A 113,626-nucleotide genomic window follows, 5' to 3' on the forward strand; every position below is an offset into this window, starting at 1 on the left:
GACCAATGCGCCAGAACGTCGAATTACCTCTTGCAATGCGGGGGCCATCCACAGAGGACATTGGCGGGGTCGAGCACGAAGTCGACGCGGCGGAAATCAAGCTCGACATAGCGGAAATGCGGCTCATCGACGGGATCGATGATGACCAGGCCCTTGGCGCCGTAATTGCCGAGAAACACCTGCATGGCTTTGGAGCCGAGCAGCGTTCCCGTGCTCTCGCCTGTTGGTAGGTCTGTGGGGTATTCCAGCATTTTCATAACCGGGCCCTCGGCCCCATCGGTGACGATCAGCACGCCCTCGGCGCAGCCGGTGGCGAGGTAGGCGCCGGAAAAGGCTTCGCCATGGATGGCGGTGCAGGTGGCAACATCGCCGGCCGGTGTGCCGTCGGCATTGACGGCCTGCAGGCCGATGCGATCGGGGGCGGCGTCACCTTCGACCGGTGCATTCGAGGCGACGCTGGTCACCCAGAGATCGCCAATCGGGGCGGCATAGCCATGGTGAGCCCGCGCCTGCTTGAGCTGGGTCGTTTCCAGTTCGCCGAGGGACAGTTCGTGACCGTCGATGATCTCGGCATAGCCCCCGCGATCGAAATTGATGACCACCTTGCCGTCGTGGTCGATCAGGTGGAACGGCCGCGGCCCGGTCATAGTCTCGTCGATGGCCGTGGGTTCGCTGATCTCGATATCGGCGTGCTCACCATGAGAATGGAGCGAAATGCCGCTGGTGAAGACGTTCACCGCGTCGTCATTGGACTGCACGGCGACGACCGCACCGCCATTGTCGACGGTAGAGAGCTTGCTCTGCCCGGTGGTAGGAAAGGTCCAGCGGTTTTCCGGCTGGGTCAGATCGAAGGCGGTGACGTTAGCGCCGGCATGGTCGCCGACAAAGACGCGATAGAGCGTGACGTCACTGGCGTCGTGTTCATGCTCCTGCGCCAGGGCGCTGCCGGACAGGATCAGCCCGAGGGCCGTTGTATAGGCCAGATATCGTGACACGTTTATCTCCTTGGATGGGGCGCCTTGTGGCGCGGGGAATCGGGGAACCGCCGGCGCCTTAACGCCGAACCCTCAGCCGCGCGCCGGACCAGGCTTACACACGGGGTGGAGGTCATGCAGAACGGCCGGCGCGGTCCGTTGGTCATGACAGCCGGGGGTTGGATCGGCGATGGTCAGGCAGGTGTCCGTCATGCAGAACCTTGCGGCGAGAGCTTGAGTGCGGCGGCTGGTGATGTTATTACATTACGAAATTCATGACGCAAGACGGAATTGAAATGCGCACTGAGCCCGTACTGTCGCCCCACCACCAGGTGGTGTTGCCAACCCCTAAGGCAGTGGGCACACCGCGCCGCGCGGCGACCAAATGACCGAATTGGGCGCCGATCACGCCAGGCCGATTCCCGTCTTCCTGCTCACCGGATTTCTCGGATCGGGCAAGACCAGCCTGCTCAACCGCATGATTGGTGGTGGCGGGCCGCGCACGGCAATCATTGTCAATGAGTATGGCGACGTGCCGATCGACAACGACCTGGTGCAGGTCGATGGCCAGGATACCAGCTTCGCCGAGACCTCCACCGGCTGCATCTGCTGCGAACCGGGCAATGACATTGTGTCGACGCTGGCGCGGCTCTCCGATTCCATGGACGAGGGCACGACCGGTCGGGTTGAGCGGGTGGTGATCGAAACCACCGGGCTCGCCGATCCGGCGCCCATCATCAACCAGATGCTGCTGGCCGCCTCCTACCGTATTGCCGGGCGCTATTTTCAGCTCGCCGCGGTCATCACCACGCTGGACGCCATGCGGGGCGAGGCCACGGTTGACGAGCGCATCGTCGGCCACAAGCAGATCGCCTTTGCCGACCGCATCGCGCTGACCAAGGCGGATCGGCTGGGTCATGACCAGGCTGATCGGCGCGAGGCGCTCGATGCGCTGATTGCCCGCGTCAATCCCGGCGCGCGGGTCATGGATGTCCAGGCGCCTCTGGCCCAGCCCCAACTGCTGCTGGCGCCCGGCTCTTATGGCGCGGCTGAGCGCGGCAGCAATGTCACTGCCTGGCTTGCCGCCGAAAGCCCCCTGGCGCGTGCCTTTGCGGCGCCTGCTGCCCCGCCGGCGGCCGCACTGGCGCGGCATTCGGGCATCTATACCAAGAGCATGGTGATGGATGGCGCCGTCTCGGCCCGCGCGCTGGTCGCCTTCATCGACCTGCTCCGCCGTGCCGCCGGGTCGCGCCTGCTGCGTCTCAAGGGGCTGATCGCCATGGACGACGACCCCGAACGGCCGATGCTGGTGCATCTGGTGCAGGACATTTTCCACCCGCCGGTGCGCCTCGAGCACTGGCCCAGTAAAGACAAACGCACCCGGATCGTGCTGATCGCCGACGGCATCGACGAGCCGGCGCTCGAGAGCTTTCTCCAGACCCTGGACCGCAAACCCCGCCGCAAGCGGGCCTGAACCTCTTTACTTAAGGATTTCCCATGAACGCCCTTACCCCCATCCAAACCCCCGTCACCGTCCTCACCGGCTTTCTTGGCGCCGGCAAGACCACGCTGCTCAACCGCATCCTGTCCGAGCAGCACGGCAAGAAATACGCCGTCATCGTCAATGAGTTCGGTGAAGTGGGTATCGACAACGATCTCATCGTCAATGCCGACGAAGAGATTTTCGAGATGAACAATGGCTGCATCTGCTGCACCGTGCGCGGCGACCTGATCCGCATCCTCGAAGGCCTGATGAAGCGGGCCGACAAGTTTGACGGCATCATCGTGGAAACCACGGGCCTGGCCGATCCCGCGCCGGTGGCACAGACCTTTTTCGTCGACGAGGACGTCCGGGCGCGCACCAAGCTGGACGCCATCGTCACCGTGGTCGACGCCAAGCATATGCTGGGCGAAATCGACACCGCCCCCGAAGTGCTCGAACAGCTGGCCTTTGCCGACCTGGTGGTGATCAACAAGACCGATCTGGTCAGCGCCGAGGAACTGGCCGCCGTGGAGGCGCGCATCCGCAAGGTCAACCCGCTGGCTGCTATAGAGCATGCCAAGCGCTGCGACCTGCCGCTCGACCGGGTCCTGGGGCGCGACGCCTTCAATCTGCAGCATGTGCTTGAGGTCGAGCCGAACTTTTTGACCGAAGACCATGCGCACGACCATGACGAGGAAATCGGCAGCGTGTCGCTGGTGAGCGAGAGCCCGCTCAACGAAAAGGCCTTCTCCACCTGGATCCGCCAGGTGACGCAGACCTTTGGCACCGACATCCTGCGCATGAAGGGCATCATCGCCTTCAAGGACGATCCGGAGCGCTTTGTGGTGCAGGGCGTGCACATGCTGCTCGAGGGCGATTACCAGCGCCCCTGGAAGGCTGATGAACCGCGCCAGAGCCGCCTGGTTTTCATCGGCCGCGACCTGCCCGAGCAGCTGCTGCGGACCGGCTTTGCGCAGTGCCAGGCATGATGACCGGATTTGTTTCTGACCGGCCCGAGCCAGCGATCCGGGCGCGGGTGGCCGATTGGCAGCTCGGTGCACCCGGCACCGGGCTGGTCTGGCTGCACGATAGCTTGGTGGCCGCCTCCGGTGACGGCAGGCTCCATTTTGCCGGCGCTGATGATCACGCGCTCACCTCCATGGACCTGCACCAGGGCGCCATCCTGGCGCTCGCCGCCCATGCTGCTGGCGGCCGCGTGATTACCGGCGGCGATGACGGGCGCGTCATGGCGGCAAGCCAGGACGGCAGCGAAAAACTGCTCCACCAGCCCGGCCGCTGGATCGACGCCGTTGCCGTTGGCCGTAAGGGCCAGATTGCGGTCGGCATCGGCAAGCAGGTCCAGCTTTGGCTGGGCGATGAGCGCCATTGCAAGGACATGCCGTCGACAGCGGCAGGCCTCGCCTTCGATGCCAAGGGCGCCAGCCTGGCGGTGGCCCATTATGGTGGCGTCAGCCTGATCGACGCCGCCCATCCCAAGCGGGAACCGCGCCTGCTGGCCTGGAAGGGCTCCCATATCGGGGTGAGCTTCAGCCCCAATGGCAAGTTTGTCGTGTCGATCATGAGCGAAAACGCGCTGCATGGCTGGCGCGTCAAGGACGCGGTCAATATGGCCATGTCCGGCTATCCCACCAAGCCACGATCGTTGTCCTGGTCGGCCGATGGACGGCTCTTGGCATCCTCGGGCGCCGACGGCGCCATCGTCTGGTCCTTTGCCGGACGGGAGGGGCCGATGGGGACATCGGCGATCAGCCTGGGGGAACGCGGCGTGCCGGTGACCGCCCTGGCCTGGCACCCTAGCGCACCCATGCTGGCACTCGGCTATCGCGACGGCGCGGTGCAGCTGTGCCGGTCCGAAGACGGCGCCATGCTGCCCATGCACGAGGCCGATGGCGATCCGGTCGCTTTTCTGGCCTTTGCCGCCCATGGAAGGCAGTTGGGGGCGCTGAGCACGGCGGGCAAGTTGTGCCGGTTTGATCTGGCGGGGTGAGGGGGCTTGCCTGCGCCCTTGACTTCAGGGGGCCAGGATGGCTTGTTGCGCCATGTTGAAGGTTCCTTCGCGGCCCGCCGGCCAAAGGGGATTAAAAGGGAACACGGTGCGACGTACCCATCAGGGCGCAAAACCGTGGCTGCCCCCGCAACTGTAAGCGGTGAGTTCTGCTGGAATCGCCACTGATCCTCTTGGATCGGGAAGGCCCAGACAGCGCATAGACCCGTGAGCCAGGAGACCTGCCATCGACATATCTTCAACCCGGCCGGGGTGTGCCGCGGAGAACGATGATGGCGCATGACGACATTACTGCTGGTCTATGCCTGATGGGTTCGCCTGGTCTGCCCCGCCTTTTAGCGGGGGGGTCCGGTGGAACAGGCGCGTCCATGCCACCCAGATAGTTGCCACGGGCAACCTGGCCGATCGGCGCTGAACCAGCCAGTAGCTGCGATTGCAGGTTGCCGATCTACTCTACGTAATGTAATAACATCACATTCGTCTGGATATCTGCGACGAGTGCCCAATCGTCTGCGGAGTCTGGCATGATCGCGCTGCAACATTCCCTCGGCCCACGCCCCGCTGGCCTCAGCGTGAACCAGTTGAGCTGGGGTCCGAGCCCGCAGCAGGCGATCATTTCGGGACTACACTTTTCGGTGCAGCCGGGACAGATGCTGGCCGTGGTCGGCCCCAATGGCGCCGGCAAATCCAGTCTGCTGCGCTGCCTCTATCGCTATCACCGGCCCACGGCTGGTCTGGTGCAACTTGATGGGCAGGACCTCTGGACACTCCGGCCCAAGGCCGTGGCGCGGCGGATTGCCACCGTGCTGCAGGAACCGGCCAGTGATTTCGGCCTGACCGTGGCCGAAGTCGTCGCCCTGGGACTGGCGCCGCATCAGGGCCCTTTTGCCGCCGTCGATGAACAACCGGTGCTTGAGGCGCTGGCCTTGCTCGGCCTTATCGCCCTGGCACCGCGCAATTTTGCCAGCCTGTCGGGTGGCGAGAAGCAGCGCGTGCTGATTGCCCGGGCGCTGGTGCAAAAGCCCGACCTGTTGATCCTGGATGAACCGACCAATCACCTCGATATCCGGCACCAGCTCGAAGTGCTGGCTCTGCTGGCCGCGCTGCCCACCACGGTGGTGGTGTCGCTGCACGACCTGGCCCTGGCCTCCGCCCATGCCGACCAGGTTCTGGTGCTCGACCAGGGGCGGCAGGTCGATATCGGCCGTCCGCTCGACGTGCTGACCCCGGCAGCAATCGACCAGACCTTTTCGGTCGCCACCACCATCGACAGCCATCCCGCGACGGGCCGTCCCCGCTTTTCCTTTCACCTTCCCCTCAAAGCCTAAGGAGTTTCTGCGTGCGTTTCGTTCATACCCTGCTGGCCACAGGCCTGCTGCTCGCCTCGGCGTCGGCAGCCCAAGCCTTTCCCGTCACCGTCAAGAGCTGCGCCCGCGAGGTGACCTTTGCGGCGCCGCCGCAGCGCGCGGTGTCCAATGACGTCAACCTCACCGAAATGATGCTGGCGCTCGGCCTGACCGACCACATGGTCGGCTATACCGGCGTGTCAGAATGGAAGACCCTCGACGAAACCCTCCGCCAGGATGTCAAGCAGCTGCCCGAGCTCTCGCCGGACTATCCCAGCAAGGAGGTCCTGCTCGGCGCCGATGCCGACTTCTACTTTGCCGGCTGGAACTACGGCATGAAGGTGGGGGGCGAGGTGACGCCCGAGACGCTGGCCGCCTTCGACATCGCCGTCTACGAGCTCACCGAGAGCTGCATCCACATCATGGCCAAGTCCAAGGCCTCTATGGACGACATGTATGTCGACCTGCTCAATCTGGGCCGCATCTTTGGCGTCGAGGACCGCGCCCAAGCCCTGGTGGACGGCTACCGGCAGGAACTGGAGGCCTTTGCCGCCGCGCGCCCCGCCGCCGATGCCGCCCCGACCGTCTTCGTCTATGACTCGGGGGAGGACAAGCCCTTTACCGCCGGCCGCTATGCCATTCCCACGGCGCTGATCGAGGCTGCCGGCGGCCGCAATATCATGGACGATGTGGAGACCAGCTGGGTCGCGGTCGGCTGGGAGCCGGTGATCGAGCGCAATCCAGAGGTGATCGTGATCGTCAATTATGGCGACGTCACTGCCGAGCAGAAGATTGCCTTCATGAAGAACAATCCCGCCTTTGCCGCCATCCCCGCGGTGCAGAACGACCGCTTTGTCGTACTGCAATATGTCGAGGCGACGCCGGGGCCGCGCAACATCGCTGCCATCAAGCGACTGGCCGCAGCCTTCTTTCCCTCCTGACCATGGTTGCCGGCTGCCCCGGGGGCCGGCCTTTTACCGAAGAGCGACAGACATTGAGCCACCATCATCTCGTTGCCGGTCCGCGGCACGCCATCCTGCACCAACTGCCGCTGCTGACAGCAGGGCTGGCCGTTCTGCTGGCCCTGGTGATGGTGGCCGGCGTCAGCGTCGGCGCCGTTGCCATTCCACTCGATACCGTCTGGGGCGCCATCGCCAGCCACCTGGCGCCCGGCAGCATGGATCCGACCTGGTCGGCAGGGCGGGACAACATTGTCTGGGAGGTGCGCCTGCCCCGCGTGGTGCTGGGCGCCATTGTCGGCGCCAGCCTGGCTCTGGTGGGCGCGGCCTTGCAGGCGGTCACGCGCAACCAGCTGGCCGATCCGCATCTGCTGGGCATTTCCTCGGGTGCCGCGCTTGGCGCCATCGTGGTGCTGCTGCATACCGGCATGTTCCTGGGGCTGGTCACCGTGCCGCTCTTCGCCTTTGCCGGTGCTCTGGCAACGACGGCCCTGGTGGTCGGGGTGGCCAGGTTTACCGGCGCCACCAACGCCAGTCGCCTCGTGTTGACCGGGGTGGCGATTTCCTTTGTCGTGACCTCGTTGGGGAGCCTCGCCATTTTTCTGGGCGATCCGCGCGCTGCCCATACCGTGATCTTCTGGATGCTGGGCGGGCTTGGCCTGTCGCAATGGGCGCAACTGCCCTATCCGCTGGCGGCGCTGCTGCTGTGTGGCGCCTATCTGGTGATCAATGCCCGCAATCTCAACGCCATGACCCTGGGGGATGAATCGGCGACCACGTTGGGGCTGCCCGCCGGCCGCTTCCGCATGGTGGTCTTCATCGTCTGCGCCTTGCTGACCGGCGCCGCCGTGGCCTTTTCGGGTGTCATTTCCTTTGTCGGGCTGATGATTCCGCATCTGGTGCGCCTGGTCGTGGGCGGCGACTATCGCCGGGTCCTGCCGCTGTCCGCGCTGAGCGGCGCCATCTTCCTCGTCCTCGCCGACATGCTGGCCCGCATCGTCATTCCGCCCCAGGATGTGCCGCTGGGCGTCATTACGGGCATCGTGGGGGGCATTTTCTTCCTGGCCTTGATGAAGCGCAACACCGCGCCGGCGCAATAGCAAGCGTCGCTATTGTTCCGCCACGACGCTGCGCCCATCGGCCAGGGTGTCGCCGGGATGCATGATCACCGTCTCGCCCACGGCGAGGCCGTCCCTGACCTCGGCGCTCTCGCCATTGCGTTGGCCCAGGGTCAAGGTCCGCAGCCGCGCCGTGCCATCCTCGATGACAAAAACCGACCAGTCAGCACCGGTGCGGAACAGCGCGCCGAGGGGTACCAGAACCACCTCCGCGGCCTCCCAGACCACGATCTGCGCGGTGACGCGATAACCATGGCCGAGCCCGGTGCGGGTCTTGGGGCCATCGAGCAGCCGTAGCGTCACGCGCGTCCGCTGCTCCTCGATGCCCAGGGCACTGACCCTGGTGGTGGCAATCGGATCGATCTGGGCTACTTCGGCGCGGAGCGGGGCGCCGCCCCAATCCACAATATTGGCCCGGGCCCCCCAGACGATGCGCACGGCGTCGCTGGAGAGCACGTCAACCTGGATTTCCAGCAGGTCGGGGTCGCCGATATCCATCAGCGGCGCACCTGCCTGCAGCACCTGTTCACTTTCCGAAAAGACGGCGAGCACCCGCCCGGTAACCGGCGCCACGACATTGACACAGCAGGGGCCGGCCGTGGGCGTGTCGCCCTGGATCAGCGCGGCTTGGGCACTTTGCAGCTGCTGCCGGTGCATCTGCAGTGTCGCCTCGGCCGCGTCCATGGACTGCCGTGCGGTTTCGGCCGCGAGTCGCGCCCGCTGCAGTGCCTGCGTCGACACCAGACCGCGCTCCGACAGCAAGATCGACCGCTCAAGATCCTCTTGCGCGAAGGTGTCGGTGGCCCTGGCCTGGGCCAGGCCGGCTTCGGCCATGGTGACGCCGGCGGCGGCCGCCTGAACGGCGGCTTCGGCAACGCGACGCGCCCGCTCGTCAAGAAGGCCTGGGGCGACCGGCTCCATGCTGGCCAGCGTCTGTCCCTGCGTCACGGCATCGCCGACATGCAGGCCGACGCGTTTCAGGCGACCCAGTATGGGAGCTGAAACGTGGAACACCTCGCTGATGCGGCTGGTGCCGTCTTCCTCAACGGTGACCACCAGGCTGCCGGCGGCGATGCTGGCCGTCTCGACGCTGATGGGCCGCGGCCACAGGGCCCAAGCCGCGGCGGCGACCAGCGAGAGGATTATGCACAGAGTCAGAAGGCGGCTCCACATTTGGCTACTCCCTGGTTTTGAGAACGGCGATCAGGTCAAGGCGATCAATCCGGCGGCGGACCACGAGGCCCGACAGCAGCGCCGCCGCCGTGACCGCCAGGCTGGCGGTGGCAAAGACGTCGGGACCGATGATCAGCGGCATGCTGAACAGCTCGCTGGCAAAGCCCTCGACCATGCCGCGCGCAATCAGCAGGCCGAGCAGCCAGCCCGGCGGCTGGGCGAGCAGCACGAGGATGGCAATCTCGGTCAGCAACAGGGACGAGACCTCGCCGCGGGTGAAGCCGAGCACGCGCAGGCTGGCCATTTCGCGCCCCTGTTCAGATAACGATATCCGGGCGAAATTGTAGACCACGCCAAAGGCGATGAGGCCGGCCAGGCCGACCAGCACGGCGATCATGACATACATGTTCTGGGCCATGGTGGCGCGAAACTGCTTGAGTGCTGCCGCCTGCAGGGCGATATGGCCCAGCGAGGGCGAGCGCTTGAGCGCGGCAAAGAGCTCGGCCTGGTGCAGCGTGTCGATGGTAATGTTGACGCCCGAAATGCGGTTGCCTTCGCCCATCAGGGCCTGCAGGGCCGCCATGTCCATATAGGCGCCGAGCCCGAGATAGCTTTCCACAACGGCCGCCACCTGCAGCTGGTATCGTTGCCGCTCCCCCTCCAGAAGGCGGATATCGACGCTGTCGCCCGGGGCGACGCCCAGGATCCTGGCCAGGGACCGCGTCAGCAGCACGCCCTGCGGCGGCATTGGCACCGGCTGCAGATCGGCATCGAGAATGCGGGTCATGGAACCGTTGGCGGGGCGCCCCATCAGGGCTATCTGGCGCGTCACCTGGGCATGACCGATTTCGACGCCCACGGCACGGAAGGGCTCGGCTCCCAGCACACCGGGCAGGCGGGCGATCTCTGCCGTGGCGGCGAGGGGCTTGCTGGTGGCAAAATTGACAATGGCATCCTGCCGCTCGGTGCGGTTGAACGAGTAGTCGATCATGAACTCGACGCCGCCCACCGACCAGAGCGAGCCAACAAGCACGGCGACCGACAGGGCAATGCCGACGATCCCACCGGCCGATCGCCAGGGACGGTGCAGCAGGTGCCGCGTGACCATGACCCCGGTCTGATGCAGGGGCAGGGCGAAACGCCGCCGGCCGCTGTGCCGCCGATAGATCGGCGGTGGGGGCGGCGACATTGCCACCGCGGGGGGAAGCATGGCGGCAGCCCGCACGGCGCGGATGGCGCCGGCCACCGCGGCTGCCAGCGTGATGCCGCCCGAAATGGCATAAAGGCTGGGTTCACGGCTGAAGACCAGGACGGGAAAGCTGTAGAACCGCGTGTACATTTCGGTGAGGGCATTGCCGGCCCAGATGCCGAAACCGGTGCCGATGACGATGCCGATGATGGCGATCAGCAGCACGAACTCCACATAGTGCCAGGCGATGGCGCGGCCGGAATAGCCAATGGCCTTGAGCAGGCCGATCTGCTCGCGCTCGAGGGCGATCAGGCGCGTCAGCGTCATGTTGACGAGAAAGGCCGCCACGAGCAGGAAGACCGGCGGCAACACCTCGCTCATCGAGCGCAGTTGTTGCAGTTCGGCGTCCAGATAGGCATGGGAGGTGAGCTGGTCGCGGCCATGGGCGCCCTGCGCGCCATAGGGATCGAGCAGTTGATCGAGCCCGGTGATCACCGCCTCCTCGGACGTGCCGGGCGCGAGCTGGACCGAGACGGCGTTGAAGGCGCCGCCCAGCTCATAGGCCGCTGCCAGCGTGCGCTCGGGCACCCAGAGGATGCCGAAGCGTCCGCTATTGGGCGTCATCTCGCCGGGGGCGATGGCGTAAAGATAGTCTGGCGCCAGCGCTATGCCGGTGATCGTCACCGTGCGCCAGGCGCCGTTGACGACGACGCCGAACCGGGAGCCCTCGCGAAAGCCATGCGCCTGGGCAAAGATCTCGCTGACCACCGCCTCCATGTGGTTGGCGGCCTCCGGCAGTCGCCCGCTGCGCAGATAGAGGCGATTGAGCGTTCCTGCCTGTTGCGAGGGCAGCGAAATCAGGCGCACGGATGCGGGTTGCTCCAACCCCTCGATATCGGCCAGCGCGATCTTGGCGATGCGGCTGTCGACGGCCAGGACGCCGTCCATGGCGCCGATCTTTGCCAGCATGGAGCGGGGCGCCCGGGTAACGGTGGCGAAGACATGGGCGAGGTGATGGCTCTGATAATAGGCCTCGCGCGTGCGCTCGAGCGACTGATAGGTGCCGATGCCGATCAGCAGCGTAGCAACGCCGGCTGCCATGACCAGGGCGATGGCGAGCACCTGTGCCCACAAGCGCACGAGCTCGCGCAACAGCTTGCGGTGCAGGGCATGGAGGCCGCTCACCAGCGCACCGAGGCGGCCGGCTGGCGCTCGGCATTGGTGTCGATGGCCGCGATCCGGCCGTCGGCAAAACTGACGACGCGATGGGCAATGGTGCGGATGGCCGCGTTATGGGTAATCACCAGCGTGGTGGTCCCCAGCTCGGCATTGATCCGGGTGAGGGCTTCCAGCACGACAATGCCGGTCTTGGAGTCCAGCGCGCCGGTCGGCTCGTCGCAGAGCAGGACGTCGGGTCGCTTGGCGATGGCCCGGGCAATGGCGACGCGCTGCTGTTCGCCCCCGGAGAGCTGGGCCGGAAAGTGGTCCATCCGGTCGGCCATGTCCACCATGGCCAGCGCCTCTGCCGGCGCCATCGGATGGGCGGCGATTTCGGTGACCAGCTGCACGTTTTCCCGGGCCGTCAGGCTGGGGACCAGATTGTAGAACTGGAAGACGAAGCCGACATGGCGGCGGCGGTAGCGGGTCAGGCCTGTGTCGTCGGCGCCGGTGATCTGCCAGTCGCGAAACCAGGCCTGGCCCGACGTGGCCGTATCGAGGCCGCCGATGAGGTTGAGAAAGGTCGATTTGCCCGACCCCGAGGGCCCCAGAATGACGACGAATTCCCCGCTGGCAGCAACGAAGTCGACCCCGTCCAGGGCGACGACCTGAGCGTCCCCGGCCGCATAGGCCTTGGTGAGCTTGTTGACCCGGAGCAGGTCCGAACGGGTGGGCGAGGCGCTGTCCATGACAAAAATCTAGCAGGACGTCATGGTCACGCGTTGATTTCGGTCAAGTCGCGCGGCGCGTCGTGCCTGATCCGGTATGACCATGCCTGGCGTAAGGCGGTTCCGATAGGCTCGGAAGGGCCTCTACGCTTTGGTTCGGCACTGCCCATGGCGACCTCGCGCATTTCGTCATTGGCCTGTCATCCGCCGGGGCTAGGGTCCAACTCATCCGAATGAGTGAAGCGGGCCTTTATGCATAGTCGAGGGCAGACGTGGGAAACCACGCGGGACAAGATCAGCGAAGAAATCGCGGCGGGCCATTTGCCGCCGGACAGTCGGCTGCCGTCGGAGCCGGAGCTGTGCGTTCTCTATAACACTCGCCGGCATTCCTTGCGACGGGCGCTGGCAGCGCTGGTGGCTGAGGGCAAGCTGCGCGTCGAACATGGCCGCGGCACCTTTGTCGAGCGGGCGTCGCTGATCAACTATGTCATCGGGCCGCGGACCCGTTTCCGTGAAAACCTCATGGCGCAGGGTCTCACCGCCTCCGGCCAGGCGATCTTGGAAATGCAGATACCGGCCGGCGCGCGCATTGCTGCGGCGCTCGGTTTGACGCCCGGTGCACTGGTCACCGCACGGTCTTGGCGCGGCTTCGCGAATGACCTGCCGATCAGCCTGGGCTGGTCCTATCACGATGTTGCCCGTTTCCCCGATATTGCCGAACGCCGCAAGGCAAACCCCTCGATCACCGCCATCTACAAGACCTATGGCATCGATGACTATCGTCGGCAGAGCACGACGATCTTTACCCGCCTTGCCAACCCGCACGAGACGTCCCTGCTGATGATGCGGCCGGGGCAGTCGGTCCTAATCGTGCAGAAGGTCGACGTCGACCTCGCAGGCAAGCCGATCGGCTTTTCCGAGGCGGCCTGGGCCGGCGATCGCGTGCAATTCACCTTCGAGAACGCCCCCACGGGCGAAGTGGTCAGCGAAAGGACCGATGATGTTCAATGAAGCCAGCGGCCCTGGGCCGGAACGGGTGGGCCATGCCGAAGCCCTGGGCATTCTGGCACGCGCGCGGCCTGCGCCACTCAAGGCCTTGGCCGAGACCCTGCTTGAGCCACTGGGTGATATCACGGTCATCACCAACCGCACCGGGCTGGTCATGCTGCCCATGCGTGACACGGTAGAAAATGTCGATTTTCACCTCGGCGAGGTGCTGGTGAGCGAGGCCCATATTGCCGATGCCGCGGGCCGCGTCGGCTACGGCATGATCACCGCCCGGGACCTCGAGCGCGCCATGGCCATGGCCGTGGTCGATCTGGCGCTCGCCGCCGGCGTAGAGACCGACGCGGTTCGCCGCTTCCTTGACAGCGAATGCGAGCACCAGGCCGCGCTCGACGCGGTGCTGATGCGCCGGGTCGAGGCGACTCGCGTCGAGATGGAGACATTCTGATGCTGACCGTAGCCCCGCCCGATGCCGTTGAGGCGCGTGCCAATGCCACCTTTGAAGCGCTGATGTGGTCGATGGCCCGTCCCGGGGAGATCCGCGAATTGCCCGAGGCCGGCCTGACCGCCATTGTCGATGCCCTGATCGATCGCGAATGCGTAGCCTATGCCGACGATGCGGCATTGACCCGGCAGATCGCCGAGACCGGTGCAATTGCCGGTGAGTTGGACCAGGCCGACCATCTGTTCCTGCAAAGCCTTGATGGCGCCGCCGATGCACTGGCCGCCATCCGCTGCGGCAGCGCGCTTTATCCTGATGAGGGCGCCACGCTGGTGGCCCAGGTCGCCCATGGCAAAGGCCAGCGCCTGCGCCTGACGGGCCCCGGCATTGACGGTTGCCGTGACCTCGAAATTGCCCTTCCTGCTGCCTTTTGGGCCCTGCGCCAGCAACTTTGCGCCTATCCGGAGGGCTTTGAACTCCTGCTGGTCGATGGCCGCTCGGTTATCGGCATTCCCCGCTCCACCCAGATCGAGGTGCTTTGAATGGCCTATGTAGCAACCCGCGGTGGCGAAAAGGCCATTGAGCAGGCCGAGCGGCTGTTCCGCCAGGACCTGGGCACCATCGACGCCGCCCGTATCGAGGCCATCCGCCAGTCCATGCCCTATCTCATCGATCGGGTGATGGGCGAAGCCTCGCTCTATAGCGAAGAGTTGGCGGCGCTGGCGCTGGCCCAGACCGGCGGCGAACTCTCCGAAGCCGTGCTGGTGCTGCGCGCCTGGCGCACGACGCAGCCGCGCCTGGCGGTGGCCGCTCCCCTGCGGCAGGAGCATCTGCTGACGCAGCGCCGCATCTCGGCCGCGTTCAAGGATATTCCGGGCGGACAGATCCTCGGGCCGACGCTGGACTATTCCCACCGCGTGCTGGCCACCGACGTGCTCGAAGGCACGCCTTTTAACCCGCCAGCGGTGGACGCGGCCGCAAGCCCCGCGCCGATGCGGCAGCCGTCTCTGGCCGATTGGCAGCGCCAGCAGGGGCTGGTGGCGCCTGCCACCGAGCCGCACGTGGCACGCGATGACATCCCCGACCTTACCCGGGAGCCGCTGCTGTTTCCCGCCGCGCGGGCGCACCGGCTGCAGAGCCTGGCGCGGGCCGAAACCGGGGGCGTGCTGGCGCTCGGCTATGCCGCCATGCGCGGCTATGGCAATGCCCATCCCACGGTCAATGAATTGCGGCTTGCCGAAGCCGAAGTGGTGGTGCGCCATCCCAGTGGTACGGAATTCTCGGCGGGCCGCGTGCGCGTCTGCCAGGCCGAGGTCACGTCCAAGGAAAAGGGTGGTTTTCTCGAACTCGGTTTTGCCGCCAGCCTCGGCTGGAACGAGGTCAAGGTGATCGCCGCCGCGACGCTCGACCTCAACTCGGCCGAGGCGCCGGTGGGCTCGCCCATGCACGAGGAATTTTACCTCTACCATACCGAAAGCGTCGAAGCCTCGGGCTTCTGCATCCACTTCAAGCTGCCTCATTACGTGACCTTCCAGTCGGTGCTGGATGCCATGCGTGACGCCAAGGCCAAGGCTGCCGCGGTTGACGCCAATGACGACAATGACGCTTTGGCCGAGCCACGCCAGACGGAGCCCGCAGAATGACCCTTGCTTCCCTCACCAAGCCCTGGGCCGCCACCAGCTACGGCTTTCTCGACGCATCGGCCAAGCGCGAACTGCGCCGCAAGATGCTCAAGGCCATCGCCGTGCCCGGCTGCCAGATCCCCTATGCCAGCCGCGAAGTGCCCATGGCGCGCGGCTGGGGCACGGGTGGCCTGCAGGTCACGCTGACGCTGGTCAATCCGCAATCGACCATCAAGGTCATCGACCAGGGCGCCGATGACGGCGTCAATGCCGCCTCGATCCGCCGCTTCATCAGTCGCGTTTCGGGTGCGGCTGAGACCTGGGATACGCTGGAGGCCTCGATCATCCAGTCGCGTCATCGCGTGCCGGAAGAGACTCTGGCTGCCGATCAGATCCTGGTGCTGCAGGTGCCCAATCCCGAGCCGCTGCGCGGGGTGGAGCCCAATATGTCGATCGCCCGGCAGATGCATGCCGATGCCGATTATGGCCGGCTGTGGTTGACGCTCTATGAGCAGATCGTGCGCAAGGGCCGCATCATGCAGGGCGCGGCCTATCCGAGCCTGGTCAATGGCCGGCACGTGATGACGCCCTCGCCGATCCCCCGCTGGGACGTGCCCAAACTCCATATGGCACGGCACCTGACCTTTCTGTCGGCCGGCCGCGAGAAGCGCCTGCATGCCGTGCCGCCCTTTACCCGCGTCGAGCCGCTGGTGTTCTCGGATCGGCCCTATCGGGTCGAGGACCATGCCGCGCTGGTCTGCCGCCGCTCGGGGATGGCCGGCTATTTCATGAACGAGATTCCGCAGGACCAGGGCGGCTCGGTGTTCGAAGTTTCCGACAGCAATCTGGGCATCAAGGCCATTCGGCAGGGGGAGGGCGAAGCGGTTGCGATCGGCACCACCTGGTACCGGAACGGGGAGTATTCGGCATGAGCATCGACATGACTTCGGCGCCCGCCGAACTGCTGCCGCCGCAACTGATGCAGACCGCGGCGCTGCTGACCATGCGCGGCGTGTCCCGTCGCTATGGCGCGGTGCGTGCACTGCGCCAGGTCGACGTCAATGTCTATCCGGGGGAAGTGCTGGGCATTGTCGGGGAAAGCGGCTCGGGCAAGTCGACCCTGCTGCGCATGATGAACCTTGAGGATACGCCAGATCACGGCGACTACCGGCTGCGCCTGCCCGGGCGCGACGATGGCAACCTGTTTGCCCTGGGGCGCTACGAGCGGCGCATGCTGTGCGCGCACCATATCGGCATTGTCTACCAGAACCCGCATCTGGGCCTGCTGATGCGGCACAGTTCGAGCGGCAATGTCGCCGAGCGGCTGCTGATCGCCGGCGAACGGAGCTTTGAGGTCTTGCGCAGCAAGGCGCGGGATGCGCTTGACGCTTCCGAATTCCCGTTATCGCGCATGGATGCCCGACCGGCCGAACTGTCGGGCGGCATGCAGCAGCGCGTGCAGTTGGCCAAGGCCATTGCCCTCGAACCGGCGCTGCTGCTGCTGGACGAGCCGACCACGGGGCTCGACGTCAGCGTGCAGGCCTTGGTGCTCGATACGCTCAAGCGCCTGCAGCGCGACCGGCGCATCACCATGGTGCTGGTGAGCCACGATCTGGGTGTGATCCGCACCATGGCTGACCGCGTGCTGGTGATGCGGCATGGCGAGGTGGTGGAGCAGGGGTTATGCGACCAGGTGTTTCAGGACCCGCAGCACCCCTATACCCAGCAACTCGTCCACGCCAAGCTCTAGGTGCCGCCATGACACAAGACAACCATCTGCCCCTGCTGCGCGTCGACGGATTGAGCAAAACCTTCCGCATGTATCACCTCGACAGCATGCTGCATGCCTTTGAAGGCATCAGCTTTGACCTGCATGCGGGCGAGTTCCTGCTGCTCAAGGGCCGCAATGGTGCCGGCAAGTCGACGCTGCTGCGCACGCTGTGGCGCAGCTATCTGCCGGTGGCCGGCCATATCTGGTACCAGTCCGGCCTTGGCGGCATCGACCTGGCGCGCGCCGCCGATGTCGACATCGCGCTGTTGCGCCGCCAGGAAATCGGCTTTGTCACGCAGTTCCTCAATGCCCGTCCCCGCGTTGCCGCCCAGGACATTGTCGCCGAACCGCTGCGGCTGGCCGGCTATGCGCCCGATGACGCCCTGGAGCAGGCGCGGCACTGGCTGGGCGAATTCGGCGTACGGCCCGAACTTTGGCGCGCCTATCCGAGTACCTTTTCCGGCGGCGAGCAGCAGAAGGTCAACCTGGCCCGTGCGCTGATCCTGCCGCAGCGCCTGCTGCTGCTCGACGAGCCGACCGCTTCGCTCGATGTCGGCGCCCGGGCCGCGCTGGTGCGGCGTCTCGCCGACCTCAAGGCCGCCGGGGTCGCCATTGTCGGCGTATTCCACCATCCCGGCGACGTTGCCGACCTCATCGATCGCGAGATCGACCTGGCCACCCATCCCGTCTCTGCCGCCATGGAGCTGAGCCATGTGGCTGTCTGATTTCCGCATTGTCCTTGCCGACCACGTCATCGACCATGGTGCCTTGCGCGTCGAGGACGGTCTGATCGTCGAAATCCGCCAGACCCCGGTCGAGCACGCTGATATCGACGGACAGGGCCTGCTGCTGATGCCCGGCCTGATCGACATGCATGGCGACATGATCGAACGCGAGATCGAGCCGCGGCCCAATGTGCGCATGCCGATGGAAATGGGCCTGCGCGACCTCGATCGCAAGCTGGCCAATTCGGGCATTACCACCGCCTATGCGGCCGTATCGTTCAGCCCCGGATCGACCTATGGCCATATGCGCTCCTATGATTTCACCAGCGAAATGATCCGGGCGCTGCGGGCGCACCAGGCCGAGCTGCTGGTCGACCACCGCGTACACGCCCGCTTCGAGGTGACGTTTCCGGCCGCTCTGTCGGTGGTCAAGGAACTGATTGCCGAGGGCGCGGTGGATCTGATCTCGCTGTGCGATCATACGCCGGGGCAGGGTCAGTATCGCGACCTAGCGCTGCAGGCGGCCAATCTGGCCAAGTCCAAGGGCATCACCCTCGAGCAGGCTCAGGCCAATCTTGACCAGCGTATCCGCGACCGGAAGGAAACAGCGGGCGACCTGACCGCCACGCTGCGCGCGATTGCCCAATACTGCGCACTTCATGGCGTGCCCTTGGCCAGCCATGATGACGATACCGTGGAAAAGGTGGCGCGGATGCAGGCGCTGGGCGCCAATATCAGCGAGTTCCCGGTGACGCTCGAGGCGGCCCGCGAGGCACATGGGCGCGGCATGCTCAATGCCATGGGCGCCCCCAATGCGCTGCGCGGCATCTCCTATTCGGGCAATCTGTCGGCCCGCGAGGCCCATGCCCATGGCCTGCTCGACCTGCTGGCTGCCGACTACCACCCCTCCGCCATGCTGCCGGCCGTGCTGGTGCTGGGCAATACCGATCCCGATGGCCTGGCCGGCGCGACCCGGCTGGCCACGCGCAATCCGGCCCGCGTACTGGGCCTTGAGGACCGCGGCGAAATCGCCCTGGGCCTGCGCGCTGATCTCATCATCGCCGACGATACCGGCGTGGGCCATGTGCGCACCACCATCTGCAAGGGCGCGGTGGTCTATTCCGACGGCAGCATGGCCCCGATCCGTCACCGTGGTGTCATTCGAATGAGTTAACGGTGTCATGCAAGCCGGTTAGCTTCAACACAGCCTGAAGACCAGACGTCCTCGCGAAAAGGTAGTGACATGCTTGAACTGAGGAAAATCACCAAGACGTTCGGCCAGACCATTGCGGTCAACAATGTCTCCCTGAGCTTTCCTGCTGGCCAGATGGTCGGCATCATTGGGCGGTCAGGGGCGGGCAAATCCACGCTGCTGCGCCTGATCAACCGCCTCGCCAGCACCGGACAGGGCGATATCGTGTTCGAGAATACCCATATCGGCAAGCTGACCGGCCGCGAGCTGCGGGCCTGGCGTTCGCGCTGCACGATGATTTTCCAGCAATTCAACCTGGTGAACCGGCTCGACGTGCTCACCAATGTGCTGATAGGCCGGATCGGGACTGCCGCCACCCTGCCCATCATGTTCAAGCATTTTTCGGCGCAGGATCGCACCGCCGCGGGCATGGCGCTCGATCGCCTCGATCTGCTGCCGCAGGCGCTGCAGCGGGCTGACACCCTGTCGGGCGGCCAGCAGCAGCGCGTCGCCATTGCCCGGGCACTGATCCAGAATCCCTCGATGATCCTTGCCGATGAGCCCATTGCCTCGCTGGACCCGCGCAATGCACAGCTGGTGATGGACGCGCTACGCACCATCAACCAGCAGGACAAGATCACCGTGATCTGCAATCTGCACACGCTCGATGCCGCCCGGGCCTATTGCGACCGCATTGTCGGCATGGCGCAGGGCAGGGTGGTGTTCGATGGCACGCCCGCCCAGCTGACCTCCCGGGTGATCCAGGAAATCTATGGCGGCGACAACGAAGATACCGTGGACGAGAACCTGACCTCAACCATGGCTGCCCACATGACGGCCAAGGCCGACATGCAACGACAAATGGCCGACGTCGAGTAGGCGTCGCCACCCAAACCCATCAACTGGAGCATTGCTATGTTCACCTACCTGCGCCACGGCCTAGCGGCCGTGCTGATTTCGGCTGCCGTCATGTCGCCCGTCCTGGCCCAGGACTGGCGCGAGCAATATCCCGAGCTGACCATCGGCATTTCCTCGGGCGAGAACGAAGCCGACGCCATCGCCCGCAACGAGCCCTATGCCCATTACCTCAGCGAAGCGCTGGGCGTGCCGGTCAAGATCGTGCGCGGCACCGACTATGCTGCCATCATCGAGGCCATGCGCTCGGAACATGTGCATATCGCTTCAGTCGGCCCGGCCGCCTATGCCCTGGCCCGCAAGATCATGGGTGAAGGCGTCGCGCCGGTCGCCATCACGCTCGATGGCGACGGCAACAAGGGCTACTATTCGGTCATCGCCGTACGCGCCGACAGCGACTACCAGACGCTCGAGGACGTCAAGGGCGTGTCCTTTGCCTTTGCCGATCCCAACTCGGCTTCGGGCTATGCCGTGCCGTCCTATTATCTGGCCCAGGAACTGGGCATGCCCGCGGACGAGTATTTCGGCGACGTCGCCTTTTCAGGCGGGCACGAGCAGAGCGTCATGGCCCTGATCAACGGCACGTTCGAAGCCGTGGCGACCCACTGGCGCAACGAGGTTGCCGGCAATATCCAGACCATGGAGGGCAAGGGCCTGATCGAAAAGGGTTCGACCCGCATCATCTGGACCTCGCCCGTCATTCCCAACACGCCGGTGATGATCCTGACCAGCCTGCCGCAGGAATTGCAGGACGAGTTCAAGGCCGCCCTGATGGCCTTCCCCACCGCGGATCCTGAAGGCTTCGCTGAATATACCCGCGGCACGTCGAGCGGTTATGTCGAGACCGCTCATGAAGACTATCTCGACCTGATCGCCATTACCGAATTCAACGCCGCCGAACGCCGCCGCACCGCCAATTGATGCTGCAATGGCACGCGGGGATCATCCTCGCGTGCCATTCCGCCACAGCGACGAGGAATGACCCGATGATGTTGCTCGAACCGGCCACCGGCCCGCGCTCCACCGACGCCCGGCATGATCGCCTGGCTGCGTTTGAAAACCGCTATCAACAGGTGCGCACGATCCGCCGGCTCTGGACCGGGTTCTATGGCGCGCTGTTTCTGGCGGCGCTCGTGGCCTCGGTCATGGTCAGCGACTTCAATCTACCCGGCCTGATGGATGGCCTGCCCAAGGCCTGGAACTACATTGCGGGCACCATGCCCAGCCTGTCCATCGCCACTTTCGGCGCCGATATGGCCGAATGGTACTGGGGGCTGCGCTTCTGGCTGCGCCTGCTGGTCGAAACCATTCTGATGGGCTTTGTCGGCACTGCCGTGGGCGGCGCGATTGCGCTGCTGCTGTGCTTCGCCGCATCGCGCAACCTGGCCCCCAATACCACGGTCTATTTCCTGTCCCGCCGGGTGCTGGAGTTCTGCCGCACCGTGCCCGAACTGGTGTTCGCGCTGATTTTCGTCTTTGCCTTCGGCCTGGGTCCCTTTGCCGGCGTGCTGGCCATCGCCGTGCATACTGCCGGGTCGCTGGGCAAGCTGTTTGCCGAGGTCAACGAGAATGTCGACGAGCGGCCCATCGATGGCGTGCGCTCGGCCGGCGGCAACTGGCCCATGGTGATGCGCCTGGCCGTGGTGCCGCAGGCGCTGCCCAATTATGCCAGCTATCTGCTGCTGCGCTTCGAGATCAATGTGCGCGGCGCTTCCGCCCTGGGCATTGTCGGGGCGGGCGGCATCGGCCAGGAGCTCTATGTTGCCATCCGGCAGTTCGAATATCCCGACATCTCCGCCATCATGCTGCTGCTCATCGCGACAGTGTCGATCATCGATATCGCCTGTGAATCCATTCGCCACCGGATCATCGGCCGCCATTTCATGACGGGGCACTGACCATGCAGACCATCTCGCCATCCGACATCGCGCGCATCAGGGGGATCAACCCGCAGCTGCTGGCGCGCCCGCTGGCCCAGCGCCTGCGTGACTGGAGCCTGTGGCTCGGCTTCGCCATCCTGCTGGGCTACGGCCTGTGGTGGATCGACGCCTCGCCCATGCGGGTCCTCAACGGCCTGTCCAAGCTGGGCATGCTGGTCGGCCTGATGATCCCGCCCTGGCCGGGCGATGGCTTCTGGCAATATTGCCACGCCATTGCCGAAACGCTGGCCATGGCCTTTCTGGGCACGCTGATCGCCGCCGTGGTGGCGCTGCCGCTCGGCTTTCTGGGGGCCAAGAACATCGTGCCCAACTGGCTGTTTCACTTCAGCCTGCGGCGTGTTTTCGACGGCTTTCGGGGCATTGACGGCCTTGTCTGGGCCCTGATTTTTGTCTCGGCGGTCGGCCTTGGCCCCTTTGCCAGCGTGCTGGCCATTGCCGTGGGCGATGTGATGATCTTTGGCAAGCTCTTTGCCGAAGCCATCGAGAATGTCGATGACAAGCAGGTTGAAGGTGTGCGGGCCAGCGGCGGCAGCGACAGCCATGCGATGCGGCTGGGCGTGTTTCCGCAGGTATTCCCGGTGATGCTGAGCCACGTGCTGTATTTCTTTGAATCCAATGTGCGCTCGGCGACCATTCTGGGCATTGTGGGCGCCGGCGGCATCGGGCTGCAGCTGTCGGACCGCATGCGCATCAACAAGTGGGACGAGGCTGCCTTCATCATCCTGATGATCCTGGTCACCGTGGCCGTGATCGACAACATCTCCCGCCGCATCCGGATGAAACTGATCCAGGCGGCCCCACAGGAGTGACCTCCGTGTGTCCGGCGGTCAGCGCAGATGGATACAGCTGATCCACGAAGGGCGCAGGTCGGAGTTCAGAACTTTTTCCTGGTTTCGGTATGTGCCAGTTGACAAATGCGGCGTTCGCGGTAACGTTCCCATGACGCAGAGAGCTGGTTGCAGCCGACGTCATGGGATGGATCATGGGACAAAGCCGCACACGTCGGCCTACCATTATTGATGTTGCCGAGCGCGCTGGAGTGTCCAAGAGCACCGCAGCGCGGGCGCTGGCCGGTTCGTCCAACATCACCGACGAGACGCGGGAACGTGTGGTCACGGCTGCCAATGCAGTGGGCTATGAGCGCAACCACCTGGCGGTGGGCATGCGTTCGGGCCGGAGCGGCATGCTGGGCCTGGTGATTCCCGATATCACCAACCCGTTCTGGGCCGATGTGGCGCGTGGCGCCCAGGACCGGGCGGCGCGGGCCGGGGCATCGCTGCTGGTGTTTTCGTCTGATTGGGACCCTGAGGCCGAAGCGACGCACCTCAAGACGCTGCGCCGGGCGCGGGTGGATGGGGCCATCGTCAATCCGGTGTCGGACAATTTCGACGATCTGGATCGGTTCGGTCTGCCCTGCGTTTTCATCGGCTCGAGCGCCGAGCGCTTTCCCGATGTCTCGAGCGTCGGATCGGACATTGCCCAGGCGGTGCGGCTGGGGCTGGACCATCTGGTGGCCAGGGGGCACAGGGCACCAGCGCTGATCCTGGGACCCAAGTCGCGTCTGGCACGGGCCCGCTTCCTGCGGGCCGTGCACGAGCACTGCGTCGAGCGCGATGTCGATCCGGCCATCCTTGCCATCGAAGACGGTGAATATACCGTCGAAGGCGGACGCCAGGCCATGCGGCGGTTGCTTGACCAGCCGCGGGTCGGCCACCTTGCCGTGTTCGCCGCCAACGACATGATGGCGCTAGGCGCCATGATGGCCGTGCGCGATGCCGGGCTCGATTGCCCGCGCGATGTATCGGTTCTGGGCTTTGACGGCATTCCGTCGGGCGAGTTCGCCTGGCCGGGCCTGACTACCGTTGCCAAGCCGGGCCGCGATATCGGGGAGCGGGCCGTCGAAGGCCTGTTCGCCGAGATAGAACACAAGCCGGAACACCGGCGCATCTACATGCCGTGTCGACTGATAGAGCGAGGCTCACTCGCCGATCTGTCAACCGCGGCGCCTCAGCGCGTTGCCGGGGCAGGGAGGGTCTGACCATGGGTGAGTCCGAGGGACCAAAAGTCGCTGTTATACCGTTGGGTGGGAACGTTCCCACTGCGAGCTGGCCGGCTGATGAGCGGGGCATGGCATTCGATGTGACACCGCACATTGCCCCAAAGGGTGAACGTCTGGTGAGCGGATTGCGCACCTGGTGGCCGTATTACGCGATGATGGCGCCAGGTCTGCTGTTCTTCTTCATCTGGCACTACGTGCCGATCTGGGAAGCCAAGATGGCCTTCGAACAGGTCCGCATCATTCCACCCAACCTCTGGGTCGGCCTGAAGAACTTCCAGCAGCTGTTCTCGTCGCCGATCTTCTACCAGGTACTGGCCAATACCCTGATCATCTCGGGCATGAAGATCGTCTTCGTCTTCCCGGTGCCGATCATGGTGGCGCTGCTGCTCAACGAAGTGCGCAGCGGCAAGCTGCGCGGCGTCATCCAGTCGGCGATCTACCTGCCGCATTTCCTGTCCTGGGTGGTGATCGCCGGCGTGTTCATCGCGCTGCTGTCGCCCACCGATGGCGCCGTCAACCAGATCCAGCAGTCGATGGGGTTCGGGACCATCAACTACCTGACCAATACCGGCACCATCCGCTGGGTGCTGGTGGTCTCGGAAATCTGGCGCTCGGCCGGCTGGGACAGTCTGCTCTATCTGGCCGCCATCTTTGCCATCGCCCCCGAGCTCTACGAGGCAGCGGAGATGGACGGCGCCAATCGCTGGCAGAAAATCTGGCACGTTACCATTCCCGGCATCATCCCCACCATCGCGACGCTGTTCATCCTCAATATGGGCATGTTTCTGAGCGCCGACCTGAACCAGGTGATCAACTTCCAGAACGACGTCAACGCCTCGGCCATCGATATCCTCGACACCTATGTCTACCGCATGGGGCTGTCGACCGGCGAATACGCGCTGGCCACGGCCGCCGGCCTGTTCAAGGCGGTCATCGGCATGATCCTGGTCGTCACCTCGCATCTCGTCAGCAAGCGCCTGACCGGCAAGGGAGTATGGTAATGGCCAGCCAATCGCGCCGGACGCCGCTCGAGCGCGTCGAATATGTGCTGATCGTCTCGACGCTGCTGCTGCTGGTGGTGTTCACCCTGCAGCCGCTGCTCAACCTGTTGGCGCTGTCGTTCACCGATCCCAGCAAGATCGCGGGCTTTTCCGGCCTGGCGATCATTCCAGATGGCTTTTCCATCGATGTCTGGGCCCTGTTGCTGCAGCACCCCAATGTGCAGCGCGGTCTGTTCAACTCGATCTGGATGACCGCCACCAGCGTCTGCATCGGGGTCTTCGGTACGGCGCTGATGGCCTGGGGCATGTCGCGACCCGGCCTGCCGGGCCGTCGGTTGATCTTCATCCTGGTGCTGGTGACCATCGTTTTCGAGCCGGGCATCATTCCGGACTATTTCCTGATGAAGCGGCTGGGCCTGCTCAACACGCCCTGGTCGGTGATCATGTATAAGGCGATCAGCGCCTGGTACCTGATCATCCTGATCCGCTTCTTCGAGGAAATTCCCAAGGAGCTGCTGGAAGCGGCCGAGCTCGATGGCGCCAACCCCTTCCAGACCTTCTGGATGGTCGTGCTGCCGCTGGCCAAGCCAGCCCTTGCCACCATCGCGCTGTTCTATCTGGTGCTGCACTGGAACGAGTTCTTCCGCTCAATGATCTACCTCAACGACCAGACGAAGTGGCCGCTGCAGGTAGTGCTCCGGCAGTTCGTCATCGAGGGCGACAAGATCGCCATCGTCGGCGCCAGCAATGCCAACAACAATATCGGCCTGGCGCAGATCAACATCCGCGCGCTCAAGGCGGGCATGATCTTCATCACCATCCTGCCGATCCTGGCCATCTATCCCCTGATCCTGAAGTTTTTCACCAAGGGGACGATGTCGGGGGCACTGAAGGGATGAGACGGATGAGCAAGGCGCCGCTCAACGTCCGCCATCCATCGACCTCTTCTCCAGGGGAGAGGCCAAGAGAATTCCGCGCAAGCGGGTGCGACTGAACCATAAATGGGAGGAGACTAAAATGACGCTGAAGAAACTGCTGCTGGTTACCACCGCCATGGCCACGCTGGGGGCGCTGGCCGGGCCGGCTTTCGCCCAGACCACGATCCGGCTGGTGAGCAAGGACCTGCTCACCACCAATCCTGACGACGTCAAGGAGATCGAGGCCATCGAGGCTGCGCTCAAGGCGCAGGGCCACGACATCGATATCCAGACCATCGACCTGCCGGGCGGCACGTCGGCCTATGTCGACGCGCTGGGCGTCATGCTGCTGTCGGGCGATATCCCGGACGTCATCTATTTCCAGGGTGGCGATCAGAAGATGGCCGAGCAGAACATCCTCGAAGACCTCAATCCCTGGATTGAAAATTCAGAGCACATCAAGGCGGCGCTGTGGCCGCATAATGTGGAGCGTCTCGCCAATTATCCCTACCTGCTCTACGTCTATCCGCCGCGGGCGCCGCAGCCGGTGATGCGCCAGGACTGGCTTGACGAGTTGGGTCTGGCAGCCCCGACCACGGTGGAAGAATATGAGGCCCTATTCCAGGCCATTCACGACGCCGACCTTGATGGAGACGGTACCGCCGGCAACACGCTTGGCCTGACGGGCTTCGGCAATACGACCGAGCTGGACTCGGTGTTCAACCAGGCCTTCGGCGTCACCGGCACCTGGATGAAGAATGCCGATGGGGCCTGGGTCAATGCCCGCATTACCGATGCGGAAAAGGCAAAGATCGCGTTCTATGCCCGCCTGGCCGAGAAGGGGCTCTACGACAAGGAATATGTCACCAACACCTTCGACGTGAAGGAAGACAAGTTCTACACCGGCAAGGCCGGCGTGATCTTCGGTTCCTCGCCGGAAGTCATCGACATCTATGCCGGCAAGATGCGTCAGGCCCATCCGGGCGAGACGATCGAACTGGCCCTGCTGCCTGTGCCATCCGGCCCCGGTGGCCAGGGGCTGGCCGCGGTCGACGTGTCCAAGGAGTCCCGCGGCTGGGCGATGTCGTCGCTCTCCGAGCATAAGGAAGAGGCCTTTGCCGTCCTCGATTTCATGGCTTCCAAGGAAGGCCAGGACATCGATCGCATGGGTTTTGTCGATGTGCATCACACGGTGGGCGCCGATGGCGCGGTGACCTTCACTGACCAGATCTCGACCTGGTATGCGCGCTTCTTCAATGCCGCCAACTGGACGCCGCCAACGGCGCTGCTGTCGCCCACGGCACAGGCGGCGCTCGACACGATCAAGGCCGGCTTCACCGCCGACAATGCCTTCGTCTGGCCGGCCGACTATGCGGCCGACGTGGACGCGGCCGAACAGGTCTATCGCTCCTGGGTGGCCCGGTTCATCACCGGCGAGGCCTCGCTCGACCAGTGGGACACCTTTGTGAACGAGTATAACGCCGCCGGCGGCCAGCGCATGGCCGAATATGCGGCAACGGTACTGGGCCAGTAACGGGCCGTTCTGGCCTGCTCCCTCCCCCCTGTGGGGGAGGGACGCGCCGGGCCTCAGGCCCGGAGACCAGCGATGGAATTGAAAGTCGAAACAGCATGACCCAATCCCTCCAATCACGCGTTCGCGGCATGCTGCATGGCATCGCGCTGGGCGACGCGCTCGGGGCGCCGGTGGAAAAGCTCTCCGCTGCCCAGATCCGCGCGCGCTACGGCCGGGTGACCTCGGTGATGACACGCTGGCACAAGATGGATCTGCCGCCCGAGCAGCGGAACCACCGCGTGCGGGGCGATGGCATCGTTACCGACGATACGCTGATGACCCTGGCCATGATGGATATCTATGCCGATACGCGGCGACATCTGGACGCCTGGGACATGGCCGACGGCATGGTGCGCCAGATCGCCTGGACAAAGCGCTGGGTGCCCGAACTGCAACGCGAGGCGATGCTGATCGATCGCCTGTTCTATCCGGAAAAGTGGATCTTCCAGCGCCATCAGCTGTCCAACTGCGACCCGCGTCAGGGGGGCATCGGCAATATGGTCAATTGCGGTGCGGCCATGTACATCGCCCCGGTGGGCGTGGCCAATGCCGCCGATCCCAAGGCGGCCTATGACGAGGCCATTGCCTTTGCCGCGGGGCATCAGGAAAGCTATGGCCTCGAGGCCGCCGGCGTAATGGCTGCTGCCGTCGCCGCGGCCTTCGTGCCCGGCACAACGATCGAGGGGATCGTGGACACCGTCATCGGGCTTGCCAAGGACGGCACGCGCGCTGCCATCATCGCCATTGCCGACAGGGCGCGGGCGCTGCGCGGTAGCGGCGCCGACCATGCCAGCGTCTGCGATGACTTCCACAGTACAATCGCGGACTATTCGGTGATGGGCGACGACGTCAATCACAGCGATGAAAAGGTCGGTCGGCTGACCGACGCCTATCGGCCGAGCCGGCTGCAGGCCATCGAGGAACTGCCGCTGGCGCTGGGATTCTGCCTGCTCAATGACGGCAAGTTCCGGCCCTCCATCGAAGACGGCATCAATTCGGGCCGCGACACCGATTCCATCGGCGTCATGGTCGGCGCCATCCTGGGTGCGCTGCATGGCGAAAGCGTCATCGATGCGACGGATCGCGCCCAGATCGACGCCGCCAACCGCCTCGACCTGCTGGCTTCGGCCGATGCCTTCGCCCGCACCGTCAGCGAGATTTTTGCCACCGACCGCTCGATTGCCACCAGCCGCGACGCCGCCCGCGCCGCCCTGACCGCACCAGTCCAAGCGCTGGTTTCCTGACCACCATTGCCGAGAAAGACGCGTTCATGCTCTCCGAAATTCAAATCCTTGAGAAGATCTATGCCGGCTTCATCGGCAAGGCGATCGGCGTGCGCCTCGGCGCCCCCGTCGAGCCGACCATCTGGAGCTATGAGCGCATCCAGAAGACCTATGGCGAGGTGACGCAGTACCTGCGCGATTTCAAGAACTTTGCCGCCGATGACGACACCAACGGGCCGGTCTATTTCATCCGTGCGTTGCGCGATTACGGGCTGGACGCGGGTGCCGAGGATGTGGGCAAGACCTGGCTCAACTACGCGGCCGAAGAGCATGGCATGTATTGGTGGGGCGGCTTTGGCGTCTCGACCGAGCACACGGCCTATCGCAACCTGCGCGCCGGCATTGCCGCGCCGCAGTCGGGTTCGATTGCCCAGAACGGCACGACCGTGGCCGAGCAGATCGGCGGGCAGATATTCATCGACAGCTGGGGCTGGGTCAATCCGGGCAATCCGCAGCGCGCTGCCGACATGTCGGCCATGGCCGCAAGCGTCGCCCACGATGGTGACGGCCTCAACGGTGCGCGCTTCTGCGCCGCAGCGATTGCTACCGCCTTTGAGGCGCAGAGCATCGACGAGATCATCGAGACAGCAATGGGCACCATCGACCCGGCCTCGACCTATGCTCGGGTCTGCCGGGCGGTGATCGACTTCCACAAGACCAATCCGGCGGACTGGCGGGCCTGTCGCGACATGCTGACCGCCGATTGGGGCTATGACCGCTATCCGGGCGTCTGCCACATCATTCCCAATGCCGGGGTAACCATCATGGCCATCCTCTATGGCCAGGGCGACCTGCCGCGGACGGCCGAGATCGCCACCATGGCCGGCTGGGATACCGACTGCAATGCGGGCAATGCTGCCGCTATCGTCGCGACTTTTCAGGGCCTGCAGGCGGGCTGGGACAAGTATCGCAAGCCGATCAACGATTTCCTGGTGGCCTCCGGCGTTGTCGGGACCATCAACATCGTTGACATCCCCAGCTTTGCCCGCGAGCTGACCGTACTGGCGCTGCGGCTGGCCGGACGTGACGTGCCCCAGCTGTGGCAGGAGGATTTCACCCGGCGTGGATTGCGCTTCGATTTCGACCTGCCGGGCTCGACGCATGGCTTCCGCACCGAGGGCTTCAACCAGATCTCGCTGCGTCATTCCGCTGAACGCCATGTGGAGGGCTCGCGCGGGTCGCTGGAAATCCAGCTCGACCGGCTGGAGCGCGGGCAGGGTGGACGGGTGTTCTGGAAGCCGTTCTACCGCCGCAGCGATTTCGACGACGAGCGGTATCGGCCCATGTTTACCCCGGTGGTGGATGCCGGCCAGACGGTGCGCTTCAAGCTCTGGCTCGATCCATGGAATGGCGATGGCAACCTGCGCGTCGTTCCCTATGTGCGGCGGACGATGAGCGGCGCGATCGAGGAAACCGGCGCCTGGGACGTGCCGTCGGCGAGCGGCTGGCAGGACTACAGCTTCGTCGTGCCGGAGGGTGTCGAGGCGGTGGACGAGATCGGCATTTCGATCGAATATTTCGGCCGGCTGAAATTCCTCGGGCGCCTGTTCCTGGCCGATTTCGTGGTCGAGGGCGCGGGTCATACCGTGATCGAGCCGCAGACAGAAACGCAGGAATGGGGCGCCATTACCCGGTTCACCTATAATCGCGGGCATTGGACCAAGAGCTTTGGCCGCATTCAGGGCCATACGGCCGGCGATGCCGATATGTGGACCGGGCATTATTACGCCAGGAATGTAACCGTGACGGCCGATATCCAGCGCCTATCGGGCATTTCACAGCTGGTGACGGCCCGGGTGCAGGGCACCGGCCGCTTCTATGCCGCCGGTTTCGAGGGGGACGAGGTGGTCATCCTCAAGGAGGATTTCGGCAGCACCGTACTGGCCCGGGCGCCGTTCAAGCCGGAAACCGGCCGGAGCTATGATTTTGCCTTCACGGTGACCGGCGACAGGCTGAGCTTTGCCATCGACGGCAAGGACCTGCTCACCGCCAGCGACGCGGCCTACGCCCATGGCATGGCCGGCATCCGCCTCGCTTCTGCGGGACGCATGAGCGTGGGGCGTATCGAAATCGTCGAAACGGCTTAGGCCGCCAGGGAGACCAGCATGTCGGAAATCGAACTGACCCATGTCGGCAAGCGCTATGGCGCGGTGACCGTGCTCAACGACATCTCGCTGCAGATGGGCGATGGCGAATTCGTCGTGCTAGTGGGCCCCTCGGGCTGCGGCAAGTCGACCCTGCTGCGCATGATAGCCGGGCTCGAGGACATCACCGCCGGCCAGATCACCATTGGCGGCAAGGTCGTCAACAACATGCCGGCCAAGGAGCGGGACATCGCCATGGTGTTCCAGAGCTATGCGCTCTATCCGCATATGAAAGTGGCCGACAATATGAGTTTCTCGCTGCGGCTGGCGGGCACCTCCAAGGCCGAAATCAAGCGGCGGGTCGCCGCGGCGGCGGATATACTGGGGCTGGAGGACCTGCTCGACCGGCTGCCTCGCGAGCTCTCGGGTGGGCAGCGCCAGCGCGTCGCGATGGGTCGGGCGATCGTGCGGAACCCGCGGGCCTTCCTGTTCGACGAGCCGCTGAGCAACCTGGATGCCAAGCTCCGGGTCAAGATGCGCGGCGAGATCAAGCGGCTGCACCAGCGGCTGGGCAAGACCATGATCTATGTGACGCATGACCAGACCGAGGCGATGACCATGGCCGACAAGATCGTCGTGCTCAATGGCGGCCGCATCGAGCAGGCGGGCGCCCCACTCGAACTCTACAACAATCCGGCCAATCTGTTTGTCGCCGGCTTCATCGGCTCGCCCGAGATGAACCTGTTCGATGCGCGCTATCAAGGCGGCACCGACGTGCTGGTGAAAGGTGGGCAGGCCATGCCGCTGGGGACCAGTCTCGACGTGGCGGCGGGCACCGAGATCGTTTATGGCGTGCGGCCGCAGCACATCACGCTGGGGCAAGCCGGCGTGCCGGCCACAGTACTGGTGGTGGAGCCGACGGGCGACGCGCAGGAGGTTCTGGCGCGGATTGGGGACGAGGATATTTCCGTGGTGGTGCGCGATCATGCGCCGCTGCGCCCCGACCAGACGATCCATCTGGTGATCGACCCGGCCAAGCTCTTCGTGTTCGACAAGGCGACCGGGCTGCGGCTGCGATGACCCACGCCCGCAAATCTTTCGATCCGGCCGCGACCGGCCCGCTCGATGGCATCCGCGTGCTCGATCTGTCACGTCTGGTGGCCGGCAATATGCTCAGCCTGCAGCTGGCTGATTTCGGTGCCGATGTGATCAAGATCGAGCCGCCCGAAGGCGATCCACTGCGCGACTGGAAGGATGACGGGCATTCCCTGTTCTGGAAAACCTATGGCCGGAACAAGCGCTCGGTGGCGCTGAACCTGCGGCAGGCGGCGGCAATGGCTGCCCTGTGGACGCTGATCGACACCGCCGATGTGTTCATCGAGAACTATCGTCCGGGCACCCTGGAGGCGATGGGACTGGCGCCCGCAACCTTGCTCGAACGCAATCCGGACCTGATCGTGGTGCGGATTTCCGGCTTCGGCCAGACGGGCCCCTATGCGCAGTTTCCCGGGTTTGGCACTATCGTCGAGGCGATGAGCGGCTTTGCCGATCGCACGGGGTTTGCTGATCGCGAGCCGGTGCTGCCGCCGCTGGCGCTTGCCGACATGATTGCGGGTATCTATGGCGCCTCCGCCACGACGATGGCGCTGTTCGCGCGCCAGACGGGCAGGGCGCGGGGACAGGTGATCGACCTGTCGCTGCTGGAGCCGATGTTTTCGGTACTGGGGCCGGAAGCGTCCATCCACGCCATCACGGGCAAGGTCAAGCAGCGTGTCGGCAGTGCCTCCAATACCGCTTCGCCGCGCAATGTCTACAAGTGCGCCGATGGCAAGTTCCTGGCGCTGTCGGGTTCAACCCCGGCGGTGGCGCGCCGCATCTTCGAGACCATCGGACGCCCGGACATGAACGCGGATCCGCGCTTTGCCACCAATTCAGACCGGGTGAAGCACCGGACCCTGGTCGATGACGCGGTGGGTGCCTGGTTCGCCAGGCACGACAGCGCCGAAGCTCTGGAAACCATGCGCCAATCCGGCGCCACCGTGGGGCCAATCTTCAACATTGCCGATGCCATGGGTGATCCGCATTTCGAGGCGCGCGAAATCATTGTCGAGGTGGAGGACGAGACCTTCGGCACCGTGCCGATGCACAATATCGTGCCACGCCTTTCCGCCACGCCCGGCATATGGCGGCGGCCGGCGCCCGAGCTTGGCCAGCACAATGACGAAGTGCTGCTGGCCGTCGGAATCGACCCGCAATCGGTCCGGAGCGAGGCATGATACGTTCTCTCCTCTACGTTCCGGCCCATTCCGAGCGTTTCGTTGCCAAGGCGCATGAGCGCGGGGCGGACGCCATCATCCTTGATCTCGAAGACTCGGTACCCGAGGAGGCCAAGGATGAGGCGCGCCTCGGCCTTGCCGAAGCGGTCAACCGGGTGCGCCGGGGCGGCGCGACAGTGATGGTCCGCATCAATAGCAGCGAACGGCAACGCGAGGACGCGCTTGCCGCCTGCCGAGCCGGTGCCGACATGCTCTATGTCCCCAAGGTCCGGAGCGCCTCCGAGCTCGGTGCGCTCGCGTCTGTGCTGGACGCGGCAGAGGCCGCCGCGAGCAGGGGGGCAATGGGACTTGTCGCCTTGATCGAGGACCCGGCCTCCGTGCTGAACGCCGGTGCCATAGCTACGGCACCGCGCCTTGTCGGGCTCTCCCTGGGCGGGGAAGACCTGGCGCTGGCGCTTGGGGCGGAGCCTCGTCCCGACGTGCTGCACCTGCCAAAGCTGCTGGTGCACTATGCGGCAAAGGCCGCAGGCCTGCTCTCGTTTGGCCTGCTGCGCAGCGCGGCCGACTATTCTGACCTGGCCGGCATCACGGCCGCCGCCCGCGAGGCCAGGGCGCATGGCTTTGATGGCGCCACCTGCGTTCATCCTTCCGTGGTGCCGCTGCTCAATGCCGGTTTTGCACCCAGCGCGGATGAGCTGGCCTGGGCCGAGCGCGTGCTGGCCCGCGCCGCTGTCGGCGACGGGGCGTTTCAGCTGGATGGTAAGATGATCGACGCCCCCATCATTGCCCGAGCGCGGGCCCTGCTGTCGCGGACCTGAGGGCGGCACCTACAGCATACTGATCGTCGGCGATCAGACCAGCGGCAGGGGCCCGTGGGCGCGAGCCGTCAGGGCAGACCTTCGCCCGTGCCCGGCCTGAGGCGAGTCTCGACCCCGTTCCGCCCTTTGGGTATAGTCGGTCGAATCCACAACGCCGCCGCCGCATCAGTGCTAAGCTTGGCCGGTTGTATGCCGTTGTGCGGCGCATGACCCCAATATTGTCATCGCTTTGCAGTCACACTTGTGGCCGCATCTCGACTGAACCTGAGAGGAGGTGACATGCTGTGTCTCATCTCCCGCACCGCTGACATCAAGACCAGCATGCCCCCGACGTCCAAAGACAAACCCAGTAGAGCAGACAACATGGCCGACATTGAACTCGTTATCCCCGACCTGGCCGGCAAGGCCGTGCTGATCACCGGTGCATCCACCGGGATTGGTGCCGCGCTGGCCAGGGCCTTTGCAGCGCAGGGCGCCAAGGTGGGCCTGCACTACAATTCCAGCGTCGATGCTGCGGCCGAGCTTGCCGCGAAAATTACCCGGGATGGTGGCACCGTCGAACTGGTCAGGGCCGATGCCAACAATGCTGCGGAGATGCGCCGCGCGGTCGAGGACACCGTTGCTGCCTTTGGCCGCCTCGATGGGCTGATCAACAATGCCGGCGGCATGGTGGCCAGAGTGCCCTATGCCGAGATGACCGACGCGCATTATGATGCCGTGATGGATCTCAATGCCCGCTCGGTCCTCGCCGCCAGCGCCGCGGCCATCCCGCATCTCAAGGCCGCCGGCGGCGGCTTCATCATCAACACGACCTCGATCGCGGCCCGCAATGGCGCGAGCAATGGCGCGGGGATATACGGCTCGTCGAAGGCCTTCGTCGCCAATGTCACGCGCGGCATGGCCAAAGAGCTCATCGCTTTCGGCATTCGCGTCAATGCTGTTTCGCCCGGGGTGATCACTACGCCGTTCCACGAACGCTATTCGACGCCGGCGCAGATGGATGCGGCGCTGGCCACTATCCCGCAGGGACGCCATGGCCGCCCCGAAGAGTGCGTCGGCGCCTACCTGTTCCTGGCGTCAAACGCCCTGTCGAGCTACATCATTGGCCAGGAGATCCAGGTCAATGGCGGCCAGCTGATGCCCTGAAACCGTCTTTCAAAGGAATACTAATGAGCAAGCGCATCGTCTTTACCGGCGGCAGCGGCAAGGCCGGACGCCACGCTGTTGCCCATCTGCGCGCCCAGGGGCACGCCGTCCTCAATCTTGACCTCCGTCCCTTGGAATTGGACGGGGTCAATACCCTGATCACCGACCTCACCGATAGCGGGCAGGTCTTCAATGCGCTGTCGATGCATTTCGACTTTGACGGCTTCAACACGGGCAAGGGTCCCGCGCCGGTCGATGCCGTGGTGCATTTTGCGGCGATTCCTCGGGTTCTGCTGCAGCCCGACAATGAGACCTTCAAGGCCAATGTCGTCTCCACCTACAATGTCATTGAGGCCGCGACCAAGCTGGGTATCAACAAGATCGTCATCGCCTCGAGCGAGACGACCTATGGCGTCTGCTTCGCCGAGGGCGACCGGGACTATCATTCCTTCCCGCTCGAGGAAGACTACGACATCGATCCGATGGACAGCTATGGCCTGTCCAAACTGGTCAACGAGAAAACGGCCCGCGCCTTTGCCATGCGTACGGGCGCCGATATCTATGCGCTGCGCATCGGCAATGTCGTCTCGCCCGAAGACTATGCGCGCTTCCCCGCTTTCCTGGCCGATCCGCCGTCGCGCAAGCGCAATGCCTGGAGCTATATCGACGCGCGCGACCTCGGTCAGATCGTCGATCTCTGCGTCGCCAGGGACGGGCTGGGATTCCAGGTGTTCAACGCGGTCAATGACGAGATCACGGCCAACGAGCCGACCGAGGCCTTCCTGCAGAAATGGGCGCCCAATTCGCCCCTGACACGGCCGATGGGTGATCGCGAAGCCCCGCTGTCAAACCGCAAGATCCGTGAAATCCTGGGGTTTAGACAGCAGCACAGCTGGCGTCGCTATGTGCCTCAAGCCTGATTGAATAATTGCCGGCGGGCAGAGGACCCGCCGGCGAACCGGACGGCTTTGGTTTTCTGAGGAGGAAACGAAAATTCTAAGCGTAGAAATCACAGGTGCACGCCAGGCACTGGTATCGGAACAGCCGGAGCCGCAGGCCGCGGGCGATGTCGTCAAGATCGAGGTGCTGGTGGCGCCGATGTGTACCGAGTGGCAGTCCTGGCGCGCCGGCAAGCCGGGCGGCGAACTCGGGCATGAAGCCGTCGGCGTGGTGGTGGATGCTGCCGCCTCGACCCGGCTCAAGGTCGGCGACCGCGTCATCGCCATGCCGCATTGGGGCTGCGGCCAGTGCCCCGCCTGTCTCGCGGGTGAACATATCCACTGCACCGATCAGCGCAACCTGCTGGCCGAGACCGGCTCGCGATGCGGTCTGGGCGGCTATGCGCAATACCTGATCAAGCCGGACTATCTGCTTTATCCCGTCCCCGACGATATCGGCAACGATCACGCGGCCATGGCGCTGTGTGCCCTGGGCCCCAGCTTTACCGCCATGGAACGCATGCAGCTGTCGGCTGCCGATAGCATCGTGGTTTCGGGCTGTGGCGCCGTCGGGCTGGGCGCCATCGTCAATGCCCGCACTATTGGCGCCCGCGTCATCGCGCTCGAACTGAACCCGTTCCGGGCCGACCTCGCCCGCGCGCTCGGGGCCGAGCATGTGCTTGATCCCCGTGCGCCCGATCTGATCGAGCAGGTCCGGGCCCTGACCGGCGGTTATGGCGCCAATGCCGCCATCGAGACGAGCAATAATGAAGCGGCGCCCCCGGTGGTGCTGGAACTGGTGGGCGCACGCGGCCGGCTCGCCTTTGTGACATGGAGCGGGGCGCTGCCGGTCAACCGGATTACCGGCAAGGGTGTTGATATTTTCGGCTGCTGGCACTGGAACCACGAAGAGGGGGGTGAGCGGATGATGCAGCGGGTGCGCGATGCCCGCCCGCTGCTCGACAGGCTGACAACGCATCGCTTTGCCCTGGCCGATGTCAACGAGGCCTTCGCGCTGCAGGAAACCGGCCAGTGCGGCAAGGTCCTGCTTTATCCCGGCCAGCCCGACAAGGAAGATCGCGCATGACAATTCGACTTGGCGGCTACGGCATCGACTATAGCGGCGACCCCGAGGCCTATGCCCGGGCGCATGTCGCCTTTGGCTACAACGCGGCCTATATGCCCAATATCAGCATCGATAACCGCGACGAGATCGCTGCCATCACCAAGGCCATGGCCGATGCGGACGTGGTCATTGCCGAGGGTGGTGCCTGGAAGAACCTGATTGCCCATGACCCTGGGCAGCGCCAGGCCAATCTCGACTATGCCGTGCATCAGCTGGCGCTGGCCGATGAACTGGGCGCCCGGGCCTGCGTCGCCTTTCACGGCACCGTGGGGCATGCAGGCGACCCCTGGCAGTTGAGCGACAATTACGATTACGGCCCGCATCCGGACAATCAGAGTGAGGCGGGGTTCCAGCGCGCGGTGGAGACGGCCCGCTACGTCATCGACGCAGTCAAGCCGAAGCGCGCCAAGTTCTCGCTGGAAATGGTGCCCTGGCTGGTGACCGATACGGCCGAGAACTATCTCAAGCTGCTCAAGGCCATCGATCGCCCGCAATTCGGCGCCCATGTCGATGCGGTCAACATGGTGATCACCCCGCGCCTCTATTTCAATACCGGGCGCATGATCCGCGAGGCGTTTGCGCTGCTCGGACCCTGGATTGTCTCCTGTCACGCCAAGGATATCGTCATGCAGGGCGGGCCCGGGACGATCTCCTTCCACTTCGATGAAGTGCCGCCGGGCGAGGGCAATCTCGACTATGGCGCCTACCTTGCCGAGATTGAAAAACTGGGGCGCGACGTGCCCTTGATGCTCGAGCACTTCGGCGTGCCCGAATACCGGCGTGGCCTCGCCCATATCAAGGCCGTTGCAGTCGCGGCAGCCTAGCCGCATCCATCATTTCCTTCCGATTTCGAGGTTTCCAATGGCTATGACTGTTCTTTTCATCGGCGGCACCGGTCAGATTTCCTATCCCTGTGTCGAAGATGCCGTCTCGCAGGGGCATGATGTGAGCGTCTATAACCGCGGCAAGCGGCTGGACGCGCTGCCCAAGGGCGTAACCTCGATCACCGGCGAACTGGCCGGCCCGGAATATGCCGATCTGGCCAAGGCGAAATACGACGTAGTCTGCCAGTTCATCGCCTTCACGCCCGATCAGGTCGCGCGCGATGTCGATCTATTTTCCGGCCATTGCGGCCAGTACATCTTCATCTCGTCCGCCTCGGTCTACCAGAAGCCGGCCCGCCATTACGTGATCACCGAAGAAACACCTGCGATCAACCCCTACTGGCCCTATAGCCAGGCCAAGATCGCCTGCGAAGAGCTGCTGACCGGTTCGGAAGGCCTGCCCTGGACCATCGTGCGGCCCAGCCACACGGTGCGGACCGGCCTGCCCATCATGATCGGCGACAGCGACGTCATGGCGCGCCGCATGCTTGAGGGCGAGCCCACCATCGTGGCCGGCGACGGCAATACGCCCTGGACCCTGACCCGGTCGGTGGATTTTGCGGTGCCCTTCGTCCGGCTGTTCGGCAAGCCGGCCGCGCTCAATGATACGTTCCACATCACCAATGACCGTGCCCATATCTGGGACGACATCCAGAAGGCCATTGCCCGGCTGCTCGGGGTCGAGGCCAAGATCGTGCATGTGCCCACCGATACCCTGGTCCGCTACAATCCCGACTGGGTGGGCCCGCTGCTGGGCGACAAGGCCTGGACAGCGATCTTTGACAATTCCAAGGTCAAGCGCGTGGTTGGTGACTTCACCTGCGCCGAAGATCTCGACACCATCCTGGCCGAGCCCATGGTCCACCTCAAGCAGCGTCTGGCAGCCAACCGCCCGCCCAGGGGCGACTTTGACGCGCTGGTCGACCGCATCTGTGCGGAGCAGGCGGCCCTGGGCTAGGACGACGATGATAGACCGCCCTATTCCCGAGCATTTGCCGATCGCGGTTCGGCCGGGCGGCACTTTGCGTATCGGAGCCAGCAATAAATCTGGAAGGCCCGCCCGAACGGGCGGTGCAGGGTGCTTGGAAAGACAGTAAAAACCGCACGCCCCTACGGGGCCAAAACATGATCAGCATTCCTGAGAGCTGGCGCGCCAAGCGCTGCGTCGGCCAGACCCAGCAGGAGCTCCAGGGCTTCAGTGACCGAACTCTCCGCAATATCGGCCACGGCCACCTGGATATTGCCAGCATCGGCCGGCATGGCGTGCCCAATCGGCAGGGTCGCTGAGAGACTGCGAATATTGCTTTCATAGGTCATTTTATTATCACGTGGATTGGCTCGGGAGGGGTAATGTGAGCGACTTCATAAGTCCCACTGGTCTGGGGGACGCGGACACACTCGATGTCATTGCCAGGATTTACGATGCCGCCGTGACGCCGGAATCCTGGTCCGGCGCGCTGGACCATTGCCGGGAGTTCGTCGGCGGGGCTTCCGCCGCGCTGTTCGCCAAGAGCGTCACCGGCAATCGCCGCCAACTCTATTTCATCGATGGCCGCATTGATCCGGTGCAGACCGAAATCTATTTCAGCCATCTGGCGCCGCTCGATCCGAGCAACACGGTGCAGGTCTATGCCGAGGTCGGCGAAGGCGTCATCAACAGCCAGAAGATCGATCAGCGCTATTTTACCCAAAGCCGCTTCGCCAGAGAATGGGCCACCCCACAGGGCATGGTCGATATCGGCTTTGCGAGCCTGGAACGGCACGGCGACTGGGCCTCGCTGTTCGGGGTCTTTCGCCACGAACGGGATGGGCTGGGGCACCGACACCGTTTCAACCCATGCCCTGATGCGTGCCGGCGTGATCCTTCTCAAGCATTGGGGACTGCTGGATCGCATTACCGCTGCCGGCACGCCGCCGGTGCGCCGCACGCAATTTCTCTACGGCAGTCAGGAAGTCGTCGTGCCGATCAAGCCCGTCGGCGGCATCAACGCACTCTACGCGCCGCGCCGTACGGTGCTCGATGCCATCCTGGTGCAGGCGGCCGCCCAAGCCGGTGCCGAACTGCGCTATCACTGTGCGCTGCAGGATCTGACCCATGACCGCCATGGGCGCGTCACGGGCGCGGTGCTGCGCAGCGGCGACGGGCTGGAGACGGCATCGGCCGGGCTGGTGATCGGCGCCGATGGCCGCCGCTCGAAAGTCGCCCGCCTTGTCGGATCGAGCGTCCGGCATGCCGGCAGCCATGCCACGGCCACCCTCTATGCCTATGTGGAGGGCATGGCCGATCGTGGCTATCGCCGGCATTACGGGCAGGGCGCTGCCGGTGCGCCATTCCCACCAATGGTGGCCTGCAGGTGGTCTTTGCCGGGCTGAGGCCCGAGCACCTGCGCGCCTGCCGGGGCAACCTGGCGCAGGGGCTGGTCGGCGGGCTGCAGTCCGCCGGTTCACCCCTGGCGGGCGAACTAGCGGCGTTGGGCCTGGCGTCACGGCCGGTGGGCTTTGCCGGTCTCCCCGGCCATCTGCGCGAGGCGACCGGACCGGGATGGGCGCTCGTCGGCGATGCCGGCTATTTCAAGGATCCGATAGCCGCGCATGGCCTGACCGATGCCTTCCGCGACGCGGCTTTGCTGGCCGACGCGATCCGCGCTGGCATGGCAACGGCGATGCGGCTCTATGAATCGACCCGCGACGCGCTGTCCCTGCCATTCCTGCTAGCCACCGATGCGCTGGCGAGCCTCGACTGGACCCTGGAGGAGGCGCAGGCGCTACATGGCCGCATTCAGGCGGCGATGCGTGCGGAGGTCCTGCTGGTGTCCGGCATGGTGCCGGACAAGGCTGAAGCAGGCGCGGCCGTGCCCGCGCTGCTTCGCTGACACCACTGCGTCCGGGCCGGTCAGTCCGGGCACAGCATCATGGCTTGGGCAGTGCAGTGGCCAGCACTTCCTCGGCCGAGGTCCAGTCGGTCTTGCCATAGCGGGCATTGTCGAGCGGCGTAAGCTTGCCGCGGCCGCTGAACATGTCACGCATATATTGCATGCCCTGCCAGGCGGGGAAGGCATCGTCGCTCTTGGGCGTGAGGGCGCGGACCAGCGCGATGACCACGCCGAACAGGCCCACGCCGCCCGGACGGAGCGGGGTATAGCGCTGCCCGGTCAACCGGGTCATGCTGGCGGCGAGCTGCCGCGTGCTAAGCGATGAGCCGGCAATGCGGGAAAACCGTGGTGCGTCCGGATCAAGTGCCACGTCGGCGGCAAAATCGGCGACGTCGTCCTTGGTGGTGAAGTCGAGCGGCTGGTCGACATTGCCCCAGCAGAGCACGCGGCGCTGCCGGTGCATGACGATGGGCGCCTGGCCAGTGAGCAGGTCGGCGAACATGCCGTTGAGCAGCGATTGGGACCGAATGGGCGCCGCGTCGATCCGGGCCTGGAAGTCCCGGCGCAGGTCCATGTTGCGGTTGTCGCCCGGGCGCGTCCTGGTGAAATCGAGCGAGAAATCGGACGGCATGAAGCGCGGCACACCGGCGGCAACGGCTGCGTCCAGCAGCCGGGTCTGCAGGCCAATCATGGTGGGCTCAAGCCCGTTGAGCACGGAGACGACGATACTGGCGCCGTCACAGGCCCGGGCCAGCGCGGCGGCGTCGTCGAAATCGACCGTGACTGGCGTCGCCCCGGTAGCCCGAACCATGGCCAGCTTGGCTTCGGAGCTGCCGGGGCGCAGCAATGCCCGCACGGTCGCGCCGCGCGCGGTCAATGCCGTGGCGATACGGCTGCCCAGGTCGCCGGTGGCGCCTGCCAGGACGACGATTTGTCCGGTCCCATTGATCACGGTGATAATTCCTCTGCCATTAACTGAACGACATCGTTCAGTTGCAATCCGGCAGGCAGTAGCCTAAGCCTGCGGCCCATGCAAGGCGAAAGCAATACCAGGCGAAAGGCGCCCGTCCAGGCCAGGGGACGCGGCGGCCGACCCAGTGCGGCGCAGGCCGGCGACGTGGATCGCCGCCTGCTCGATGCCGCCCAGAGGCTGTTCCTGGTTCAGGGATTCGACCTGACCAATTGCGAGCAGGTCGCTGCGGCAGCAGGGGCGGGAAAGGCCAGCCTTTATGCCCGTTATGCCAACAAGCAGGAATTGTTTGCCGCCGTGGTCCGGCGCAATGTCTACACCTTGGTGTCGCATGACGCTGGTCCACCGCCAATGGATCTCGGGGTCCATGAGAGACTGCGCCTTGCCGGCAATCTCATCCTCGAGCATGCCTTGCGCGAGCCGGTCGTGGCGTTGATGCGGGTGGTGATCAGCACCGCCTCCCGGTTTCCCGAGCTGGCTGGAATGACCGATTCCATCGGCCGCGAGCGGGGCATGCAGATCGCCGCCGCTGCCCTTGCGGGCCCTCAGGCGGGCAGGCCCGAAGCCCTGGCGCGCGCCATGCCGGCGGCTGCCAAATTCATCGACATGGCCTTCGTGCCGCTGCAGATGCGCGCCCTGCTGGGCGCTGATCTGGCCACGCTCCTGGCCGAGGCACCCCAGGCCATTGACGATGCCGTGGCGCTGCTGTCCGCTGGCGGCTGGCTCGCGGACTGGCGCTAGTCTTCCTCGTCGTCCTCGACGTCGGTGAGATAGACCGAGACCTCAATGTCGATGCCGAAGCCGGCAATGGCGGCGACGACATGGGCGGGCAGGCGGGTCGACATGGCCTCGCCGTGCTCGGGATAGTCAAAGGCCAGGTCGAGCACGGCCTTGCCAATGCGGCGATCGTCCAGCATGGCGGCGATGGCGGGGCCGGAGCGTTCGGCCAGCTCGAGCAGCGCGCGTACCGGATTGGCCACCGGCACGTCGACCTGGGCGTAGAAGCTGCCCTCGGCGTCTTCGGGCTCGAAGCGGCTGGTCAACTGCTTGAGGGCGCCGTCAAGCTCGAGCTGCAGCTTGTCGCTGTCGGTCAGCGGGCTCAGCACACCTGCCTGCGGCAGCGGCCGCAGCGTCACGCCCGACAGGCGCAGGGCAATGGCAAAGGGCGCGAACTGGCTCATCAGGAACGTCCGGCAGTGGCCGCGAACAGAGCGATGGCGGCGGCGTTGGAAACATTGAGCGACTTGATCGGGCCGGGCATGTCGAGCTTGACCACCTCGTCGCAGAGCTCGCGGGTGCGCTGGCGCAGGCCCTTACCCTCGGCGCCCATGACGATGGCCATGGGCTGGCTGTCGGTGCGCGGCTTGAGCTGCAGTTCTGATTCTGAATCAAAGCCCAGCACCAACATGCCGCGGCTCTTGAGCTTTTCGAGCGCGTCGCCCAGGTTGCGCACCTCGATCATCGGCACCAGGTCGAGTGCGCCGGAGGCCGATTTTGCCATCACGCCGGTTTCGCGCGGCGAGTGACGGGCCGTGGTGATCACGGCGTCGGCGCCAAAGGCGCAGGCGGTGCGCAGAATGGCGCCCACATTATGCGGGTCGGTGATGTGATCGAGCACCACGACCAGCTGCAGCGGGTGGATGTCATCGAGTCCGAAGCGGGTGACGGGATCGACTTCGAGCGCGGCACCCTGATGCACGGCGTCGTAGCCGAGCAGCCGGTCGAGCTCCTTGGGCGTGGTTTCCTTTACCGGAACCTTGCCGATCTCCCCGGATTCCCTGAGGCGGTTCAGCGCATTGGGCGTCGCCAGCAGCACCTTCTTGATGCGGTTGGGATTGTCCAATGCGGCGCGCACGGTGTGCATGCCGTAAAGATAGACCGGGCCCTCATCGGGATTGTAGCGTGCCTTGGGCGGAAATTTGTTGAAGCTCATGAGCTTTGCCTAGCGCCTTTGCGCGATGCCAGCAAGCGGCTCGCCCGCGCTGTGGTGGCGGGAGGCAGCAATTGGCCATTCTGAGGGAAGGGCGGTTGGTGGAGGGGACTGGATTCGAACCAGTGTACGCTAAGCGGTCAGATTTACAGTCTGATGGATTTAACCACTCTCCCACCCCTCCACTACAACGTCGCTTGGGTAGGATGACGCTGTGCCGAGGCACGTCGTCGGGGCGGTTTATGGTGGTCTGTGACAGGAGTGTCAACTCCCCATCGGCAAAGCGTGGCAAAAAACCGGTGGGCGTCTAAATGCTTAGCGCCGATGCGGGCGGCGCCGGCCGGCCGGGCGCAGCGATCAGGCCCCGGCCCGGGCCCAGTTCTGCCGGATAAACTGCACGGATTCGGCGAAGAGGGTGGGGTAATCGGGAAAGAGCGGGCGCCAGACGCGGGTGGCGGCCGCCAGTTCGGGCAGACCGGCGCCGAAGGCCTCCAGCGTCACCCAGCCGTCAAAGCCGGTGGCGCGCACGGCCGAAAACACGGCGGCAAAGTCGATCTGGCCGCGGCCGGGAATGCCACGATCGTTTTCCGAGACATGCAGCACACCCAGATGCGGGCCGAGCGTGGCAATGGCCCGGGTCTGGCTCTGTTCCTCGATATGGGCGTGGAAGGTGTCGTACATGATGCGCAGGGCAGGGTGGTCGACCAGGTCGAGATAGGCGCGGGCCTGGGCCATGGTGTTGAGAAAATAGGTCTCGAAGCGATTGAGCGGCTCGAGGCTGAGATAGATGCCGTTGGCGGCTGCCCGCGTGGCCAAAGCGTGATGCGCCTCGGCGCCGCGGCGCCATTCCTCCAGCGTCGGGCCCGCGCCGGTAAAATGGCCGATCGGCGCATGAATGGGGCCGCCGACGCTTTCCGAGCCAAGGGCAATGGCACAGTCGAGGGCCCAGTCGAGATGGGCGCGGCCGGCGGCCCGCTCGTCGGGGTCGGCGCTGACCGGGTTGGCGTGCATCGAGGGGATCACCGAGGTGGAGGTGCGGCGCAGGCCAATGCGATCCAACTCGCGGCCGAGCCAGCCATAGTGCTCTGGCCCGCCGCGGAGCACGGGCACCTCGACGCCGTCATAGCCAAGATCCTTGAGCTGGCGCAACTGATCGAGATGGTCGGCCTCGATGAAGCCGCTGATGCACAACAGGTTGATACCAAGCAGCACGGGGTGCTCCGTTATTTCCCAATAGTTCCGGCGTCGCTGTCGGGGCTTGCAGGCGCGCCACGGTCGGGCTAATGGCTTGTCATCGGTCCTCGACCGGGCGGGTATAGCTCAGTGGTAGAGCAGCAGCCTTCCAAGCTGAATATGCGGGTTCGATTCCCGCTACCCGCTCCAGCCTCTCCACTTCAGTAAAATGGCTGGAGACGCGGTTTCTGTCCCGCAGCGCATTTCGCTCATGGCGATTTCATCGTCTCTTTGCGACAAACTGCACCACAATCCATGACAGGCATGACTACCAGACGCCGAGGCCATGGGCAAATTTGACAACCTTGATCGTTGCATCAAACGTCGTGGCCGTAGCTCGGTTAGCCGCCAAGAGGGAAGTTTCCACTTGGCGGCATGATGTCACAGGTTAAGAAGTCGGCTGGCCTGGCGTAGTGCGGCAGCAGTGCGGTTAGAGCCGCGCATCAGTTGCGTGCGGGCAAAGCCGCGCGTCTCGGGCGCATGGCTGGACAGTTCGGTCGCCACCGACAGGGCCGGCAGGCTAGGCACCGGCAAGGCCGGGTCATGGGTGAAGCGCGGGCCGCGCGTATAGTTCAGCGGCACGAGGATGCGGGCCAGGCCCTGGATGGCCGCATTGGCGTCGGCCTCCGGCACTCTGCCGTCCGATATGCCCGCATAAAAGCCGTCGAGCGCCTTGCTCAAGGCCGAGAGGGCTGCCGTGACCGGCTCGAGCAGCCCGGCGTCCTCTGCCGCAGCCGTCCGGTATTTCTCAAGCGTCGCGGCAAATTCGGCCGTCGTTGCTCGCCAGTCGAAGGGCAGCACCTTGGCATTGGCGACGGCCATCACCGCGCCGAGATAGACCTTGATGTCGCGGATCAGAATATCGCGGTCGGCGATGTTCATCAGGTCGTTTTCGGTATGCCAGGCAATGTTGCCGCCGCAGCCGCCGACCGTGTAATAGTTCATCTGCTGGCGCTTCTCGACGGTCATGGTCGATGACAGCATGAAAAAGCTCGACAGCCCGATATTGTTGAATGAGTAGTCGCCGGCCCGCAGCGGGCGCTCGCCCTCGAAATGGAGGCCCGTCAGGTCCTGCACCACGCTCTTGCACAGGTCGGTGGCTTCGCTCATGCAGGCCACATTTTCATAGACGTCCGCCCAGCGGCAGCCAGGGCTGTCGCAATTGACCTGCGCCACGCAGTTTTCGTCGAGGTCGAGCGCGAAGGCATCGGCAAACCACGTCGAACCGGCATAGCGACCGGTCGAGTGCCCTGGCCACCAGGCAATCCGCACCGAGCGGCGCAGCTTGTCCTTGTTGTGCCAGAGCAGGCGGGCGATCTCCAGCAGGGCGGCATCGCCGGTTGCATTGTCGCCGACGCCCACGTCCCAGCTGTCGTAGTGGCCGGCCAGCAGCACGAACTTTTCCGGCTCGATTGCCCCGGTCACATTGACCACGGGAACCAGCGACTTGAACCAGCCCTCTTCGAGCCGCGTGCGAATAGTGGCGCTGCCGCCCGCCTTTGCCAGTGCGATCAGCTTGTGCCCGTCGACATTGTTGACCACCGCAACCGGGATGGCCGGCTTGCGCGGCAGGTCGTCGAGATCGGGCGTCCCCCAGATCGAGCTGCAGATACCCCAGTGGCGGTCGATGCCCGGATTCACCGCGATGACGCCGATGGCACCTTTTTCCTGAAACTCCAGCACCTTGTTGGGCGAGGCAAACCCGTCAGTCAAAACGATCTTGCCGCGGATGCGATCTGCAGCAGCCGCAGCCTCGTCGCGGTTCTTTTCATAGAAACTCGACACATTGGCCGACAGCGTGCCCGGAATATGGTGCAGCACCCCCGTCAGTCCCTCGGGGCAGGAGGTCGAATAGGCCGGCGGCTTGGATGCCAGCGTCTCGCCACCTGCCTCGACTGAAGCTTCATAGGGAATGGACAGATAGAGATTGGCTTCGAGCAGGTCGACGGGCACGCCCAGCGCCTTGAGGCGCAGTGCAATGTCATGGGCCGAGGCCTCGACATCCTCGGGCTTCCAGCGCGGCATGGTCGAAAAGGCCTCGACCAGCGGCCATGCAGCATCCGCATTGACCTGATCTACTACCTGCCTGATTGTCCTATCCAGCATGTCGTTCTCCATCTGTCGCTCCAGCGTTCAGATACAAGATGCCCTATAGATAATTGTACGACAATCCGGATTGTCGTACAATTTATCTGGGCTTTGCATGGCGACCCGGTTAGTGTCTGCAAAAAGCTCTTGCGCCGGCGCATGCGGTCATGGTGTCGGTGGGCCAGTTTTCACTCTAGACGGGCGGGACCGATGGACGACTTGCGCACACTCTTTCAGGCCGACGCGGAAAGCCTTTCTGCCGGGCAGGGTGGAGAGACTTTGCAGGCTCCCCAGCTGGTCCGCGAGCGGGTGTTTGTCTCGGTGCGCAACGCTATTGTTGATGGCCGCCTAGCGCCCGGCACGCGGTTAACCGAGCGCGAGCTCTGCGAGGCCTTCGGTATTTCCCGGACCGTCGTGCGCGAGATCGCCAGGCGTCTGGAAGCCGAAAAGCTCGCCACTGTCATCCCCCATCGCGGCCTGTCGGTGGCGACCTTGACACGCAAGCATGTCGAAGAAATCTACGAAATTCGTACCGAGCTGGAAGCCATCGCTGTCCGTAGCTTCCTCAAGGCGGCCACCGATGCCCAGATTGCCCAGGCCCAGGATTTTGGCGCGCAGCTGCTCGAGGCCGGGCAGCATGGTGACAAGGTCCGGCTGGTCGAGACCATGGCGCGCTTCAACCATTTCATGAGTGAAGTGGCGGACAATCAGGTCGTTACCGAAATTCTTGATCAGCTGAGCACCCGCATCAACAGGCTGCGCGTCATGGCGATGGCTGAGCCCGGCCAACTCGAGACGGGCATGGAGGGCGTACGCGCCATCATAGCCGGGATCACGGCACGCGATTTGAAAGCAGCCGAAAACGCTGTCCGCGTCTATGTCCGCCGCTCCGGCGAGGCTGTCTTGCGGCATATGGACGAGGGCGAGTGATCTGCTCCCGCCAACTCTTATTTCCCCTGAAAGGCCAATGATGACTCCTTCTTCATCTGCCCTGCCGGCGCTGGCGCCGGATGCGACCCCGCTCTGCGATCCCGTCACCGTGGAAATCATTCGCGGTGCGATTATGGCCACGCAGCGGGAGATGGAGGCCCTGATCGAGCGCACCGCCATCTCGGCCTTCATTCGCGAGAAGAAGGATTTCTACACCGCACTGTTTGATGAGCGCGGGGTCATGGCGGTCGGCTCGATGGTGCCGATTTTCGGCGACCTGACGACGCCGGTATTCGAGAAATTCCCGCGCGAGAGCATGCGCCCCGGCGATCTCTATTGGTACAATGACTGCTATGGTTCCAAGGGGGCGGTGACGCATTCCAATGACCAGGTGTTACTGGCCCCGGTCTTTCATGGCGACCGGCTCTGTGCCTTCGTGATGAGCTGGGCCCACTTTGCCGATATTGGCGGCCTGCATCCGGGCTCGATCAGCCCCGATGCGACCTCGATCTACCAGGAAGGCATCATCATCCCCCCCACCAAGCTCATCGATGCGGGCGTGGTCAACGAGATGGCCCTGGCCATCTTCCATCGCAATTCGCGCTTTCCCGCCCAGAGCGAAGGCGACATGTCCGCGCTTATGGCTGCCGTGCATCTGGGCGCGACGCGCGTTGGCGAGATCGTGGCGCGCCATGGCGCTGACCGTGTCGCCGACGCCTTGGCGCAACTGCTCGAGCGGACCCGCAGCCTGGTTCGCCGACGTCTGGCCGAAACCTTCGATTACGGTACCTACAAGTTTGCCGACCAGATCGACAGCGACGGGCACGGCAACGGCCCCTTTGCGCTGCGCTTTGCCATCACGCGTGAAAAGGGCCAGAACGGCGAGGACCGCTTCATCTTCGACGCCACCGAAAGCGATGACCAGGCGCCCGGGCCGGTCAACCTGATCATGAACAAGGGTGTGCCCGGCATGGCGCTGGGACTGTATTTTCTCGGTGGCGACCCGTCTCAGGTCGTCAATGCCGGCGGACCGCTGGCCATTGACGAGGTCCGCCTGCGCCCCGGCTCGATCGTCCAGCCGAACTTTCCTGCGCCGCTGGGCATGCGCGGCCTGACCATGATGCGCATGCTGGCGGTGCTCAATGGCCTGGTCAATCGCGGCAAGGGCGGCGCCCCGGCAGCCCATTCGGCCTATGTCGTCACCATCATGCGGGGCACCTTCGGCAAGGAAACCGGTGAGGCCAAGCCGTTCCTGCTCGCCGACGGTATCGGTGTCGGTTATGGAGCACGCGACTTTGCCGACGGCATCGACGCGGTCTACTTTGTCGCCCAGGAGAACTATCCGGTCGAGTTCCTCGAAGCGGGCTATCCGATCCGCCTGCGCCAATATGGCGTGGTGCCCGATTCAGGCGGTCCGGGCCGCTGGCGCGGTGGCACCGGCATTATCCGCGAATATGAAATCCTCGCCGACGAGGCCCTCCTGGCCATCCGCATCGACGGCGTCAAGAACCCGCCCTGGGGCTATGCCGGCGGCATGTCGGGCGGGGGCGGCCATATCGTGGTCAATCCCGGAACGGCCGATGAACGGGTGATCGCGCCGCTGTCGGACGGCACGGCACTCAAGAAGGGCGACATCCTGCGGATTCGCACCGGCGGCGGCGGCGGCATGGGTCACCCCTATGAGCGTCCGGCCGAAAGCGTGCTGGAAGATGTCGCCGGTGGCTTTGTCACCGCAGCGGCCGCCGAAAAATTCTACGGTGTGGTCATCCGCGCTGGTGCCGTCGATGTGGCAGCGACCGATCGGCTGCGCAGCAATCCGCCACCCGTCAAAGCCTTCCACCGCAACACCTATGTCGATGAGCTCGTGTAACATGACCCGACCCAATCTTGCCGTTGCCGTGGATATCGGTGGCACCTTTACCGACGTCGCCCTGGTTGATCGCTCCGGCCGCTCCTGGCGCGCCAAGACGCCCTCCATTCCCTCGGATCCCTCCGAGGCCTTCCTCAACGGCATCCGTCTCGCCCTTGAGCAGGCCGGTGCCTCGGCGGCCGATCTCGACCAGGTTCTGCATGGCACCACCGTTGCCACCAATATGATCCTGGAAGGCAAGGGTGCCCGTACGGCACTGGTCACGACCCGTGGCTTCCGGCACGTGCTGGCCATCGGCCGGCAGGACATTCCGCGCAAGGCCAATCTCTATACCTGGATAAAGCCGGTGCCGCCGGTTCCGGCCAGCCGCATCGTCGAAATCAACGAACGCATCGCCGCCGGCGGTGCCATACTTGAGGCGCTGGACGAGGCGAGCGTCCGAGCCGCAGCGGCGCAGATCCGGGGCATGAATGTAGAGGCGGTCGCCATCTGCCTCATTCACGCCTATGCCAATCCTGACCACGAGCGGCGCGCCGCCGAGATCCTGCGCGCGGAGCTGCCCGAGCTTGCCGTCACCGTGTCCAGTGACGTGCTGCCGGTGGTCCGCGAATATGAGCGCAGTCTGACCACCGTGCTCAATGCCACGGTGATGCCAGGCGTCACCTCCTATGTGGCCAGGCTCGAGAAGCGGCTGACCGATGAGGGCTCGGGCGTGCCGCTGATGCTCATGCAGTCCAATGGCGGCGTCGCTGGCGCCTCAAAAATCCGCCTGGCGCCGGCGCTGACCGCCTTGTCGGGCCCGGCTGCCGGCGTGGTCGGCGCCCGCGCAGCCGCCGAAGCCTGCGGCATTGCCGACATCATCACGGTCGATATCGGCGGCACCTCGGCCGATATCTGCCTGATCAAGGATGGCCAGATCGGCCTGACCCAGCATGGTTCGGTGGGCGACTGGCCCCTCGCTTTGCCCATGGTGGACATGATTACCATCGGCGCCGGCGGCGGTTCGCTGGCCCGCATCAAGGATGGCGGTCTGACCGTGGGGCCGGAAAGCGCCGGGGCCCGCCCGGGTCCGGCCTGTTATGGCCATGGTGGCACCGAGCCCACGGTGACCGATGCCCATGTGGCGCTGGGGCAATTGCCCGCCCGCCTGCTGGGCGGCCGCATGGTGCTCGATATCGATGCGGCCAAGGCGGCCGTCATGCGCGTGGCGACGCCGCTTGGCCTCGATCTGGAGACGGCGGCGCGGGGTATCCTGGCCATTGTCGACAACCACATGGTGGGCGCCATGCGGGTCGTGTCGGTCGAGCGTGGCCACGATCCCCGTGACTTCACCCTGGTACCGTTTGGTGGGGCAGGGCCGCTGCATGGCTGCGCGCTGGCTGAACTGCTCGATATCGGCCGCGTGCTGATCACCCCGGCGCCGGGCGTGCTGTGCGCCGATGGTCTGCTCGCTGCCGACCTGCGCTCGGAATTTTCCCGCGCCATGGCTTTTGCCGGACCGATGGACCCGCAGGCGACCGCGCCGATCATTGCCGAACTGGAACAGCAGGCATCCGACTGGCTCGATGTCGAGGATGTCGCCCCCGCGGCCCGCGTCATCGAGCGCAAGGCGCTGCTGCGCTATGCCGGCCAGGGCGGGGAAATCGCCGTCGACTATGCGCCCGACCGAGCGAGCGTGGAGGACAATTTCCGCGCCGCCCACAAGACGCTCTACGGCTTCAACCTGGGGGCGGCAATCGAACTGGTCACGCTGCGCGTGCATGCCACCGGCCTGGCCGCCAGCCCGCCCATCGTCAACCTCGAATCGGGTGAAATGCCCGTGCCGCAGGAGTTCACCGCCGTCAGCATCGATGGCGTCAGCCGCAAGGTTCCGGTTGTCGAGCGGGCCAGGCTCGGGGCCGGGGCACGCTTTGCCGGCCCCCTCATCCTCACCCAGCTCGATACGACCACCTATGTCGCCCCGGGCTGGAGCGGCACGGTCCACTCATCCGGCGGCATTCTCCTGACGCGCGGTGCAGCATGACCTCGGCCAGCCTCGCATCGGTGTTTGACCATATCGCCGCGCGCGACGACGACTATGTCGCGCGCCTCATTGACTATGTCCGCAATCCCTCCATCAGTGCGCACAATATCGGCATTCGCGAAGTGTCCGAACTGCTGGTCAAGATGCTGGGCGATCTGGGGCTGGAGGTTGAGGCCATCCCCACCAAGGGCCATCCCTTCGTGCTGGCCCGCTATAGCGTCGATCCCGCCAAGCCGACCGTGCTGCTCTATGGTCACTATGACGTGCAGCCACCCGATCCGCTCGAATTGTGGGACAGCCCGCCCTTCGAGCCGACGATCCGCAACGGGCGCATCTATGCCCGCGGCGTCGGGGACAATAAGGGCCAGCACTTCGCCCAGATCCTGGCCATCGAGGCGCATTTGAAGGTGCATGGCACGCTGCCCTGCAACCTGATCTTTCTGCTCGAAGGCGAGGAGGAGATAGGCTCGCCGCAGATCGCCGATTTCGTGCGCGACTACAAGGATCGGCTCAAGGCCGACCTGGTGGTGACGGCCGACGGTCCGCTGCACGAATCCGGCCGGGCCACGCTGACCTATGGCGTGCGCGGCATGACCTCGTTCGAACTGCGCGTGCGCACCGCCGCACGCGATGCCCATTCGGGCAACTATGGTGGGGTTATGCCCAATGCCATCTGGACCCTGGTGCACCTTCTGGCGACCATGAAGACGCCTGACGGCCGCATTACCATCGATGGATTGCACGACCAGATCATCCCCCCTACCGCTGCCGAAATCGCCGCGACGCAGGCGCTGCCGCTGGATCTGCCCGCCTATATGGCAGAGATGGGCCTGGCCCGCCTGGACGAACCGGCCGATCGCCCGTTCTGGGACCGGCTGATGTTCCACCCGACCCTGACTATCAATGGCCTGCACGGGGGCTATGGCGGCCCGGGCAGCAAATCGGTCCTGCCGGCCGAAGCGGTGGCCAAATGCGATATAAGGCTGGTCGATGCGATGACGCCCGAGCATGTGCAGGCCTGCGTCAAGGCGCATGTGGCCAAGTACGCGCCCGACGTCGAGGTGATCACCTATGGTTCGATGTGGCCATCCAAGACGGCCCTCGACGATCCCTGGGGCGTCCTCATCCAGGAGGCCATCCTTGAGGCACGGGGGGAGACGCCGCTGGTCTATCCTTGTGCGGGGGGCAGCCTGCCGGACTATGTCTTTACCAAAATCCTGGGGGTGCCGGCCTTCGTCATGCCCTATGCCAATGCCGACGAAGCCAATCACGCCCCCAATGAGAATCTGGAAATCGACCTGTTTCTCAAGGGCATTCGCACCGGTGCGGCGCTGCTGGACCGGCTGGGCCGGGGTTAAACCCCGGCCATCGCCGCTGTCTCGACGGGGTGGTAGCAGGCCACCGCGCTCAGCCCCTTATAGCCCTTGAGCAGCGGTTCCTCCTGCCGGCAGATATCGGTTGCCCGATTGCAGCGCGGATTGAAGCGGCAGCCCGGTGGTGGATTGACCGGATTGGGTGGTTCGCCGCGGGCGGCGGTGCCGCGCGCCAGCCTTGCCCGGGCCGGATCGGGCTCGAGGGCCGAGGCGCGCAAAGCCAGGGCATAGGGATGGCGTGGCTGCACCAGCACCTGATCGGCCACCCCGGATTCGACCGCGCGGCCGAGATACATCACCATGACCCGCTGCGAGATGGCCCGCACCACCGCCAGATCATGGGCGATGAAGATGATGGCGATGCCCAGACGCTGCTGCAGGTCGATCAGCAGGTTGACCACCTGCGCCTGCACCGAAACGTCCAGGGCCGAAACCGGCTCGTCGCAGACCAGCACCGAGGGATCCGCCGCCAGGGCGCGGGCAATGCCGATGCGCTGGCGCTGGCCGCCGGAAAATTCATGTGGAAAACGCGATGCCGATGCCGGGTCCAGCCCCACAGCGCTCAGCAGTTCCTCGACGCGTGCCTTGCGGGCCGCTCCCTTGGCCAGGCCATGCACGTCCAGTGGCTCGGCTACGATATCGAGCACGGTGCGCCGGGGGTTGAGCGACATATAGGGATCCTGGAACACCATCTGCACCTGCCGGCGCAAGGCGCGGTCACGCTTGATCGGGGCCCCCCGAAACAGGATCTCGCCCTCGTCGGGAGTTTCAAGGCCCACCAGCATGCGGGCCAGGGTGGATTTGCCGCAGCCCGATTCGCCGACGATCGCCAGGGTTTCGCCCGGCGCCACGGAAAGGCTGACGCCCTTGACCGCATGAAAGGACTTGCCCAGAACGGCGCCACCGGCCCGGAAGGTCTTGGACAGGTTTCGCGCTTCGAGGATCGGTTCAACCGGCATGATTGGTCTCCGCAAGGGGGTAGTGGCAGGCATAGGCACGCCCCGGGCGGGCCGCGACCAGCTCCGGGCGCACCTGGCTGCACAGGGCGCCTCGATAGGCGCAACGCGGGTGAAAGGCGCATCCGGACGGCAGGGCGATCAGGTTGGGGGGCGAGCCCTTGATCGGCTCGAGCCGCTCCACCGTCTCGATGCGCGGGGCCGAGGCCATCAACGCCGCCGTATAGGGATGGGCGGGAGCCCGGAACAGGTCATCAACCGTACCGGTCTCGACCAGCCGCCCGGCATACATGACGGCGACGCGCTCGGCGCTGCGCGCCACCACGCCCAGATCGTGGGTGATCAGCAGCATGGCCATGCCCAGTTGGTCGCGCAATTCATCGAGCAGGTCGAGGATCTGGCCCTGCACTGTGACGTCCAGCGCCGTAGTGGGTTCATCGGCGATCAGCACGTCGGGCTTGAGCGCAATGGCCGAGGCGATGAGAATGCGTTGCCGCATGCCACCAGAAAATTGGTGGGGAAAATCGTCGATGCGGCGCTCGGAAGAGGCGATATGCACCGACCGCAACAGCTCGATCGAGCGCTCGCGGGCTTCCTTGCGGGAAACCCCGAGATGGGTGCGGTAGAGCTCGCCCAATTGGTCGCCGATCGACAATACTGGGTTGAGCGCCGAGAGCGCATCCTGGAACACCAGGCTGATGACGCGGCCGCGCAGCTTGCGTTTGGCGTCCTCGTCCAAGGTCAGCAGATCGTGTCCGGCCAGTTGCATGCGGTCAGCCTGGATCGAGGCCTTGCCGCGCACAATGCCCATGATCGCGCGCGTCGACACCGATTTTCCCGAGCCCGATTCTCCAACCAGGGCCAGCACTTCACCCCGCTTGAGCTCAAAGGATACGTCGCGCACGGCCTTCACCTGGCCCCGCAGGGTGTCGAAGCTCACATTCAGCCCGGAAACCGATAGGACGGTGCGTTCATCTGCCTGTTGTTTAGTCACGCGATGGCCTCGCTCATAAATTGTACGACAATCCTTGACACGGCTTTGGAGAGGCCGCAACACTCACGTGTCAATCGAACAGCGAGACCGCTATGATCCGCAATGTTAGGAATGCCTTTACCCGCCGAGCCGTCCTGATGGGCGGTATCTTGGTGGCTGCCGCAGCGACCGGCCTGACCTCGGTCAGTGCCCAAGATGCCACCCGTCTGGTCATCGGGACGACCGCCGATGTGGTCAACTTCAACCCATTGGTCGGCAATAGCCGCTCCGATACCTGGGTTACCAACCTGATGTATCCGCGCCTCATGCAGATGACCGCGCAGGGCTCCAAGGATCCGTACGTGGCCACGGACTGGGGCTATTCGGAAGACGGTCTGACGGCCTGGCTCGAGATCCGCGATGATCTGACCTGGAGCGATGGCACCGCCTTTTCCGCCGAAGACGTCGCCTTCACCATCACGGCGGTGACCAGCGAAAAGATTGGCGTCACTGCCGGCCTGGTTCCTGCCTTTGTCAGTGCGACGGCCGCATCGCCGACGCGCGTCGAATTCGTGCTGAGCCGCCCCGACAGCACCTTTCTGACCAATATCGGCTTCTGGATGCCGATCGTGCCCAAGCATGCTTTCCCCGAAGTCGGCCAGGTCGCCGCCTTTGCCAATGACAAGGATTGGGTCAGCGCCGGCCCGTTCCAGCTGGCCAGCGTGGAAGTGGGTCAGCGCTACGTCCTCGAGGCCGTGGACAACTATCCGCTGGTCGAGGCCGGTCGCGCCAGCATCGACGAAGTCGAATTCCGCGTCTTCCCCGACGTCAATGCCGAAGCCCTGGCCCTGCGCGCCGGCGATCTGGACCTGATCGCCAATGCCCTGCCGGCCCCGATCGCGGCGACGCTGAAGGGTCAGCCCGGGATCACCGTCGAACAGGCGCCATCGCTGGGCTGGTCGCACGTGCTCTACAATATGCTGCGCGAGCCGCTGGACAATGTGCTGGTGCGTCAGGCCCTGGCCCATTCGGTGGACTATGAAGCCATTCGTGCCATTGCCATGCAGGGTCTGGCGCAATCGACGAATTCGTCCGTGATTTCGCCGGTTCTGAGCTCCTGGGCCGATCCGACCATGGAAGAATATACCTTTGATCCGGAGGCCGCCAAAGCCCTGCTGACGGAGGCCGGTTATGCCGATGCCGATGGCGACGGCATGTTCGACGATCTTGAACTCTCCCTGCTCTATGAGCAGAGCGCTGCCGACATCGCCAACTGGGCGCAGATCATGAAGGACAGCGCCGCGCAGTCCGGCATCACGATCAACCTAGTCGGCCTCGAGCGCAATACCTACCTGGCGCGCGGCCGGGAAAAGGACTTCGATATCTATGCCGGCAACTGGGCCGTCATGGAAGAGCCGGCCGCCTATCTGGGCCTGGCCTACCGCACCGGTGGCTTTATCAACTATGCCTCGATTTCCGATCCGGAACTCGAAAAGCTGATCGACGCGGCCCAGGCTGCGACCACGCCGGAGGCCGTCAAGGAACAGGTCCAGGCCGCCGCCCGCCTGATCCAGGAACAGGTCTATGACAACGTGCTCTACTACCAGACCTTCCAGTTCGCTTATAACAGCGACAAGTGGGAAGGTTTCGTGATGCAGCCGTCAGACCTGCTGTCCCTGGTCAATCCACTCTCGCTGGCCTCGGTCAAGCCAAAGGGCTAACTCCTGTGCATCTGAGCGGATATGTATTGCAGCGGCTGCTGCGCGGACTGGCGACCTTCTGGTTCGCCGTGACGATCACCTTCTTCCTCGTCCGGCTGCTGCCGGGCGACCCGGTGCTGGCGGTTGCCGGCCCGGGCATGACGGAGGAAATCCGCCTCCAGCAGCTGGCGCTTTACGGATTGGACCGCCCCCTGGCGGTCCAATATTTCGCCTATCTGCGTGAACTCGTGCAGGGCAATCTGGGCATTTCCTTCCTGCGCAGCCAGCCCGTCACCCATGTCCTGATGGAGCGCCTGCCCTGGACGCTCCTGCTGACCGGGGCGGCCTTGGTGCTGACGGTGCTGTTGGGCATCCCGCTGGGCGTGCTGGCGGCGACCCGTGCCCGTGGCTGGGTGGACCAGTTTGTCCAGGTCTCCGGCGTCATCGGCCAATCCCTCTTCGTGCCGTCCATCGGCATCTTTCTGCTCTATACGCTGGGCCTGATGGCGGGGCTGTTTCCCATTGGCGGCGCCGTCAAATCCGGCCTTATCGGCTTTGCCTGGTATGCCAGTGTGGCCCACCATCTCGTGCTGCCCTGCCTGACCCTGGTCATGGCTCAATTGGCTTCCTACGTGCTGACCCTGCGCTCGACGCTGATCGAGGCGCTGGGTGAGGAATATTGCGACCTGGCCCGCGCCAAGGGCACACCTGAGCGCACCGTCATTTGGAAGCACGCGCTGCGCAATGCCCTGTTGCCGACCACCACGCTGATCGGTTTGCAGATCGGCTTTCTGGTGGGCGGCGCAGTGCTTACCGAAACCATCTACGCCTATCCCGGCGTCGGCCGGGCCATTTTCGAAGCGGTTGGGCAGCTCGATTTCCCGGTGCTGCAGGGCGCCTTTGTGCTGCTGGCTGCCACCGTGGTGCTGGCCAATTTGGTCACCGACCTCGCCTACGGTTTCCTCGATCCACGGGTTCGCGCCGGATGAGTATGACGACAATTACCCCCGCACCGGCGCCGCTTCCCATCGCCGCGGTCCTGCCGCCGGCAGACCTCTCGCCAGGCCGCCGTACCTGGCGCGCCTTCCGTCGCAATCCACTTGGCATGGGCTCGGCTGGGGTCATCCTGGCTATGGTCGCGGTCGCGGTGCTGGCGCCGCTGCTCGCGACCTTTCCCGGCGGCTATGGCAGGGAGATCCTGCAGGCGCCTTCGGCTGCCCATCCCTTCGGCACGGACGATCTGGGCCGCGATGTGCTGGCTCAGGTCATCTGGGGCACGCGCATCTCCATGATCATCGGCTTTGCCGCATCCTTCCTGGCCATCATTATCGGGGTGGCCCTGGGCGTGCTGGCCGCCTATGCCCGCCGGCTCGACGGGTTCATCTCCATGCTGGTCGATGTCTCGTTGGCGCTGCCGGTGCTACCGCTGATGATCCTCGTGGCCGCCTTGGTGGGGCCGTCGGTGACGACGCTGGTCGTGGTGATCGCCCTGTTCTCCTGGCCCGAGGTCACCCGAATCGTGCGTTCGCAGGCGCTGTCGGTGACAAGGCTGCCCTATGTCGATGCGGCCCGGACCATTGGCGGCTCCCATATCTGGATCATGACGCGCCACATCCTGCCGGCCGTGGCGCCGATCATCGTGGTGTCGGTCGTCCTGACCGCGTCGCGCGCCGTGCTGTCGGAGGCCGGGCTGTCCTTTCTGGGGCTCGGCGATCCGGAAAGCTGGTCCTGGGGCAAGATCCTGTTCAATGCCCAGCGCTCGGGCGCCTTGACCGTCGCCTGGTGGTGCACGCTGTTTCCCTCGCTGGCCATCCTGCTGCTCGTGGTGTCCTCCACCCTTGTGTCCATCGCCTATAACGATGCGCGCAATCCCAGAACAAGGGAGAACTAGCCTTGAAACAACGGCTCTCGTCTGACACCTATCGGCGCATTCAGGACGGCGTTCGTGCCCGCATGGAGGCGGGCGGCTTTGATGGCCTGCTGGTCGACGACCACCATCATGTCGCCTATCTCACCGGCTTTTTCCATTTCCCCAATGAGCGGCCGGCCGCCGTCTGGCTGACGGCGACGCAATGCCTGATGCTGGTGCCGGCGCTGGAAGCCGACCATGCCGAGAAGCAGAACACGGTTGCAGAATTCGTCGTCTACCCGGAGTTCCCGGGCATCGAAGACGCCTTTTCGATCCTTCTGGGTCAGGTCAGGCCGACGGGCCGCATCGCCTATTCGCCGGCGACCCCCGCGGGGCGGGTCGACAAATTCAAGACCTATGCGCCTGACGCGACATGGGTGATGTCCGATATCCTCGAGCAGGCCCGGCTGCTGAAATTTCCCGAGGAGATCGTGCTGCACCGCGAGGCGGCGCGCATTTCCGACGCCATGGTGGAAGCCGGGCTCACGCTGATCCGCGATGCCATCGCCGCGGGTTCGCCGCTGCCTACCGAAGCCGAACTGGCCAGCCACGTCACCCGCTTCGGCGTCTCCACCATGTATGCCGAGCATGACGATGTCGTGGTCGGCCAGATGCTGGCCGGCGGCCTGGTCTATACCGGCAAGAATGCCGCCTTTCCCCATGGCCTGCCATCGGCCGAGCGCGTCAAGCCGGGCGAGACCTTCATCCTCTCGCTCGGTTGCGCCGTCGGCGGCCGTTTTGCCGAAAGCGAACGGACTTTTGTCATGGGCCAGCCCAGCGACGAGCAGCGCCGCTATTTCGATATTGCCACCCGCGCCCAGCAAACCGGCGTTGAAGCGCTGACCGCAGGCCGCGCCTGTTCGGAAGCCAACCGCATATGCATCGACGTGATCAAGCACGCTGGCATGGGGCAGTTTCTGCGCCACCGCATGGGCCACGGGATCGGCCTGTGGCTGCATGAGCCGCCCTGGATCGCCGATGGCGATGACAGCCCGCTGCAGCCAGGCATGATCGTCTCCTGCGAGCCGGGCCTCTACATTCCCGGTCATGGCGGCTACCGCATTTCCGACACCGTTCTGATTACCGAGGCCGGCCCGGAGCGGCTGACCAATCGGCCCCGTACCATCGATGAAAGCATCATCGGCTAAACCGCATCAAAGGAGAATAGCAATGGACGTGACCATCAATGGCGCACGCCTCAACGTCGAGGTCCTGGGGGGCGATGATAAAGCCAAGCCGGTGATGATCGTCCATCATGGCGCGCCGGGGCTGGGCAGCCATGCCGAGCCCAAGGCCTCGTTTGGTCCGTTCTCGGACGAATACCGCGTCGTCGTCTTCGACGCCCGTGGCAGCGGCGCCTCCGAGGACAAGGCGCCGTTTACCCATGAGCAGTGGGCGGCCGATGTCGATGCCATCCGCGAGTGGATCGGCGCCGAGCAGATCATCATGGCGGGCGGTTCCTATGGCGGCTTCATCTCGATGGAATATGCCATCCGCTATCCCGACCGGGTGCTGGCCATGGTGCTGCGCGATACATCAGCCGACAATGCCCACCGCGAACTGTCGCGCGCCAATGCCCTGGCCTCGCCGCGCATCGAGGTCGACCTCGAACTGTTCAACCGCATCATGGCCGGAACCACGCGCGACAACGACGACCTCAAGGCCGCCTGGGCGCATATCCTGCCGCTCTATGACCACGACCTCGACATGACAAAGGTGCACTCCCGCATCGAGAACACGCCCTATCACTACGCGACGCACAACTTCGCCTTCGCCGTGAACCAGGAAAACTACGACCTCAAGGACCAACTGCCAGCCGTCAAGGTGCCGACGCTGATCACTGTGGGCCGGCACGACTGGATCACGCCTGTCTCCGCCTCAGAGACGATCCACCGCCTGATCCGGGGCTCCGAACTGGTGATCTTTGAAAACTCCGGCCACGCACCCCAGGTGGAAGAAGCGCCCAAGTTCCAGGCCACGGTCAGGGACTTCCTCAAACGCGCCCTCAACCCAGCCGAATTATAGCTTACGATTTAGCAATCCGGACGTCTGCTTCAAGGCAATTGGTAGTGGGCTCGCAATGACCGTTCCGGGGCGCCTTGCGGATCGGCGGCTTGCGACCATCGGAGACATTTGGTTGCAAGATCCAACTTTCCGCCAGAGGCAATGGCCCAGCACAAGATAGTGGCAAGTATGGCCGTCACCAGGCCTGATGCAGTGAACCACCAAGAGCCGGAAACCACTTAAGGCCGCCCGCTGCTGGTCATAGTGGTCGTAACTGCACACACCAGACTTGGCAGAGCATGCTGCCGTTGGGCGTTTTAGCCTGAGCGCCCAGCGGGCTGAGAATGGAGCGCGCAGACGCGACCGCCATCAGATCGAGCAGTTGAGGGTGCGCAACTCGGTGCTTTCGCTTCGACGCACGGACTTTATGGGCGTGAGCAGCTCTTCCTCTAGCCCTCGAAGCGCAAATTCACGAGCGGCGATGGCGCCGATTCTTGGAATGGTGGTAGCTAAAGCCGAACATGACCCAGTCATGAAGCCGCAGGCCCACTTGTTGGTGACGGTGACGGACCATTCGCTGGCTCAACGACGATGCAGACGCGCGGCAAGTTGCTGGCAGGCCAGTAGCATCGCGGTCAGGCAGTGGTGTACAGTTGCCGCTGCCTCGATGAGAGGCGCGTGGGTTTGCGGGCCGGCGGGTGTAGATGGCAAATGCAGCATGCCGTCGAGGACAATGATAGCGTCAGGATCCACCCGCGCAGTGCCTGCTGCCGACTGAGCAGTCTCGACGATCCGCACGGGCGCCATGGCGATCACCCAGCCGTTCCTGACGAGGTCCAGTAATTGGCCAGGGTCGTGGGCGTGTGCATGTTGCCGTAGAGGTAATGCCAGAAGGCGGCTCTCTCTTGGGGCTCTACTCTAGTCCAGACATCGTGCACGGCCATGTCCCCGCACCAATACGCATAGACGAAGGGTGCGCGCAGGTTGTGGCCCAAAAAGGCGAGCCGTGAGCGGGCAGTCACCGGATCCTGGAAGCCGCCTGCGGCAATGGTCGGGACGATCTCATCGAGCGACTTGCCCTGCGCATGCATCATCCATGCAGCGTTGCAACGCAGGGCGCCGCGTAGGCGCTGCAGAGCTGCTCCAAGCTCGTCTTCGGGACCGTCGATCCAGTCGAGGAAGAACATGCCATTATCCGCGATACCCTCGAACAGAGCGCTGCTGGCCGAACTGGTGACCACCTGGGCCGCATCGAGCGGCATGCAGCCTTCGGCGACGTATTTTTCGCGCAGGGCCAGGTGCACTAGGTGACCGGGGAAGACCTCGTGCGTCGCCAGATGCTTCAGGGCAAAGCGCGTATAGGGGAAGTCGAGGTTCATCAGCACCTTGCGCGTGGGATAGTCGCAATAGGCCGAATAGGGGGCGGCGGTGACGCCCACCGGATCCATCCACTCGTCGGTCATGGGGTACATGGTGGCGCTGCAGCGGTGGCGGGCTTCGATGGTCAAGGCGCGCATGGTTTCGACCACCTGGTCACGCGGCACCAGCACGCTCTGCTCCCAGCGCGCCAGATCGTCGGCCAGGGCGCCGCCGGCAAAGCCCATCTCGTCGAGCTTGTCGCGGATGATGCGGCGATAATCATCGAGGATGTCGTCGCCGATCAGCTGGGTGTCGACGCGGATCTGGCGGCGGACGCGGTCGGCAAAGGGGATGTGCTGCTCCTGGAAGGTGGCCACCAGGGTGAGCAGGGAATCGATCATCTCATCGAGATAGTCGCGGCGCAGCGGGCTTTCGGCCTCGCTGTCGAGACGGGCGCGCAGGGCGTTGAGCGCGGCAATCGCCGCGTCATAGTCGGCCAGGGGGGTGGGCGTCACCTCGGCCACGGCGACCGGGATGAGGCCTTCCTTGTCGAGGATGCCGTCGCTGCGCGGGGTGCGGCGATAGAGTTGGTCGATGCCGGCGGTGAGTTCGGCCAGTTCCTTGCCGAGTTTCATGATGGTAATCCTGGTTACTGGTGGCCGGCGACGGCTTTGGGATGATAGGGCGCTTCCATGGCGGCGACGTCCTCTTCGCTGAGGTTGATTTCGAGCGCAGCCACGGCGTCGTCGAACTGGTGCAGCTTGGAAATGCCGACAATGGGTGCGGTGATGCCGGGGCGCGAGGCGACCCAGGCATAGGCGATCTGGGCCGGTGGGCGGCCATGGCGCTCGGCGACCTGGCGCACCGCGGCGATCACCGCGTCGTCCTGCGCCGCTGAGCGGTCATAGAGCGCATTGGCTGTCTTGTCGGTCTGGGCGCGGGTTGAGGCATTGTCGGTGCGGCCGGCGAGGCGACCCCGGGCGAGCGGGCTCCAGGGGATGACGCCGATGCCCTCGGAGCGGCAGAGCGGCAGCATTTCGCGCTCCTCCTCGCGATAGATCAGGTTGTAGTGCGGCTGCATGGAGACGAAGGGCGCCCAGCCATGGGCACGCTGCAGGCCCAGGGCCTTCATGAACTGCCAGGCATGCATGGACGAGGCGCCGAGATAGCGGACCTTGCCGGCGCGGACGACGTCATTGAGCGCGTCGAGGGTTTCTTCGAGCGGCGTTTCATAGTCGAAGCGGTGCAGCTGGTAGAGGTCGATATAATCGGTGCCCAGGCGCTTGAGGCTGCCATCCACCGCCTCGAAGACGTGTTTGCGCGACAGGCCGCGATCATTGGGGTCAGTGGTCATGGGATTGTAGAGCTTGGTGGCCAACACCAGCTTGTGGCGCGGCTGGCTGGCCAGTGCCTGCCCGACCACGCGCTCGCTCTCGCCGCCTGAATACATGTCGGCAAGATCGAAAAAGTTGATCCCCAGATCCACGGCCCGGTCAAGGATGGGACGCGACTGCGTCTCATCGAGGACCCATGGCGCCCAGTTCGGTGATCCAAAGGTCATGCAGCCCATTGCCAAGCGTGACACCTTCAGGCCGGTACGGCCAAGATTGTTATATTTCATTAGTACACCTATTCCTGCCCCGTGCCGCTGGATTTTGTTGCCGGCCGCCTTGTTCGGAGGGATTTCGCTGAAATGGTCGCATTTGAGTGGTCCTGCGGTGAATTGTGCACATTTTTTTGGCGTGCGCAAACCTTGTATAAAAACCTCGCAGAGGGTCTTGCGCTCGAAAACAGGGATGCTAGGGTTCGGTGTACTGAATAGGTAGCACACACTTTGTTTCCCATCGACTCTTCCAGTATCGACAAGTCACTTCCCGTGCCGGTGGGCACGCAGCTGCACGGGCTGCTCAGCTATATGCTGGCTTTCGGCGGGCTCAAGGACGGGTCCAAGCTGCAGTCGGTGCGCCAGCTGGCCGCGGAACTCGGCATTGCGCCCATGACCGTCAGCCAGGTCTATCAGCAACTGCGTGACGAGGGCCTGATCGAGATGCGGCAGGGGCTAGGCGCCTTTGCTCGCGGCATGAAGTCGAGCCCAATTGGCGATCCGCAGCCGATCAATGCCCTGCGCAACGACATCGAGGCGATCATCGGTCGCGCCGAAGCACTGGGTGTGTCGACAATGGCGCTGGTATCGATGATCAACGCGCAGTCCCAGCTGCGGCGCCCCACGGTGGGGCTGTCACTGGTTTTCGTCTGCATCTTCGAGGGTCCCGGTCGCGACTATGTCGCGCAGATCCGGCCCAGCCTGGGTGTCAATGACACCATGCGCCTGGTGACGCTGGACAGCCTGCGCCAGCCCGGTCCGGCGCTCGACGCCTGCCTGCAGGCTGACCTCGTTGTGACCTTTGCCCATCGCGAGGCCGAGGTGCGCACGCTGGTGGGTGAGCAGGTGCTCGGCCTGCGTTTCCTGCCCTCGCAGCAGACGCGGCAGAATCTGGCGGGCCTTGATCCGCGCTCACGCGTCGCCGCGGTGACCCACTTCCAGGAATATATCGCCATCATGCGACCAAGCGTGCGCGAGTTTGCGCCCCATGTTGCCGACATTGCCGTGACCTGGTCGACCGCGCCGGACCTGCGCGAGACGCTGAGCGCCTGCGATGCGGTGATTTTCGCCTCGGGCGCCGACTACATCGTCGACTTGGTGCCGCCCCATGTGCGCTGTTTCGAGTACCGGCATGCCCCTGACCAGGGCGCGCTCGAGAATGTCTTCGTTCCGCATCTGGCCAGTCTTCGGCAGCAGCGGATCGCCCAGGAGTCGGGGGGAGGGGCCGAAGGGGAAATGGCCCGCCGCCCAACACGTCTGACCGTCGTATCGTAAAATAGGGAACAGGGAATGAAACGCTTTCTTCTGACGACCAGCGCGCTGGTGGCGCTGAGCTTTGCCGCAGCGCCGCTTGCCATGGCGCAGGACGCCGATACCATTGTCGTGGGCACCGATGTCGACGCCGGTACGCTCGATCCGCGCCTCACGCGTGACACCACGGCATCGCGCACCGCCGATCTGATCTATGCGGGCCTGGTGCACATCACGCCGGCGCTGGAGCCAGTGCCGGACCTGGCCGAGAGCTGGGAAAATCCCGATCCGCAGACCTTCATCTTCAAGCTGCGCCCCGATCTGACCTTTTCGGACGGCAGCCCGCTGACCGCCGATGACGTGGTGTTCACCTACACCTCGATGGTCGACGCCGATTTCAATGCACCGGCCCGGGCGCTCTATACGCCGATCACGGCGGTCGAGGCGGTCGATCCGCTGACCGTCAAGTTCACGTTGAGTGCGCCCTATGCGCCGCTGCTGAGCTATCTCGATATCGGCATCGTGCCCAAGGCGCTGGTCGAAGGCGGCGCTGACCTTGCCACCAACCCGGTCGGCGCCGGTCCGATGAAGCTGGTGTCGTGGAACCGTGGCAGCGAGATCGTGCTGGCGGCCAATGAGAGCTACTGGCGCGGCGCTGCCGAGATCGAGAACGTCACCATTCGCATCATCGGCGACAATTCGGCTCGGGCGCAGGCCTTCGAGGCCGGGGACCTGGACGTGATCCAGTCGCCGCTGTCGCCCCAGGACATCGAGCGCCTGGCCGCCGATGACCGCTTCGGCAATGTCATCACGGCCGGCCTTGGGGTGAACTACCTCAATTTCAACACCAAGGACCCGCTGCTCAGCGATCCCAAGATGCGGCAGGCCTTTGCCATGCTGGTGGACCAGGACACCGTGGTCAACGACATCTACCAGGGCGTCGACCAGGTCGCCCATTCCATCATCCTGCCATCGTCCTGGGCCTATTCCGACACGATCAGCCAGCCGACCTTCGACATCGAAGGCGCTGTGGCGCTGTTCGGCGAACTGGGTTGGACCGACAGCAATGGCGATGGCGTGCTCGACAAGGACGGCGCCGACCTGGCAATCACCCTGGCGACGCACAGCGAAGATCCCAATCGCGTGCAGACCGTGGAATATCTGCAGGCGATCTTTGAATCGGCCGGCGTGAAGGCGACGGCGCAGATCTCGGACTGGCCGTCATTCTCGACCAATTACGTGCAGAAGAGCATGCACCAGATCGCGTTGCTCGGTTGGCTCAACATCGTCGATCCCGATCGGCTGATGTTCGCCCAGCTGACCACGGGCGGCTCGACCAATTGGGGCGGCTATTCAAACCCCGAAGTCGATACGCTGCTGCAGAACGGGCGCTCGACGCTGGACCAGGCCGAACGGGCCGAAAACTACCAGGCTGCGGCGACGATCCTGGCCGAAGAGCTGCCCTATTACATCGTCTCGGCGCAGGGCTACCAGATGTTCTACTCCAAGGACATTCCGGTGACGGTGCAGGCTACACCGCGCGGCAATCTGCGTGGCCTCATCGGCTTTACCGATTGATCTCCTGACGACTACGGCCGGCATCGTTCTTCGGTGCCGGCCGGTTTTTCGGCCTGTAGCAAGAGAGCAGACATGGCGTTTCATCAAGTCCTCGGCCCCGACTACTATGCCAAGGTGCATGCCGATATACGCACCCGCATGGCGCGCGAAGGCATCGACCTGCTGCTGCTCGATTCCAATGACGACGTCATCTATACGACCGGCTTTTCGCACTATACGACCGAGCGTCCGGTGGTGTTCGCGATCAGCCAGGCCGGCGCCTGGCTGCTGCTACCCAAGCTGGAAGAGAGCCATGCGGCACACCAGAACATCGCGGCTGAGCCGATCATCTATTTCGAATTTCCCGGCGTCGACGGCGCCTTCAGCGTGCTGGGCCGGGCCTTTGACGACATCAAGGGCACCGTGGCCTATAGCCATGCCATTTCGCTGGCGCGGGTAAGCCAGATCGAGGCGGCTTTTCCCCATGCGCGCTGCGTGCCGAGCAATCTGGTGCAGCAGATGCGGCTGATCAAATATCCCGAGGAAATCGTGCTGCATCGCGAGGCGGCGCGAATTTCCGACGCCATGGTGGTGGCCGGGGTCGGGCTGATTGCCGATGCGATGGCGTCGGGCGGCACGCTGCCCAGCGAAATCGAGATCGAATCCTTCGTGTCGCGCCATGCGATGAAGATCATGCATGAAGAGCATGCCGACCTGATGCTGGTGCAGGGGCTGGCCAGCGGGCTGGTCTATTCGGGGGCGCGTTCCGCCTTTCCCCATGGCATGCCAACCGGCAATCCGGTCAAGCGCGGGGAGAGCATCATCCTGTCGCTGGGCTGCCGCGTCGGCGGCCGCGCCGCCGAGAGCGAGCGCACGCTGTTCATCGGCGAACCCAGCGCCATCCAGCTTGGGCATTATGCCGTGGCCTATGAGGCCCAGCGCATGGCCACGGCGGCGCTGATCGCCGGCCATACCTGCGCCTCGGCCGACAACCTGGCGCTGGCCTTTATCCGCGACAGCGGCATGAGTGACTACCTGCTGCACCGGGTCGGGCATGGCATGGGCGTGATGTTCCATGAGGCGCCCTGGGTCGAGGCCGGCGACCAGACGATCCTCGAGCCCGGCATGATCACTTCGAGCGAGCCGGCGATCTTCGTGCCTGACTTTGCCGGCTACCGCATTGCCGACACCGTGCTGATCACGGCCGAAGGACCAGACAGCATGACCCATTACCCACGACAGATCGAGGACGTGGTCATTGGCTGACGCGACCCCAACGGACAAGGAGCCGACGCCATGATTGCCTATGTCGTCCGCCGGCTGCTGCTGCTCATTCCCATGGCCATCGGCATGGTGGTGGTGACTTTCGGGTTGCTGCTGCTGATCCCGGGTGATCCGGCCGCCGTGCTGCTGGGGCAGGACGCGACGCCCGAGGCCATCCTCACGCTGCGCAATGCGCTGGGGCTTAACGACCCCTGGTATGTCAGGCTGTGGGACTATTTTGCCGCCCTGCTGCAAGGCGATATGGGGCGGTCGATCTTCCAGAACCAGCCGGTGGCCGATATCATTGCCGGGCGGCTGGGGGCGACGATCGAACTGGCCGTGGTGGCGCTGCTGCTGGCCACGCTGATCGGCATGACGCTGGGCGTGCTCGCCGCCATTCGCCAGGGCTCCTGGATCGATACGGTGACCATGCTGTTTGCCCAGCTCGGCGTGTCCATGCCGGTCTATTGGCTGGGCCTGCTGCTGATGTTGTTGTTTGCGGTGCAACTGGGCTGGTTGCCGGCCATCGGCCGCGGTGTGCCGCTGCATGAGGCGGTGTTTGCCGCGATTACCGGACGGCCACAGGTGCTGTGGGATTCTCTCAGCCACATAGCCCTGCCGGCCGTGGCGCTGGCGGCCAATTCGGCAGCGATCATTTCGCGGCTGGTGCGGGCCTCGATGCTTGAAGTGTTGCGCGAGGACTTCGTCCGAACCGCCTATGCCAAGGGGTTGCGCCGGGGCAGGGTGGTGGTTCGCCACGCGCTGCGCAATGCGCTGCTGCCGGTACTCAGCGTCATCGGGCTTCGCTTTGGGGCGCTACTGGGCGGCGCCGTGATCACCGAGTCCATTTTTGCCTGGCCCGGGCTTGGCCAGTTGACCATTGCGGCGATCTCGCAGCGCGACCTGCCGCTGATCCAGGGCATCGTGCTGACCTTCGCCATCGTCTATGCGCTGGTCAACCTGGCCGTCGACCTTCTCTATGCCGCGGTCGATCCGCGCATCCGGCTCGGGTGACCGCCATGCAATTGCCAAAAGCGCTGCGCAATACCTCGCTGGTCATCGGCGCGCTCATCACCCTGTTCATCATCCTCTGCGCCGTTTTCGCGCCCTATGTCGCGACCCATGGCGTCGAACAGATGGACATGCGCAACCGCTTTGCCGGGCCGACCCTCGAGCATATTCTGGGCACCGACAATTTTGGCCGGGACCTGTGGTCGCGCCTGGTTTTCGGCGCCCGGGTATCGCTGACCATCGCCATCATCTCGGTGGTCTGCTCGGCGCTGATCGGGACGGTGGTGGGGCTGGTGGCCGGCTATTTCGGCGGCTGGGTCGACCAGGTGCTGATGCGCATCACCGACGTCTTCCTGGGCTTTCCGGCCATCGTGCTGGCGCTGGCCATTGTCGCCGTACTCGGGCCGGGCGTGCTCAACGTGTCCTTTGCCATCATCGTGGTGGCCTGGACCGAATATGCCCGCGTGGTGCGGGCCACGACGCTGGTATTGCGCGAGCAGAACTATGTGCAGGCGGCGCGCGCCCTGGGCGCCAGCCCGGTGCGCATCCTGTTCAAGGAAATCCTGCCCAATGCGCTGGGGCCGATCATCGTGCTCTCCTCGCTGGGGCTGGGCACCGCGATCATCGCTGAATCGGCACTGAGCTTTCTCGGCTTCGGCCTGCCGCCGCCGACCCCGACCTGGGGCTGGACGCTCGCCTATGGCACCAAGTTCATGCGCGATGCGCCCTGGCTCTCCATCATTTCGGGCGCGACCATCATGGTCACCGTGCTCGGTTTCAACCTCCTGGGCGACGGGCTCAGGGACGTACTCGATCCGCGCCAGCTGTCACGCGGCGGCGACAAGGCCAGCAAGGCCAAATAAGTGAAGGAAGAATGAGAATGGTACAGTCCATCAACCAGCTCCGGCCCAAATTCACCACCAATGCCGATGGCAGCGATGCCGTGCTGTTCATGCACGAGCTGGTGGGCGAGGAGGATGGCCCGACGATCGGCATTTCCGCATCGATCCACGGCAATGAAAATACCGGTTCGCAGGCCATTCTTGAGCTGTTCCACCTGCTTAAGGATATGCCCCTCAAGGGCCGTATCCTGCTGCTGCCCGTGGCCAATCCATCGGCCTTTGCCGTCAATGAGCGTTTCGCCACCATCGACAAGGTCGACCTCAATCGCCAGTTCCCGGGCAATCCAAAGGGCACCTACAGCCAGCAGCTGGCCCATGCGCTGACCGAGCACTACCTCAACGTCATCGATATCCATATCGACCTGCATAGCGGCACCGACCGCCCGACCGTGGACTATGTCTATATCTGGAACGACGAGGAACTCTCGCGGGCCTTTGGGTCGAAGCTGCTCTACCGTCCGGTCGAGAACAAGCAGGGCACGGTGTTTGGCGGCACAACCAAATCGGTGACCATCGATACGCGTAACATTCCGGTTGCGGTTATCGAGCTGGGCGGCGGCATTGTCGACCAGACGCCCTATATCAAGCGGACCGTCGATGGCGTGCTCAACATGCTGCGGACCAAGGGCGTAATCCCGGGCCCTGTGGTGCCCAATCCCAAGCAGATCGTCGTCACCGAACTGGCCGGCATCCGCCCGAGCCAGGGCGGCTGGATCGAGACACTGGCGCCCGCCAATGGCGAGGTCATTACCGGCGACCAGCTGCTGGGCCGGGTCGTCAGTCCCTATAATTTCGAGGTGCTCGAAGAGATCAAGACCCCGTTCGCCAATGGCGTGATGATCATGCAGCACCTCACCCGCAATCTCGTGCAGAGCGGCGACTATGCGTACATGGTCGGCAATCTCGATGGTGCGACCGACTGATCAAGCCATTGCCTCGCGGTCATGCCGCGACGCTGACAGCAAGGAAACGACAGCGATGATTGCCCAAACAGCCGAGTCCCAAGCTCCCGTGCTGGACGTCAGGGATCTCGAGATTGAGATTCGTGGCGCCAATGGCTCTTTTGCTGTCGTTTCCGACATGAACCTGCACGTGCATGCAGGGGAAACCCTCTGCATCGTGGGGGAAAGCGGCTGCGGCAAATCCATGACGGCGCTGGCGCTGCTGCGCCTGCTGCCGGAGGCGGCCAAGGTGGCGTCGGGCCAGATACTGATCGATGGCGACGACTTTCTCGCCATGGGGCAGCGCCAGGTCGAGGATTTCCGCGGCGAGCAGATCGCCATGATCTTCCAGGAGCCGCTGACGGCGCTCAACCCGGTGCTGCGCATTGGCGAGCAGATTGCCGAGGCGGTCCGCCAGCACCGCAAATGCTCGCACAAGGCGGCCAGGGCCAAGGCGATCGATACGCTGCAGCTGGTGCAGATGCCCGATCCGGAGCGGCGAGCAACGCAGTTTCCGCATGAACTGTCGGGCGGCATGCGACAGCGGGCCATGATTGCCCTGGCATTGGCCTGCGACCCCAAGATCATCATCGCCGACGAGCCGACCACGGCGCTGGACGTCACCATCCAGGCGCAGATCCTGGGGCTGATTTCGGACCTGCAGAAGCGGCTGGGCACGGCGCAGATCCTGATCACTCATGATCTGGGCGTGGTGTCGGAAGTCGCCGACCGGGTGATCGTGATGTATGCCGGCCGCAAGGTGGAGGAGGCCAGCGTCTATGATCTCTTCGACCGGCCGTTTCATCCCTATACGGTCGGGCTGATGGGCGCGGTGCCGCGGCCGGGCGCCTCGAGCCAGGCGGGCGACCGGCTGGCCGACATTTCGGGGACGGTGCCGGCGCTGTGGGACTTGCCCAAGGGCTGCGCCTTTGCCCCGCGCTGCCCCAATGCCTCGGCGCGCTGCATCGATGAGCGGCCGCCCTTTGAAGAAAAACGTCCCGGCCATTGGGCCGCCTGCTGGGAGCATGACGATGCAGCCTGATTCAACGGCTTTGCTGAGCGTCGACAATCTGGCGGTGCATTTCCCCATTCGGGCCGGCGTGCTGCAGCGCCAGGTCGGCGCGGTCAAGGCGGTCGACGGGGTGAGCTTTTCCCTCGGCCGCGGCGAGACGCTGAGCCTGGTTGGCGAAAGCGGCTGCGGTAAATCCACCACGGGCCTGGCGCTGATGGGCCTGGTCAAGCCGACAGGGGGCGTGGTCAATTTCGATGGCCAGGAAATCCGCGGTTTCGATCGCAAGGCGCTCAAGAGCTATCGCCGCCGCATGCAGATCGTGTTCCAGGACCCGTTTTCCTCGCTCAATCCACGCCAGCGGGTGAAGGACATCATTCGCGCGCCGCTCGATATCCACAAGGTGGGCACCAAGGCCGAGCGCGACGACCGGGTGGCCGAGCTGATGCAGCGGGTCGGTCTGCGGCCGGACCAGGCGGACAATTTCGCGCATCAGTTCTCCGGCGGGCAGCGGCAGCGCATCGGCATTGCCCGGGCGCTGGCGCTCAACCCCGATGTCATCGTCTGCGACGAGCCGGTCTCGGCGCTGGACGTCTCGGTGCAGGCGCAGATCCTCAACCTGCTCGGCGATCTGCAGCGGGACCTGGGTGTGTCCTATCTCGCCATCTCCCATGACCTGGGCGTGGTGGAATATATCTCGCACCGGGTGGCGGTGATGTATCTGGGGCGGATCGTCGAGATCGCGCCCAAGACAACGATCTTTGCCAGCCCCACCCATCCCTATACAGAGCTGCTGATGCGCTCGGCGCCGTCGCACGACCCGCGTCAGCGCCACCAGTTCAGCGCCACCAATGACGATATACCGAGTGCCACACGCAAGCCGCCGGGCTGCCCATTCCACACCCGGTGCCCGCTGGCGACCGACGTCTGCAAGACCGTCGAGCCGGCGCTGACGCCGCGCGAAGACGGCCAGCTGGTCGCCTGCCACCATAGATGAGCCGCAAGGACCAACCATGACCACCAGATATGTTTTTACCGGCGGCCGTGTGCTCGATGCGGCTGCGGGCGTGTTGCGCGATGGCCTCGACGTGCTGGTGACGGGGGACCGCATTGCGGCCGTCGGCTCGGGCCTGGCCGTGCCGGAGAACTGCGTCACCATCGATGTCGGCGGCCGCACCATCATGCCGGGACTGATCGACTGCCATGTGCATGTCGTGGCCGAGACGCTCGACCTGTGGAGCAATATGACGGCGCCGGCCTCGCTGTCGGCGCTGCGCGCGGCGCGGGTGATGGATGAAGCGCTGCTGCGCGGCTTTACCACGCTGCGCGATCTGGGCGGGGCCGATTACGGGCTGGTGCGGGCGGTCAATGAGGGCATCATCGCCGGGCCGCGCCTCGTCATCTGCGGCAAGGGACTGACCACGACGGGCGGTCATGCTGATCTGCGCTCGCGCACCGATGACCGGCCGGGCCTGTTCTCGGACCGACTGGGCTCGATGGGGCTGATCGTGGACGGTGTCGACAATGTCCGCGCCGCCTGCCGCACCATGATCAAGGAGGGCGCCAGCTTCATCAAGGTCATGGCCAATGGCGGGGTGTCATCGCCCAATGACCCGATCCATTCGATCCAGTATTCGCGCGATGAGATCGCGGCCATGGTGGAAGAGGCCGACAATGCCGGGCTCTATGTTTCGGCCCATGTCTATACGGACAGGGCGATCCGGCGCTGCGTCGAGCTGGGTGTGCATTCGCTGGAGCACTGCAACTTGATCGAGCCGGAAACGGCGCGATTGGCCGCCGAAAAGGGCTGCATCGCCGTGCCCACGCTGGTCGCCTATGACGCGCTGGCGCTGGAGGGCGAGGCGCTGGGCCTGGGGGCTGCCGAGTTCGCCAAGATCGAAATCGTGCGCAGCGGTGGGCTGCGCTCGCTCGAAGTGATGCGCGATGCCGGCCTGCCGATGGCCTTTGGCTCGGACCTGCTGGGCAGCCTGCGCCGGTATCACTGCATGGAATTCGAGTTGCTGGCCAAGGTGCTGACGCCGGCCGACATCATCCGGTCAGCCACGACGATCGGCGCGCAGCTATGCCGGCTGGAGGGTGAGGCCGGCGTTATTGCGGCGGGCGCTTCGGCGGATCTGCTGGTGGTCGATGGCAATCCGCTCGACAATATCGGCCTGCTGCAGGACGATGGCGCGCACCTGAGGGTGATCATGGCGCGCGGCCGGCTGGCCAAAAACGCGCTTAACTGACGTCAGGCAGGCCGGCGGGCCAAGGTGAGCCAAGATGCTGTTTGGATTGTTCGTATTGCTGGCCTGTCAGCTGGCGGGTGAGGTGATCGCGCGGGCTCAGCCTGCCGGTGCCCGGTCCGGTCGTCGGTATTGCCCTGCTGCTGGCCCTGCTGAGCCTGCAAGGGCAACTGCGCCGCCCGGAAGCCGCCGAGCAAGGCTACGTCGCAAAGGCCGCCGACGGGCTGCTGGCCAATCTGGGGTTGGTATTCGTTCCTGTCGGGGCTGGCATTCCCAGCACTACAGGCTGATTTCGACAATGGCATCGCGGTGGTCGCCGGTCTGGTGCTTTCGACCCTACTGACGCTGCTGGTCGCAGTGGGGTGTTTCGCGGCGTGGCACGGCGGGTGGCGAGACGCGGGGCGACCCCATGGACAGACATGGGCGCATTCTCACTCGATCATGTTGTTTCGGGCGCAGTGCTATCGAAATGTCGGGCAAGTATGGCTGCGGCCAGGGCGACAACGGCAGAGGCCAGCATCACGAACAATAGGCCAGCCTGGGCATTCTCGACCGTTAAAACGGCACCCGTGACCGCTGCCGTGATGGAGGCGCCTGCGACCGTAATCGCACCCGCCAGACCGGCCGCACTTCCCGTGTGTGTCGAACGAACTGAAATCGCTCCAGCGTTGGCGCTCGGCTGCGTAAGGCCGTTCGACACGCCAACGAACAGGCAGGGCCCGAACAATGCCAGCACATGATCGATGCCGGCAGCGTATAGGACGAGGCCGATCAAGAGGCCGGCGCAGGCCATAATCCGTCCGACAACCAACATTGTGGTCACCGGCAACCTGCCGGCGAGCCGCCCGGCTAGAAAGCTGCCGACCATGAAGCCGCCTGTGATCGAGCCCATATACAGACCGAGGATTGCTGGCGACAGGTCGAAAGCCGAGGCAGCCAGCGGCGCACCGGCAAGGAAGGCATAGAAGGCACCGACCGAGAAGGCCATGCAGACGCAATAGGCCCAGAAACGCTTCGAGCCGAGGAGTTCAGGATAGGCCCGATACTGTTCGGCTATCCTGCTCGATGGCGTGCGGTTCGTTTCGGTCAGATCGGTCCAGCACAAGACCAGAACCGCAGCCCCGAAAAGTGCCAGAACATAGAAGCCGGCCCTCCAACCGAGCAGCTGATCGAGTAGTCCACCAACTGTTGGCCCGAGCATAGGCGCTATGGCCCACGCCATGGCCAAATAGCCAAACTGACCTGCTGCCTGCTCCCGGCTGGTGGTGTCGCGGATTGCGGCAAGCGACACTGCATATGTCGGGGCGATGATGGCCTGGACCATTCGGCAGGCCAGGAAGGTCCCCGCATCGGGCGCCATGGCACAGCCGATCGTCGCCACGATGAAAATCGCCAGTGTCCAAAGGATCACGGGGCGGCGACCAAACCGGTCAGAAAGGGGACCAATAACCAGTTGAAGGCATGCTGACACTCCAGCATAGGCCGCCAGGGAAAGGCCCATAATCCCGTAGGCGACATCGAACTCGGTGGCCATGCTCGGCAGTGACGGGAGAAAGAAATTGATCGGCAGAATGGCGAGCGCCGACAACAGGATCAGCGTCGCAAGACGGGGTTTGGATGATGCAGTTCGCACGATGATGACCGCTAAGGTTGCACAGTGGAGGGGCAATAAAAAAGCCCCGCTTGGGGGCTAAATTTACCGCGCATGGGTGCTTTCGCCTGACAGCTACGCTGCCGTGCCCATGCGCCCACTTACTACAAACAAGCCGATCTCGATTATCATGCGATGAGTGTTAGGTCCGAACCTGCGCGTCGTCAACTTCGCCTTTCATCAGTGGCGAAGGGCAGCAAGTGGATACTGGGTCCCAAAAGCCGCCCGTCCGTTTCCCACCCCCGTTGTCGCTATTGCCTCGACGTGAGCGGACAGTCCGCTTTTAGGAAGTCGGAGAGGCAGCCTGGATGGCCGGAACCGACGTAAACTCTGAATGGACCAGACTGTGCTGCAAAGTGGGACACACAGCGGGCCATAGATGCTCGTTCATTCGCTTTCCGCTCCAGTCTTGCCTTTCATACTGAGCAGCAGCTTGAAAGGCCGACCGGCCGGGCTTATCCCTTGTGTCGCCGACAGCAGGTCGTGGCCGGCAGAGCGATGGGCGCAACGGGGGACTTGGCTGAGCCACCGCGCCCGATCCACCCCTCAGGATTGCGTCCTGTGAGGCTTCTTGCACAGGTGTCGCGGCGCGATTGAGGCTGTTTCGTGACATGCGCGTCATGCATCACAGCGTCACCCCAGGTCATGTTGACCCTCCCATGCATGCATTCTCAACTGCGCGTCCATTGTCATCGTCCCGGTGATGATGGTGGTCCGGCGCGTGCCGGGCGCATGCAATAGCCGCCGGGCCACTGGGCCTACCGGCCAGGTCACCGCCTGGAACAGGAGCCGCGCATTGCCAAAGATATTGTATCTCGTGCACAACCTTGCCGATCCGGCGGTAGGCCGGCGTGTCGCCATGTTCCGCCAGGGCGGCGCCGAGGTCGATCTGGCCGGCTTCCGGCGCGGCGACGCGCCGCCGCCCCGGCTGCCGCTCGACCGCGTTGTCGAACTCGATGTCACCCATGACGGCCGCATGCTGCAGCGCATGGGGGCCACGCTGGCGGCCGCCTGGCGGGCTCCCCGCTGGGCAAGGCAGCTGCGACGCCCGGACGTCATCGTCGCGCGCAACCTGGAAATGCTGGGCGTGGCGCAGCGGCTCATGCGGATCTGGGCCGTGCCGCCCATCCTGGTCTATGAATGTCTCGACATCCACCGGCTGATGCTGCGGACCGACCGGGTCGGGCAGGCGATGCGTGCGCTCGAGCAGCAGCTGATGCGCAATGTCGAGCTGGTCATCACCAGTTCGCCGGCCTTTGTCCGGCACTATTTCGACCGCTACGGCTCGCCCCCTGTGCGCCTGGTGGAGAACAAGGTGTTCGCACCGGACATATCGGCCTTCGGCAGCAACCCGGTGCTGGCGGCTGATCCCGGCGTGCTGCGGGTCGGCTGGTTCGGCGCCCTGCGCTGCAACAGGTCGCTGGCGGCCCTGCAGGCGCTGTCGCAGCGCCTTGACGGGCACGTCAAGGTCACGCTGGCCGGGCGGCCGGCCTTGACCGAGCTTGGCGATTTCCATCGCCGCGTGGCCCAGGCACCGCATATCCAGTTTCGGGGCGCCTTTGCCTATCCGCAGGATCTGCCCGCGCTCTATTCGGCGGTGCATTTCGTCTGGGCGATCGACTTTTTCGAGGCGGGGCTCAATTCCAACTGGTTGCTGCCCAACCGCCTCTATGAGGGGTGCCTCAATGGCGCGATCCCGATCGCGCTGGCCGGCACCGAGACGGCGCGGTTCATCGAGCGGCTCGGCATCGGCGTCGTGCTCCCCGATATTGCCCAAGACACCCTCGTGTCCATGTTCGCCGCCATGACACCGGCGCGTGTTCTCGAACTGGCGGCCGGCGTGGCCGCGCAGGAACGCCTCACCTTTCTCTGCGAGGCGCGTGAATGCACCGATCTGGTGCAGCGCCTCGCCACCCGCCGGTCCAACCGGCCCGCACTGGAGGCAGCCGCATGAGTGCCCGCACCCTGATCGTGGTTCCCACCCTCAATGAAGCGCGCCATATCGACGATCTGCTGTCGGCATTGCTGGTCGAGGCCGAGGCGCTTGATGCCACCATCGTTGTCGCGGATGGCGGTAGCGCTGACGCCACGTGCACGATCGTCATGGAATGGGCCCAGTATAGTCCGCGCGTACGCCTGCTCCACAATCCGCAGCGGATCCAGAGCGCAGCGATCAATCTGGTCGTGGCCGAATTCGGCGATACGGCCGATTATCTCATTCGCATCGATGCGCATGGGGCCTATCCGCCCGACTATTGCCGCAAGCTGGTCGCCGAAGCCGGTGAGCTTGGCGCGGCCTCGATTGTCGTGCCGATGATCACCGTGGGCGTGGCCCCGTTTCAGCGTGCGGTGGCCACGGCACAGAATTCTGCCATTGGCACCGGCGGCTCGGCGCACCGCTCGGGCAAGGCGCGCGGGCCGGTCGATCATGGCCATCACGCGCTGATGCGGGTCGATGCCTTTCGTGGCGTGGGCGGCTATGACCAGACCTTCCGTTTCAACGAGGATGCCGAGCTCGACTATCGGTTGCGCCAGGCCGGGCATACCATCTGGCTCACCGATCGCACGGCCATGACCTATTATCCGCGATCGACGGCAGCCGGGCTGTTCCGGCAGTATTTCGGCTATGGCGGGGGCAGGGCGCGCAATATCCTCAAGCACCGGGTGATGCCGCGCCTGCGGCAGCTGGCGCCCCTCGCCATCCTGCCGGTGGTGCTGCTGGCCGCCCTGTCGCTCTGGCATTGGGGGTTCCTGGTGCCGCTGGCGCTGTGGGGTATTGGCTGCATCGCCTTGGGCGTGCACGCGGCGCGCAAATACTATCCCGACTATGGCATGCCCATGGTGCTGTCGCCGCTGGTGGGCGTGGCGGCGATGATCATGCACCTGGCTTGGTCGTCCGGCTTCTGGGCGCATGTGGCGCAGCGGCCGTTCCGCCGCGGGTCGGTGTGATCGCATGGCCAGCATAGACATCTGCATCTGCACCTTTCGCCGCCCGTTCCTGGCAGAGACGCTGCAATCGATCGCCCGGTTAAGCACCGGTGCGCACGGTATCCGCGTGATCATTGCCGATAACGACCAGCAGCCCTCGGCGCGCGATCTGGTCGAGGACTGGCGCGGGCGCCTGCCCTTCGTGGTGACCTATGTGCATGCACCGGCGGCCAATATCTGCATTGCCCGCAATGCCTGCCTGGACCATGCCAGTGCCGATTTCGTCGCCTTCGTGGATGACGATGAGGTCGTTGCGCCCGGCTGGATAGAGGCTCTGGTGGGACAGGCCGAAGCAGGGCAGGCCGCAGCCGTGCTGGGTCCGGTTCGCGCCATCTATGCGCCGGACGCGCCGCGCTGGATGGTAGACGGCGATTTTCATTCCACGTTGCCGGTCTTTGTCGATGGGCAGATCCGGACGGGTTATACCTGCAATGTGCTGATCCGCTGGAGCCTGCCTTTTTCCGCCCTGCGCTTCGACCTGGCGCTGGGCCGGTCGGGCGGCGAGGATACGGCATTTTTCTATCAGCTGACGGCGCTGGGCGGCACGATCGCCTATGCCCCCGGCGCGCGGGTCGAGGAACCCGTGCCGGCCGACCGGGCCAGCATGGGCTGGCTGGTGCGTCGGCGCCTGCGCTTCGGCCAGACGCATGGCATGCTGCAGACGGGCCCGCGGGCCCGGGCGCTCGCCATTGTGGGCGCCAAGCTGGCCTATTGCAGCGCCATGACCGTGCTGACGACATTTTCCCCCGTATTGCGGCGCCGCAACTGGCTGCGCGCGATGCTCCACCTGGGCGTTGCCGGCGGCATCCTGGGTGTGCGCCAGGCAGCCCATTACGGGCAACCGACGCAGCAGTGACCCCTGTTTGATTTTTCCAGCCACCACGGCGGAGTACATGCATGCTTGAAAAGACCAGCTATCCGGAAACCCTGGCCCCGCAACAGGCCGATCTCAAGACGATCGACCTGGAACGGGTGGCTTCCCTGCTGCGGCGGCAGGCTCTGGTGCTGGGGCTGAGCGTCTTCGTGGCGCTGCTGCTGGCCGTGCTTTACCTGTCGCTGGCGCCGCGCAGCTATATGTCGGCGGGGCAGGTGCTGCTCGACCGCAACCTCGAACAGGCGGCCGGCGAGGGGGCCGTGCTGACCAATAGTGCCGATATGGAAGCGCAGGTGCTCAACCAGATCGAAGTGTTGCGCTCCAGCCGCGTGGCGGCGGCGGTGGCGCGGGCTGAAAACCTGATGACCGATGAGGCTTTCCTCAACCCGCCCCCCTCGTTCTCCCAGCGCGTGCGCGGGCTCGTACCCTTCCTGCAGGGGCCGCAGACGGCCAAGCTAGAAGCCAGCCTCGATGAGGTGGTGGGCATGCTGCGCGCCCATGTGCAGGTCGATCGCATGGGCCGTAGCTCGATCATCCGCGTGGGCTATGAGGCGGCGACGCCCGAACTGGCGCAGCGCATTGCCCAGGCCTATGCCGATGCCCTGCTGCAGGATCAGCTCAATGCCGAGCTGGAAGCGACCGGCGCCGCCGCCGACTGGCTGCAGCAGCGCCTGGCCGAGATCGGCGACAGCCAGCGCAATGCCAGCCTGGCCATCGAGACCTATCGCCAGCAGACCGGTCTGTCTGTGGGACAGGATCAGGAACTGACCACGCTGCGCATTGGCAGCCTGTCCAACCAGTTGGCCGAGGCACAGGCGGAAACCGCTCGGCTGCGCGCCCTGTCGGAAGAATTGCAGACCGTGGTCGCGGCCGGACCCGAGGCGGCCGCAAACTATGTATCGCTGCTGAGCGGCACGCAGGCGGACCCGGCCGAAATTGCCATATTGCGCACCCAGTCGGCCGGCCTGATCAGCCGGATCGCCGAGGTGCGCGCCAGCTTTGGCGAGGACCATCCGCAGTTGACCATCCTGGGCGCGGAAAAGCGTGCGCTCGACAGCCGCATCTATGCCCTGCTGCAAAATCTCGACGGGCAGTATCGCACGCAGCTGTCGATCGCCACCCAGCAGGAAGCCGGGCTGCGCAGCGACATCGACTCGGAAGGCCAGAGCGCCGGCCTGATCAGCCAGGAACAGGTGCGGCTCAATGAGCTGCAGCAGCGCTCCGATGCGTTGCGGTCGCTCTATAACAGCTACCTGCTGCGCTACGAGGAATCGGTGCAGCGCCAGAGCTTCCCGATCCCCTCGATCCGCATCGTCACCGATGCCCTGCTGCCCGACCAGCCATCGAGCCCGCGGACGCTGGTGATCCTGGCGGCAGCGCTGATTGGCGGCAGCTTTCTGGGTCTGATGCTGGGTACTATAAACGAGTTGCGCGAGCGCGGCTTCCGCGTCGGCTCGCAGGTGCAGCGCCATCTGCGCCTGCGCTTCCTGGGCTATGTGCCCAAGCTGCAACTCAAGCCCGGTGCGACGCCGGCCGAGCAGCTCAAGACCATTCGGACCCTGGTGCGCGGGGCCGACGGTCAGCGGATTGGCCGGCGCTGGGGCGGGCCCTATATGGAAACGCTCAAGGCGACGCGCCTGGTGATGCAGCCGATGGCTGAACGCGGCACCACTGTGCTGGGCGTGCTCTCGGCCCTGCCGGGCGAGGGCAAGACGCTTTTCGTCGCCTCCCTGGCCGAGATGCTGGCGGCTGCGGGATCGCGCGTGCTCATCGTCAGTGCCGACGAGAATACTCTGCAGAGCCGAACGGCCATGCCCAGCCGCATCCTGCCCTCGCAACGGGGCGACTGGCAGCAGGCTGCAATGACCGACGGTGACACCGGGATTGTGACACTCGCTGCCTCGGCGCCGGAGGCAGGCGGCGGCGACATTTCAGGTCCGGTTATGCAGAAGGTTCTGGCCGAGGCGCGCGGGCAGTTCGACTATGTGCTGCTCGACCTGCCGGCCCTGGGGCTGGTGATCGATGCGCTGTCGGTGCTGCCGCTGACCGACGGGGCCGTGCTGGTCACTGAATGGGGAAAGACGCCGCGCCGGCTGCTCAACAGCCTGCTGGAGCGGGAGCCGGAACTGGGCGACTACCTTATCGGCGTGGTGCTCAACAAAGTCGACCTGGACGCCTTGCCCCGGTTTACCGATGTGGGCGGGCTGGAACGTTTCGCCCACAATGCCGAGCAGCGGCTGGAAGCGGCGCCCCGTTAGGGCGCCGCCGGGCGATCATTCAGCGGCGATCTTGAAGCCTTCCATCAGGGCATCCTGCAGGCCAAGCTTGGACAGAGCCGCCAGGAAACCCTCGCCGATGTCGTCGCGCCCCAGGGCATAGGCGACATTGGCGGTGAGGAAGCCGATCTTGGAGCCGCAGTCGAAGGACTGGCCTTCATATTTCACGCCGATGAACTTCTGCTGCTGCATCAAAGTCTGCATGGCGTCGGTGAGCTGGATTTCTCCGCCGGCGCCGCGCGGTTGGTCGGCCAGCAGGGGGAACACCTCCGGCTGCAGGATATAGCGGCCCGAGATGATCAGGTTGGAGGGCGCATCGGCGACGGCGGGCTTTTCCACCATGGCATTGATGAGAAAGCTCTCGTCGTCGCCCTCGCCGCGTCCGACCACTCCATAGGAGGGGACTTCCGCCATCGGTACTTCCTCGACGGCCACGACATTGCCGCCGGTGACCTCATAGGTTTCCATCATCTGCTTGAGCACGCCGCGTGGCGCCTTGAACAGCATGTCGGGCAGCAGCAGGGCAAAGGGTTCATCGCCGACGATGTCGCGGGCGCACCAGACTGCGTGGCCAAGGCCGAGCGGTTCCTGCTGGCGGGTAAAGCTGGTCCGGCCGGCCGAGGGCAGGTCGCGTTGCAGTTCACGCAATATCCCCGTCTTGCCCCGGGCCTCCAGGTTTGCCTCGAGTTCGAACTGGCGGTCGAAATGGTCCTCGATGACGCCCTTGTTGCGCCCCGTGACAAAGACGAAATGGGTGATGCCGGCCTCGCGTGCCTCGTCCACCGCGTACTGGATCAGCGGTCGATCCACGACGGTGAGCATTTCCTTGGGCATGGCCTTGGTTGCAGGCAAAAATCGCGTACCCAGTCCTGCGACTGGAAAAACAGCAGTTTTTACACGTTTTGGCAATTCGCTCTCCTTATTCGAGGGGTGTGAGCGGATTGGACCATGTCGCGACAAGTCGAGCCAGACGAAACGCGGCTTGTCCCTGCATAGCTATATTGCAAATATGCTGCTTATCCTTTCTGCCCAATTTCAAGGCAACTGTGCCAGGTTTTGGCCCCATTTCCTGCTGTCGCGACATATTTGTTTTCGAGTTTATCGCAATAGAGTGAAGTGGAAATCAGCCTGTCCGGGCCATGACAAGTAGGGTGGTGACGATGCGGGCGCTGCCTGCATCGGACCGGGCTTCAACGCAGACGTGATCCGCCTGCATATTTCTATGCCCTTGTCAGGGTTGCATTTACCGGCCAGTGGTATTGAGTGTCCCAATGCCGTGTCAGCCGCCGCAAAAGGCAGATGCCCGGCCGCTGCCGGCGCAAAGTCGGCGGCAGGGGAGGTTTTCGTGGAGCCAAAGCGATCCGACGATGGTCATGTGCAGGACGCGAGGCTGACCGAGCCCGCTTCCCTGCAGGGGCGCGCGCCCTTTCCATGGCCCTGGGGCCTGGTCGCCATCGGCATCATGGCTCTGGCCTGGGTCGGCATCTACCTGCTCTGGAACGGATTTGCCTTTCTGTTGAACTGGTAATCAACCATTCTGCTTGGCGCGTCCCATCACGTTGCTTGCATGGGGCTGCCGCACAAGAATAGCCAAGGCGAATGACTGCCGCAGCGCCGGTCCTGAACCGCTTCCCATTTGGCGGCCCGATCTGATTTGGTTCGCCCGCCCGGTTTGGGGTGAATTTGTGATCCTGCCCCGCATTGCAGCCATGCGCACCCGGCGTTGCCTCGCTTTTCCGATCATGTTTGCCTGAGTTCGACGGCAATGCACAAACCCTGATTGGGCGCTTTGCGGTCAATGCGGCGTACCCAGCTTACAGGGTCAATTCGATGTTTTGACGGGCCTGGAGCCCGCGTGGGCGCCTGCGCTTCCGCGATCCATGCCGCACGCCCAGAAGGGCAGAGCAGCGCCAATCGTTCCCAGGGCTTCGAACTTAGCGAGAGAACGCCATGTCGACCATTGATTCATCCGACAGCCATTCCAAATCCGGCGCCAAGTGGGGTCTAGGCAGCAAGCGGGCCTTCGACATCATGGTCGCTTCGGCCATTCTGCTGTTTGCCCTGCCCACCATGTTCTTCATCGCGGTGGTGATGTTTTCGACCGATCGCGGGCCCATCCTGTTCTCGCATGAGCGGATCGGCCGCAATGGCAAACGCTTCAAGTGCCTCAAGTTCCGGTCGATGATCGTGAACTCCCAGGAGGCGCTGCGCCAGCACCTGGAAGCCAAGCCGCAGGCCCGGGCCGAATGGGAAGCGACGCAAAAGCTGCGTGACGATCCCCGGATCACCCCGCTGGGCCGCTTTCTGCGGGCAACCAGTCTGGATGAACTGCCACAACTCATTAACGTCATCCGTGGTGAGATGAGCCTGGTCGGGCCGCGTCCGATCGTCCAGGACGAGGTGGTCCGCTATGCCGAGCAGATTGAGCATTACGCCGCCGTTCGTCCCGGCATTACCGGCCTCTGGCAGGTCAGCGGCCGCAGTGATGTCGATTACGATCAGCGCGTCGAGCTCGATACGCTCTATGTGCGGCAGCAGTCGTTCCTGGGCGACCTGGTGATCCTGGTCAAGACCGTCAAGGTTGTCGTCATGCGCACCGGTAGCCGGTAAAGGAGACTAAAATGGTTCTGCTTTCACTTCGTCCCCGTGCCTTCCGCGCTCGCAATCCCGGCCGCGATGCCGAAACCGACGAGGCGCGCTTCGGCACGATCAGCAATGCCATCGCCATGGCGCTGGCCGATGCCCGCCGCGAACGCGATGGGCTCAGCCAGCGTATGGATTTCTACTATGCCCAGGCGTCGACCCTGCTGGACAATGCGGCCGAGTACAGCAAGCGCGATCGCATCGATGAAGCCGCCATTGGCTCGGCCGAGAACAGCGCTGCCCGCGCCCGCCAGCGGGTGGCGCAGCTTGACACCCAGATACAGGGTCTGGAGGAACTGCTGGCGCAGGTCGGGCAGGGCGTAGCCGCGGAGACCACCGTGCCGAGTGGCGGCGTCGCCTGACCGTGAAGACGGCGCAGGCCGATAGCATGCACGCCACAGGTCCATCGGCCGGGCGCCGGCCGCGCATCTCCGTCATCATGGCCAATTTCGAGGCCGGCGATAAGCTCGTGCCGGCCCTGCAATCGGTACTCGGGCAGACCATGGCCGACCTCGAAGTCATCGTCAGCGACGATGCCTCCCAGGACAACAGCCTCACCGTTATCTGCGCGATGATGGCAGCCGATCCGCGTATTCGCCTCAGCGCCAGCGATATCAATCGCGGCCCGGCACATTGCCGCAACCGGGCGCTTGACCTGGCGCGCGGCGAGTGGGTGGCCGTGGTGGATTCCGACGATATCATCCATCCCGAGCGCTTCGAGCGGCTGCTGGCCGCCGCCGCCCAGCACGATGCCGACATCGTTGCCGACAACCTGCTGCTGTTTTTTGCCGATGGCAGCCCGCCCAGCCTGATGCTGGGGGAGGAAACGGCGGCCAGTCTCGTGGTCTCAACCCGGGACTGGGTGCTGGCCGGCCTTGGGGGGGCGCCGGCGCTTGGCTATCTCAAGCCGCTGATCCGGGCCGACCGGCTGGCAGCGCTGCGCTATGACGAAAGCCTGCGCATCGGCGAGGACTATGACTTCGTGCTGCGCCTGCTGCTGGCGGAGGCGCGCATGCTGGTCGTGCGCGAACCCTTCTATCTCTATCGCCGGCATGCGGCATCGATTTCGCATCGGCTGTCCGTGCCGGACATGCAGGCCATGGTTGACCGCCAGGCAGCCCTGGCCGGTGGCCAGAAGCCGCTGTCGGCCGAGCTGTCCGCCGCCTTTGCCAAACGGCTTTCCGCCCTGCAATCGGGGCTGTCCTATGAGCGACTTGTCGCCAGCATCAAGCAGGGTCAACCCGTACTGGCCCTGCGCCTGCTGGCGGGCGAACCGGCCCATCTGGGGCGGCTGTGGCGTTCGTTTGTCGAGGGGCGTCGCCGCCCGGCTGGCCCGGCCGGCGCGCCGCAACGGCCCGAGGCGATCGCCCTGGGCGGTCGCGGGGCGACAGGCGCCGATCTGGTCGTGCCCGACTATGTGCCGCCCCAAGCGGTTGACTGGTTCGCGCCGCGTCCAGCCTCTCCATGGCTTGCACTGGCGGCGCATGCCGGTGGGCACTGTGTGGCGCTGGATCAGGCCGGTCACTATGCCGCCGGCTTCATTCCCGAGGCGCGGCTGGAGCTGCGCCCAGTCCTGCAGGCGGCGTCATGAGAGCGTCCCCCATGCAGCTGACCATCAACCAGGCCTATCTGCTGACCTTCGGCGCCTTTGCCGCCCTGGTGCTCAATGCCATGTTCGGCTCGCTGGCTGCCCTGGTGTTCATGGCCTGCGGGGGGCTGCTGATCGTGAGCAATATCTCGGCCAGCATCGACAGCCTGCAGCGCTGGTGGTTCGTGCTGCTGCTGCCCGCCTACTGCCTGCTGACGGCGCTGTGGTCGCAATATCCGGCCAATTCGCTGCGTTATGGGCTGCAGCTGACCTTCACCCTGGTCGTCGCCGTGGTGCTGACGGGCCGCTTGTCGACCCGGTCGCTGATGCGGCTGATGTTCATCGTCTATGGCATTGGCGTCGTCGCCAGCATCCTGTTCGGCCGCACCGGATCGTTCGGCGCCTGGCTGGGCGTCTTCGGCAGCAAGAATGCCTTCGCCGCCCATATTGCCGTCTTCGCCCTGATCGCGGTGGCCGTGGCGGCCGATGGCAAGTCACACTGGGTGCTGCGGCTGCTGGGTGTGGCCGGAGCGGCCTCAGCGGCGCCGCTACTGGTGCTGGCGCAATCGGCCGGCGCCAGCATGATGGTGGTGCCGTGTATCGGCATTGTCCTGCTGACCGTGCTGTCCGCCCGGCTGAGCGGCATGCAGCGGGTCTTCATGATCGCCGTGCTGCTCCTGAGCGCTGCCGCCCTGGCGCTGCTGATCGGCACGATGGGCGATGCGCTGCTCACCGATATCCTCGAGGGCTCGGGCAAGGATGCCACGCTGACCGGTCGAACCGAACTCTGGGCGACGGGGCTGGGCTATATCGCCGAAAGGCCGCTGCAGGGGCTGGGCTATCGCTCGTTCTGGGTAGCCGGCTTTGCCCCCGCCGAGGAGCTCTGGGCCATGTTCGACGTGCCCTCGGGCGCCGGGTTCAACTTCCACAACACCTATATTTCCAATGCCGTCGAGATCGGGCTGATCGGCCTGGGGCTGCAGATCGCCATCATGTATGGCGGCGCGCTGCTGATGGCCATCTATGCCTTTGCCCGGCCCAATGCGCCCAATGCCCTGCTGCTGGCGCTGCAGACCCTGATGATCCTGCGCAGTTTCATCGAGGTCGAGGTGTTCTTCGAATTCTCCATCCGCTCGATCATGGGCGTTGCCACATTGATCTATGCCCTAGCCGGGCTTGCCGCCTTGCGCCGCCCTTCTGCGGGCGCTGCAAGGCCGCGTCTTTCCCCAGGAGTTATGAGCCATGTCGTCCTTCCAGCCCGACCGCGTTCACTTCCGCACACCAACCTATAGGCGGCCCGAGGCGCTGCGCCGCGCGCTGCAGTCGATGATGGCCCAGACCGCACCAGACTGGGTCTGCGATGTCTATGATGATGATCCGGCCGAAGCGGGCCGGCAGGTGGTGGCGGCGCTCAACGATCCGCGCATCCGCTATACGCCCAACAAGCCGCAGCTGTTTGCCTCGCGCAATATCGACCACTGCTTTGGCGCGGACAATCCGCATGGGGCCGAGTTCTTCTGCGTGGTGGAGGATGACAATTCCATCCAGCCCGATTTCTGCGCGGAAAACATCGCGCTGGCGCGGCGCGAGGGCGTCGAGATCGTGCTGCGCAATCAGGTGATCGAATATGCCAGCGGCACGCCGGATGCCCGGCTCGGCAGCCAGGGCGTGCTCGATGACCTGTTCACCGAGGGCGCCTATGCTGCCGAGGAGTTCAGGCTGGCGCTGCTGGCCGGGATCGGGGTGTCCAATGGCGGGCTGTTCTGGTCCGTGCGGGCGCGCTCGATGCTGGAGATCGAATTTGCCTGCACGGCGACGCTGCAGGAATATCTGCGGACCTATTCGATCGTCGAACCGGTCTATGTGGCCATGACGCCGCTGGCAGTGTGGGCTGAAAATGCCGAGCAGACCACGCGCAATGCCGAGCTGAAGGCGGGCTATCTGCGGCGTGAGCTCGATCTCAAGCGGGCCGTGCAGACCCTGCGGCAGAAGGTCTGGGGCGAGACCAGCCAGGCGCAGCGGGCGGCATTCCTGACCAGTCCGCGCTATGCCGCGCCGGTCGCGGTGCGGGCCACCCATGTGGCCAAGGCGCTGATCGAGCAGGGGCTGGAGGGGCATGTATCGCGGCGCGAGGCGCTGCGCCTGCGCGCCCGGGGGCTGATGATCCGCATGTTGGGTCGGCTGACACCGGAATTCGACCGCTTTGTCGCCTCGCGCCAGCGGGGGCCGGTACAGCCGGCATGACCCTGGCAATAGAATCGACCGCCCCAGAGCCTGCCAATGGGCGCGACCATCTCAGCAAGGGCCGCGCCTCTGCCGCGATCCGGGGCACGCTGTGGTCGCTGGTCAGCAGCTTCGTGCCCGGCGCCCTGGGCTTTCTGGTGTTTCTGGCCAGCTCGCGCGTGCTGTCGCCGACCGAATTCGGCATTGTCGCCTTTGCCGTCAGCATTGCCAGCGTGGGCGTTGCGCTGGCGCCGGCTGGGTTCCGCGAGGCGCTGATCCAGCGCGAGAAGATCAGTTCGGCCCATCTCGATACCGTCTTCTGGCTCTGCCTGGGGGCGGCGCTGATCATCTATGCGGCGCTCTGCGTTGCCGGGCCGTTCATTGGCAGCGCCGCCGGCCAGCCGCTGCTGGCCCTGCTCATTCCCCTGGTGGCGGCGCGGGTCATCTTCGACATGGCCGCTGCCGTGCCCAATGCGCTGATCGTGCGCACCATGTCGTTCAAGATGCTGGCCCTGCGCACCACGGTGGCGTCGGTGGTGACCGCGCTGGTCTGCCTGGGGCTGCTCTGGGCCGGTGTCGGCCTCTGGGCCCTGGCCTTCTCGCAGCTGGCCGGCTCGATTGCGGCCTGCATCGGGGCCATGGTGGGCGCGCGCTGGCTGCCGGGGCTGCGCTTCGATCGCGATGCCTTGGCCGACCTGCGTGCCTTTGGCCTGTTCTCCAACGGCAACCACTTCATCACGACAATCAATATCGACCAGCTGCTGATCGGCGCCCTGATGGGGCCGACCTGGCTGGGCATCTACAGCTTTGCCCGCCGCATCTTCCAGATCCTGACCGATCTGCTCTCGGGCGCCCTCAACCTGGTCTCCTATTCGCTGCTGTCATCGATGCAGCGCGAGCCGGCCAAGCTGCGCGAGGCCTATCTGCTGGGCACCTTTGCGTCGTCGGTCGTGGCCTTCCCGGTCTTTGCCGGGCTGGTGCTGGTCGCCGGCGACCTCATTCCGTTTGCCTTTGGTGCTGCCTGGATCCCGGCCGTGCCGGTAGTGCAGGCCTTCTGCGTGCTGGGTCTGCTGACGGCGGTGGGCATACTGCAGTCCTCGCTGATCCGCAGCCAGGGTCAGGCCAACCTGTGGTTCTACTATATCCTGGGCAAGCAGGCCGTGACGGTGCTCTACATATTCCTCTTTGCCAGCTGGGGCGTGGTGGCGCTGACGACTTCGCTGGTGATCCTCAATGTCTTGCTCTGGCTACCGACGCTGCACATGGTGGTCAGTCTGCTGGGGATCTCGATCTGGACCTATCTGCGCTCGTTCGCGGTGCCGGTAGCCGCAACGCTGGTCATGGCCCTGTGCGGCTGGCTGGTGCAGCATGAACTGGGGGCGGTGGAGCCGCTGCTGCGGCTAGGCGCAACAATAGGCGCCGCAGCCTTGAGCTACGGCGCCATGATTGCGCTGCTGGGAAGATCGCGGATCGAAACCCTGCTCGGCTTCGTCCGCCGGCGGCGCGGCTAGGCCGCTGCCACCCGGCTGCGGACGAAACCATCCACCGCCGTCTGGGCGCGCTCGGTCACCCGCACGATCATGGCGTCGCTGCTGAGCTGCGGCTCGAGGCGGGCCATCTGATCGAGGTGTTGCGCGGCAATCGCAGTGAACGCCTTGTTGGGCAGGGCGGCCAGCGGCGAGGCGCTGAGGCGGCCCACCTTGCCCAGGCTGCCGCCGCGGCCGGTCTTGCTGATATAGTATTCGAGCACGCTGCTGGGTTTGAGCGGGTTGAGGCGCACCTCGAGATCGAGCGCGCCCGCCCAGTCGAGCCACTTCTTGTGATGGCCGCCATAGATGGGGAGAGCCCCGATCCAGGGCGTGCGCAGGGCGTCGGCGACGATGGCGCCGTGCATGGCCTCGGTAATCAGCAGACGTGCCCCCTGGATCTGGCTGAGGACCTTCTCCACGGGTTCGGTGGCGTCGATCAGCGTGATGCCGGCCTGGCGGCAGGCCTCGGCCCAGTTGCCACGCTCCAGGCTCTCGTAGTGCGGCATGAAGGCGACGCCAACGGTCTTGTCGGGAGGCGGCAGGTCCATGGCGCGCAACAGGATGGCGCTGTCGCAGATCGACAGATCCGGCGCGATGCCCAATGTCTTGGCGGTATTGGGGCCGCGCACAAAGCGGATGTCCCAGCTGCCGTCATGCACGTCTGGCAGGCCCATATAGCCGGCATAGCCCGAGCCCATGACGAATTTGCGCGATTGGGCGGGCAGGTGGTCGCCGATGATGGAGCCGATGCCGACGAACAGCTCGCTCTCGTCCTCGTCGAGGAAGCCCTTGGGCAGCAAAGCCGGCCAGACATGCAGGTTCAGTTCGTCGCCGAAATTGGGCACTTTGCCGCGAAAGAATACCAGTTTCATCGTTAGTCCCCTTGCTCCTGGCACAGGATGGAATCGTCGAAGGCGCAGTCCTCGCCCAGCGGGGTGAAGGCCACCCAGTCCACCTCGAGCGCGATGGGCGCGGTGACGGGAGTGAAGGCGCCCATCCAGTCGGTCAGCGTGTCCGAGCCCCACAGGCTGAAGAAGATGCGCTGCGGATTTTTGGGAATGGTCTTGGGGTCGTCCATGGTGCGGACCAGCTCGCCATCGATATAGAAGCGAAGGCGGTCCGGCTCCCAGGTAAAGGCATAGGTGATGAAATCGGCGTCCGACGGGCCGGGCAGGGCATGGGACTGGCCGCTGCCCACCTTGCCATCGCCGCTCTTGCCGCTGACAAAGGTGGTGGTGTCGACCTGGCCGGTATTGCGCAGCAGCACTTCGAAGTCGATCTCGTCATGCGGCTTGCTCTGCTGGGGCCCGATATAGGTAAAAAAGGCCGCATTGAGCCCCGAGCCGGCCGGCGTCTTCATCCGCGTCTCGAAGGTGCCGTAGCCGAATGCGGTACGGGTCTGGATTTCGCCGCAGCGATACTGGCGATCGTTCTTGGGCAGGGGGGCAAAGCCGACGTTCAGCGTACCGTCGGCAGCCTTGGCCTGGTCGCTCGACCACACGCAGTTCTGGTGGGCGCCGTTGCTCCAGCCGTCCGAGACGTACCAGCGCTTGAGATCGAGCGAATCGAAATCATCGTGGAAGGCGGTGCCTTGAGCCAAAGCGGGACCGGTCTGGATCAGTGCCAGGGCGCCGAGGGTGGCAAGCAGGCTGCGTGCGATCATGGTGTCAGCTCCAGTCGCGCGACCACAACGTCGCCCGCTTCGATTGCGGTATTGAGGTCGGCATCCACTTCCTCGCCATTGCGGACGATGGTGTAGCTGATGGTCGGCGGCGCATTGCCCGGCACGGAGAGGCCGGTGAACAGCGCGGCCTCCTGCACCAGGCCTTGCTGGGTGGTAATCTTGAGCTGCAGGGCGGCTATTTGACCGTCCACGGTCTGGCGCTCGAGCGACAGGTCGGAGAGGTGCTGATCGGTCAGTTGGGCCTGCTCGCGCTCGGCCGCCGCAATGTCCTGCTGAGCCTGCATGGTGGTGGTCTGGGTATCGAGCAGGCGTGATTCCAGATCGGAGACGCTGGTCTGCAGCGACGCCACGCGCGATGCCAAAGCCAGGCCGTCATCGGACAGTGCCGTGACCTTTTCGAGCTGTTCGCGGGCCAGGACCAGTTGCGTCTCGGTACCGGTGGCCTTCTGCCCGAAGGCCTCGATCTGCCGGTTCAACAGGGTGATCTGGTCGGCCAGCGAGCTCGATTGCGCCGCCGCCTGCCGCCGCTGCGCCGACAGGATGGCGGCTTCGGCAGCCAGCAGGGCGTCGAGCTCATCGGCCTCGGCAAGCTCGGCCGGCACCGCGATGGCTTCCTGGCCTGCCAGTTCGGCATCCAGCCGGGCCCGGCGGACCAGCAGGCGGCGATACTCGTCCTGCAGCACCTGCAGGGCGCCCGACGTGGTGAGCATTTCCCGCTCCGGGCGGGCCGCGGCGTCGGCGGTGCGCCGTTCGCCGCCGGCCAAAGCGAGGGCCTTGACCACCGTCAGGTTGGGCGCGAACGGATATTGGCCGGGCATGCCAACATCGCCGGTCACATAGATCGGGCCATAGGCCGAGACTTCAACGGTGACGGTAGGGGCCGTGCTCAGGCCCAGGGTCTGCTGCAGGGTTGTTCCCAGGCTGGCCGCGAGGTCGGCGCTGGTCTTGCCGGTGCCCTCGACGGCGCCGAGCATGGGAAAGTTGACGGTGCCATCGGCGCCCACGACATAGTCGCCACTGAGCGCCGTCCATTCCTCGAAGGTCGAGCTGCCGGCATTCCACTGCACCACCCTGATGGTCAGCGTATCGGAGACGCCCAGCGTATAGGGCGTGGCGGCCTGGATGCTGCTCGTGCAGGCCAGGCCGATGACAAGGCCGACGGCAAGCCGCAGGAATGGTGGATTGTGGTGCGGGGCAGTTCTTGGCAAATACCCGTCCTCGCTGCTGACAGTGTTGACGAGGATTGTTTATACCGATCGTGCCCGCAATGGGGCGAGGCTGCGGCAGGGCTTGCCTCGATTATACGGCGACCAGGGTAACTGTCTGTATCAGCTAGGTTTTCGGCTTGGGATTGAGACTTGCCACCTCGGTCAAAGCAGGCATGCGTGGAGTGGACAGCCGGACTTCCACCCGGCCGGCGCGGGCGGTCGCGTTGCGGCGGACCACCATGCCAGCCGGGGCAAATCCCAGGGAGGCCAGGCGGCGGCGCTGTTGCGGCGACAAAGCCGGCCAGACCAGGCGGCGTTCGGCGTCGGACAGGTCGCCAAACTCCTGCTGATGCAGGTTGCTGCGGGTCTGGATCTCGAAGATCTGCAGGTTGGTTTGCTCGCCCAGCTGCATCAGGGCGGCAAACAGGCGGGCGGCACGGTGCGGGGAAAGCTGCAGATTGCGGTCGAAATACACTGCCGCCTCTTCCAGGTCCGTATCCTGCAGCTGCGCCTGGACGCCGCGGATGATCTCCTGGCAGGTCTGCTGCTTGAGCCGGGCGGTCAGGCCATGGGCATAGGCGCGGGCCTCCTTGGGCCCCAGCGGCTGACCATCGATGTCGGCGCTGATCGTGTAGCGGCTGACGCAGTTCTCGCAGATCCAGGCCGATTGCGTCTGCCGGGTAACCGCATAGGTCACGCGGCGAGCGGTGCGTCCGCAGAAGCCGCACGCGCTGCCAGTGGTCACGTCGTCCCTGATCTCCCAGGTGAAACGCCACTCGTGGGTATCCCCCACATGCTCAAGCAAAGTGTATCGGTTTTGAACCAAAGCAAATTCTCTTGGTAGTTGCTGGGAGGGTAGCGAGGGCGAACACATGAAGGTGCCGTCTGAACGGTCACCGTTATATCTGAGCCTGGAGTCCCATCCAGGCAGCCGACGCAATTGTGGCAAGGCCTATGCGCCAATTTCGGCCACAGCATGGCGAGGCCGGAGGGGTCTGGCTGGCGGATCGTGCCCGTCAGACTCACAAACCGGGCCGCACGGTGCTGGAATGCAAATATCCAGAGCTTTGGCAGATGCTTTGGCGCATGTTTCCGTCGGCGTCAAAAAGGACCCGTCATGACCACGAATGCACAAAGCCTCAATCTCAAACGGAACAAGTTGAAGGCATCGGCAGCAGAGGCGACCACACTGGCCCAGGCCGAGCGCATGCTTGCCGATCAGCAGCACGAGGTCGCCCACAACCTGGAACTCCTGGCGGAGGACCTGACCGTCCAGGTCACTGCCGTTGAAGCAGAACTGCAGGCCATCAAGACCAAATAGCGATTTGGCAATCGCGTCCTGGGCGGGCGCCGGGCCTGAAAGGCAATGGGTGCCGCATGCATCCGGAGCAGGGCCCGCCGCCTGCTTTCCCGGTGTCGGCCTCCCCGACGCAACAGGGGGGCCCGGTGGCCGGATGCAAGATAGCGGTTCTCGCGGCGGGCCATGGGCCCGTTTCGCCGAGCGAAATGCTCCCATGCACCCCGTGCGCCGACTGCGCAGAACTGGCAGTGTCTGGCAAAGTGCTCAATGCACTGGGAGGAGAATACAATGCTGAAGCAACAGAGACCCCTAAGCGCCGCGTTTCTGGCGGCCTTGCTGGCTGTGTCGACGGTGGCGCCAACGGTGGCGCAGGATGCCTATCCGGTGGATACGGTGACCATGGTGGTGCCCTATGCGGCCGGCGGTGCCGGCGACATTGTGGGACGCCTGGTGGCCGACGAACTCAGCCGCCGGTTGGGGGTGAACTTCGTGGTCGAGAATGTGGGCGGCGCGAGCGGCGCCATCGGCGCCGAACAGGTGTCGCGCGCGCCGGCTGACGGCAGCACGCTGCTGCTGGCGGGCAATGCCATTTTCACCACGGCACCGCATCTGGCCGATGTCGGCTTTGAGCCCTTCGAGGACTTTACCGCGATCGCCAATGTCAGCGAGGCCGTGCGCATGCTGGTGGCGTCCAAGTCGCTGCCAGTGACGACGATCGAAGAGTTTGTCGCCTATGGCAAGGAGCATCCCGGCGAGCTGAACTATGGCTCGGTCGGTGTCGGTTCGACGGGTCATGTCGCCACGGTGGACATGCTCAATGCCATGGGCATCGAGGCGACGCATATCCCCTACAAGGGTGCCGCGGAAGTCGTGCAGGCGGTGCTGGCCGGCGACGTCCAGTTCATGATGGATGCCGCCGCCGTGCCCCAGGTGCGGCAGGACGCGGTGACGGCCCTGGCTGTTCCCGGCAGCGAGCAACTGGCCGAGTTCCCAGACGTGCCCGCGCTTGCCTCGGTCGGCTATGACAGCATCAGCGGCACCGGCTGGCAGATGGTCATGGGCCCGGCCGGCATGCCGGCAGAGGTGGTGAGCATGGTCGAGACTGCGCTCAAGGAGGCCAGCACCGACGCTGCCTTTGTCGACAAGCTGACCAAGGCCGGGGTGTCGCCGCGCTTCATGGCCAGCGCCGAGCTCGATGCCGCCCTGCGGTCCGACTATGAACGCTTTGACGCGCTGCTGACCGGGCTCGGCCTGGCAAAGTAAGCACGCCCAGTTTGACGGCCGGCAGCGCCAGTGTGACGCTGCCGGCCTTTGTTTATCATGAGTTGCAACGGTTTTGAGGTAGATGATGACTGGCCTGAGTTCCGAGCTTGCCGATTGGGCGATCGGCTTTTCGCTCGACGCGGCGCCGGCCGAGGTCATTCACAATACGCGGTTGCGGCTGCTCGACGTGGTCGGGGTCATGATCGCCTCGGACAGCCATCCCAGCGTGGTGTCGGCTCGCCGCGCCGTCGCCGATGCCGATGCCGGCGGGCAGGGCGCGCACAGCCTGATGGATCATCAGCAGACCGCGCCCGCAAGCGCCGCCTTCATCAATGGCGTGGCCGCGGCGGTGCTCGAATTCGACGACACGCATCTGTCGACCAATATTCACGCCACCTGCGTCGTCGCTGCAGCCGCGCTGCCGATCGCCCAGGCTGGATCCATGTCGGGCCGGGCGCTGCTTGAGGCCGTGCTGGTGGGCTCGGAGATCGTCTGCCGGCTCGGCCAGGTCACCCCGGTGCGCATGCACGAGATGGGGTTTCACCCCACCAGCGTCTATGGCGTCTTTGCCGCGGCCTATGCGGTGGCGCGGCTGCGCGGCCTGCCGCGCCAGCAGATGGCAGATGCCGTGGGTACGGCCGCCAGTCTCTCGTCAGGCTCGATTGCCTCCTTTGAGGACGGCACCTCGACCAAGACCATGCATGTGGGCTTTGCCGCCGCCGCCGCCGTGCGTGCCGTCGCGCTGGCAAAGCACGGCATTTCGGGGCCGGGCAAGGTTTTCGAGGGCAGTTTCGGCTGGTATCGCAGCCATGTGCAGGCGGCCGAGAGCTTCGATTTTGATGCGTTGACCCGTGAACTGGGCACGCGCTGGGAACTGCTCAACATCGCCCCCAAGCTCTATCCCTGCGCCTATACGCTGATGCCTTTCATTGCGGCGGCGCTGGCTTTGCGCGAACAGCACAGCATCGATCCGGCAAGGGTCAAAGAGATCCGCTGTGAGATCATGCCGCGCTCCTTCCGGACGGTCTGCGAACCGGTCGAGGACAAGAGGCGCCCCCGCACGTCCTGGCATGGCCGCATCAGCCTGCAGCACACGGTCGCCGAGGCGCTGGCCCTGGGACGGTTCAACAAGTCCGCTTATGCGGAAGCGAACCTGCGTGATCCGGTGATCAATGCGCTGGCCGACAAGGTCGTCTACCTGCCCGATCCCATCGCCGCCGCCGATACCAGCCGCTCGCGCGGCGTGGTGACGGTCGAGATGCTGGATGGGCGCGTGTTCAGCCATACCGTGGAAGACATGCTGGGCACGGCGCGCAATCCCGCCGGCGAAGCGGTCTACATCGAGAAGTTCCGCGCCAATGTCGACGGCGTGATCGCGGCCGGCCGGGCCGACCAGCTTATCGACAGCCTGCTGCGGATCGACCAGATCCCCGATGTCGAGACGCTGCTGGCGCCGCTGCGGCGCTAGACACGTCCAAGGCCGCCCGGCTCCCAAACAAGAAGGCCGCCACGACATCGTGGCGGCCTTCTTGTTTGGGGCTTGCGCGGACGGCTAGTCCGTCGCCTCGGCCCGGCCGCGGCGGACGAAAGAGGTGGTGGTGGCCGCCAGCACGGCGACGCCAATGAGCACCAGCACCAGGCTGATGGGCCGCTCGAGAAAGACCATCGGATCGCCACGCGACAGGGTCATGGCGCGGCGGAAATTCTCCTCGAACATCGGGCCCAGGATAAAGCCGAGGATGAACAGGGCCGGGTTGCACCCCGCCGCCTTGAGCAGGTAGCCAAGCACGCCGAAGAAGACGAGGGAATAGATGTCGAAGGCCGACGAACTGAGCGTGAAGACGCCGACACAGGCAAAGGCCAGCACGAAGACATAGAGCCAGTGATAGGGGACGCGCAGCAGCCGGACCCAGAGGCCGATCAGCGGCAGGTTGAGCACCACCAGCAGCAGGTTGCCGATCCACATCGAGACAATCAGGCCCCAGAAAAGCTGGGGATGGTCGCCCATCATGCGCGGACCGGGCTGGACGCCATGGATCATGAAGGCACCCAGCATCAACGCCATGGTGGGGCTGCCCGGCACGCCCAGCAGCAGCGTGGGGATAAAGGCGGTCTGCGAGGCCGCATTGTTCGCCGATTCGGGCCCCGCGACGCCTTCCACGGCGCCTTGGCCGAAGCGTGACGGATCCTTCGCGACGGTCTTTTCCATCATATAGGCGCTGAACGAACTCATGGCCAAGCCTGCACCCGGCAAAATGCCGAGCACGGAGCCCAGGCCAGTGCCGCGCAAGACCGCGGGCCAGGAGCGGCGGAAGTCGTCGCGCGTCGGCCAGAGCCGGCCGATATTGCTTGACGACACCGCCTGGCCCTGCGGTTCGCCGATATTGCCGATGATTTCGGCCACGGCAAAAAGGCCCACGGCCAGGACGGCGAATTCAACGCCATCGCGCAGTTCGGGGATGCCGAAGGTGAAGCGGAACAGGCCGGTCGAGACGTCGGACCCGGCGGTACCAAAGACCATGCCGAGCAGGGCGACGCCGATGCCCTTGACCACGCCGCCGCGGGTCATGGCCGCCGTGCTGAGCAGGGCGACGAACACCAGGGCCGCATATTCCGCAGCACCGAACCGCATGGCGATGCCGGCCAGCGGCGGCCCGGCCAGGGCAATCATCAGCGTCCCCACCGTGCCGGCAAAGAACGAGCCGAGTGCGGCAACTGCCAGCGCGGCGCCGGCACGGCCCTGTCGCGCCATCTGGTGGCCATCGATGCAGGTCACCGCCGAAGACGCCTCGCCGGGCAGGTTGACCAGGATGGAGGTGGTGGAGCCGCCATAGGCGGCGCCATAGAAGATGCCGGCCAGCATGATGATCGAGGCCTCCGGCGTGAGGCCGAAGGTCAGCGGCAAGAGCAGCGAGATGGTGATGATGGGGCCGACGCCGGGCAGCACGCCAATGGCGGTGCCCAGGGTCACGCCGAACAGGCAATACATCAGGTTGATCGGCGTTACCGCCACCTGCAGGCCCAGGGCGAGCGAGGAAACCAGATCCATGGCTCAGAACCTCCAGCTGAAGAGACGGAACGGAATGCCCAGCCCAAAATAGAAAATGGCCACGAGCAGCACACAGACAGCGAGCATGACGGCGAACATCTCCCGCTTGCGCCCGCCGCTATCGGCAAACCAGCTGATTGCTACCAGCGCCGCCAGCGCCGGCAGCAGGCCAAGGCGATCGATCAGCAGGCCAAAGGCCAGCACGGAGGCGAGGATCAGCAGCAGCGGCCGAACTTCGCTGCGGGGAAAGGCCGAGATGAACTGCTGCCCGGCCCGCCGCGCCGCTGCATTCTGCACCAGTTGCGCCACGCCCATGACACACAGGCCCGCCCCGACCAGCATGGGCATGGCGCCCGAGCCGAGTGCGGCCAGCGTGCCGAAGCCATAGCCATAGCCGATGGCGACGGCGAGGGCGCCGAAGACAAGGAAGATCAGGGCGGCGAGAAGGTCGGCATGGATGGTCATGGCTCGGCAGTCCGGATGGGTGGTGATCGATTTCTGACGCTAGTCGGTCGCCGAGTCGACACCCGACTGTCGCGGTATGGGCGGCGCGGGACAAGGCCGTTGACCGGCAGTTCCGGCAGGCGGAACGCTGCTGCATCCAGAGCGTCGTTCCATCCAGCGAAAACCGGGTGACGGCCGGTTTGCGATGGGGACGCAAGCTGATAGCCCGATAGTCAAACAAGGAGCGTTCAGTTTGCGTGTTGTTCAGATCACAAGGCCAGGGGGCCCGGAAGTCCTCGATATCGTCGAGCGGGCCGTTCCCGCACCAGGCCCCGGCGAGGTGCTGCTGGAAGTCTATGCTGCCAGCGTCAACCGCCCCGATATCCAGCAGCGGCGCGGACTCTATCCGCCACCACCCGGCGTGACCGATATTCCCGGGCTCGACGCTGCGGGACGGGTTGCCGCCCTTGGCGAGGGTGTGGATTCGCTCAGTGTCGGCGACGCGGTCTGTGCCCTGAGCAATGGCGGCGCCTATGCGGATTTCGTGGTGGTACCGGCGGTGCAATGCATGCCGGTCCCCGCGGGTCTCAGCTTTATCGAGGCGGCTTCGCTGCCCGAGGCCTTCTTCACGGCCTGGAACAATATCATCTGGCTGGGCCGCCTGGCCGAAGGCGAGACGCTGCTGATCCAGGGTGGCACGAGCGGCGTCGGCATGGCTGGCATGCAGATGGCCAGGCTGCTGCGCGGGGCCCGCGTCTTTGCCACGGCAGGAAGCGCCGAGAAGCGCGCGGCCTGCATGGAGCTGGGCGCCGATGCGGCGTTCGACTATCGCGGCGACTGGGCCGAGGCCATCCGCCAGCATGCCGGCGCGCATAGCCTCGACGTGGTGCTGGACGCGCAGGCGGGTCCCTATGTGCAGCAGCAACTGGACCTGCTGGCCCCCGATGGCAGGCTGGTCCTGATCGCCAGCCACCAGGGGGCCACGGCGGAGGTCAATATCCGCGATCTGGTGCGGCGCCGGCTGACGTTGACCGGATCGACGCTGCGGCCGCGACCGGCGGCCTATAAGGGGCGCATCGCCGCGGCGCTGGTCGATGCGGTCTGGCCCCTGCTGGCGGATGGCAGCATGGTCACCCGCATTTACGCGGTGTTCCCCCTGGCCGCGGTGCGGCAGGCGCATGAATTGCTCGATGCCAATGAGCAGCTCGGCAAGGTGGTGCTGGCGGTCAATGCCAACCACGCCGAGGAGCGTCCCTAGGCGCTCAGGGGATCGAACCGAATTCGCTGACGTCGACCGACATGTTGCGGGACAGTCGGCCGAGGTCATCGGAAATGGCCACTGCAGCTGATTGCAGGATCGGCGCATAGCGCTGGCAGGCCTCGAGCTCGGAGGCAAAGGCCGACTTGAAATAGGTCAGGCCCAGGCTGGCCAGGACGCGGCCTTCCTGGCTGATGATGGGGACGGCGATGGTATTTGAGTTGCGCGGCTCCACCATCGAGGAGCGCGTGGCGTAGCCGACCTTGCGGATATGGGCCAGCATGCGCCGTATCTCGTCGGGGTGATGGCTCAGGCCATCCTCGGGATCGTCCGATTTGGCCAGCACGTCCAGGATCAGGTCGAACTCCTCGGCTTCGATAAAGGCGACATAGGCCAGGCCAAGGCCGCGGGTGAGCATCTGCAGCCGCCGGTTGACCGTGCTGTGAAAGGGCGAAACGGGGCTGTCGGGCACGGTGCTGAAGCGGACGACCATGCGGTCATAGTCGGGCAGGGCGATGGCAATCGGCCATTTGTGCTTGCGGGTAATGGCCAGGGCCCAGGCGCGCCCGGCTTCGACCACGAGCGGGCTCTTGTGGTAGCCCGAGCTGAGCGACGTCACCATGGCGCTGACCTGATAGCCGCCCTGGCGCGAGTCGTTTTCGACATAGCCGGCTTCCTCGAGCGTCTTAAGGATGCGGACCAGCGTGGGCTTGGGCAGGCCGGTGCGGGCATGCAGTTGTGCGATAGTATTGATCGGCTGCTGGTTCAATTCCAGCAGCACCGCCAAACCGCGTTCGATGGATCGGATTCCCACTGACACCCCTCCCTGAGCGACTGCGTGACGTTTCGTAGCACGAAACAGGGCGGACTATAGGTTGAGGATGGCCGTCGTCAACCACTATGCCGAACCCGTACAAGGCGGGAGACCACGATGGCGAGCAGTGAACAGAATCGGGAAGAGGCACGGGGCCTCATGGCGGGTGTCGACGAGGACCTCGCGGCGAGCATCCTCAAGGGGGCGCTCGACCTGCACGTCCATTCCGGCCCCTCCACCATGCCGCGCCAGCTCGACCACATGCAGGCCGCCGAAGAGGCCATTGCCGCCGGCATGCGCGGCGTGCTGTTCAAGGATCACCACTATTCGGTGGCGCCGTTCATCCCGCTGATGGAGCGGCTTATCGACAAGCCCGATTTCTCGATGTTCAGTGGCCTGGTGCTCAACAATTCCACCGGGGGTCTTGACCCCTATGTGGTCGATGCCCAGCTCAAAATGGGCGCCAAGCTGATCTGGATGCCGACGGCGCAGTCGGCCAATCACATCCGCAGCTCGCACCGCAAGTCGCGGCTGGTGTCCAATGTCGCGCTGATGAATTCGCCGGCGCTGACCGTGGTCGACGAGCTCGGCAATGTCCTCGACGTGGTCAAGCAGATCCTCGACCAGATCGCCGAGTTCGACGTCATTCTGTCGTCCGGCCACCTGCATGTCTGGGAAATCTGGAAGCTGTTCGACGAGGCGCGCAGCCGTGGCGTCAAGCGCCTGCTGATCAACCATCCGATGTACGGGCTGCACTTCACCTATGCCGACATTGCCGATTTCGCCAAGCTGGGCGTCATCGTCGAGCAGTCGGCGGCCATGTATGTCGACTCGCGCTTCAACGTCTATTCGCCGCAGGAACTCAAAGAGCATATCGAGGCCGCTGGCGTCGCCAATTCGTCCATCGGCTCCGATCTCGGCCAGGTCGACAATCCGACCCCGGTCGAAGGCATGCGGCAGGCCATCAAGCTGTGCCTGGCGCTGGGCTTCAGCGAAGCCGATGTGCGCACCATGGTCGCCGACAACCCGGCGCGCCTGGTCGGCCTCACGCCCTGATTTTTTCGGGAGGAGCGCGTGAGTGCGCTCATTCCGCCCTCCGGCGACTGACCAACAAGAAGGCCGGGATGCCATCAGCATCCCGGCCTCACTCTTCACCGCCGGCCGAAACCTCAGCTTGGCGGCATCGGATAGTCATCGGCATTGAGCACCCAGCCGGGCTTGGCGGAAAAGTCGAGCCGCGGCGGCGCGAAGATGTCGACCAGTTGGTTGACGCCGGCGCCTTCGGCCGTGGTGGTGTGGATCGAGGGTGGCGGGATGACGCAGACCGAGGGCGACTCGCAATAGAGGTGCTCGTCCTCGCGCCAGACATTCATATTGGTCGTCCATGGCCAGCGCAGGTGATGGGTGAAGGCGCCGGTAAGCGCCAGCGAGCACTGCTCGAAATCGTCGTGATGGTGCGGCGAGACATTGTCGCGTGCCCGCGGACCATTTCTGGGCGTGAGGAAATTGATCATGAAGGTGGTGCAGCGATAGATGCGGCCGAAGCGGGACGGGTCCTCTGGCACGTCAAGACTGTACCAGCGCAGCTTCAACCCATCGGCAGGTTCGGGCCAGGGCTGGAAAGGCGGTACATTGGGATGGGCCTGCCGGAAGGCGTCGGCGTTCGAGGCCGCCTCGGCCATGTCCGCCGATTTGGGCGTCAGCAGCCGGATGATGGTTCCCGAAGTCAGCATGCGGATGCTGCTGTCGCCGGGCGGCACGAAAGCCACTGAGTAGCCGGGGACGCTCTCGGTCCCGGCTGCGGTCGTGATCTCGACCTGCGTGTCCGCGTCGGGAATGATCACGGCATATTCGTCGGGCTGGGCGCTGCGCACGAAACTGCCGCCGGCGATGGCCTTGCTATAGGCCAGGATGAAGTTCTGCCCGCGGGCGATCCAGGTCTCGCCGGCGGCTCCCCTGACCTGCGGCTCGGTGCCATAGAACAGGGCAAGCTGGGAGCCGAAGAAGCTGCTGTGTACCCAGCTGGCCTCGCGCTTGGCGCCGCTGCCGGCCAGGGTAGATCGGGGGTCGCTCGCAGTATACATGATGGTCCATCCTTTGTTGTCGCATCGGCTCGAAGCCGAAGGGCGCCGTCACGCCGGGAGCGGCGCCTGCTTTTTCAGTCCGAGGATTTCGCGCGCCTCGCCGGGAGTGGCCATGGTGCCGCCCAGGTCGCGCACCATGCGCACGGCCTTTTCGACCAGCTCGGTATTGCTCCGGGCCAGCACGCCCTTTTCGAGGAAGATGTTGTCTTCCAGGCCGACCCGCACATGGCCGTCCAGCAGCCAGGCCTGGGCCAGCATGGGGAATTCAAAGCGGCCCACGCCGCAACCGCCCCAGTTCGACCCGGCCGGCAGCAGGCTGCGCAGATAGGCCAGCGTTTCGGACGTGGCAATGGCGCCATAGCGAATGCCCAGCACGATCTGGCAAAATACCGGCGCTTCCAGCTTGCCTTGGCGAACCATGTCGTTGAGCAACTGGATATCGCCGCTGTCGAAGGCCTCGATTTCGGGGCGAACGCCGGCCGCCTGGATGCGCTCGGCCATGATCGACAGGTTGGCCGGCGTGTTGATGACCACCGAGGTGCCCGAATACATGGTGTTGAAGTCGAGGCTGCACAGCTCGGGTCGCAGGGCCTCGATATGGGCGACGCGGGGTTCGGGGCGGATCAGCGTGGTGCCGGGGGCGGCGACACTGGGATTGTCCTCGCTGGGAATGAAGCGCTGCCCGGGCCCTGTCGTCAGGTTGATGACGACGTCCTCGTCGGCCGCGCGCAGGCGCTCGACCACTTCACGATAGTGCTTGAGCTCCATGCTCGGTCGGCCATCGTCGTGGCGCACATGCACATGGATGATCGCCGCGCCGGCTCGGATCGCCTCGATGCCGGCATTGGCGATCTGTTCGGGCGTCACGGGCAGATAGGGGGTCTGGGCCAGCGTCGTGATATTGCCCGTCACCGCGCAGGTGAGGATAGTCGGATTGGCCACTTTGGGGTCCTTTGAACAGCACACTGGCGCGCTAGGTCTCACTGCTGCCGCCGCGACGGCAATGCGTTTCGTCCAGCGTTTCGCTTGCAGAAACGATCGGGGCTGGCATTTCGCAGAGAGAAACGGCGGCCGTTCAAGGTCGGTGGCCTGACCGGTGGTGTGTAGAAGGGGCATACAAGGAGATCACATGTCCGACCCGCGCCCGCATTTCACCTCGTTCCGCCAACGCCTGCTGGACCGGCAGCGCCTGTTCGGCACTTTCGTCAAGCTGCCCACGACGCAGGTCATCGAGATGTTGGGCCAGATCGGCTATGACTTCATCATCATTGACCAGGAGCATGCGCCGCTCGACCGGGCCATGACCGACCTGATGATCTTTGCCGCGCGGGCGTCCAATCTGGCGCCCGTTGTCCGGCTTGCCGAATTCACCGAGGCCAATGTGCTGTCCGCCCTGGACTGCGGCGCGATGGGCATCATGGTGCCGCATGTAGCATCGGTAGAGAAGGCGACGGCCATTGTCCGCGCCGCGCATTATTCGGGCGGCAGCCGCGGCTTTGTCGGCCTGTCGCGCGCCAGCAACTGGGGCAGTGCGGGCCCGGTCCAGCACATGGCGCTGCAGGACAGCCAGATTGCGGTGATCCCGATGATCGAGGATCAGCACGCCATCGACCTGGCTGGTGATATTGCCCGCGTCGAGGGCATCGACGCCTTGTTTGTCGGCCGGGGAGACCTCACCGCCTCCTTCCGCGATGATCCCGAGGCGGCCAGCAAGGTCGGCGAGATTGCCCGACGCGTGGCCGCCGCCGCCAGAGACGCCGATACGCCGCTGATGATGCTGCCGACCAGCCGCGCCGACTTTGACTTCGTCGCTTCCATTGGCGCCTCGGCCATGGTGATTTCGAGCGATCACGGCTTCATCCGTTCGGCTGCCACGGCGGCGCTCAAGGACTATGGTGCCTGACGCAGCGGCGCGGGCAGGGGAGATTGCTATGCCATTGATCGAGATTCCACCGCTGGCGGTGCCGCGCACGGTGCTGGTCACCGGGGGCAGCAGCGGCATCGGCCGGGCGACGGCGGCGCGGCTGGCCGCCCTGGGGGCGACGGTCGTCATCGGCTATAATAGCCGGGCGATGCTGGCCGATGAGGTCGTTGCCGGCCTGGCGGGCAGCGGCCACCTGGCCCTGCGCATTGCCATGGACGATGCCGAGTCGATCACCGCCGCCGCCGCGACCATCGAGCAGCGTTTCGGGAGTCTCGACGCGCTGGTCAATTCCGGTGGCTCCACCACCCCGGTCGCCGCCGGCGATCTCGACGCGCTGAGCGACGCGATCTTCGACCAGACGGTGATGATCAATCTGCGCGGACCGTTTGCCATGGTGCGCGCCTTCCGGACCTTGCTCGAGCGCGGCGATGGCGCCGCCATCGTCAATGTCTCGTCCATTGCGGCGCGCACCGGCCTGGGCAGCAGCCTCGCCTACTTGGCGGCCAAGGCGGGCGTCGACGCCCTGACCATTGCACTGGCCAAGGTGCTGGCGCCCAAGGTGCGGGTATTTTCGGTGTCACCCGCCGGGGTGGATACGGGCTTCGTGCCCGGCCGCAGCCGCGAGCAGCTGGAAAAGACGGCGGAGCGCTTGCCACTGGGCCATGTCACCACCCCCGATGACGTTGCCCGGGCCATCGTCGCCTGCATTGTCAATCTCACCAGTTCGACGGGCATTGTCGTGCCCGTCGATGAGGGAAGGCATCTCTGAACCGGGCATTCGCCTGACGGAACGCGCCGCCTCGCGCGTTGCGGCTGCGGGCGGATGATCTACTACTGAGGCAGTAATTGCCCGACGGGCACAAGGCAGGCCAGCATGGACAGGTTGAAATTCTACATTGACGGCCAGTGGGTCGATCCCGCCGTTCCCGCGACACTTGGCGTGGTCAATCCGGCCACCGAAGAGAACTTTGCCCGCATCAGCCTGGGCTCGGCGGCCGATGTCGACCGTGCCGCCGCGGCGGCCCGTCGCGCCTTTGCCAGCTATGCCGAGACCAGCGTCGCGCAGCGCCTGGGCTGGTTGAACGGCATCATCGACGGCTTCCGCGCCCGGCTGCCGGAGCTGGCGCGCACCATGACGCTGGAAATGGGCTCGCCCATCACCTTTGCCACCGAGCGCCAGGCGACCGTAGCGCTGTTCCACTTCGAGGAAGCCGTGCGCGTCCTCACCGATTTTGCCTTCGAGGAGCGCATGGGCGCCGGCATCGTCCGCCATGAGCCGATCGGCGTGTGCGGGCTGATCACGCCATGGAACTGGCCGCTCAACCAGGTGGCCTCCAAATTGGCGCCGGCCATCGCGACCGGTTGCACCGTCGTGCTGAAACCCAGCGAGATGGCGCCGCTCAGCGCCATGATCCTGGCCGAGATCATTGACGCGTCCGGCCTGCCGCCGGGCGTCTTCAACCTCGTCAATGGCGATGGGCCGACGGTGGGCGAGGCGATTGCCTCCCATCCTGAGGTGGACATGGTGTCCTTCACCGGGTCGACCGGCGCTGGCATCCGGGTGGCCATGCTGGCCGCCCCCACGGTCAAGCGCGTGGCGCAGGAACTGGGCGGGAAATCGGCCAATATCATTCTCGACGATGCTGACCTGCGCGGCTCGGTGATGGCCAGTGTGCATGCCTGCTACACCAATGCCGGCCAGAACTGCCAGTCGCCCACGCGCATGCTGGTGCATGTTTCCCAGCGCCAGGCGGCCTTTGACGCGGCGCGGGCGGCCGTGGCCAGCATCCGTCTGGGCGATCCGCTGCTGCCGGAAACCACCTTGGGGCCACTGGTCAGCCAGGGCCAGTTCGACAAGGTGCAAAGGCTCATCCAGGCGGGCCTCGACGAAGGCGCGACGCTGGTTGCCGGCGGCCTGGGCCGCCCGGCCGAGATGAACCATGGCTATTACGTCCATCCCACCGTGTTCGGCGATGTCACGCCGCAGATGACCATTGCCCGCGAAGAGATCTTTGGTCCGGTGCTGTCGATCCTCAATTACGAAAGCGAGGACGAGGCCATCTCGATCGCCAATGACACGCCTTTTGGCCTGGCCGGCTTTGTCCAGTCGGGTGACCCGGAGCGGGCGCTCAAGGTGGCCAGGCGGATACGCGCCGGTCGGGTCTATCTCAACGGCGCGGCGTTCGACCGCAGCCTGCCTTTCGGCGGCTACAAGCAGTCCGGCAATGGTCGGGAATTCGGTGTCTACGGCTTCCGGGAATATCTCGAAGTCAAAGCCGTGCTGGGCTATCCCGGCTAGGCATACAAAGCTGGCGTTCGACCGGCAAATCAGGCGTCAGCACAGGAGGAGTGCCCGTGAAACTAACTCAGGATGTCGTTCAGGGAGGCCTGTTTCTGGCCATTGGCGGGGCAGCCCTGCTGATGGGGCTGCAATATCCATTGGGCACGCCAGGGCGAATGGGGCCGGGTTTTTTCCCGATCATCATTTCCGCTTTGCTGGCCCTGACCGGCCTGGGCATCCTGCTGCGCGCGCGCCTCGGCACATCCGAGGTTATCCACATGACGCGGTGGCTGCCGCTCTTCATCGTCTCGGCCGCGATCATCGCCTTCGGTTTCCTGCTCGACAAGCTGGGCCTGCCGCTGGCCGTCCTGCTGCTCTGCGTCGGGGCGGCCATGGCCAGCATTCGCTTTCAGCTTGACTGGAAGGCTCTGGCCGGCGCCGCGGTGTTTTCCCTGATCTGCGGCATTCTGTTCGTCACCCTGCTTGGTCTGCCCATACCGCTGGTCGGTAGCTGGCTGCAGGCCCTGGGCGCCCCCTGATAACTCCCGGAGTTCGACATGGATATCTTCAGCGGGCTGCTGCTCGGCCTCCAGACGGCCAGCACGCTCACCAATTTCACCTATTGCTTTGCTGGCGTGCTGCTGGGCACGGCGGTCGGGGTGCTGCCGGGACTGGGGCCGATTGCCACCATTTCCATGCTGCTGCCCTTTACCTTCGGCCTGCCCGTCGATACGGCGCTGATCATGCTGGCCGGCATCTTCTACGGCTCGCAATATGGCGGCTCGACCACGGCGATCCTGATGAACCTGCCCGGCGAGGCGTCATCGGTGGTGACCACGCTGGACGGGCATGCCATGGCCAAGCAGGGCAAGGCCGGCCGTGCCCTGGCCGCGGCGGCCATCGGTAGCTTCTTTGCCGGTACGGTCGGGACCCTGTTCATCGTCATTGCCGCGCCGCTGCTGGCGGGCATGGCGCTGAGCTTCGGACCCACCGAATATTTCTCGCTGATCGTGCTGGGCCTGGTCACCTCGATGGTTTTGACCTCGGGCTCTTTGCTGACCGGGTTCGGCATGGTGCTGCTCGGCATGCTGCTGGGCATGGTGGGCACCGACGTCAATTCCGGCGCCGCGCGCTATACGTTCGGCTCACCCGACCTGATGGACGGGCTCAACTTCGTCGTCATTGCCACCGGCGTTTTCGGACTGGGCGATGTGCTGGCCAATCTCGAAAACGAGAGCACCCGCGCCGCCAGCATCGCCAAGGTCAGTTCGCTGTTTCCCACCCGCGAGGACTGGCGGCGCATGACGGGACCGATCCTGCGCGGCACCGGCATCGGCGTGCTGCTGGGCGTGCTGCCCGGCGCCGGCCTGCTGCTGTCGTCGTTCTCGGCCTATGCCCTGGAAAAGAAGATCTCCAAACATCCCGAGGAATTCGGCAAGGGCGCCATCGAGGGCGTGGCCGCGCCCGAGGCCGCCAATAATGCGGCCGCCCAGACGGCCTTCATCCCCATGCTCACCCTGGGCCTGCCCGGCACCGCCACCATGGCGCTGATGATCGGCGCCCTGGTCGTGCAGGGCGTGCAGCCGGGCCCCAATATCCTGGTGGAACAGCCGGCGCTGTTCTGGGGCCTGGTGGTCTCGATGTGGATCGGCAACCTGCTGCTGCTCATCCTCAACCTGCCGCTCGTCGGGCTGTGGGCCAGGCTGATCTCGATACCCTACCGTTACCTGTTCCCGCTGATCTGCGTGTTCACGGCCATCGGCGTCTACAGTATCCGCAACAGCGCCTTTGACGTCTATTTGATGACCCTGTTCGGCGTGCTGGGCTATGTCTTCCGCAAGGCCGGCGCCGAGCCGGCGCCGCTGATCCTGGCGCTGATCCTGGGGCCGATGGCGGAGGAATATCTGCGGCGCGCGCTGCTGATCTCGCATGGCAATGCCAGCGTCTTCTTCACCAGTCCGGTGAGCGTGGGCACGCTGCTGATCGCGCTGGTGCTGCTGGTGTCGATCCTGCTGCCGTCCTTCCGCCGCGTGCGCGAGGAAGGCCTCGCCGAAGTCGACTGACCCAGGCAGGGCCCGCAACAGCCATTCCCGGCAAAGGACCCGGCAAACATTGAGGAACTGATATGATTGGCGATACCCGCCTGCAAGACCATCTCGATCGCGAGAGCCTGTTCGACCTGGTGCGCCGGGAGCGCTTTGCGCGCGACCAGCGACGGTTCGATGTCATGGCGGCCTGCTTTCACCGCGACGCCTATATCCGTACCAGCTGGTATGACGGCACGGGCGGGGACGCCTATGTCGAGGCCAGCCGCAAGTGGATGGGCAATACCGGCAACAGCAAGCACTGGGTGTTTCCTGCCTTCGCCCAGATCCGCGGTGACCGGGCGACGGTGGAAAGTCCGGCCAAGATCTTCAACCGGGCCAGGCTCGATGGCGTCGAGATCGACTTCGAGGTGTTCTGCCGGTTCTTCTCGCGGGCCGTGCGCGAGGACGGGGACTGGAAGCTGGCCAGCTTCCAGGTGCTGTTCGAGCGCGACATCATGGCGCCGGTATTTGCCGACGATGCCCTGCCGGTCGACCGTGCCCTGCTCGACACCATGCGACCCTCCTACAAATTCCTGACCTATATCCAGCGCAGCCGGGGCATTGCGGTGAACCAGGAACTGCTGGGCGATGATCGGCCGGACGAGCTGGCTGCCTTTCATGCCGGCGAGGATCGCTGGCTGGCTGGCAGGGACTGAACGGCGCGGCGCGCGTTTCGAAGGGTGAAACGCCGGGCGTGACAGATAGGGTCTGCGCACCTGGTGCGCTAAGTCTGATCACAGCGAAGCCCGGGCATCCGAAAACGGGCAAGCAGGAGGAAACACATGAAAAGACGCGAATTTATCGTCCTGGGCGGCACTGCAGGACTACTGGCCTCGACGGGGATTTCGCTGGCGCAGGACAGCTGGCCCAGCAAGCCGGTGACGGTCATTTCGGCCTATCCACCGGGTGGCACGAGCGACATCCTGGCGCGCCTCGTCGCCGACGTGCTGACCGCCGAGTTCAAGCAGAACTTCATCCTGGAAAACGTGGCTGGCGCCGCCGGCGCCCTGGCGGGTGGCAAGCTCGCGCGCTCTGCGCCCGATGGCTATACCATCCTGGTCAGCGGCAGCGCGCCGCTGGCGGCCAACAAGGTGGTGCAGGCCAGCCTGGCCTATGACCCGGAAGCCGATTTCGAGCCGATCACCGTGCTGGCGGCCAGCCCGGCTCTGCTGACGGCCAGCCTGGACGCGCCAGCCAACACTCTGCAGGAGATGATCGCCTATGCGAAAGCCAATCCAGGCGAGTTGAACATCGGCAATCCCGGCGCCGGCACCAAGGGGCATATCTGCGCGGCCATCATCGGCCAGACGGCGGGCATTGAGATCAACCACGTGCCCTACAAGGGCTCGCCACCGCTGATGGCGGACCTGCTGGGTGGCCATATCGCGTTCTCGCTCGACGCGCCGGCCAACTACATTCCCCATATCAAGGCCGGCAAGCTCAAGGCCCTGGCCGTCACTTCGGCCACGCGCCTGGCCGAACTGCCCGACGTTCCCACCGTCGCCGAGCAGGGTCTCGAGGGCTATGACCAGACGCTGTGGTTCGGTATTGTCGGCCCCAAGGGCATGCCGGCCGAGATCGTCGGCAAGATCAACGACGCGCTCAGGGCCTGGAGCGCCCTGCCGGAATCGCAGGCCATGCTGGCCTCGTTCGGCGTCGCACCCGTCCTGGAGGGTCCTGAGGCGATGCGGGAAACCGTGGCGCGTGAAATCGAGGGCATCCGGCCGCTGGTTGATGCCGGTCTGGTGCAGCCGACCTGACGATCTGCCGCAACGCGCGTGAACCTTGCTTGCCGTCCCGCATTGCGGGGCGGCATTGTCTGGCGGGTCAGCCCGCCTGGTCGCGAGCGAAGGTGACGAATGCCGTCAGGCGGGTGACCCCGAAGGACAGGATAGCCTCATCAGCAATGCGGCCCGCGATATTCTTGTCGTTGGCGAAGGGCACGACGACTTCCAGCGATGGATAAACCAACGCCAGCATGCCGTTGAGAATGTACTTGAGATGGCTTTGTGCCCGGACCCCGCCCAGCGCGCCGCCAGAGACGGAAATGACAAAGCACGGCTTGTTCACAAAAACCGAGTTGTAGGCAGGACGCGAGGCCCAGTCGATGGCGTTCTTGAGCACGCCGGGGATGGAATAGTTGTATTCCGGCGTCACGAAGACGACGCCATCGGCGGAGCGGATGGCCTCGTTGAGCGCGGCGACCTGCTCATCGTCGTGCGTATCGGCATTGTAATGGGGCAGGGTGCCGATCTCGGCAAAGCTGACCTCCGCCTCGTCGACAAGGCGTTCGGCCATCGAATGGGCCATGGCTTTTGAAGCCGAGGCGGCGCGCAGGCTGCCGACCATAAACAGGATCTTGGGCATGAACTCTTTCCGAGGGGTCATAGTCGGGGCAGCCAGGTAGCGATCAAGGGGAAGGCCACGATGATGGCGATGGTGACGAACATGGCGATGACGAAGGGGAAGGCGCCCCGGAAGATCTCGCCGACCTTGAGATCAGGATCGTCGAGTGCCGCCTTGATCGTATAGACCGACAGCCCGAACGGGGGTGTGAGCAGACCGATCTCGATGGCAATGACGGTGATGACGCCGAACCAGATCAGGTCAAAGCCTGCGGCCGAGGCGACGGGCAGGGCGATGGGCAGCATGATCAGCATGATCGAGATAGAGTCGATGAGAAAGCCCAGGATGATCACCAGGGCAATATAGGCCAGCAGGAAGCCCCAGGGCCCGATCGGCCCGTCCAGCAGGAAAACCGCCAGCGAATTGGGCATGCCGGACAGGGCCAGCATGCGCGAGAAAAAGCTCGCCGCCAGGATCAGGAACAGCACCGAGACGGTGATCTGGCCGGTTTCCACCAGCAGTTTCCAGAAGGTGCGGCGATTGAGCGAGCGACGCAGCAGGGCGATGACCAGAGCGCCGGCAGCTCCGGCGGCACCGGCCTCGGTCGGATTGAACAGCCCGCCATAGAGACCGCCCAGGACCAAGGCGATCAGGGCGACGATCGGGGTGGCCATGCGCAGGATGGCCCAGACACTGATGGACTCCTGCTCGATTATTTCCTGTTCGGCGTCAAACACAAATTTGGGCTGGGTCTTGGCCAGCACATAGATGGTGGCGCAGAACATGATGGCCAGCAGCAGGCCCGGGCCAATGCCGGCCAGGAACATGCGCCCGACCGACTCTTCGGCCTGCACGGCATAGACGATGAACAGCAGGGACGGTGGGATCAGCATGCCCAGCACGGACGAACCGGCGACCACGCCGGTGGCGAATTTGCGCGTATAGCCATGCCGGATCATTTCGGGGACGGCGACGCGCGAGAAGACGGTGGCCGAGGCGATGGAAATGCCGGTAATGGCAGCAAAGACCGCATTGGCAAACACGGTCGCCTGGCCGAGGCCGGCGGTGAAGCGCCGCAGCAGTCGTTGAAAGACATCGAAGGTGTCGCGGCCCACCCCTGAAACGGTCACCAGCAGACCCATCAGCACAAAGAGCGGCACGACCGCATAGAGGTATTCTTCGAGCGAGTCATTGGCCACCTGACCCAGCATGCGGATGGCGACCATGTCGCTGCGGATGAACATCACGCTGACAAAGGAGGTCACCAGCATGCTGACGCCAATGGGCATGCCGACCACGATCAGCACGATCAATGCGCTGATGGACAGCCAGCCGATGTCGATGGGGCTCATGACGGCCCTTTCCCGGAAAAGAAGGATGCGTGGAGATAACGCAGGGCCTTGAACAGAAATTCGGCGGCGGCAACGCTCATGCCCAGCGTGATCAGGCTGCGGAACGGCCAGGTGGGCAGCGTGCCGAGGCCGGGAATGCCGATGAAATCGCCCGAGGCCCAGTCTCCGCCCAGAATGCCGAAGGAGGCCCAGGCAATGAGGCCCAGAATCGCGGCGCCTGTCAGGCAGAACAGGGCGTTGAGCAATGCGGCCAGGCGCGGCCAGCCGACGTCGAGGGCACCGATGACCATCTCCACCTGGGCCAGGCGCCCCGCGCGGATGGCGCTGGGCAGCTGCAATGCAACGATCAGCACCACCATCATGGCGCCCAGTTCCGAGACCAGGGGCAGCGAGCCGCCAAAGCCGTTGCGGACCACGATATCGGCACAGATGACGGCCATGAGTACGGCGATGAAGGCGGTGGCGAGGGCAGCCAGCCCGTCCACCACAAAGGACCAGGCCCGAAAGAGGGGATGGTGGTGTCCCCCTGAGGGGACACCGATTGCGGGCTTGTCTGACATGGTACGGTTTGGTCCTAGAGCTCTTCGTCCCAGGCGCGCGAGGGCTCGACACCCTTGGCACGCAGGGCGGCCATGTACTGCTTGACGAACTCGACGGCAGGGACGCCCTGGGCTTCAAGCGGGGTGGCCCATTCGCCGGCCAGGTTGGGCAGCATGTCGACCCATTTCTGGCGTTCTTCGGCGGGCATGTTGACGATGGTCACCTTGGGGTTCTGGTTGGCACCCTGTTCCACCATGGTGTTGAGCGCGACCTCGTGCAGGTCGACCATCTGCTGGCCATGACTCTTGGTGTAGTACTTGCCGGCCTCGATCATGGCTGCCTGCACTTCTTCGGGCAGGGTTTCCCAGGTGTCCA

Annotated in this window: 107 protein-coding genes, 2 tRNA genes and 1 riboswitch (1 of these 110 cut by a window edge); of the genes, 78 read left to right on the forward strand and 31 right to left on the reverse strand. The window is 64.8% G+C overall.

Annotated features, from left to right (window positions below):
• Nucleotides 1-23: 23 nt before the first annotated feature.
• Complete coding sequence (locus tag AC4NN3_RS01675; RefSeq protein ID WP_491925411.1) at nt 24-995, reverse strand: hypothetical protein; 972 nt, start codon at nt 993-995, stop codon at nt 24-26.
• A 364-nt stretch (nt 996-1,359) separates the two neighbouring features.
• On the opposite strand from AC4NN3_RS01675, the gene AC4NN3_RS01680 reads away from it, so the two are divergent.
• The 6 genes from AC4NN3_RS01680 to AC4NN3_RS01705 all read left to right on the forward strand — a co-directional run bounded on the left by AC4NN3_RS01680 (nt 1,360) and on the right by AC4NN3_RS01705 (nt 7,888).
• Nucleotides 1,360-2,448 (forward strand): CobW family GTP-binding protein, encoded by a 1,089-nt coding sequence (locus AC4NN3_RS01680; RefSeq protein WP_491925412.1) that lies wholly within the window; start codon nt 1,360-1,362, stop codon nt 2,446-2,448.
• A gap of 23 nt (nt 2,449-2,471) precedes the next feature.
• Complete coding sequence (locus AC4NN3_RS01685) at nt 2,472-3,446, forward strand: CobW family GTP-binding protein (protein WP_491925413.1); 975 nt, start codon at nt 2,472-2,474, stop codon at nt 3,444-3,446.
• On the forward strand, nt 3,443-4,465 hold the full coding sequence (locus AC4NN3_RS01690; RefSeq protein ID WP_491925414.1) for a WD40 repeat domain-containing protein: 1,023 nt from the start codon (nt 3,443-3,445) through the stop codon (nt 4,463-4,465). Before AC4NN3_RS01685 ends, AC4NN3_RS01690 begins: the two co-directional genes overlap by 4 nt.
• Nucleotides 4,466-4,507: 42 nt before the next feature.
• Nucleotides 4,508-4,726: riboswitch (cobalamin riboswitch) on the forward strand.
• 281 nt (nt 4,727-5,007) lie between these two features.
• Complete coding sequence (locus tag AC4NN3_RS01695; protein WP_491925415.1) at nt 5,008-5,811, forward strand: ABC transporter ATP-binding protein; 804 nt, start codon at nt 5,008-5,010, stop codon at nt 5,809-5,811.
• 11 nt (nt 5,812-5,822) lie between these two features.
• Nucleotides 5,823-6,770: an ABC transporter substrate-binding protein gene (locus tag AC4NN3_RS01700; protein WP_491925416.1), complete on the forward strand. Its 948-nt coding sequence runs from the start codon at nt 5,823-5,825 to the stop codon at nt 6,768-6,770.
• A gap of 53 nt (nt 6,771-6,823) precedes the next feature.
• Nucleotides 6,824-7,888 (forward strand): FecCD family ABC transporter permease, encoded by a 1,065-nt coding sequence (locus tag AC4NN3_RS01705; protein ID WP_491925417.1) that lies wholly within the window; start codon nt 6,824-6,826, stop codon nt 7,886-7,888.
• 9 nt (nt 7,889-7,897) lie between these two features.
• Here AC4NN3_RS01705 and AC4NN3_RS01710 read toward each other — a convergent pair whose 3' ends face one another.
• The 3 genes from AC4NN3_RS01710 to AC4NN3_RS01720 are packed head-to-tail and all read right to left on the reverse strand — an operon-like array spanning nt 7,898 to nt 12,175.
• A complete protein-coding gene (locus AC4NN3_RS01710) occupies nt 7,898-9,079 on the reverse strand; it encodes an efflux RND transporter periplasmic adaptor subunit (RefSeq protein ID WP_491925418.1) in 1,182 nt (393 codons plus the stop codon).
• Nucleotides 9,080-9,083: 4 nt separating this feature from the next.
• Complete coding sequence (locus tag AC4NN3_RS01715; RefSeq protein ID WP_491925419.1) at nt 9,084-11,453, reverse strand: ABC transporter permease; 2,370 nt, start codon at nt 11,451-11,453, stop codon at nt 9,084-9,086.
• Nucleotides 11,450-12,175, reverse strand: a complete 726-nt coding sequence (locus AC4NN3_RS01720) for an ABC transporter ATP-binding protein (RefSeq protein WP_491925420.1) — start codon at nt 12,173-12,175, stop codon at nt 11,450-11,452. The genes AC4NN3_RS01715 and AC4NN3_RS01720 overlap by 4 nt, the downstream gene beginning before the upstream one ends.
• 216 nt (nt 12,176-12,391) lie before the next feature.
• On the opposite strand from AC4NN3_RS01720, the gene phnF reads away from it, so the two are divergent.
• The 26 genes from phnF to AC4NN3_RS01850 all read left to right on the forward strand — a co-directional run bounded on the left by phnF (nt 12,392) and on the right by AC4NN3_RS01850 (nt 38,829).
• Nucleotides 12,392-13,165 (forward strand): phosphonate metabolism transcriptional regulator PhnF, encoded by a 774-nt coding sequence (gene phnF, locus AC4NN3_RS01725; protein ID WP_491925421.1) that lies wholly within the window; start codon nt 12,392-12,394, stop codon nt 13,163-13,165.
• Entirely contained in the window at nt 13,152-13,607 is a 456-nt protein-coding gene (locus tag AC4NN3_RS01730; RefSeq protein WP_491925422.1) for a phosphonate C-P lyase system protein PhnG, read from the forward strand. Before phnF ends, AC4NN3_RS01730 begins: the two co-directional genes overlap by 14 nt.
• Nucleotides 13,607-14,143 (forward strand): phosphonate C-P lyase system protein PhnH, encoded by a 537-nt coding sequence (gene phnH, locus AC4NN3_RS01735; RefSeq protein ID WP_491925423.1) that lies wholly within the window; start codon nt 13,607-13,609, stop codon nt 14,141-14,143. Before AC4NN3_RS01730 ends, phnH begins: the two co-directional genes overlap by 1 nt.
• Nucleotides 14,144-15,244 (forward strand): carbon-phosphorus lyase complex subunit PhnI, encoded by a 1,101-nt coding sequence (locus tag AC4NN3_RS01740; RefSeq protein WP_491925424.1) that lies wholly within the window; start codon nt 14,144-14,146, stop codon nt 15,242-15,244.
• Nucleotides 15,241-16,155: an alpha-D-ribose 1-methylphosphonate 5-phosphate C-P-lyase PhnJ gene (locus AC4NN3_RS01745; protein ID WP_491925425.1), complete on the forward strand. Its 915-nt coding sequence runs from the start codon at nt 15,241-15,243 to the stop codon at nt 16,153-16,155. The genes AC4NN3_RS01740 and AC4NN3_RS01745 overlap by 4 nt, the downstream gene beginning before the upstream one ends.
• Nucleotides 16,152-16,973, forward strand: a complete 822-nt coding sequence (locus tag AC4NN3_RS01750) for an ATP-binding cassette domain-containing protein (RefSeq protein WP_491925426.1) — start codon at nt 16,152-16,154, stop codon at nt 16,971-16,973. The genes AC4NN3_RS01745 and AC4NN3_RS01750 overlap by 4 nt, the downstream gene beginning before the upstream one ends.
• A gap of 8 nt (nt 16,974-16,981) precedes the next feature.
• The gene (locus tag AC4NN3_RS01755) at nt 16,982-17,719 is read left to right on the forward strand and encodes a phosphonate C-P lyase system protein PhnL (protein WP_491925427.1); all 738 of its coding nucleotides are present in this window, start codon (nt 16,982-16,984) and stop codon (nt 17,717-17,719) included.
• Nucleotides 17,706-18,893, forward strand: coding sequence for an alpha-D-ribose 1-methylphosphonate 5-triphosphate diphosphatase (locus tag AC4NN3_RS01760; RefSeq protein ID WP_491925428.1), 1,188 nt, complete (start codon nt 17,706-17,708; stop codon nt 18,891-18,893). Before AC4NN3_RS01755 ends, AC4NN3_RS01760 begins: the two co-directional genes overlap by 14 nt.
• 69 nt (nt 18,894-18,962) lie before the next feature.
• A complete protein-coding gene (gene phnC / locus AC4NN3_RS01765; RefSeq protein ID WP_491925429.1) occupies nt 18,963-19,790 on the forward strand; it encodes a phosphonate ABC transporter ATP-binding protein in 828 nt (275 codons plus the stop codon).
• Between the two features lie 36 nt (nt 19,791-19,826).
• Complete coding sequence (phnD, locus tag AC4NN3_RS01770) at nt 19,827-20,747, forward strand: phosphonate ABC transporter substrate-binding protein (RefSeq protein ID WP_491925430.1); 921 nt, start codon at nt 19,827-19,829, stop codon at nt 20,745-20,747.
• Between the two features lie 65 nt (nt 20,748-20,812).
• Entirely contained in the window at nt 20,813-21,724 is a 912-nt protein-coding gene (gene phnE, locus AC4NN3_RS01775; protein WP_491925431.1) for a phosphonate ABC transporter, permease protein PhnE, read from the forward strand.
• A gap of 2 nt (nt 21,725-21,726) precedes the next feature.
• A complete protein-coding gene (gene phnE / locus AC4NN3_RS01780; RefSeq protein WP_491925432.1) occupies nt 21,727-22,575 on the forward strand; it encodes a phosphonate ABC transporter, permease protein PhnE in 849 nt (282 codons plus the stop codon).
• A gap of 173 nt (nt 22,576-22,748) precedes the next feature.
• Entirely contained in the window at nt 22,749-23,804 is a 1,056-nt protein-coding gene (locus AC4NN3_RS01785) for a LacI family DNA-binding transcriptional regulator (RefSeq protein WP_491925433.1), read from the forward strand.
• Between the two features lie 89 nt (nt 23,805-23,893).
• On the forward strand, nt 23,894-24,826 hold the full coding sequence (locus tag AC4NN3_RS01790) for an ABC transporter permease (protein ID WP_491925434.1): 933 nt from the start codon (nt 23,894-23,896) through the stop codon (nt 24,824-24,826).
• Nucleotides 24,826-25,725: a carbohydrate ABC transporter permease gene (locus AC4NN3_RS01795; RefSeq protein ID WP_491925435.1), complete on the forward strand. Its 900-nt coding sequence runs from the start codon at nt 24,826-24,828 to the stop codon at nt 25,723-25,725. The genes AC4NN3_RS01790 and AC4NN3_RS01795 overlap by 1 nt, the downstream gene beginning before the upstream one ends.
• Before the next feature lie 118 nt (nt 25,726-25,843).
• Nucleotides 25,844-27,277, forward strand: coding sequence for an extracellular solute-binding protein (locus AC4NN3_RS01800; protein WP_491925436.1), 1,434 nt, complete (start codon nt 25,844-25,846; stop codon nt 27,275-27,277).
• Nucleotides 27,278-27,372: 95 nt separating this feature from the next.
• Nucleotides 27,373-28,560: an ADP-ribosylglycohydrolase family protein gene (locus tag AC4NN3_RS01805; RefSeq protein WP_491925437.1), complete on the forward strand. Its 1,188-nt coding sequence runs from the start codon at nt 27,373-27,375 to the stop codon at nt 28,558-28,560.
• A 26-nt stretch (nt 28,561-28,586) separates the two neighbouring features.
• Entirely contained in the window at nt 28,587-30,686 is a 2,100-nt protein-coding gene (locus tag AC4NN3_RS01810) for an ADP-ribosylglycohydrolase family protein (RefSeq protein ID WP_491925438.1), read from the forward strand.
• A gap of 18 nt (nt 30,687-30,704) precedes the next feature.
• Nucleotides 30,705-31,763: an ABC transporter ATP-binding protein gene (locus AC4NN3_RS01815; RefSeq protein WP_491925439.1), complete on the forward strand. Its 1,059-nt coding sequence runs from the start codon at nt 30,705-30,707 to the stop codon at nt 31,761-31,763.
• A complete protein-coding gene (locus AC4NN3_RS01820; protein WP_491925440.1) occupies nt 31,760-32,959 on the forward strand; it encodes a CaiB/BaiF CoA transferase family protein in 1,200 nt (399 codons plus the stop codon). The genes AC4NN3_RS01815 and AC4NN3_RS01820 overlap by 4 nt, the downstream gene beginning before the upstream one ends.
• A complete protein-coding gene (locus AC4NN3_RS01825; RefSeq protein WP_491925441.1) occupies nt 32,956-33,777 on the forward strand; it encodes an HpcH/HpaI aldolase/citrate lyase family protein in 822 nt (273 codons plus the stop codon). Before AC4NN3_RS01820 ends, AC4NN3_RS01825 begins: the two co-directional genes overlap by 4 nt.
• Before the next feature lie 363 nt (nt 33,778-34,140).
• Nucleotides 34,141-34,923 (forward strand): SDR family NAD(P)-dependent oxidoreductase, encoded by a 783-nt coding sequence (locus tag AC4NN3_RS01830; protein WP_491925442.1) that lies wholly within the window; start codon nt 34,141-34,143, stop codon nt 34,921-34,923.
• Nucleotides 34,924-34,946: 23 nt separating this feature from the next.
• A complete protein-coding gene (locus tag AC4NN3_RS01835; protein ID WP_491925443.1) occupies nt 34,947-35,843 on the forward strand; it encodes an NAD-dependent epimerase/dehydratase family protein in 897 nt (298 codons plus the stop codon).
• 178 nt (nt 35,844-36,021) lie between these two features.
• Nucleotides 36,022-36,948, forward strand: a complete 927-nt coding sequence (locus tag AC4NN3_RS01840; protein WP_491925444.1) for a zinc-dependent alcohol dehydrogenase — start codon at nt 36,022-36,024, stop codon at nt 36,946-36,948.
• On the forward strand, nt 36,945-37,811 hold the full coding sequence (locus AC4NN3_RS01845; RefSeq protein ID WP_491925445.1) for a sugar phosphate isomerase/epimerase family protein: 867 nt from the start codon (nt 36,945-36,947) through the stop codon (nt 37,809-37,811). Before AC4NN3_RS01840 ends, AC4NN3_RS01845 begins: the two co-directional genes overlap by 4 nt.
• A 37-nt stretch (nt 37,812-37,848) precedes the next feature.
• The gene (locus AC4NN3_RS01850; protein WP_491925446.1) at nt 37,849-38,829 is read left to right on the forward strand and encodes an SDR family oxidoreductase; all 981 of its coding nucleotides are present in this window, start codon (nt 37,849-37,851) and stop codon (nt 38,827-38,829) included.
• A 152-nt stretch (nt 38,830-38,981) separates the two neighbouring features.
• On the opposite strand, the gene AC4NN3_RS01855 is transcribed toward AC4NN3_RS01850, so the two are convergent.
• Together AC4NN3_RS01855 and AC4NN3_RS01860 are read right to left on the reverse strand one after the other, a co-directional pair.
• Nucleotides 38,982-39,188, reverse strand: a complete 207-nt coding sequence (locus tag AC4NN3_RS01855; protein ID WP_491925447.1) for a hypothetical protein — start codon at nt 39,186-39,188, stop codon at nt 38,982-38,984.
• Nucleotides 39,185-39,691 (reverse strand): hypothetical protein, encoded by a 507-nt coding sequence (locus AC4NN3_RS01860; RefSeq protein WP_491925448.1) that lies wholly within the window; start codon nt 39,689-39,691, stop codon nt 39,185-39,187. The genes AC4NN3_RS01855 and AC4NN3_RS01860 overlap by 4 nt, the downstream gene beginning before the upstream one ends.
• On the opposite strand from AC4NN3_RS01860, the gene AC4NN3_RS01865 reads away from it, so the two are divergent.
• Nucleotides 39,678-40,244: an NAD(P)/FAD-dependent oxidoreductase gene (locus AC4NN3_RS01865; protein ID WP_491925449.1), complete on the forward strand. Its 567-nt coding sequence runs from the start codon at nt 39,678-39,680 to the stop codon at nt 40,242-40,244. The two genes, AC4NN3_RS01860 and AC4NN3_RS01865, sit on opposite strands and share 14 nt — an antisense overlap.
• Nucleotides 40,226-40,744 carry a hypothetical protein gene (locus tag AC4NN3_RS01870; RefSeq protein WP_491925450.1) on the forward strand — a complete coding sequence of 173 codons (519 nt, stop codon included), beginning with the start codon at nt 40,226-40,228 and terminating at the stop codon, nt 40,742-40,744. The genes AC4NN3_RS01865 and AC4NN3_RS01870 overlap by 19 nt, the downstream gene beginning before the upstream one ends.
• A gap of 37 nt (nt 40,745-40,781) precedes the next feature.
• Here the strand turns inward: AC4NN3_RS01870 and AC4NN3_RS01875 are convergent, their stop codons facing one another.
• On the reverse strand, nt 40,782-41,696 hold the full coding sequence (locus tag AC4NN3_RS01875) for an NmrA family NAD(P)-binding protein (RefSeq protein WP_491925451.1): 915 nt from the start codon (nt 41,694-41,696) through the stop codon (nt 40,782-40,784).
• A gap of 165 nt (nt 41,697-41,861) precedes the next feature.
• On the opposite strand from AC4NN3_RS01875, the gene AC4NN3_RS01880 reads away from it, so the two are divergent.
• A complete protein-coding gene (locus AC4NN3_RS01880) occupies nt 41,862-42,455 on the forward strand; it encodes a TetR/AcrR family transcriptional regulator (protein WP_491925452.1) in 594 nt (197 codons plus the stop codon).
• Here AC4NN3_RS01880 and AC4NN3_RS01885 read toward each other — a convergent pair.
• The 4 genes from AC4NN3_RS01885 to AC4NN3_RS01900 all read right to left on the reverse strand — a co-directional run bounded on the left by AC4NN3_RS01885 (nt 42,452) and on the right by AC4NN3_RS01900 (nt 44,856).
• A complete protein-coding gene (locus AC4NN3_RS01885) occupies nt 42,452-42,895 on the reverse strand; it encodes a hypothetical protein (protein ID WP_491925453.1) in 444 nt (147 codons plus the stop codon). The two genes, AC4NN3_RS01880 and AC4NN3_RS01885, sit on opposite strands and share 4 nt — an antisense overlap.
• Nucleotides 42,895-43,647: a 23S rRNA (guanosine(2251)-2'-O)-methyltransferase RlmB gene (gene rlmB, locus AC4NN3_RS01890; RefSeq protein ID WP_491925454.1), complete on the reverse strand. Its 753-nt coding sequence runs from the start codon at nt 43,645-43,647 to the stop codon at nt 42,895-42,897. The genes AC4NN3_RS01885 and rlmB overlap by 1 nt, the downstream gene beginning before the upstream one ends.
• Nucleotides 43,648-43,743: 96 nt before the next feature.
• Nucleotides 43,744-43,828: transfer RNA gene (locus AC4NN3_RS01895), tRNA-Tyr, on the reverse strand.
• Between the two features lie 173 nt (nt 43,829-44,001).
• A complete protein-coding gene (locus tag AC4NN3_RS01900) occupies nt 44,002-44,856 on the reverse strand; it encodes a sugar phosphate isomerase/epimerase family protein (RefSeq protein WP_491925455.1) in 855 nt (284 codons plus the stop codon).
• Between the two features lie 97 nt (nt 44,857-44,953).
• Between AC4NN3_RS01900 and AC4NN3_RS01905 the strand changes: the two genes are divergently transcribed.
• Nucleotides 44,954-45,027, forward strand: a tRNA-Gly gene (locus AC4NN3_RS01905).
• A 231-nt stretch (nt 45,028-45,258) separates the two neighbouring features.
• On the opposite strand, the gene AC4NN3_RS01910 is transcribed toward AC4NN3_RS01905, so the two are convergent.
• Entirely contained in the window at nt 45,259-46,983 is a 1,725-nt protein-coding gene (locus AC4NN3_RS01910; protein WP_491925456.1) for a M28 family peptidase, read from the reverse strand.
• 192 nt (nt 46,984-47,175) lie between these two features.
• Here AC4NN3_RS01910 and AC4NN3_RS01915 point away from each other — a divergent pair, with 192 nt between their 5' ends.
• The 4 genes from AC4NN3_RS01915 to AC4NN3_RS01930 are packed head-to-tail and all read left to right on the forward strand — an operon-like array spanning nt 47,176 to nt 53,146.
• Nucleotides 47,176-47,895 (forward strand): GntR family transcriptional regulator, encoded by a 720-nt coding sequence (locus AC4NN3_RS01915; RefSeq protein ID WP_491925457.1) that lies wholly within the window; start codon nt 47,176-47,178, stop codon nt 47,893-47,895.
• Nucleotides 47,896-47,932: 37 nt separating this feature from the next.
• Nucleotides 47,933-49,765 carry a hydantoinase B/oxoprolinase family protein gene (locus AC4NN3_RS01920; protein ID WP_491925458.1) on the forward strand — a complete coding sequence of 611 codons (1,833 nt, stop codon included), beginning with the start codon at nt 47,933-47,935 and terminating at the stop codon, nt 49,763-49,765.
• A gap of 1 nt (nt 49,766) precedes the next feature.
• Nucleotides 49,767-51,788: a hydantoinase/oxoprolinase family protein gene (locus AC4NN3_RS01925; RefSeq protein WP_491925459.1), complete on the forward strand. Its 2,022-nt coding sequence runs from the start codon at nt 49,767-49,769 to the stop codon at nt 51,786-51,788.
• A complete protein-coding gene (locus tag AC4NN3_RS01930; RefSeq protein WP_491925460.1) occupies nt 51,785-53,146 on the forward strand; it encodes a M20/M25/M40 family metallo-hydrolase in 1,362 nt (453 codons plus the stop codon). The genes AC4NN3_RS01925 and AC4NN3_RS01930 overlap by 4 nt, the downstream gene beginning before the upstream one ends.
• On the opposite strand, the gene AC4NN3_RS01935 is transcribed toward AC4NN3_RS01930, so the two are convergent.
• Together AC4NN3_RS01935 and AC4NN3_RS01940 are read right to left on the reverse strand one after the other, a co-directional pair.
• Entirely contained in the window at nt 53,143-54,120 is a 978-nt protein-coding gene (locus tag AC4NN3_RS01935; protein WP_491925461.1) for an ABC transporter ATP-binding protein, read from the reverse strand. The two genes, AC4NN3_RS01930 and AC4NN3_RS01935, sit on opposite strands and share 4 nt — an antisense overlap.
• Complete coding sequence (locus AC4NN3_RS01940; protein ID WP_491925462.1) at nt 54,110-55,021, reverse strand: ABC transporter ATP-binding protein; 912 nt, start codon at nt 55,019-55,021, stop codon at nt 54,110-54,112. Before AC4NN3_RS01940 ends, AC4NN3_RS01935 begins: the two co-directional genes overlap by 11 nt.
• Nucleotides 55,022-55,248: 227 nt before the next feature.
• Between AC4NN3_RS01940 and AC4NN3_RS01945 the strand changes: the two genes are divergently transcribed.
• From AC4NN3_RS01945 to AC4NN3_RS01965, 5 genes are read left to right on the forward strand one after another with little or no spacing between them, the layout of a single operon-like run.
• On the forward strand, nt 55,249-56,811 hold the full coding sequence (locus AC4NN3_RS01945; RefSeq protein WP_491925463.1) for an ABC transporter substrate-binding protein: 1,563 nt from the start codon (nt 55,249-55,251) through the stop codon (nt 56,809-56,811).
• A gap of 26 nt (nt 56,812-56,837) precedes the next feature.
• Nucleotides 56,838-57,779 (forward strand): ABC transporter permease, encoded by a 942-nt coding sequence (locus AC4NN3_RS01950; RefSeq protein WP_491925464.1) that lies wholly within the window; start codon nt 56,838-56,840, stop codon nt 57,777-57,779.
• Nucleotides 57,776-58,681, forward strand: a complete 906-nt coding sequence (locus tag AC4NN3_RS01955) for an ABC transporter permease (protein WP_491925465.1) — start codon at nt 57,776-57,778, stop codon at nt 58,679-58,681. The genes AC4NN3_RS01950 and AC4NN3_RS01955 overlap by 4 nt, the downstream gene beginning before the upstream one ends.
• A gap of 2 nt (nt 58,682-58,683) precedes the next feature.
• Nucleotides 58,684-59,847 carry a M24 family metallopeptidase gene (locus tag AC4NN3_RS01960; RefSeq protein ID WP_491925466.1) on the forward strand — a complete coding sequence of 388 codons (1,164 nt, stop codon included), beginning with the start codon at nt 58,684-58,686 and terminating at the stop codon, nt 59,845-59,847.
• Nucleotides 59,848-59,869: 22 nt separating this feature from the next.
• On the forward strand, nt 59,870-60,724 hold the full coding sequence (locus AC4NN3_RS01965; RefSeq protein ID WP_491925467.1) for an alpha/beta fold hydrolase: 855 nt from the start codon (nt 59,870-59,872) through the stop codon (nt 60,722-60,724).
• Between the two features lie 791 nt (nt 60,725-61,515).
• Here AC4NN3_RS01965 and AC4NN3_RS01970 read toward each other — a convergent pair.
• A complete protein-coding gene (locus tag AC4NN3_RS01970) occupies nt 61,516-62,697 on the reverse strand; it encodes a hypothetical protein (RefSeq protein ID WP_491925468.1) in 1,182 nt (393 codons plus the stop codon).
• Nucleotides 62,698-62,711: 14 nt separating this feature from the next.
• Nucleotides 62,712-63,683 (reverse strand): aldo/keto reductase, encoded by a 972-nt coding sequence (locus AC4NN3_RS01975; protein WP_491925469.1) that lies wholly within the window; start codon nt 63,681-63,683, stop codon nt 62,712-62,714.
• A gap of 213 nt (nt 63,684-63,896) precedes the next feature.
• Here AC4NN3_RS01975 and AC4NN3_RS01980 point away from each other — a divergent pair, with 213 nt between their 5' ends.
• The 10 genes from AC4NN3_RS01980 to AC4NN3_RS02025 all read left to right on the forward strand — a co-directional run bounded on the left by AC4NN3_RS01980 (nt 63,897) and on the right by AC4NN3_RS02025 (nt 74,135).
• Entirely contained in the window at nt 63,897-64,940 is a 1,044-nt protein-coding gene (locus AC4NN3_RS01980) for a GntR family transcriptional regulator (protein ID WP_491925470.1), read from the forward strand.
• A 15-nt stretch (nt 64,941-64,955) separates the two neighbouring features.
• Nucleotides 64,956-66,494, forward strand: coding sequence for an ABC transporter substrate-binding protein (locus AC4NN3_RS01985; protein ID WP_491925471.1), 1,539 nt, complete (start codon nt 64,956-64,958; stop codon nt 66,492-66,494).
• 72 nt (nt 66,495-66,566) lie between these two features.
• Nucleotides 66,567-67,739 (forward strand): M24 family metallopeptidase, encoded by a 1,173-nt coding sequence (locus AC4NN3_RS01990; protein WP_491925472.1) that lies wholly within the window; start codon nt 66,567-66,569, stop codon nt 67,737-67,739.
• A 30-nt stretch (nt 67,740-67,769) separates the two neighbouring features.
• A complete protein-coding gene (locus AC4NN3_RS01995; RefSeq protein ID WP_491925473.1) occupies nt 67,770-68,750 on the forward strand; it encodes an ABC transporter permease in 981 nt (326 codons plus the stop codon).
• A gap of 5 nt (nt 68,751-68,755) precedes the next feature.
• Nucleotides 68,756-69,610, forward strand: coding sequence for an ABC transporter permease (locus AC4NN3_RS02000; protein ID WP_491925474.1), 855 nt, complete (start codon nt 68,756-68,758; stop codon nt 69,608-69,610).
• A 17-nt stretch (nt 69,611-69,627) separates the two neighbouring features.
• A complete protein-coding gene (locus AC4NN3_RS02005) occupies nt 69,628-70,572 on the forward strand; it encodes a succinylglutamate desuccinylase/aspartoacylase family protein (protein WP_491925475.1) in 945 nt (314 codons plus the stop codon).
• Nucleotides 70,573-70,627: 55 nt separating this feature from the next.
• Nucleotides 70,628-71,632: an ABC transporter ATP-binding protein gene (locus tag AC4NN3_RS02010; RefSeq protein WP_491925476.1), complete on the forward strand. Its 1,005-nt coding sequence runs from the start codon at nt 70,628-70,630 to the stop codon at nt 71,630-71,632.
• On the forward strand, nt 71,622-72,596 hold the full coding sequence (locus AC4NN3_RS02015; protein ID WP_491925477.1) for an ABC transporter ATP-binding protein: 975 nt from the start codon (nt 71,622-71,624) through the stop codon (nt 72,594-72,596). Before AC4NN3_RS02010 ends, AC4NN3_RS02015 begins: the two co-directional genes overlap by 11 nt.
• A 16-nt stretch (nt 72,597-72,612) precedes the next feature.
• Entirely contained in the window at nt 72,613-73,848 is a 1,236-nt protein-coding gene (locus AC4NN3_RS02020; RefSeq protein WP_491925478.1) for a metal-dependent hydrolase family protein, read from the forward strand.
• A 107-nt stretch (nt 73,849-73,955) separates the two neighbouring features.
• Entirely contained in the window at nt 73,956-74,135 is a 180-nt protein-coding gene (locus AC4NN3_RS02025) for a CidA/LrgA family protein (protein WP_491925479.1), read from the forward strand.
• A 149-nt stretch (nt 74,136-74,284) separates the two neighbouring features.
• Here AC4NN3_RS02025 and AC4NN3_RS02030 read toward each other — a convergent pair whose 3' ends face one another.
• Complete coding sequence (locus AC4NN3_RS02030; RefSeq protein WP_491925480.1) at nt 74,285-75,478, reverse strand: multidrug effflux MFS transporter; 1,194 nt, start codon at nt 75,476-75,478, stop codon at nt 74,285-74,287.
• Nucleotides 75,479-76,292: 814 nt separating this feature from the next.
• On the opposite strand from AC4NN3_RS02030, the gene AC4NN3_RS02035 reads away from it, so the two are divergent.
• From AC4NN3_RS02035 to AC4NN3_RS02050, 4 genes are read left to right on the forward strand one after another with little or no spacing between them, the layout of a single operon-like run.
• Entirely contained in the window at nt 76,293-77,450 is a 1,158-nt protein-coding gene (locus AC4NN3_RS02035; protein WP_491925481.1) for a glycosyltransferase, read from the forward strand.
• Nucleotides 77,447-78,445, forward strand: a complete 999-nt coding sequence (locus AC4NN3_RS02040) for a glycosyltransferase family 2 protein (RefSeq protein ID WP_491925482.1) — start codon at nt 77,447-77,449, stop codon at nt 78,443-78,445. The genes AC4NN3_RS02035 and AC4NN3_RS02040 overlap by 4 nt, the downstream gene beginning before the upstream one ends.
• Before the next feature lie 4 nt (nt 78,446-78,449).
• The gene (locus AC4NN3_RS02045) at nt 78,450-79,340 is read left to right on the forward strand and encodes a glycosyltransferase family 2 protein (RefSeq protein ID WP_491925483.1); all 891 of its coding nucleotides are present in this window, start codon (nt 78,450-78,452) and stop codon (nt 79,338-79,340) included.
• A 41-nt stretch (nt 79,341-79,381) separates the two neighbouring features.
• Nucleotides 79,382-81,616: a Wzz/FepE/Etk N-terminal domain-containing protein gene (locus AC4NN3_RS02050; RefSeq protein ID WP_491925484.1), complete on the forward strand. Its 2,235-nt coding sequence runs from the start codon at nt 79,382-79,384 to the stop codon at nt 81,614-81,616.
• Nucleotides 81,617-81,631: 15 nt separating this feature from the next.
• Here AC4NN3_RS02050 and galU read toward each other — a convergent pair whose 3' ends face one another.
• Nucleotides 81,632-82,543 carry a UTP--glucose-1-phosphate uridylyltransferase GalU gene (gene galU / locus AC4NN3_RS02055; RefSeq protein WP_491925485.1) on the reverse strand — a complete coding sequence of 304 codons (912 nt, stop codon included), beginning with the start codon at nt 82,541-82,543 and terminating at the stop codon, nt 81,632-81,634.
• Between the two features lie 436 nt (nt 82,544-82,979).
• Here galU and AC4NN3_RS02060 point away from each other — a divergent pair, with 436 nt between their 5' ends.
• From AC4NN3_RS02060 to AC4NN3_RS02090, 7 genes are all read left to right on the forward strand, one after another.
• Nucleotides 82,980-83,162: a hypothetical protein gene (locus tag AC4NN3_RS02060; protein ID WP_491925486.1), complete on the forward strand. Its 183-nt coding sequence runs from the start codon at nt 82,980-82,982 to the stop codon at nt 83,160-83,162.
• Nucleotides 83,163-83,584: 422 nt separating this feature from the next.
• Nucleotides 83,585-84,244, forward strand: a complete 660-nt coding sequence (locus AC4NN3_RS02065; RefSeq protein WP_491925487.1) for a sugar transferase — start codon at nt 83,585-83,587, stop codon at nt 84,242-84,244.
• Nucleotides 84,245-84,255: 11 nt separating this feature from the next.
• The gene (locus AC4NN3_RS02070; protein WP_491925488.1) at nt 84,256-84,639 is read left to right on the forward strand and encodes a hypothetical protein; all 384 of its coding nucleotides are present in this window, start codon (nt 84,256-84,258) and stop codon (nt 84,637-84,639) included.
• Nucleotides 84,640-84,665: 26 nt separating this feature from the next.
• Nucleotides 84,666-85,868 (forward strand): glycosyltransferase family 2 protein, encoded by a 1,203-nt coding sequence (locus AC4NN3_RS02075; protein ID WP_491925489.1) that lies wholly within the window; start codon nt 84,666-84,668, stop codon nt 85,866-85,868.
• 11 nt (nt 85,869-85,879) lie between these two features.
• Nucleotides 85,880-87,157 (forward strand): O-antigen ligase family protein, encoded by a 1,278-nt coding sequence (locus AC4NN3_RS02080; protein WP_491925490.1) that lies wholly within the window; start codon nt 85,880-85,882, stop codon nt 87,155-87,157.
• Nucleotides 87,108-88,109 (forward strand): glycosyltransferase family 2 protein, encoded by a 1,002-nt coding sequence (locus AC4NN3_RS02085; protein WP_491925491.1) that lies wholly within the window; start codon nt 87,108-87,110, stop codon nt 88,107-88,109. Before AC4NN3_RS02080 ends, AC4NN3_RS02085 begins: the two co-directional genes overlap by 50 nt.
• The gene (locus AC4NN3_RS02090; protein ID WP_491925492.1) at nt 88,106-89,599 is read left to right on the forward strand and encodes a lipopolysaccharide biosynthesis protein; all 1,494 of its coding nucleotides are present in this window, start codon (nt 88,106-88,108) and stop codon (nt 89,597-89,599) included. The genes AC4NN3_RS02085 and AC4NN3_RS02090 overlap by 4 nt, the downstream gene beginning before the upstream one ends.
• On the opposite strand, the gene AC4NN3_RS02095 is transcribed toward AC4NN3_RS02090, so the two are convergent.
• The 4 genes from AC4NN3_RS02095 to AC4NN3_RS02110 form a co-directional block, all read right to left on the reverse strand.
• Entirely contained in the window at nt 89,596-90,489 is an 894-nt protein-coding gene (locus AC4NN3_RS02095) for a polysaccharide pyruvyl transferase family protein (RefSeq protein ID WP_491925493.1), read from the reverse strand. The genes AC4NN3_RS02090 and AC4NN3_RS02095 overlap by 4 nt on opposite strands.
• Nucleotides 90,490-90,491: 2 nt before the next feature.
• Nucleotides 90,492-91,280 (reverse strand): endo-1,3-1,4-beta-glycanase ExoK, encoded by a 789-nt coding sequence (exoK, locus tag AC4NN3_RS02100; protein WP_491925494.1) that lies wholly within the window; start codon nt 91,278-91,280, stop codon nt 90,492-90,494.
• Complete coding sequence (locus AC4NN3_RS02105) at nt 91,277-92,509, reverse strand: polysaccharide biosynthesis/export family protein (RefSeq protein WP_491925495.1); 1,233 nt, start codon at nt 92,507-92,509, stop codon at nt 91,277-91,279. Before AC4NN3_RS02105 ends, exoK begins: the two co-directional genes overlap by 4 nt.
• Nucleotides 92,510-92,633: 124 nt before the next feature.
• Nucleotides 92,634-93,254 (reverse strand): hypothetical protein, encoded by a 621-nt coding sequence (locus AC4NN3_RS02110; RefSeq protein ID WP_491925496.1) that lies wholly within the window; start codon nt 93,252-93,254, stop codon nt 92,634-92,636.
• A 372-nt stretch (nt 93,255-93,626) separates the two neighbouring features.
• Between AC4NN3_RS02110 and AC4NN3_RS02115 the strand changes: the two genes are divergently transcribed.
• The 3 genes from AC4NN3_RS02115 to AC4NN3_RS02125 all read left to right on the forward strand — a co-directional run bounded on the left by AC4NN3_RS02115 (nt 93,627) and on the right by AC4NN3_RS02125 (nt 96,540).
• Entirely contained in the window at nt 93,627-93,830 is a 204-nt protein-coding gene (locus AC4NN3_RS02115) for a hypothetical protein (protein ID WP_491925497.1), read from the forward strand.
• 267 nt (nt 93,831-94,097) lie between these two features.
• A complete protein-coding gene (locus AC4NN3_RS02120; RefSeq protein WP_491925498.1) occupies nt 94,098-95,072 on the forward strand; it encodes a Bug family tripartite tricarboxylate transporter substrate binding protein in 975 nt (324 codons plus the stop codon).
• Nucleotides 95,073-95,157: 85 nt separating this feature from the next.
• Nucleotides 95,158-96,540, forward strand: a complete 1,383-nt coding sequence (locus AC4NN3_RS02125) for an MmgE/PrpD family protein (RefSeq protein WP_491925499.1) — start codon at nt 95,158-95,160, stop codon at nt 96,538-96,540.
• 84 nt (nt 96,541-96,624) lie between these two features.
• Here AC4NN3_RS02125 and AC4NN3_RS02130 read toward each other — a convergent pair whose 3' ends face one another.
• Both AC4NN3_RS02130 and AC4NN3_RS02135 read right to left on the reverse strand, forming a co-directional pair.
• A complete protein-coding gene (locus tag AC4NN3_RS02130; RefSeq protein WP_491925500.1) occupies nt 96,625-98,121 on the reverse strand; it encodes a tripartite tricarboxylate transporter permease in 1,497 nt (498 codons plus the stop codon).
• Between the two features lie 3 nt (nt 98,122-98,124).
• Nucleotides 98,125-98,586, reverse strand: coding sequence for a tripartite tricarboxylate transporter TctB family protein (locus AC4NN3_RS02135; RefSeq protein WP_491925501.1), 462 nt, complete (start codon nt 98,584-98,586; stop codon nt 98,125-98,127).
• A 232-nt stretch (nt 98,587-98,818) separates the two neighbouring features.
• Here AC4NN3_RS02135 and AC4NN3_RS02140 point away from each other — a divergent pair, with 232 nt between their 5' ends.
• Nucleotides 98,819-99,823, forward strand: a complete 1,005-nt coding sequence (locus AC4NN3_RS02140; RefSeq protein WP_491925502.1) for an NAD(P)H-quinone oxidoreductase — start codon at nt 98,819-98,821, stop codon at nt 99,821-99,823.
• A gap of 4 nt (nt 99,824-99,827) precedes the next feature.
• Here the strand turns inward: AC4NN3_RS02140 and AC4NN3_RS02145 are convergent, their stop codons facing one another.
• On the reverse strand, nt 99,828-100,637 hold the full coding sequence (locus tag AC4NN3_RS02145) for a DNA-binding transcriptional regulator (RefSeq protein WP_491925503.1): 810 nt from the start codon (nt 100,635-100,637) through the stop codon (nt 99,828-99,830).
• A gap of 117 nt (nt 100,638-100,754) precedes the next feature.
• Here AC4NN3_RS02145 and AC4NN3_RS02150 point away from each other — a divergent pair, with 117 nt between their 5' ends.
• A complete protein-coding gene (locus tag AC4NN3_RS02150) occupies nt 100,755-101,693 on the forward strand; it encodes a DUF6282 family protein (RefSeq protein ID WP_491925504.1) in 939 nt (312 codons plus the stop codon).
• Nucleotides 101,694-101,806: 113 nt separating this feature from the next.
• Here the strand turns inward: AC4NN3_RS02150 and AC4NN3_RS02155 are convergent, their stop codons facing one another.
• A complete protein-coding gene (locus AC4NN3_RS02155) occupies nt 101,807-102,721 on the reverse strand; it encodes a cupin domain-containing protein (RefSeq protein WP_491925505.1) in 915 nt (304 codons plus the stop codon).
• Nucleotides 102,722-102,769: 48 nt separating this feature from the next.
• On the reverse strand, nt 102,770-103,663 hold the full coding sequence (locus AC4NN3_RS02160) for a beta-keto acid cleavage family enzyme (protein ID WP_491925506.1): 894 nt from the start codon (nt 103,661-103,663) through the stop codon (nt 102,770-102,772).
• Between the two features lie 187 nt (nt 103,664-103,850).
• On the opposite strand from AC4NN3_RS02160, the gene AC4NN3_RS02165 reads away from it, so the two are divergent.
• From AC4NN3_RS02165 to AC4NN3_RS02195, 7 genes are all read left to right on the forward strand, one after another.
• Nucleotides 103,851-104,624, forward strand: a complete 774-nt coding sequence (locus AC4NN3_RS02165; RefSeq protein ID WP_491925507.1) for an HpcH/HpaI aldolase family protein — start codon at nt 103,851-103,853, stop codon at nt 104,622-104,624.
• A gap of 28 nt (nt 104,625-104,652) precedes the next feature.
• Nucleotides 104,653-105,414 carry an SDR family NAD(P)-dependent oxidoreductase gene (locus AC4NN3_RS02170; RefSeq protein ID WP_491925508.1) on the forward strand — a complete coding sequence of 254 codons (762 nt, stop codon included), beginning with the start codon at nt 104,653-104,655 and terminating at the stop codon, nt 105,412-105,414.
• 105 nt (nt 105,415-105,519) lie between these two features.
• Nucleotides 105,520-106,944 carry an aldehyde dehydrogenase family protein gene (locus AC4NN3_RS02175; protein ID WP_491925509.1) on the forward strand — a complete coding sequence of 475 codons (1,425 nt, stop codon included), beginning with the start codon at nt 105,520-105,522 and terminating at the stop codon, nt 106,942-106,944.
• A gap of 56 nt (nt 106,945-107,000) precedes the next feature.
• Nucleotides 107,001-107,465, forward strand: coding sequence for a tripartite tricarboxylate transporter TctB family protein (locus AC4NN3_RS02180; protein WP_491925510.1), 465 nt, complete (start codon nt 107,001-107,003; stop codon nt 107,463-107,465).
• An 18-nt stretch (nt 107,466-107,483) separates the two neighbouring features.
• Nucleotides 107,484-108,989, forward strand: coding sequence for a tripartite tricarboxylate transporter permease (locus AC4NN3_RS02185; protein WP_491925511.1), 1,506 nt, complete (start codon nt 107,484-107,486; stop codon nt 108,987-108,989).
• A 62-nt stretch (nt 108,990-109,051) separates the two neighbouring features.
• Complete coding sequence (locus tag AC4NN3_RS02190) at nt 109,052-109,669, forward strand: nuclear transport factor 2 family protein (protein WP_491925512.1); 618 nt, start codon at nt 109,052-109,054, stop codon at nt 109,667-109,669.
• 126 nt (nt 109,670-109,795) lie between these two features.
• The gene (locus AC4NN3_RS02195) at nt 109,796-110,773 is read left to right on the forward strand and encodes a Bug family tripartite tricarboxylate transporter substrate binding protein (protein WP_491925513.1); all 978 of its coding nucleotides are present in this window, start codon (nt 109,796-109,798) and stop codon (nt 110,771-110,773) included.
• Between the two features lie 67 nt (nt 110,774-110,840).
• Here the strand turns inward: AC4NN3_RS02195 and AC4NN3_RS02200 are convergent, their stop codons facing one another.
• The 4 genes in view from AC4NN3_RS02200 to AC4NN3_RS02215 are tightly spaced (at most 17 nt apart) and all read right to left on the reverse strand, a layout consistent with a single transcriptional unit that may run on beyond the window.
• Nucleotides 110,841-111,380, reverse strand: coding sequence for an NADPH-dependent FMN reductase (locus tag AC4NN3_RS02200; RefSeq protein ID WP_491925514.1), 540 nt, complete (start codon nt 111,378-111,380; stop codon nt 110,841-110,843).
• A gap of 17 nt (nt 111,381-111,397) precedes the next feature.
• Nucleotides 111,398-112,711 carry a TRAP transporter large permease gene (locus AC4NN3_RS02205; RefSeq protein WP_491925515.1) on the reverse strand — a complete coding sequence of 438 codons (1,314 nt, stop codon included), beginning with the start codon at nt 112,709-112,711 and terminating at the stop codon, nt 111,398-111,400.
• Nucleotides 112,708-113,271, reverse strand: a complete 564-nt coding sequence (locus AC4NN3_RS02210) for a TRAP transporter small permease subunit (protein WP_491925516.1) — start codon at nt 113,269-113,271, stop codon at nt 112,708-112,710. Before AC4NN3_RS02210 ends, AC4NN3_RS02205 begins: the two co-directional genes overlap by 4 nt.
• A gap of 14 nt (nt 113,272-113,285) precedes the next feature.
• Nucleotides 113,286-113,626, reverse strand: the end of a protein-coding gene (locus tag AC4NN3_RS02215) for a C4-dicarboxylate TRAP transporter substrate-binding protein (RefSeq protein WP_491925517.1). Its footprint extends 739 nt past the window's final position; the window shows 341 of its 1,080 coding nt (coding positions 740-1,080); its start codon lies off the right edge, out of view; the stop codon is at nt 113,286-113,288.

This window comes from Devosia sp. MDV22-iso42, from assembly GCF_058629155.1.

Bases quoted from the DNA above. Each gene is read 5' to 3' on its own strand.
- AC4NN3_RS02020 (WP_491925478.1), top strand. From the start codon at position 72,613: ATGACCACCAGATATGTTTTTACCGGCGGCCGTGTGCTCGATGCGGCT.
- AC4NN3_RS02190 (WP_491925512.1), top strand. From the start codon at position 109,052: ATGATTGGCGATACCCGCCTGCAAGACCATCTCGATCGCGAGAGCCTG.
- AC4NN3_RS01835 (WP_491925443.1), top strand. From the start codon at position 34,947: ATGAGCAAGCGCATCGTCTTTACCGGCGGCAGCGGCAAGGCCGGACGC.
- AC4NN3_RS01690 (WP_491925414.1), top strand. From the start codon at position 3,443: ATGATGACCGGATTTGTTTCTGACCGGCCCGAGCCAGCGATCCGGGCG.
- phnE (WP_491925432.1), top strand. From the start codon at position 21,727: ATGCAGACCATCTCGCCATCCGACATCGCGCGCATCAGGGGGATCAAC.
- AC4NN3_RS01915 (WP_491925457.1), top strand. From the start codon at position 47,176: ATGGACGACTTGCGCACACTCTTTCAGGCCGACGCGGAAAGCCTTTCT.
- AC4NN3_RS01790 (WP_491925434.1), top strand. From the start codon at position 23,894: ATGGCATTCGATGTGACACCGCACATTGCCCCAAAGGGTGAACGTCTG.
- phnH (WP_491925423.1), top strand. From the start codon at position 13,607: ATGCTGACCGTAGCCCCGCCCGATGCCGTTGAGGCGCGTGCCAATGCC.
- AC4NN3_RS02195 (WP_491925513.1), top strand. From the start codon at position 109,796: ATGAAAAGACGCGAATTTATCGTCCTGGGCGGCACTGCAGGACTACTG.
- AC4NN3_RS01710 (WP_491925418.1), bottom strand. From the start codon at position 9,079: ATGTGGAGCCGCCTTCTGACTCTGTGCATAATCCTCTCGCTGGTCGCC.
- AC4NN3_RS01975 (WP_491925469.1), bottom strand. From the start codon at position 63,683: ATGAAATATAACAATCTTGGCCGTACCGGCCTGAAGGTGTCACGCTTG.
- AC4NN3_RS02045 (WP_491925483.1), top strand. From the start codon at position 78,450: ATGGCCAGCATAGACATCTGCATCTGCACCTTTCGCCGCCCGTTCCTG.
- AC4NN3_RS01945 (WP_491925463.1), top strand. From the start codon at position 55,249: ATGGGCGGTATCTTGGTGGCTGCCGCAGCGACCGGCCTGACCTCGGTC.
- AC4NN3_RS01815 (WP_491925439.1), top strand. From the start codon at position 30,705: ATGTCGGAAATCGAACTGACCCATGTCGGCAAGCGCTATGGCGCGGTG.
- AC4NN3_RS02115 (WP_491925497.1), top strand. From the start codon at position 93,627: ATGACCACGAATGCACAAAGCCTCAATCTCAAACGGAACAAGTTGAAG.
- AC4NN3_RS01930 (WP_491925460.1), top strand. From the start codon at position 51,785: ATGACCTCGGCCAGCCTCGCATCGGTGTTTGACCATATCGCCGCGCGC.
- AC4NN3_RS02205 (WP_491925515.1), bottom strand. From the start codon at position 112,711: ATGAGCCCCATCGACATCGGCTGGCTGTCCATCAGCGCATTGATCGTG.
- AC4NN3_RS02185 (WP_491925511.1), top strand. From the start codon at position 107,484: ATGGATATCTTCAGCGGGCTGCTGCTCGGCCTCCAGACGGCCAGCACG.
- AC4NN3_RS02090 (WP_491925492.1), top strand. From the start codon at position 88,106: ATGACCCTGGCAATAGAATCGACCGCCCCAGAGCCTGCCAATGGGCGC.
- AC4NN3_RS02155 (WP_491925505.1), bottom strand. From the start codon at position 102,721: ATGTATACTGCGAGCGACCCCCGATCTACCCTGGCCGGCAGCGGCGCC.
- AC4NN3_RS01855 (WP_491925447.1), bottom strand. From the start codon at position 39,188: ATGACCTATGAAAGCAATATTCGCAGTCTCTCAGCGACCCTGCCGATT.
- AC4NN3_RS02050 (WP_491925484.1), top strand. From the start codon at position 79,382: ATGCTTGAAAAGACCAGCTATCCGGAAACCCTGGCCCCGCAACAGGCC.
- AC4NN3_RS01800 (WP_491925436.1), top strand. From the start codon at position 25,844: ATGACGCTGAAGAAACTGCTGCTGGTTACCACCGCCATGGCCACGCTG.
- AC4NN3_RS01760 (WP_491925428.1), top strand. From the start codon at position 17,706: ATGTGGCTGTCTGATTTCCGCATTGTCCTTGCCGACCACGTCATCGAC.
- AC4NN3_RS01730 (WP_491925422.1), top strand. From the start codon at position 13,152: ATGATGTTCAATGAAGCCAGCGGCCCTGGGCCGGAACGGGTGGGCCAT.
- AC4NN3_RS01885 (WP_491925453.1), bottom strand. From the start codon at position 42,895: ATGAGCCAGTTCGCGCCCTTTGCCATTGCCCTGCGCCTGTCGGGCGTG.
- AC4NN3_RS01805 (WP_491925437.1), top strand. From the start codon at position 27,373: ATGACCCAATCCCTCCAATCACGCGTTCGCGGCATGCTGCATGGCATC.
- AC4NN3_RS01920 (WP_491925458.1), top strand. From the start codon at position 47,933: ATGATGACTCCTTCTTCATCTGCCCTGCCGGCGCTGGCGCCGGATGCG.
- phnD (WP_491925430.1), top strand. From the start codon at position 19,827: ATGTTCACCTACCTGCGCCACGGCCTAGCGGCCGTGCTGATTTCGGCT.
- AC4NN3_RS01755 (WP_491925427.1), top strand. From the start codon at position 16,982: ATGACACAAGACAACCATCTGCCCCTGCTGCGCGTCGACGGATTGAGC.
- AC4NN3_RS01785 (WP_491925433.1), top strand. From the start codon at position 22,749: ATGGGACAAAGCCGCACACGTCGGCCTACCATTATTGATGTTGCCGAG.
- AC4NN3_RS02000 (WP_491925474.1), top strand. From the start codon at position 68,756: ATGCAATTGCCAAAAGCGCTGCGCAATACCTCGCTGGTCATCGGCGCG.
- AC4NN3_RS01695 (WP_491925415.1), top strand. From the start codon at position 5,008: ATGATCGCGCTGCAACATTCCCTCGGCCCACGCCCCGCTGGCCTCAGC.
- rlmB (WP_491925454.1), bottom strand. From the start codon at position 43,647: ATGAGCTTCAACAAATTTCCGCCCAAGGCACGCTACAATCCCGATGAG.
- AC4NN3_RS01935 (WP_491925461.1), bottom strand. From the start codon at position 54,120: ATGCCGGTTGAACCGATCCTCGAAGCGCGAAACCTGTCCAAGACCTTC.
- AC4NN3_RS01970 (WP_491925468.1), bottom strand. From the start codon at position 62,697: ATGAAACTCGGCAAGGAACTGGCCGAACTCACCGCCGGCATCGACCAA.
- AC4NN3_RS01840 (WP_491925444.1), top strand. From the start codon at position 36,022: ATGTGTACCGAGTGGCAGTCCTGGCGCGCCGGCAAGCCGGGCGGCGAA.
- AC4NN3_RS01845 (WP_491925445.1), top strand. From the start codon at position 36,945: ATGACAATTCGACTTGGCGGCTACGGCATCGACTATAGCGGCGACCCC.
- AC4NN3_RS02165 (WP_491925507.1), top strand. From the start codon at position 103,851: ATGTCCGACCCGCGCCCGCATTTCACCTCGTTCCGCCAACGCCTGCTG.
- AC4NN3_RS02085 (WP_491925491.1), top strand. From the start codon at position 87,108: ATGTCGTCCTTCCAGCCCGACCGCGTTCACTTCCGCACACCAACCTAT.
- AC4NN3_RS02095 (WP_491925493.1), bottom strand. From the start codon at position 90,489: ATGAAACTGGTATTCTTTCGCGGCAAAGTGCCCAATTTCGGCGACGAA.
- exoK (WP_491925494.1), bottom strand. From the start codon at position 91,280: ATGATCGCACGCAGCCTGCTTGCCACCCTCGGCGCCCTGGCACTGATC.
- AC4NN3_RS02070 (WP_491925488.1), top strand. From the start codon at position 84,256: ATGGTTCTGCTTTCACTTCGTCCCCGTGCCTTCCGCGCTCGCAATCCC.
- AC4NN3_RS01740 (WP_491925424.1), top strand. From the start codon at position 14,144: ATGGCCTATGTAGCAACCCGCGGTGGCGAAAAGGCCATTGAGCAGGCC.
- AC4NN3_RS01965 (WP_491925467.1), top strand. From the start codon at position 59,870: ATGGACGTGACCATCAATGGCGCACGCCTCAACGTCGAGGTCCTGGGG.
- phnE (WP_491925431.1), top strand. From the start codon at position 20,813: ATGATGTTGCTCGAACCGGCCACCGGCCCGCGCTCCACCGACGCCCGG.
- AC4NN3_RS02125 (WP_491925499.1), top strand. From the start codon at position 95,158: ATGACTGGCCTGAGTTCCGAGCTTGCCGATTGGGCGATCGGCTTTTCG.
- AC4NN3_RS01680 (WP_491925412.1), top strand. From the start codon at position 1,360: ATGACCGAATTGGGCGCCGATCACGCCAGGCCGATTCCCGTCTTCCTG.
- AC4NN3_RS01750 (WP_491925426.1), top strand. From the start codon at position 16,152: ATGAGCATCGACATGACTTCGGCGCCCGCCGAACTGCTGCCGCCGCAA.
- AC4NN3_RS02010 (WP_491925476.1), top strand. From the start codon at position 70,628: ATGATTGCCCAAACAGCCGAGTCCCAAGCTCCCGTGCTGGACGTCAGG.
- AC4NN3_RS01720 (WP_491925420.1), bottom strand. From the start codon at position 12,175: ATGGACAGCGCCTCGCCCACCCGTTCGGACCTGCTCCGGGTCAACAAG.
- AC4NN3_RS02150 (WP_491925504.1), top strand. From the start codon at position 100,755: ATGGCGAGCAGTGAACAGAATCGGGAAGAGGCACGGGGCCTCATGGCG.
- AC4NN3_RS01830 (WP_491925442.1), top strand. From the start codon at position 34,141: ATGGCCGACATTGAACTCGTTATCCCCGACCTGGCCGGCAAGGCCGTG.
- AC4NN3_RS02210 (WP_491925516.1), bottom strand. From the start codon at position 113,271: ATGTCAGACAAGCCCGCAATCGGTGTCCCCTCAGGGGGACACCACCAT.
- AC4NN3_RS02130 (WP_491925500.1), bottom strand. From the start codon at position 98,121: ATGGATCTGGTTTCCTCGCTCGCCCTGGGCCTGCAGGTGGCGGTAACG.
- AC4NN3_RS02015 (WP_491925477.1), top strand. From the start codon at position 71,622: ATGCAGCCTGATTCAACGGCTTTGCTGAGCGTCGACAATCTGGCGGTG.
- AC4NN3_RS01820 (WP_491925440.1), top strand. From the start codon at position 31,760: ATGACCCACGCCCGCAAATCTTTCGATCCGGCCGCGACCGGCCCGCTC.
- AC4NN3_RS01925 (WP_491925459.1), top strand. From the start codon at position 49,767: ATGACCCGACCCAATCTTGCCGTTGCCGTGGATATCGGTGGCACCTTT.
- AC4NN3_RS01685 (WP_491925413.1), top strand. From the start codon at position 2,472: ATGAACGCCCTTACCCCCATCCAAACCCCCGTCACCGTCCTCACCGGC.
- AC4NN3_RS01850 (WP_491925446.1), top strand. From the start codon at position 37,849: ATGGCTATGACTGTTCTTTTCATCGGCGGCACCGGTCAGATTTCCTAT.
- AC4NN3_RS01985 (WP_491925471.1), top strand. From the start codon at position 64,956: ATGAAACGCTTTCTTCTGACGACCAGCGCGCTGGTGGCGCTGAGCTTT.
- phnC (WP_491925429.1), top strand. From the start codon at position 18,963: ATGCTTGAACTGAGGAAAATCACCAAGACGTTCGGCCAGACCATTGCG.
- AC4NN3_RS01795 (WP_491925435.1), top strand. From the start codon at position 24,826: ATGGCCAGCCAATCGCGCCGGACGCCGCTCGAGCGCGTCGAATATGTG.
- AC4NN3_RS01990 (WP_491925472.1), top strand. From the start codon at position 66,567: ATGGCGTTTCATCAAGTCCTCGGCCCCGACTACTATGCCAAGGTGCAT.
- AC4NN3_RS01825 (WP_491925441.1), top strand. From the start codon at position 32,956: ATGATACGTTCTCTCCTCTACGTTCCGGCCCATTCCGAGCGTTTCGTT.
- AC4NN3_RS01910 (WP_491925456.1), bottom strand. From the start codon at position 46,983: ATGCTGGATAGGACAATCAGGCAGGTAGTAGATCAGGTCAATGCGGAT.
- AC4NN3_RS02075 (WP_491925489.1), top strand. From the start codon at position 84,666: ATGCACGCCACAGGTCCATCGGCCGGGCGCCGGCCGCGCATCTCCGTC.
- AC4NN3_RS02135 (WP_491925501.1), bottom strand. From the start codon at position 98,586: ATGACCATCCATGCCGACCTTCTCGCCGCCCTGATCTTCCTTGTCTTC.
- AC4NN3_RS01995 (WP_491925473.1), top strand. From the start codon at position 67,770: ATGATTGCCTATGTCGTCCGCCGGCTGCTGCTGCTCATTCCCATGGCC.
- AC4NN3_RS01745 (WP_491925425.1), top strand. From the start codon at position 15,241: ATGACCCTTGCTTCCCTCACCAAGCCCTGGGCCGCCACCAGCTACGGC.
- AC4NN3_RS02120 (WP_491925498.1), top strand. From the start codon at position 94,098: ATGCTGAAGCAACAGAGACCCCTAAGCGCCGCGTTTCTGGCGGCCTTG.
- AC4NN3_RS02170 (WP_491925508.1), top strand. From the start codon at position 104,653: ATGCCATTGATCGAGATTCCACCGCTGGCGGTGCCGCGCACGGTGCTG.
- AC4NN3_RS02040 (WP_491925482.1), top strand. From the start codon at position 77,447: ATGAGTGCCCGCACCCTGATCGTGGTTCCCACCCTCAATGAAGCGCGC.
- AC4NN3_RS02200 (WP_491925514.1), bottom strand. From the start codon at position 111,380: ATGCCCAAGATCCTGTTTATGGTCGGCAGCCTGCGCGCCGCCTCGGCT.
- AC4NN3_RS02005 (WP_491925475.1), top strand. From the start codon at position 69,628: ATGGTACAGTCCATCAACCAGCTCCGGCCCAAATTCACCACCAATGCC.
- AC4NN3_RS01865 (WP_491925449.1), top strand. From the start codon at position 39,678: ATGGGCTGGGGCACCGACACCGTTTCAACCCATGCCCTGATGCGTGCC.
- AC4NN3_RS02065 (WP_491925487.1), top strand. From the start codon at position 83,585: ATGTCGACCATTGATTCATCCGACAGCCATTCCAAATCCGGCGCCAAG.
- AC4NN3_RS02175 (WP_491925509.1), top strand. From the start codon at position 105,520: ATGGACAGGTTGAAATTCTACATTGACGGCCAGTGGGTCGATCCCGCC.
- AC4NN3_RS02080 (WP_491925490.1), top strand. From the start codon at position 85,880: ATGCAGCTGACCATCAACCAGGCCTATCTGCTGACCTTCGGCGCCTTT.
- AC4NN3_RS01955 (WP_491925465.1), top strand. From the start codon at position 57,776: ATGAGTATGACGACAATTACCCCCGCACCGGCGCCGCTTCCCATCGCC.
- AC4NN3_RS01810 (WP_491925438.1), top strand. From the start codon at position 28,587: ATGCTCTCCGAAATTCAAATCCTTGAGAAGATCTATGCCGGCTTCATC.